This window comes from Bacillus sp. N1(2025) (genome assembly GCF_053470005.1).
On record NZ_JBLTJB010000002.1, the window covers coordinates 173,015 to 288,357 of the forward strand.

The 115,343-nt window shown below is 47.7% G+C and carries 106 protein-coding genes, 3 pseudogenes, 3 riboswitches and 1 other annotated feature (2 of these 113 running past the window's edge); of the genes and pseudogenes, 58 read left to right on the plus strand and 51 right to left on the minus strand.

Annotated features, from left to right (window positions below):
* Nucleotides 1-508 carry the 3' end of a pyrimidine-nucleoside phosphorylase gene (locus tag ACNFN4_RS05745; RefSeq protein ID WP_007407816.1) on the plus strand. Its footprint begins 794 nt before the window's first position, so 508 of the gene's 1,302 nt are visible here — the last part of the coding sequence; the start codon falls outside the window, past its left edge; the stop codon is at nucleotides 506-508.
* A gap of 38 nt (nucleotides 509-546) precedes the next feature.
* Here the strand turns inward: ACNFN4_RS05745 and ACNFN4_RS05750 are convergent, their stop codons facing one another.
* The 6 genes from ACNFN4_RS05750 to hutP form a co-directional block, all read right to left on the minus strand.
* Nucleotides 547-1,965 (minus strand): amino acid permease, encoded by a 1,419-nt coding sequence (locus tag ACNFN4_RS05750; RefSeq protein WP_448200055.1) that lies wholly within the window; start codon nucleotides 1,963-1,965, stop codon nucleotides 547-549.
* Between the two features lie 70 nt (nucleotides 1,966-2,035).
* Nucleotides 2,036-2,986 carry a formimidoylglutamase gene (gene hutG / locus ACNFN4_RS05755; RefSeq protein ID WP_072176812.1) on the minus strand — a complete coding sequence of 317 codons (951 nt, stop codon included), beginning with the start codon at nucleotides 2,984-2,986 and terminating at the stop codon, nucleotides 2,036-2,038.
* The gene (gene hutI / locus ACNFN4_RS05760; RefSeq protein ID WP_053285300.1) at nucleotides 2,979-4,244 is read right to left on the minus strand and encodes an imidazolonepropionase; all 1,266 of its coding nucleotides are present in this window, start codon (nucleotides 4,242-4,244) and stop codon (nucleotides 2,979-2,981) included. Before hutI ends, hutG begins: the two co-directional genes overlap by 8 nt.
* A 1-nt stretch (nucleotide 4,245) precedes the next feature.
* Entirely contained in the window at nucleotides 4,246-5,910 is a 1,665-nt protein-coding gene (gene hutU, locus ACNFN4_RS05765; protein WP_100262102.1) for a urocanate hydratase, read from the minus strand.
* Nucleotides 5,907-7,445: a histidine ammonia-lyase gene (gene hutH, locus ACNFN4_RS05770; protein ID WP_014722041.1), complete on the minus strand. Its 1,539-nt coding sequence runs from the start codon at nucleotides 7,443-7,445 to the stop codon at nucleotides 5,907-5,909. Before hutH ends, hutU begins: the two co-directional genes overlap by 4 nt.
* 112 nt (nucleotides 7,446-7,557) lie before the next feature.
* Nucleotides 7,558-8,004, minus strand: a complete 447-nt coding sequence (hutP, locus tag ACNFN4_RS05775; protein ID WP_004393292.1) for a hut operon transcriptional regulator HutP — start codon at nucleotides 8,002-8,004, stop codon at nucleotides 7,558-7,560.
* Nucleotides 8,005-8,245: 241 nt separating this feature from the next.
* On the opposite strand from hutP, the gene ACNFN4_RS05780 reads away from it, so the two are divergent.
* Together ACNFN4_RS05780 and ACNFN4_RS05785 are read left to right on the plus strand one after the other, a co-directional pair.
* Nucleotides 8,246-9,652 carry a glycoside hydrolase family 43 protein gene (locus ACNFN4_RS05780; RefSeq protein WP_137987931.1) on the plus strand — a complete coding sequence of 469 codons (1,407 nt, stop codon included), beginning with the start codon at nucleotides 8,246-8,248 and terminating at the stop codon, nucleotides 9,650-9,652.
* A gap of 184 nt (nucleotides 9,653-9,836) precedes the next feature.
* A complete protein-coding gene (locus tag ACNFN4_RS05785) occupies nucleotides 9,837-10,226 on the plus strand; it encodes a (deoxy)nucleoside triphosphate pyrophosphohydrolase (protein ID WP_014419264.1) in 390 nt (129 codons plus the stop codon).
* Here ACNFN4_RS05785 and ACNFN4_RS05790 read toward each other — a convergent pair.
* Nucleotides 10,215-13,346 (minus strand): DUF3427 domain-containing protein, encoded by a 3,132-nt coding sequence (locus tag ACNFN4_RS05790; protein WP_448200056.1) that lies wholly within the window; start codon nucleotides 13,344-13,346, stop codon nucleotides 10,215-10,217. The two genes, ACNFN4_RS05785 and ACNFN4_RS05790, sit on opposite strands and share 12 nt — an antisense overlap.
* A gap of 251 nt (nucleotides 13,347-13,597) precedes the next feature.
* On the opposite strand from ACNFN4_RS05790, the gene ACNFN4_RS05795 reads away from it, so the two are divergent.
* The 4 genes from ACNFN4_RS05795 (at nucleotide 13,598) to ACNFN4_RS05810 (ending at nucleotide 17,994) form a co-directional block, all read left to right on the plus strand.
* Nucleotides 13,598-14,044, plus strand: a complete 447-nt coding sequence (locus ACNFN4_RS05795; protein ID WP_017418568.1) for a universal stress protein — start codon at nucleotides 13,598-13,600, stop codon at nucleotides 14,042-14,044.
* A gap of 147 nt (nucleotides 14,045-14,191) precedes the next feature.
* On the plus strand, nucleotides 14,192-15,103 hold the full coding sequence (locus tag ACNFN4_RS05800) for a DMT family transporter (RefSeq protein WP_017418569.1): 912 nt from the start codon (nucleotides 14,192-14,194) through the stop codon (nucleotides 15,101-15,103).
* A 141-nt stretch (nucleotides 15,104-15,244) separates the two neighbouring features.
* Nucleotides 15,245-16,309, plus strand: a complete 1,065-nt coding sequence (locus ACNFN4_RS05805; protein WP_280144750.1) for a polysaccharide lyase family 1 protein — start codon at nucleotides 15,245-15,247, stop codon at nucleotides 16,307-16,309.
* Nucleotides 16,310-16,554: 245 nt separating this feature from the next.
* Nucleotides 16,555-17,994: a DEAD/DEAH box helicase gene (locus ACNFN4_RS05810; protein WP_072177492.1), complete on the plus strand. Its 1,440-nt coding sequence runs from the start codon at nucleotides 16,555-16,557 to the stop codon at nucleotides 17,992-17,994.
* A 31-nt stretch (nucleotides 17,995-18,025) separates the two neighbouring features.
* On the opposite strand, the gene ACNFN4_RS05815 is transcribed toward ACNFN4_RS05810, so the two are convergent.
* Nucleotides 18,026-19,276: an MFS transporter gene (locus ACNFN4_RS05815; RefSeq protein ID WP_139024039.1), complete on the minus strand. Its 1,251-nt coding sequence runs from the start codon at nucleotides 19,274-19,276 to the stop codon at nucleotides 18,026-18,028.
* A gap of 155 nt (nucleotides 19,277-19,431) precedes the next feature.
* Between ACNFN4_RS05815 and ACNFN4_RS05820 the strand changes: the two are divergent.
* Nucleotides 19,432-19,524, plus strand: a pseudogene (locus tag ACNFN4_RS05820) (CAT RNA binding domain-containing protein); the annotation flags it as partial.
* A 218-nt stretch (nucleotides 19,525-19,742) separates the two neighbouring features.
* Nucleotides 19,743-20,474 (plus strand): beta-glucanase, encoded by a 732-nt coding sequence (bglS, locus tag ACNFN4_RS05825; protein WP_022553983.1) that lies wholly within the window; start codon nucleotides 19,743-19,745, stop codon nucleotides 20,472-20,474.
* Between the two features lie 41 nt (nucleotides 20,475-20,515).
* Here the strand turns inward: bglS and citH are convergent, their stop codons facing one another.
* Nucleotides 20,516-21,796 (minus strand): citrate transporter CitH, encoded by a 1,281-nt coding sequence (gene citH, locus ACNFN4_RS05830; protein WP_021494706.1) that lies wholly within the window; start codon nucleotides 21,794-21,796, stop codon nucleotides 20,516-20,518.
* 200 nt (nucleotides 21,797-21,996) lie between these two features.
* Here citH and ACNFN4_RS05835 point away from each other — a divergent pair, with 200 nt between their 5' ends.
* From ACNFN4_RS05835 to ACNFN4_RS05845, 3 genes are all read left to right on the plus strand, one after another.
* Complete coding sequence (locus ACNFN4_RS05835) at nucleotides 21,997-24,048, plus strand: catalase (RefSeq protein ID WP_094296192.1); 2,052 nt, start codon at nucleotides 21,997-21,999, stop codon at nucleotides 24,046-24,048.
* A gap of 320 nt (nucleotides 24,049-24,368) precedes the next feature.
* Complete coding sequence (locus ACNFN4_RS05840) at nucleotides 24,369-24,617, plus strand: hypothetical protein (protein ID WP_046341506.1); 249 nt, start codon at nucleotides 24,369-24,371, stop codon at nucleotides 24,615-24,617.
* A 140-nt stretch (nucleotides 24,618-24,757) separates the two neighbouring features.
* On the plus strand, nucleotides 24,758-25,432 hold the full coding sequence (locus tag ACNFN4_RS05845) for a DUF3298 and DUF4163 domain-containing protein (protein WP_021494710.1): 675 nt from the start codon (nucleotides 24,758-24,760) through the stop codon (nucleotides 25,430-25,432).
* Between the two features lie 47 nt (nucleotides 25,433-25,479).
* Here ACNFN4_RS05845 and ACNFN4_RS05850 read toward each other — a convergent pair whose 3' ends face one another.
* Nucleotides 25,480-26,673, minus strand: a complete 1,194-nt coding sequence (locus ACNFN4_RS05850; protein WP_014419242.1) for a NupC/NupG family nucleoside CNT transporter — start codon at nucleotides 26,671-26,673, stop codon at nucleotides 25,480-25,482.
* Nucleotides 26,674-26,808: 135 nt separating this feature from the next.
* Nucleotides 26,809-26,909, minus strand: a riboswitch (purine riboswitch).
* A 362-nt stretch (nucleotides 26,910-27,271) separates the two neighbouring features.
* Between ACNFN4_RS05850 and ACNFN4_RS05855 the strand changes: the two genes are divergently transcribed.
* Entirely contained in the window at nucleotides 27,272-28,153 is an 882-nt protein-coding gene (locus ACNFN4_RS05855) for a methyltransferase domain-containing protein (RefSeq protein WP_072176895.1), read from the plus strand.
* Between the two features lie 34 nt (nucleotides 28,154-28,187).
* Here ACNFN4_RS05855 and ACNFN4_RS05860 read toward each other — a convergent pair whose 3' ends face one another.
* From ACNFN4_RS05860 to pepT, 4 genes are all read right to left on the minus strand, one after another.
* Entirely contained in the window at nucleotides 28,188-29,324 is a 1,137-nt protein-coding gene (locus ACNFN4_RS05860; protein WP_022553978.1) for a 5-methyltetrahydropteroyltriglutamate--homocysteine S-methyltransferase, read from the minus strand.
* Between the two features lie 77 nt (nucleotides 29,325-29,401).
* A riboswitch (SAM riboswitch) is annotated at nucleotides 29,402-29,488 on the minus strand.
* An 84-nt stretch (nucleotides 29,489-29,572) separates the two neighbouring features.
* A complete protein-coding gene (locus tag ACNFN4_RS05865; protein WP_022553977.1) occupies nucleotides 29,573-30,049 on the minus strand; it encodes an LURP-one-related/scramblase family protein in 477 nt (158 codons plus the stop codon).
* Between the two features lie 103 nt (nucleotides 30,050-30,152).
* Entirely contained in the window at nucleotides 30,153-30,320 is a 168-nt protein-coding gene (locus ACNFN4_RS05870; protein ID WP_003150808.1) for a hypothetical protein, read from the minus strand.
* A 576-nt stretch (nucleotides 30,321-30,896) separates the two neighbouring features.
* Nucleotides 30,897-32,129: a peptidase T gene (gene pepT, locus ACNFN4_RS05875; protein ID WP_014419238.1), complete on the minus strand. Its 1,233-nt coding sequence runs from the start codon at nucleotides 32,127-32,129 to the stop codon at nucleotides 30,897-30,899.
* 210 nt (nucleotides 32,130-32,339) lie between these two features.
* On the opposite strand from pepT, the gene galE reads away from it, so the two are divergent.
* Nucleotides 32,340-33,356, plus strand: coding sequence for a UDP-glucose 4-epimerase GalE (gene galE, locus ACNFN4_RS05880; protein ID WP_014419237.1), 1,017 nt, complete (start codon nucleotides 32,340-32,342; stop codon nucleotides 33,354-33,356).
* Between the two features lie 45 nt (nucleotides 33,357-33,401).
* Here galE and ACNFN4_RS05885 read toward each other — a convergent pair whose 3' ends face one another.
* On the minus strand, nucleotides 33,402-33,941 hold the full coding sequence (locus tag ACNFN4_RS05885) for a DUF4352 domain-containing protein (protein ID WP_119834765.1): 540 nt from the start codon (nucleotides 33,939-33,941) through the stop codon (nucleotides 33,402-33,404).
* A 346-nt stretch (nucleotides 33,942-34,287) separates the two neighbouring features.
* Nucleotides 34,288-34,389: riboswitch (guanidine-I (ykkC/yxkD leader) on the plus strand.
* A 65-nt stretch (nucleotides 34,390-34,454) separates the two neighbouring features.
* Here ACNFN4_RS05885 and ACNFN4_RS05890 point away from each other — a divergent pair.
* The 4 genes from ACNFN4_RS05890 (at nucleotide 34,455) to ACNFN4_RS05905 (ending at nucleotide 38,504) form a co-directional block, all read left to right on the plus strand.
* Nucleotides 34,455-35,291: a YitT family protein gene (locus ACNFN4_RS05890; RefSeq protein ID WP_003150818.1), complete on the plus strand. Its 837-nt coding sequence runs from the start codon at nucleotides 34,455-34,457 to the stop codon at nucleotides 35,289-35,291.
* Nucleotides 35,292-35,449: 158 nt separating this feature from the next.
* Nucleotides 35,450-36,343 carry a PucR family transcriptional regulator gene (locus ACNFN4_RS05895; protein WP_072176898.1) on the plus strand — a complete coding sequence of 298 codons (894 nt, stop codon included), beginning with the start codon at nucleotides 35,450-35,452 and terminating at the stop codon, nucleotides 36,341-36,343.
* A gap of 118 nt (nucleotides 36,344-36,461) precedes the next feature.
* Nucleotides 36,462-37,562, plus strand: a complete 1,101-nt coding sequence (locus tag ACNFN4_RS05900; RefSeq protein ID WP_014419235.1) for an ABC transporter ATP-binding protein — start codon at nucleotides 36,462-36,464, stop codon at nucleotides 37,560-37,562.
* 99 nt (nucleotides 37,563-37,661) lie between these two features.
* Nucleotides 37,662-38,504 (plus strand): polysaccharide deacetylase family protein, encoded by an 843-nt coding sequence (locus ACNFN4_RS05905; protein WP_014419234.1) that lies wholly within the window; start codon nucleotides 37,662-37,664, stop codon nucleotides 38,502-38,504.
* A gap of 35 nt (nucleotides 38,505-38,539) precedes the next feature.
* Here ACNFN4_RS05905 and ACNFN4_RS05910 read toward each other — a convergent pair whose 3' ends face one another.
* Nucleotides 38,540-39,883, minus strand: a complete 1,344-nt coding sequence (locus ACNFN4_RS05910; protein WP_012118784.1) for a 2-hydroxycarboxylate transporter family protein — start codon at nucleotides 39,881-39,883, stop codon at nucleotides 38,540-38,542.
* Nucleotides 39,884-40,385: 502 nt separating this feature from the next.
* Between ACNFN4_RS05910 and ACNFN4_RS05915 the strand changes: the two genes are divergently transcribed.
* The 5 genes from ACNFN4_RS05915 (at nucleotide 40,386) to ACNFN4_RS05935 (ending at nucleotide 47,143) form a co-directional block, all read left to right on the plus strand.
* Entirely contained in the window at nucleotides 40,386-41,792 is a 1,407-nt protein-coding gene (locus tag ACNFN4_RS05915) for a cytochrome ubiquinol oxidase subunit I (protein ID WP_007614697.1), read from the plus strand.
* Nucleotides 41,776-42,792: a cytochrome d ubiquinol oxidase subunit II gene (cydB, locus tag ACNFN4_RS05920; RefSeq protein WP_014722010.1), complete on the plus strand. Its 1,017-nt coding sequence runs from the start codon at nucleotides 41,776-41,778 to the stop codon at nucleotides 42,790-42,792. Before ACNFN4_RS05915 ends, cydB begins: the two co-directional genes overlap by 17 nt.
* Nucleotides 42,792-44,495, plus strand: a complete 1,704-nt coding sequence (gene cydD / locus ACNFN4_RS05925) for a thiol reductant ABC exporter subunit CydD (RefSeq protein WP_094296195.1) — start codon at nucleotides 42,792-42,794, stop codon at nucleotides 44,493-44,495. The genes cydB and cydD overlap by 1 nt, the downstream gene beginning before the upstream one ends.
* Nucleotides 44,492-46,222, plus strand: coding sequence for a thiol reductant ABC exporter subunit CydC (cydC, locus tag ACNFN4_RS05930; protein ID WP_448200057.1), 1,731 nt, complete (start codon nucleotides 44,492-44,494; stop codon nucleotides 46,220-46,222). Before cydD ends, cydC begins: the two co-directional genes overlap by 4 nt.
* 90 nt (nucleotides 46,223-46,312) lie before the next feature.
* Complete coding sequence (locus ACNFN4_RS05935) at nucleotides 46,313-47,143, plus strand: NAD(P)H-hydrate dehydratase (RefSeq protein WP_020958035.1); 831 nt, start codon at nucleotides 46,313-46,315, stop codon at nucleotides 47,141-47,143.
* Nucleotides 47,144-47,156: 13 nt separating this feature from the next.
* Here the strand turns inward: ACNFN4_RS05935 and ACNFN4_RS05940 are convergent, their stop codons facing one another.
* Nucleotides 47,157-48,515, minus strand: a complete 1,359-nt coding sequence (locus tag ACNFN4_RS05940; RefSeq protein WP_015240847.1) for a purine-cytosine permease family protein — start codon at nucleotides 48,513-48,515, stop codon at nucleotides 47,157-47,159.
* Nucleotides 48,516-48,831: 316 nt separating this feature from the next.
* On the opposite strand from ACNFN4_RS05940, the gene ACNFN4_RS05945 reads away from it, so the two are divergent.
* The gene (locus ACNFN4_RS05945) at nucleotides 48,832-49,818 is read left to right on the plus strand and encodes a choloylglycine hydrolase family protein (RefSeq protein WP_109567307.1); all 987 of its coding nucleotides are present in this window, start codon (nucleotides 48,832-48,834) and stop codon (nucleotides 49,816-49,818) included.
* Nucleotides 49,819-49,857: 39 nt separating this feature from the next.
* Here the strand turns inward: ACNFN4_RS05945 and katX are convergent.
* The 13 genes and pseudogenes from katX to ACNFN4_RS06010 form a co-directional block, all read right to left on the minus strand.
* Nucleotides 49,858-51,470, minus strand: a pseudogene (gene katX / locus ACNFN4_RS05950) (catalase KatX).
* Between the two features lie 77 nt (nucleotides 51,471-51,547).
* Nucleotides 51,548-52,630: a glycosyl hydrolase gene (locus ACNFN4_RS05955; RefSeq protein WP_072176905.1), complete on the minus strand. Its 1,083-nt coding sequence runs from the start codon at nucleotides 52,628-52,630 to the stop codon at nucleotides 51,548-51,550.
* A 19-nt stretch (nucleotides 52,631-52,649) separates the two neighbouring features.
* Nucleotides 52,650-53,594: a mannose-6-phosphate isomerase, class I gene (manA, locus tag ACNFN4_RS05960; protein WP_021494721.1), complete on the minus strand. Its 945-nt coding sequence runs from the start codon at nucleotides 53,592-53,594 to the stop codon at nucleotides 52,650-52,652.
* Nucleotides 53,591-54,472 (minus strand): ROK family protein, encoded by an 882-nt coding sequence (locus tag ACNFN4_RS05965; protein WP_215797215.1) that lies wholly within the window; start codon nucleotides 54,470-54,472, stop codon nucleotides 53,591-53,593. Before ACNFN4_RS05965 ends, manA begins: the two co-directional genes overlap by 4 nt.
* Before the next feature lie 19 nt (nucleotides 54,473-54,491).
* Entirely contained in the window at nucleotides 54,492-55,892 is a 1,401-nt protein-coding gene (locus ACNFN4_RS05970) for a glycoside hydrolase family 1 protein (protein ID WP_014419223.1), read from the minus strand.
* 29 nt (nucleotides 55,893-55,921) lie between these two features.
* Nucleotides 55,922-57,241: a PTS cellobiose transporter subunit IIC gene (celB, locus tag ACNFN4_RS05975; RefSeq protein WP_280144730.1), complete on the minus strand. Its 1,320-nt coding sequence runs from the start codon at nucleotides 57,239-57,241 to the stop codon at nucleotides 55,922-55,924.
* A gap of 18 nt (nucleotides 57,242-57,259) precedes the next feature.
* Nucleotides 57,260-57,577, minus strand: a complete 318-nt coding sequence (locus tag ACNFN4_RS05980; RefSeq protein WP_003150849.1) for a PTS lactose/cellobiose transporter subunit IIA — start codon at nucleotides 57,575-57,577, stop codon at nucleotides 57,260-57,262.
* A gap of 14 nt (nucleotides 57,578-57,591) precedes the next feature.
* The gene (locus ACNFN4_RS05985; protein WP_007614670.1) at nucleotides 57,592-57,903 is read right to left on the minus strand and encodes a PTS sugar transporter subunit IIB; all 312 of its coding nucleotides are present in this window, start codon (nucleotides 57,901-57,903) and stop codon (nucleotides 57,592-57,594) included.
* Nucleotides 57,904-58,055: 152 nt separating this feature from the next.
* Nucleotides 58,056-59,354 (minus strand): arsenical efflux pump membrane protein ArsB, encoded by a 1,299-nt coding sequence (locus tag ACNFN4_RS05990; RefSeq protein WP_053285318.1) that lies wholly within the window; start codon nucleotides 59,352-59,354, stop codon nucleotides 58,056-58,058.
* 13 nt (nucleotides 59,355-59,367) lie between these two features.
* On the minus strand, nucleotides 59,368-59,718 hold the full coding sequence (locus ACNFN4_RS05995) for an ArsR/SmtB family transcription factor (protein ID WP_014419219.1): 351 nt from the start codon (nucleotides 59,716-59,718) through the stop codon (nucleotides 59,368-59,370).
* 102 nt (nucleotides 59,719-59,820) lie between these two features.
* On the minus strand, nucleotides 59,821-60,717 hold the full coding sequence (locus ACNFN4_RS06000) for an ABC transporter substrate-binding protein (RefSeq protein WP_007407746.1): 897 nt from the start codon (nucleotides 60,715-60,717) through the stop codon (nucleotides 59,821-59,823).
* Between the two features lie 16 nt (nucleotides 60,718-60,733).
* Nucleotides 60,734-61,747 (minus strand): FecCD family ABC transporter permease, encoded by a 1,014-nt coding sequence (locus ACNFN4_RS06005; protein ID WP_021494727.1) that lies wholly within the window; start codon nucleotides 61,745-61,747, stop codon nucleotides 60,734-60,736.
* Nucleotides 61,748-62,746, minus strand: a complete 999-nt coding sequence (locus tag ACNFN4_RS06010; RefSeq protein ID WP_042635747.1) for a FecCD family ABC transporter permease — start codon at nucleotides 62,744-62,746, stop codon at nucleotides 61,748-61,750.
* A gap of 241 nt (nucleotides 62,747-62,987) precedes the next feature.
* Between ACNFN4_RS06010 and ACNFN4_RS06015 the strand changes: the two genes are divergently transcribed.
* The 7 genes from ACNFN4_RS06015 (at nucleotide 62,988) to licH (ending at nucleotide 69,323) form a co-directional block, all read left to right on the plus strand.
* Nucleotides 62,988-63,578: a DNA-3-methyladenine glycosylase gene (locus ACNFN4_RS06015; protein ID WP_017418624.1), complete on the plus strand. Its 591-nt coding sequence runs from the start codon at nucleotides 62,988-62,990 to the stop codon at nucleotides 63,576-63,578.
* Between the two features lie 51 nt (nucleotides 63,579-63,629).
* Nucleotides 63,630-63,764 carry a hypothetical protein gene (locus ACNFN4_RS06020; RefSeq protein WP_369719122.1) on the plus strand — a complete coding sequence of 45 codons (135 nt, stop codon included), beginning with the start codon at nucleotides 63,630-63,632 and terminating at the stop codon, nucleotides 63,762-63,764.
* Nucleotides 63,765-63,910: 146 nt separating this feature from the next.
* Nucleotides 63,911-65,866: a transcriptional regulator LicR gene (licR, locus tag ACNFN4_RS06025; protein WP_038461685.1), complete on the plus strand. Its 1,956-nt coding sequence runs from the start codon at nucleotides 63,911-63,913 to the stop codon at nucleotides 65,864-65,866.
* Nucleotides 65,867-65,964: 98 nt separating this feature from the next.
* Nucleotides 65,965-66,273, plus strand: a complete 309-nt coding sequence (licB, locus tag ACNFN4_RS06030; RefSeq protein WP_003150863.1) for a PTS lichenan transporter subunit IIB — start codon at nucleotides 65,965-65,967, stop codon at nucleotides 66,271-66,273.
* Between the two features lie 15 nt (nucleotides 66,274-66,288).
* Nucleotides 66,289-67,647, plus strand: coding sequence for a PTS cellobiose transporter subunit IIC (gene celB, locus ACNFN4_RS06035; RefSeq protein ID WP_129091616.1), 1,359 nt, complete (start codon nucleotides 66,289-66,291; stop codon nucleotides 67,645-67,647).
* Between the two features lie 18 nt (nucleotides 67,648-67,665).
* Nucleotides 67,666-67,998, plus strand: coding sequence for a PTS lichenan transporter subunit IIA (licA, locus tag ACNFN4_RS06040; RefSeq protein ID WP_003150867.1), 333 nt, complete (start codon nucleotides 67,666-67,668; stop codon nucleotides 67,996-67,998).
* Nucleotides 67,995-69,323: a 6-phospho-beta-glucosidase LicH gene (gene licH / locus ACNFN4_RS06045; protein WP_014419213.1), complete on the plus strand. Its 1,329-nt coding sequence runs from the start codon at nucleotides 67,995-67,997 to the stop codon at nucleotides 69,321-69,323. The genes licA and licH overlap by 4 nt, the downstream gene beginning before the upstream one ends.
* Before the next feature lie 41 nt (nucleotides 69,324-69,364).
* On the opposite strand, the gene ACNFN4_RS06050 is transcribed toward licH, so the two are convergent.
* The 6 genes from ACNFN4_RS06050 to ACNFN4_RS06075 form a co-directional block, all read right to left on the minus strand.
* The gene (locus tag ACNFN4_RS06050; RefSeq protein WP_025650062.1) at nucleotides 69,365-70,456 is read right to left on the minus strand and encodes a branched-chain amino acid aminotransferase; all 1,092 of its coding nucleotides are present in this window, start codon (nucleotides 70,454-70,456) and stop codon (nucleotides 69,365-69,367) included.
* A 183-nt stretch (nucleotides 70,457-70,639) separates the two neighbouring features.
* A complete protein-coding gene (gene dltD, locus ACNFN4_RS06055) occupies nucleotides 70,640-71,818 on the minus strand; it encodes a D-alanyl-lipoteichoic acid biosynthesis protein DltD (RefSeq protein ID WP_007407736.1) in 1,179 nt (392 codons plus the stop codon).
* Nucleotides 71,819-72,055 (minus strand): D-alanine--poly(phosphoribitol) ligase subunit 2, encoded by a 237-nt coding sequence (gene dltC / locus ACNFN4_RS06060; RefSeq protein WP_003150875.1) that lies wholly within the window; start codon nucleotides 72,053-72,055, stop codon nucleotides 71,819-71,821.
* Nucleotides 72,056-72,071: 16 nt separating this feature from the next.
* Nucleotides 72,072-73,253, minus strand: coding sequence for a D-alanyl-lipoteichoic acid biosynthesis protein DltB (gene dltB, locus ACNFN4_RS06065; protein ID WP_012118762.1), 1,182 nt, complete (start codon nucleotides 73,251-73,253; stop codon nucleotides 72,072-72,074).
* Complete coding sequence (gene dltA / locus ACNFN4_RS06070; protein ID WP_115941170.1) at nucleotides 73,250-74,761, minus strand: D-alanine--poly(phosphoribitol) ligase subunit DltA; 1,512 nt, start codon at nucleotides 74,759-74,761, stop codon at nucleotides 73,250-73,252. Before dltA ends, dltB begins: the two co-directional genes overlap by 4 nt.
* Before the next feature lie 15 nt (nucleotides 74,762-74,776).
* A complete protein-coding gene (locus tag ACNFN4_RS06075; protein ID WP_003150882.1) occupies nucleotides 74,777-74,926 on the minus strand; it encodes a teichoic acid D-Ala incorporation-associated protein DltX in 150 nt (49 codons plus the stop codon).
* Nucleotides 74,927-75,369: 443 nt separating this feature from the next.
* Between ACNFN4_RS06075 and ACNFN4_RS06080 the strand changes: the two genes are divergently transcribed.
* The gene (locus ACNFN4_RS06080; protein ID WP_007614633.1) at nucleotides 75,370-76,305 is read left to right on the plus strand and encodes a 1,4-dihydroxy-2-naphthoate polyprenyltransferase; all 936 of its coding nucleotides are present in this window, start codon (nucleotides 75,370-75,372) and stop codon (nucleotides 76,303-76,305) included.
* A 131-nt stretch (nucleotides 76,306-76,436) separates the two neighbouring features.
* The gene (locus ACNFN4_RS06085) at nucleotides 76,437-77,069 is read left to right on the plus strand and encodes a GTP pyrophosphokinase (RefSeq protein WP_007407732.1); all 633 of its coding nucleotides are present in this window, start codon (nucleotides 76,437-76,439) and stop codon (nucleotides 77,067-77,069) included.
* A 56-nt stretch (nucleotides 77,070-77,125) separates the two neighbouring features.
* On the opposite strand, the gene tyrS is transcribed toward ACNFN4_RS06085, so the two are convergent.
* Together tyrS and ACNFN4_RS06095 are read right to left on the minus strand one after the other, a co-directional pair.
* Nucleotides 77,126-78,370 (minus strand): tyrosine--tRNA ligase, encoded by a 1,245-nt coding sequence (gene tyrS / locus ACNFN4_RS06090; protein WP_014419208.1) that lies wholly within the window; start codon nucleotides 78,368-78,370, stop codon nucleotides 77,126-77,128.
* A 45-nt stretch (nucleotides 78,371-78,415) separates the two neighbouring features.
* Nucleotides 78,416-78,627, minus strand: a binding site (T-box leader).
* Complete coding sequence (locus ACNFN4_RS06095; protein WP_014419207.1) at nucleotides 78,624-79,121, minus strand: MarR family winged helix-turn-helix transcriptional regulator; 498 nt, start codon at nucleotides 79,119-79,121, stop codon at nucleotides 78,624-78,626. Its footprint overlaps the feature before it by 4 nt.
* Nucleotides 79,122-79,299: 178 nt before the next feature.
* Between ACNFN4_RS06095 and ACNFN4_RS06100 the strand changes: the two genes are divergently transcribed.
* On the plus strand, nucleotides 79,300-80,160 hold the full coding sequence (locus ACNFN4_RS06100; RefSeq protein WP_007407730.1) for a glycosyltransferase family 8 protein: 861 nt from the start codon (nucleotides 79,300-79,302) through the stop codon (nucleotides 80,158-80,160).
* Between the two features lie 57 nt (nucleotides 80,161-80,217).
* Here the strand turns inward: ACNFN4_RS06100 and ACNFN4_RS06105 are convergent, their stop codons facing one another.
* On the minus strand, nucleotides 80,218-81,963 hold the full coding sequence (locus ACNFN4_RS06105) for a S8 family peptidase (protein WP_280146770.1): 1,746 nt from the start codon (nucleotides 81,961-81,963) through the stop codon (nucleotides 80,218-80,220).
* Nucleotides 81,964-82,124: 161 nt separating this feature from the next.
* Between ACNFN4_RS06105 and celB (ACNFN4_RS06110) the strand changes: the two genes are divergently transcribed.
* Nucleotides 82,125-83,459, plus strand: coding sequence for a PTS cellobiose transporter subunit IIC (gene celB / locus ACNFN4_RS06110; protein WP_007407728.1), 1,335 nt, complete (start codon nucleotides 82,125-82,127; stop codon nucleotides 83,457-83,459).
* Between the two features lie 28 nt (nucleotides 83,460-83,487).
* On the opposite strand, the gene ACNFN4_RS06115 is transcribed toward celB (ACNFN4_RS06110), so the two are convergent.
* A complete protein-coding gene (locus ACNFN4_RS06115; protein ID WP_003150894.1) occupies nucleotides 83,488-83,871 on the minus strand; it encodes a VOC family protein in 384 nt (127 codons plus the stop codon).
* 94 nt (nucleotides 83,872-83,965) lie between these two features.
* Here ACNFN4_RS06115 and ACNFN4_RS06120 point away from each other — a divergent pair, with 94 nt between their 5' ends.
* Nucleotides 83,966-85,153: a class I SAM-dependent rRNA methyltransferase gene (locus ACNFN4_RS06120; protein WP_100262087.1), complete on the plus strand. Its 1,188-nt coding sequence runs from the start codon at nucleotides 83,966-83,968 to the stop codon at nucleotides 85,151-85,153.
* A gap of 81 nt (nucleotides 85,154-85,234) precedes the next feature.
* Here the strand turns inward: ACNFN4_RS06120 and ACNFN4_RS06125 are convergent, their stop codons facing one another.
* The 5 genes from ACNFN4_RS06125 to ACNFN4_RS06145 all read right to left on the minus strand — a co-directional run bounded on the left by ACNFN4_RS06125 (nucleotide 85,235) and on the right by ACNFN4_RS06145 (nucleotide 88,412).
* Nucleotides 85,235-86,137 (minus strand): DUF2268 domain-containing protein, encoded by a 903-nt coding sequence (locus ACNFN4_RS06125; RefSeq protein WP_088056382.1) that lies wholly within the window; start codon nucleotides 86,135-86,137, stop codon nucleotides 85,235-85,237.
* Nucleotides 86,124-86,885: a MerR family transcriptional regulator gene (locus tag ACNFN4_RS06130; RefSeq protein ID WP_179156209.1), complete on the minus strand. Its 762-nt coding sequence runs from the start codon at nucleotides 86,883-86,885 to the stop codon at nucleotides 86,124-86,126. The genes ACNFN4_RS06125 and ACNFN4_RS06130 overlap by 14 nt, the downstream gene beginning before the upstream one ends.
* Nucleotides 86,886-87,040: 155 nt before the next feature.
* The gene (locus ACNFN4_RS06135; RefSeq protein ID WP_003150901.1) at nucleotides 87,041-87,235 is read right to left on the minus strand and encodes a YwbE family protein; all 195 of its coding nucleotides are present in this window, start codon (nucleotides 87,233-87,235) and stop codon (nucleotides 87,041-87,043) included.
* A 128-nt stretch (nucleotides 87,236-87,363) separates the two neighbouring features.
* Nucleotides 87,364-88,044 carry a CidB/LrgB family autolysis modulator gene (locus ACNFN4_RS06140; protein WP_007407726.1) on the minus strand — a complete coding sequence of 227 codons (681 nt, stop codon included), beginning with the start codon at nucleotides 88,042-88,044 and terminating at the stop codon, nucleotides 87,364-87,366.
* A complete protein-coding gene (locus ACNFN4_RS06145) occupies nucleotides 88,026-88,412 on the minus strand; it encodes a CidA/LrgA family holin-like protein (protein WP_007407725.1) in 387 nt (128 codons plus the stop codon). The genes ACNFN4_RS06140 and ACNFN4_RS06145 overlap by 19 nt, the downstream gene beginning before the upstream one ends.
* Nucleotides 88,413-88,518: 106 nt before the next feature.
* Between ACNFN4_RS06145 and cidR the strand changes: the two genes are divergently transcribed.
* The 6 genes and pseudogenes from cidR (at nucleotide 88,519) to ACNFN4_RS06175 (ending at nucleotide 93,278) form a co-directional block, all read left to right on the plus strand.
* Complete coding sequence (cidR, locus tag ACNFN4_RS06150) at nucleotides 88,519-89,427, plus strand: cidABC operon transcriptional activator CidR (protein ID WP_003150908.1); 909 nt, start codon at nucleotides 88,519-88,521, stop codon at nucleotides 89,425-89,427.
* A gap of 2 nt (nucleotides 89,428-89,429) precedes the next feature.
* Nucleotides 89,430-90,248 carry a hydroxyethylthiazole kinase gene (thiM, locus tag ACNFN4_RS06155; RefSeq protein WP_017418643.1) on the plus strand — a complete coding sequence of 273 codons (819 nt, stop codon included), beginning with the start codon at nucleotides 89,430-89,432 and terminating at the stop codon, nucleotides 90,246-90,248.
* The gene (gene thiE / locus ACNFN4_RS06160) at nucleotides 90,245-90,919 is read left to right on the plus strand and encodes a thiamine phosphate synthase (RefSeq protein ID WP_110124423.1); all 675 of its coding nucleotides are present in this window, start codon (nucleotides 90,245-90,247) and stop codon (nucleotides 90,917-90,919) included. Before thiM ends, thiE begins: the two co-directional genes overlap by 4 nt.
* A 76-nt stretch (nucleotides 90,920-90,995) precedes the next feature.
* Nucleotides 90,996-91,315 (plus strand): annotated as a pseudogene (locus ACNFN4_RS06165) (Efem/EfeO family lipoprotein); the annotation flags it as partial.
* Between the two features lie 18 nt (nucleotides 91,316-91,333).
* A complete protein-coding gene (efeB, locus tag ACNFN4_RS06170) occupies nucleotides 91,334-92,590 on the plus strand; it encodes an iron uptake transporter deferrochelatase/peroxidase subunit (RefSeq protein WP_448200058.1) in 1,257 nt (418 codons plus the stop codon).
* 85 nt (nucleotides 92,591-92,675) lie between these two features.
* Nucleotides 92,676-93,278, plus strand: a complete 603-nt coding sequence (locus ACNFN4_RS06175; protein ID WP_014419194.1) for a DsbA family oxidoreductase — start codon at nucleotides 92,676-92,678, stop codon at nucleotides 93,276-93,278.
* Between the two features lie 20 nt (nucleotides 93,279-93,298).
* On the opposite strand, the gene ACNFN4_RS06180 is transcribed toward ACNFN4_RS06175, so the two are convergent.
* The 3 genes from ACNFN4_RS06180 to ACNFN4_RS06190 all read right to left on the minus strand — a co-directional run bounded on the left by ACNFN4_RS06180 (nucleotide 93,299) and on the right by ACNFN4_RS06190 (nucleotide 95,032).
* Nucleotides 93,299-93,973, minus strand: a complete 675-nt coding sequence (locus ACNFN4_RS06180) for a glycosyltransferase family protein (RefSeq protein WP_017418646.1) — start codon at nucleotides 93,971-93,973, stop codon at nucleotides 93,299-93,301.
* A complete protein-coding gene (locus ACNFN4_RS06185; RefSeq protein ID WP_065180323.1) occupies nucleotides 93,973-94,653 on the minus strand; it encodes a class I SAM-dependent methyltransferase in 681 nt (226 codons plus the stop codon). Before ACNFN4_RS06185 ends, ACNFN4_RS06180 begins: the two co-directional genes overlap by 1 nt.
* Before the next feature lie 217 nt (nucleotides 94,654-94,870).
* Nucleotides 94,871-95,032, minus strand: a complete 162-nt coding sequence (locus ACNFN4_RS06190; RefSeq protein WP_003150917.1) for an anti-repressor SinI family protein — start codon at nucleotides 95,030-95,032, stop codon at nucleotides 94,871-94,873.
* Nucleotides 95,033-95,367: 335 nt separating this feature from the next.
* Here ACNFN4_RS06190 and ACNFN4_RS06195 point away from each other — a divergent pair, with 335 nt between their 5' ends.
* The 4 genes from ACNFN4_RS06195 to galT all read left to right on the plus strand — a co-directional run bounded on the left by ACNFN4_RS06195 (nucleotide 95,368) and on the right by galT (nucleotide 99,224).
* Nucleotides 95,368-95,991, plus strand: a complete 624-nt coding sequence (locus tag ACNFN4_RS06195; protein ID WP_014419191.1) for a TetR/AcrR family transcriptional regulator — start codon at nucleotides 95,368-95,370, stop codon at nucleotides 95,989-95,991.
* 79 nt (nucleotides 95,992-96,070) lie between these two features.
* The gene (locus ACNFN4_RS06200) at nucleotides 96,071-96,457 is read left to right on the plus strand and encodes a GtrA family protein (RefSeq protein ID WP_025649414.1); all 387 of its coding nucleotides are present in this window, start codon (nucleotides 96,071-96,073) and stop codon (nucleotides 96,455-96,457) included.
* 51 nt (nucleotides 96,458-96,508) lie between these two features.
* Complete coding sequence (locus ACNFN4_RS06205; RefSeq protein ID WP_209387713.1) at nucleotides 96,509-97,693, plus strand: galactokinase; 1,185 nt, start codon at nucleotides 96,509-96,511, stop codon at nucleotides 97,691-97,693.
* The gene (galT, locus tag ACNFN4_RS06210) at nucleotides 97,683-99,224 is read left to right on the plus strand and encodes a UDP-glucose--hexose-1-phosphate uridylyltransferase (protein WP_014419188.1); all 1,542 of its coding nucleotides are present in this window, start codon (nucleotides 97,683-97,685) and stop codon (nucleotides 99,222-99,224) included. Before ACNFN4_RS06205 ends, galT begins: the two co-directional genes overlap by 11 nt.
* 16 nt (nucleotides 99,225-99,240) lie before the next feature.
* Here the strand turns inward: galT and ACNFN4_RS06215 are convergent, their stop codons facing one another.
* The gene (locus ACNFN4_RS06215; RefSeq protein WP_014419187.1) at nucleotides 99,241-99,486 is read right to left on the minus strand and encodes a GlsB/YeaQ/YmgE family stress response membrane protein; all 246 of its coding nucleotides are present in this window, start codon (nucleotides 99,484-99,486) and stop codon (nucleotides 99,241-99,243) included.
* 503 nt (nucleotides 99,487-99,989) lie between these two features.
* On the opposite strand from ACNFN4_RS06215, the gene qoxA reads away from it, so the two are divergent.
* From qoxA to qoxD, 4 genes are read left to right on the plus strand one after another with little or no spacing between them, the layout of a single operon-like run.
* Entirely contained in the window at nucleotides 99,990-100,955 is a 966-nt protein-coding gene (qoxA, locus tag ACNFN4_RS06220) for a cytochrome aa3 quinol oxidase subunit II (RefSeq protein ID WP_012118744.1), read from the plus strand.
* Between the two features lie 27 nt (nucleotides 100,956-100,982).
* The gene (qoxB, locus tag ACNFN4_RS06225; protein WP_014419186.1) at nucleotides 100,983-102,932 is read left to right on the plus strand and encodes a cytochrome aa3 quinol oxidase subunit I; all 1,950 of its coding nucleotides are present in this window, start codon (nucleotides 100,983-100,985) and stop codon (nucleotides 102,930-102,932) included.
* Nucleotides 102,933-102,946: 14 nt separating this feature from the next.
* A complete protein-coding gene (gene qoxC / locus ACNFN4_RS06230) occupies nucleotides 102,947-103,561 on the plus strand; it encodes a cytochrome aa3 quinol oxidase subunit III (protein ID WP_003150930.1) in 615 nt (204 codons plus the stop codon).
* Nucleotide 103,562: 1 nt separating this feature from the next.
* Nucleotides 103,563-103,931 (plus strand): cytochrome aa3 quinol oxidase subunit IV, encoded by a 369-nt coding sequence (qoxD, locus tag ACNFN4_RS06235; protein WP_014419185.1) that lies wholly within the window; start codon nucleotides 103,563-103,565, stop codon nucleotides 103,929-103,931.
* A 44-nt stretch (nucleotides 103,932-103,975) separates the two neighbouring features.
* Here the strand turns inward: qoxD and ywcE are convergent, their stop codons facing one another.
* Nucleotides 103,976-104,236, minus strand: coding sequence for a spore morphogenesis/germination protein YwcE (gene ywcE / locus ACNFN4_RS06240; RefSeq protein ID WP_007614574.1), 261 nt, complete (start codon nucleotides 104,234-104,236; stop codon nucleotides 103,976-103,978).
* Nucleotides 104,237-104,527: 291 nt separating this feature from the next.
* Between ywcE and ACNFN4_RS06245 the strand changes: the two genes are divergently transcribed.
* The 4 genes from ACNFN4_RS06245 (at nucleotide 104,528) to ACNFN4_RS06260 (ending at nucleotide 108,392) form a co-directional block, all read left to right on the plus strand.
* Nucleotides 104,528-104,986 carry a GNAT family N-acetyltransferase gene (locus ACNFN4_RS06245; RefSeq protein ID WP_215797202.1) on the plus strand — a complete coding sequence of 153 codons (459 nt, stop codon included), beginning with the start codon at nucleotides 104,528-104,530 and terminating at the stop codon, nucleotides 104,984-104,986.
* Nucleotides 104,987-105,187: 201 nt separating this feature from the next.
* Nucleotides 105,188-106,375 carry an FtsW/RodA/SpoVE family cell cycle protein gene (locus ACNFN4_RS06250; RefSeq protein ID WP_095060324.1) on the plus strand — a complete coding sequence of 396 codons (1,188 nt, stop codon included), beginning with the start codon at nucleotides 105,188-105,190 and terminating at the stop codon, nucleotides 106,373-106,375.
* A gap of 102 nt (nucleotides 106,376-106,477) precedes the next feature.
* Complete coding sequence (nfsA, locus tag ACNFN4_RS06255; protein WP_007407708.1) at nucleotides 106,478-107,227, plus strand: oxygen-insensitive NADPH nitroreductase; 750 nt, start codon at nucleotides 106,478-106,480, stop codon at nucleotides 107,225-107,227.
* 163 nt (nucleotides 107,228-107,390) lie between these two features.
* On the plus strand, nucleotides 107,391-108,392 hold the full coding sequence (locus ACNFN4_RS06260) for an LLM class flavin-dependent oxidoreductase (protein ID WP_448200059.1): 1,002 nt from the start codon (nucleotides 107,391-107,393) through the stop codon (nucleotides 108,390-108,392).
* A 41-nt stretch (nucleotides 108,393-108,433) separates the two neighbouring features.
* Here the strand turns inward: ACNFN4_RS06260 and ACNFN4_RS06265 are convergent, their stop codons facing one another.
* Nucleotides 108,434-110,845: a S8 family peptidase gene (locus ACNFN4_RS06265; protein ID WP_448200060.1), complete on the minus strand. Its 2,412-nt coding sequence runs from the start codon at nucleotides 110,843-110,845 to the stop codon at nucleotides 108,434-108,436.
* A gap of 525 nt (nucleotides 110,846-111,370) precedes the next feature.
* On the opposite strand from ACNFN4_RS06265, the gene ACNFN4_RS06270 reads away from it, so the two are divergent.
* From ACNFN4_RS06270 to ACNFN4_RS06285, 4 genes are all read left to right on the plus strand, one after another.
* Nucleotides 111,371-111,685 carry a hypothetical protein gene (locus tag ACNFN4_RS06270; protein WP_003150952.1) on the plus strand — a complete coding sequence of 105 codons (315 nt, stop codon included), beginning with the start codon at nucleotides 111,371-111,373 and terminating at the stop codon, nucleotides 111,683-111,685.
* A 23-nt stretch (nucleotides 111,686-111,708) separates the two neighbouring features.
* Nucleotides 111,709-112,539, plus strand: coding sequence for a PRD domain-containing protein (locus tag ACNFN4_RS06275; RefSeq protein WP_014419179.1), 831 nt, complete (start codon nucleotides 111,709-111,711; stop codon nucleotides 112,537-112,539).
* Nucleotides 112,540-112,757: 218 nt separating this feature from the next.
* Entirely contained in the window at nucleotides 112,758-114,140 is a 1,383-nt protein-coding gene (locus ACNFN4_RS06280; RefSeq protein ID WP_014419178.1) for a sucrose-specific PTS transporter subunit IIBC, read from the plus strand.
* Nucleotides 114,137-115,343, plus strand: the 5' portion of a protein-coding gene (locus tag ACNFN4_RS06285) for a sucrose-6-phosphate hydrolase (RefSeq protein ID WP_072176922.1). 233 nt of this gene lie beyond the right edge of the window; 1,207 of the gene's 1,440 nt are visible here — the first part of the coding sequence; its start codon is at nucleotides 114,137-114,139; the stop codon falls past the right edge of the window. The genes ACNFN4_RS06280 and ACNFN4_RS06285 overlap by 4 nt, the downstream gene beginning before the upstream one ends.

The following is a 115,343-nucleotide window of genomic DNA, read 5'->3' on the forward strand; positions in this document are numbered from 1 at the left end:
TGAAGACTTAAACGAACTCGTCCTCACGCTCGGCAGCCAAATGGTCGTATTGGCGAAAAAAGCTGAGACATTGGAAGAAGCGAGAACGAAGCTTCAGGAAGTCATGAAAAACGGCAAAGCGCTTGAAAAGTTCAAAGAGTTCCTGAGCAATCAGGGAGGAGACGCTTCTGTTGTTGACGATCCGTCCAAACTTCCGCAGGCGGCGTACAAAATTGACGTTCCGGCGAAAGAAGCGGGTGTCGTTTCAGAAATCGTCGCCGACGAAATCGGCGTCGCAGCGATGCTGTTGGGCGCGGGACGTGCAACAAAAGAGGACGAAATCGATCTTGCCGTCGGCATTATGCTCCGCAAAAAAGTCGGTGACAACGTCGAAAAAGGCGAGCCGCTCGTCACCCTTTACGCCAACCGCGAAAACGTTGAAGACGTGACCGCCAAAGTCTATGACAACATCCGCATCTCAGAAAAAGCGGAAGCGCCGAAACTGATTCATACGCTGATTACGGAATAAGAGAAGAAAGGCACATACCTCATGAGTATGTGCCTTTTTTATGGCATGGTTTTATCCAAATGAATGTCACGGACGGATTGTTTCGGCTGTTTCTTTCTCAAAAAACGAATGAGATAGCACAGGATCATACAAGGAATTCCGCAGAAGAGGGCGATTCTTTGATTGGGATCAAATGCAAGGCCTACGCATGAAGCGAAACATAAGATCACAGCGGCGATCGGAACGAGAGGGTATAACGGTGTGCGGAAGGTCAGATCCGAGACGCGTCCGCCGTTTTTCACATAATGTTTTCGAAATAACAGCTGAGACAGGGCGATGCTCATCCATACCACGACGCCGGCAAATCCGGCTATTGCCACAAGCACCACGTAGACCGTGCCCGGGGCGGCGATGCTTGAGATCAAGGATATGCAGGAAACGGCCATGCTGGCGAGCAGGGCATTCAGCGGAATGCCTTTCGGCGTGACTTTTTTGAAACGGGCGCTGATCATGTTTTCATTCGCAAGAGACCACAGCATCCGGGTGGAAGCATACAGTCCGGAGTTGGCGACCGAAAGCAAAGCCGTTAAAATCACGAAGTTCATGATATCTGCGGCGTATGGGATACCGATTTGGGAAAAGACCGCGACAAACGGACTTTCAATCACACCGGCTTCCTTCCAGGAGATCAGTCCGGACAGCACAAAAATGGCGCCGATAAAAAAGATGACCGTTCTCCAGGCGACATTTCGGATCGAACGCGGAATATCTTTTGCCGGATTGGCGGTTTCACCCGCGGTAATTCCGATCAGCTCCGTCCCTGAAAAGGCGAAGCTTACGGAAATCATTGCGATGAAAACCGCAAGAAAGCCGTTCGGAAACAGTCCGCCGTGTGAGGTGAAATTCGACAGCATCGGAGCTTCACCCGAACCGTGCAATGAAATCAAACCGAACATCGCGGCGCCGCCTAAGATGATAAATAAAAGGATGGTAACGATTTTGACGCTGGAAAACCAAAACTCCGTTTCTGCAAACAATTTAACGGAGAATGCATTGGCGGCAAAAAGGAGAGCCGCGAAAATCACGCTCCACATCCAGACGCTGCTGTGGGGAAACCAGCGCTGCATGAGGATACCGGAAGCTGTAAACTCCGATCCTACCGTCACCACCCAATTCACCCAATACATGATACCGACCATAAAACCCGTGGACGGCCCGATAAACGTTGTCGCATACGTTTGAAATGAACCGGTCACAGGCATGGCTACTGACAATTCTCCGAGACACTGCATGACAAGATACATCATCAAGCCGCCGATTAAGTAGGCGGCGATCGTCCCGCCCGGCCCGGCCTGGCTCAATGTATACCCTGTGCTCAAAAACAGCCCCGTGCCGATGACTCCTCCCAATGAAATCATAAATAAGTGCCTGCTTTTCATCGTGCGCTTTAGTTGATTGCCGCCTTGATCAACATCCATCGTGATCTCCCCCTTTTTGCGTGGCGTGAGAATCTTCCGGCAGCCGAGAGCACGCGTGCCGGATTTGACTTTAACGTGACAATTTAAATCCCTTTAATGCATGTAAAATGACATGTGCGGCTGCCCGGCTTGTCATATCGCGAAAATCAAGTGTCGGATCAACCTCAACGATCTCAATACCTGAGATGTCAGCCTCCTGGGCTAAAAACCTGACCGCCTGAAGCAGTTCTTCGGTATACAGACCTCCGGGGCCGATCGCAGGACAGCCGGGCGCATGAGCTTGATCCAGCACATCCATATCAACCGAAATAAAAATGGCGTCGGCTCTTTTTTGAACGGCCGGCAAGACCTCTTGTATCGTTCGGAGGAGCCCTTTCTCCCGGATCATCTCCATTGTATGCACGTCTGCCTGCCGCTCTTTTACATATTGTTCATATGCCAAGCTGTTGCTGAACTCCCTGATTCCAAGCTGAATCAGGTTTTGTCCGCTTATGATATTTTCATCTAACAGCCGGCGGAATGGCGTGCCGTTTGTCGGTCCTCCGTCTTCTGTGTTGCGGACGTCGTGGTGGGCGTCGAATTGAAAGACGGCTGTTGTTCCTTTCGTTTCCGCAATGGCTTTAATGGTGGAATAACTGATGGAGTTGTCGCCGCCGAGAATGAAGGGCACCCAGTCAGGCTGATCCGTCAGAATATCATAAATGGTCCGATAAATGTGTTCGTGAGATGTGACGACATCCGTGACGTGAATCTGAATATCGCCGATATCGTACAGATGGTCAATGACATGCTCCCGCAGCTCCGCGGAATATGCGGAAATCCCGCCGAGCGCCCGGCGGATCGCACCGGGTGCAAAGCAGGCGCCGGAATGGCTGATTGACGACTTAGAAAGCGGAACGCCGATCAAAGCCGGCCCTTTGATCGTTTGTCCCGCCCACGCTTCCGTCACATCGCCGATCCTTGTCACATGGCGGTCGTTGAAGAGAGAGCCGGCTTTTTGCAGAAACGGATACTTATCCAAGAGCGGCTCCCTCCCTTGAAACGACCGTCTTTCCGTTCTTGATGACACGGCGGACATGATTGACGCCGTAATGATACGGGATATACATGTAATTCGGCGCTTCCCAAATGACAATGTCAGCCGCCCGTCCGGCTTTAATTTGTCCGGCCTCTTCGCCTTTTCCGATCGCATACGCGGCATTAACGGTGACAGCATGCCAGATTTCTTCTGCGGTCATTTTTAAATGAAGCGCGGCAATCGACATGATGAGCTGGAGATTTTCCGTCGGTGAGCTGCCCGGGTTGAAGTCAGTCGCCAAACTGACCCGTACGCCCGCATCAATCATCTTCCGGGCTCTCGCATAAGTGTGTTTGCCGAGATAGAAAGTCGTGCCCGGCAGCAGGACGGCGATCGTTCCGGACTCCGCTAGCTTTTCGATGCCTTCGTCAGACGCCCCCACCAAATGATCGGCAGAAACAGCATGCAGTTCTGCCGCCAATTCCGCGCCGCCGAGCGGGTCAATCTCATCAGCATGGATTTTCAGGCCGAAACCAGCTTCAGACGCCTTTTTCAGGTAGTCCCTCGACTGGCTGACGGTAAAGACGCCTGTTTCTGTGAAAATATCGGCAAATTGCGCGAGGCCTTTTTCTTTTATTTCAGGCAAAAGCTGCAGCATGCGATTCAGAAATTCGTCAGGGCTGTTCCGGTACTCAGGCGGAATGGCGTGTGCCCCCATAAAGGTCGTGACAAGGTCGACCGGCTGGCGCCCGCCCAGTTTTTTCGCTGCGGTCAGCTGTTTCAGCTCCGTGTCTTTGTCGAGTCCGTACCCGCTTTTTACTTCCGCGGTCGTGATGCCGTATGACAGCATGCGTCCGAGGTGAAAAAGCCCTTTTTCAATCAGTTCTTCTTCGGAGGCGGCTTTCGTGTCTTTGACCGTTGACAAAATACCGCCGCCTTGCGCCAGAATATCCAAATAGGACATGCCCTGAATTTTTAAATTCAGTTCTTTTTCCCGGGACCCTCCGAATACAAGATGGGTATGGGGATCGACGAGGCCGGGGGTGACGAGCCGTCCCCCGCAGTCGATGATGTCTCGTGCCTCGTATCCTTCCTCCGCTCCTTGATGTCCGGCAAAAACAATGCGCCCGTCGTGAATGCCGATGACGGCATCTTCCGTGACATGAAGATCCTGCATGCTTCCGCCTGATCGGGGGCCGCCGGATTCCATCGTCAGCAGCTGGCCGATGTTGGTGAGTATGGTATCTATTTGTTTCGGCATGTTACCGCTCCTTTTTCATCGGTATCATAATGTCTTGTTCCTCGGCGACTTGAGCCGCTTTTTCATAACCTGCGTCCGCATGGCGGATGATGCCCATTCCCGGATCGCTTGTCAGAACGCGGGAAAGCCGTTGTTCCGCAAGGATGCTGCCGTCAGCGACCGCGACCATTCCCGCGTGAAGGGAATACCCCATGCCGACGCCCCCGCCGTGGTGAAAAGAAACCCAGCTTGCGCCTGAGGCCGTGTTGATCAGCGCGTTCAGCACCGCCCAATCGCCGACCGCATCGCTTCCGTCTTTCATCGCTTCTGTTTCCCGATTCGGAGAGGCGACAGATCCGCAGTCTAAATGGTCTCTTCCGATGACGATCGGGGCTTTCAGCTCGCCGTTTCTGACCAATTCATTGATGGCGAGCCCCATCTTTTCCCGTTCACCGTAGCCGAGCCAGCAAATACGGGACGGCAGGCCTTGGAATGTGACTTTTTTCTGTGCCATGTCAATCCAGCGGTGAAGGGCTTGATTTTCTGGAAACAGCTCTTTTAATAAAGCGTCCGTGCGGTATATATCTTCAGGGTCTCCCGACAGCGCAGCCCAGCGGAACGGCCCTTTTCCTTCACAAAATAACGGCCGGATGTAGGCGGGAACGAATCCCGGAAAATCAAAAGCATCGGCGAGACCCTCATCTTTGGCAACTTGACGGATATTGTTGCCGTAATCGAAGACGATAGCCCCTTTTTTCTTGAAGGCAAGCATGGCTTCCACGTGCTTTTTCATACTTTGCTTGGATAGCCTTACGTATAAATCGGGCTGATCCCGGCGCAGACGCCCGGCCTCTTCAAGTGAGTATCCTGCCGGAATATAGCCGATCAGCGGGTCGTGAGCGGAAGTCTGATCGGTCACGATGTCAATATGGACGCCGCGGTTCAAAAGCTCATGATGCACCTCAGCCGCATTGCCGAGAAGGCCGATCGATAAAGGTTCTCCGGCTTGTCTGGCTGCTTCGGCCCAGCGCAGCGCTTCGTCAATTGATGCGGTTTTACGGTCGCAATAGTTTGTTTCCATCCGTTTATCAATCCGTGTTTCATCCGCTTCAACGGCGATGACCACGCCATCATTCATCGTGACGGACAGCGGTTGGGCGCCTCCCATTCCGCCAAGACCGGCCGTCAGCGTAAGGGTTCCTTTCAGACTGCCGCCGAAATGCTGTCTCGCAAGCTCCGCAAAGGTTTCATAGGTGCCTTGCAAAATACCTTGTGAGCCGATATAAATCCAGCTGCCGGCCGTCATCTGCCCGTACATCATCAGCCCTTTTTTCTCAAGGTCATGGAAATGCCCCCAATCCGCCCATTTCGGCACGAGAACCGAATTAGCCAGCAGGACGCGGGGCGCGCGGCTGTGCGTGCGGAACAGTCCGACCGGTTTTCCGGATTGGATCAGCAGTGTTTCATCATCTTTTAACGTTTTGAGGGAGCGCTCAATCGCGTGAAAAGCATCCCAGTTTCGCGCGGCCTTGCCTATGCCGCCGTATACGATCAAATCCTCCGGCTTTTCGGCAACCTCCGGGTCAAGGTTGTTTCGGAGCATGCGGAGCACGGCTTCCTGCTCCCATCCTAAGCATTCAAGTTCGGTGCCGCGGCCGGCGCGGATTGATTTCTTTACATCAGTCATCTTGTCAGTCCCCCTTCATTGGTCATCAGTTTTTGGTGATGCTCATTCGGCAGAAAAGACTCCTTCTTCAGCCAGTCACTCAGATGCTCGATGTCATAAGAAAACACGCGGTCTTCTTGTATGGACGGCACGATGTTTCTCATTTCAAGATAGAGCTGTTTTGTGTACGAAGCGCAATGTTCCGCACCCCGGTATTCCACGGCCTGCAGCGCGCAAATGGCTTCAACGGCAAGCACCCGTCTCGTATTCGCGATGATCTGGTAGGCGTGCCTTGAGGCGATGGTTCCCATGCTGACGTGATCCTCCTGGTTTGCCGATGAAGGAATGGAATCGACACTGGCGGGATGGGCCAGGGTTTTATTTTCTGACACGAGGGAGGCCGCCGCATATTGCATGATCATCGCTCCGGATTGTAAGCCGGGCTGAGGGCTCAGAAAGGGCGGCAGGTCATTCAGCTGCGGATTCACAAGCCGTTCGATACGGCGTTCAGAAATATTCGCAAGTTCGGCCGCCGCTACTTTGAGAAAATCCATGGCAAAGGCGATCGGCTGTCCGTGAAAGTTTCCGCCTGAGATGATTTTGGCGCCGTCTTCGAAAATGAGCGGGTTATCTGTCGCGGCATTCATCTCAATTTCTAATTTTTCTTTTACATACGCTAATGTCTGCCATGATGCGCCGTGGACTTGAGGAATACAGCGGATCGAATAGGCGTCCTGGACACGCAGCTCCCCTTGGACGGTCGTCAGTTTGCTGTCTGACAAGTAATAGCGGATTCGCTCTGCGACATCCATCTGTTCCTGATAACCGCGGGCGGCATGAATGTCCTCGTCGAACGCATCGATAATGCCCTGAAGGCCTTCGATCGTTAAGCTCGCGATCCGTTCCGATTGATAGGCCAGTTTTTCGGCTTCGAGGTAAGCGATCAGCCCCATTGCGGTCATGGCCTGCGTTCCGTTGATCAGCGCGAGCCCTTCCTTAGAGGTCAGGACGGCCGGCTGAAGGTTTGTCTTTTCTAAAGCATGAGCTGTCGGCATCCGGGCCCCTTCGTAAAAGACTTCGCCTTGCCCGATAAGCGCCAGTGCAAGATGAGAAAGCGGCGCCAAATCTCCGCTCGCCCCTAGTGACCCTTGCTGCGGGATGACCGGGTGAATGCGATGATTGAGATACGCGAGCAGTTGATCAATCAGCTCAGTCCGCACGCCGGAAAAGCCTTTCAGCAAGGCATTGGCTCGCAAAAGCAGCATGGCCCGCGATACAGATTCCGGAAACGGATCACCGACGCCGCACGCGTGAGAAAGAATCAGATTCAGCTGCAGATCCGCGGCGTCTTCTTTTTGAATCAGCACATCGCTGAACTTGCCGAACCCCGTTGTAATCCCGTAAATGGTCTTCTCCTCCTGAACGATCCGTTCAACCGCCGCCCTGCTTTTTTTCACACGTTCCATGCTTTCGGCAGATGCCTGAACCTCTTCAAAATCAAACAGCACACGCTGGGCATCTGCGGTTGTCAGTGAGGAACCGTCTAACGTTACCATCATTTCAACCCCTTTTCCTTTACTTTGGTAAAGCGCCCATACAAAAAGGAGCTATGCCATGAAAATGATGTTTCACGCATAGCCCCCTATCATCTGAAATCTATGGGCTGATTCATATGTGATTAATACCGACTCCGAATGTTTCGTGCTCAAGCCCCTTAATCGGAGCTCCGATCGTGCCGTAAAGTGAAACGGCGATCCAATCGCCTTCCGCCTCGCTTTCATACGGATTTCCCCGCAAGACGGCAAACTTCAGGCCCACGGTACGAAGCAGCGAGCCAAGCAGCATTTCGCCCCGCGTCACTCCGTGCAAAGCTTCCATTGTGGCATGATACAGCGCATGTGATTCGCGATAACCCTCAGATTGAATGACGCCGCTCTTTTTGGAAGCGGTTTCAATTGCAGCTACCACCTTATGCGCATCCATTGAACCCACCCTGCCGAGACAGACTTTCCAGCCGTCCCGTTCCAGCCGGCTGATCTGCTGGTTTTCTTCAGTCTCATGAAGCAGAAGAAGGACGGACAGTCGCCCGATGCGGCGGTCTTTGTGTAAGGTCATATATGCTTCACTCAATTCTTAAATATTCTGATAACTAGTAACTGTTTTTTATATTAAGTGTTTGCGAATCAGAAGTCAAAACTTTTTTTCCAGTCTTTCACAAATCAGATTGCTATCGAAGTAAAGCGGTACATCGTGAAGCCGGCGCTGTTGATCACATATTTCCGCCATCCGCATCATAAAATGGAGCGTTGTCTTGAAAGCGTTTTAAGAAAAGAAGAGAGCGAGGAGATTTCAGAAAATGAAAACCAGTTTCTTTCGTGTGTGCCTGGTCTCAGCAGCGGTCATCGGGTTCACTCTGCCGCAGGCAAAAGCCCAGCATCCGGTTTTTTCAGAGGTCAGCGTGCATGATCCGTCCGTCATCAAAACAGGAGATACATATTATGTATTCGGCTCGCATTTGGCTTCCGCCAAGTCGAAAAACCTGATGCAGTGGCAGCAGATATCTTCAAGCGTCAATCCCAATAATCCCCTGATCCCGAATGTCTACACCGAATTAAAAGAGACATTCGACTGGGCCCAGTCTGATACGCTGTGGGCGCCGGACGTCGCCCAGCTGGCTGACGGGAAATATTACATGTACTATAACGCCTGTAAAGGAGACTCGCCGCGATCCGCTCTCGGTGTCGCCGTGAGTGACAAAATCGAAGGACCCTACAAAAACAAAGGCATCTTTTTGAAATCAGGCATGGAAGGAAAAAGCGAAGACGGCACGACGTATCATGCAAACGTTCACCCGAACGTCGTAGATCCGCAAACGTTTTTTGACCATAAAGGCAAGCTCTGGATGGTGTACGGCTCTTACTCCGGCGGAATTTTCATACTGGAAATGAATCCGAAAACCGGTTTCCCGCTCCCTAACCAAGGCTACGGAAAAAAACTGCTCGGCGGAAATCACAGCAGAATCGAAGGCCCGTACATCAGCTACAATCCGGAAACGAAATATTACTATCTGTATCTGTCATTCGGCGGACTTGACACAGCCGGCGGTTACAATATGCGTGTGGCGCGCTCTAAAAATCCGGACGGTCCGTACTATGACGCCGCAGGTCATAACATGCTTGATGCTAAAGGAAAAGACGGCAGTTTCTTCGACGACAAAGCAATTGAACCGTACGGGGTTAAACTCATGGGCGGCTATAGCTTCGCCTCACAATCTGAAAAAGGCACGGGCTACGTATCGCCGGGACACAACTCCGTGTTTTACGACGGGAAAACGAAACGATCATACCTCATTTTCCACACCCGTTTCCCGAACAGAGGAGAAGAGCATGAAGTCAGAGTGCATCGGCTGTACATGAACAAAGACGGATGGCCCGTTGCAGCGCCATACCGCTATGCGGGAGAACCGGATTCACACATATCGGCGGCCGCTGCATCCGGAATCTACAAACTCATCCAGCACGGAAAAGACATCACAGCTACGATCAAAACCCCAAAAAACATCCGGCTTAACAACGACGGCACCATTTCCGGGGAAATGACCGGAACCTGGTCAATAACGGACAGCAGCAAAGCCCGAATCAACCTGAACGGCACAAATTATGACGGCGTCTTCCTGAAAGAATGGGACTCAGCGAGAGAGAAAGAAGTTGTGACGTTTAGTGTGCTGAGCGGTGATGGGGAGGCTGTTTGGGGAGTGAAGTGAAAAAGCACCTACTCCAGTTTGGAGGGTGCTTTTTTCTTGCTAATTAGGAGAATGACCTTCTATTGCTTTTAATAAACTAATTGAATTATGATGGACTCAACCTCTATCATTTGTAGTGAATAGTATAAAATTGAAAACAAAAATTTGAATACATACCTATGAAAAAACGAAAGGAAGTTTAATTTTGAAAAAAACAATAAAAGTAGCCGCCGCAGTCATACAAAATGAAAACAATGAAATTCTATGTGCTCTACGTTCACCAACAATGTCTCTTCCTAATCTGTGGGAGTTTCCTGGTGGAAAGCTTGAAGAAGGAGAGAATGCTCGGGAAGCACTTGTAAGAGAAATTGAAGAGGAACTTGATTGTAAAATTGTTGCGGACGATGTGATAGCCGATATTCATCATGAATATGAGAAGGTCATCGTCAATTTAATTTCAATAAAAGCGAAGATTGTATCAGGGGAGCCGGTAGCAAAAGAGCATGCGGAATTCAGATGGGTGCCTATTCGTGAGCTAGAATCACTAGAGTGGGCACCCGCTGATCTTCCGACCGTATCTGCTTTAATTCGTTAAATCCACATACAAGTTTTCTGGGACAGGCTGATGGAGCTTCCATTTGACATTCATTGGCTTGTCTCCGTGGCTTGACACATAGTCTACCTCTCCTAAATAAGTAAATGGCAAGGTGATTTTATGCATTTTCTTGCATTTCCTTACAAACAAATGATAACAATAATCTTTTTGTTTATGATGAGTTATACTTTGACCACCCTTAGTTTCATGAGAGGTATGGTTAGGACTTTGCCAATGAAAGTGACTAGGATCAATAAAATAATCCTTGTAAAGTAGATGGTCTTCAACATCCTCTGATTTATTAAGAGTGACAAAAATTAAATACTGATTTTTGACTCTTTTTAAGCCCTCTCGCCAAGTCCCTTCCTGGTCAGTTGACTGAAAAAGATAAATGAGCTCATTTCTTGTGTAGGTTTGATACATTGTAAGCTTAATCTCTCTTGAAGCAAGGGCTTCTATATTGTTCATACGTCTAAATTCAATCAGTCCATAGTGGACGCGCTCCTTAATATACGGTCCGAATAATGGATCGTTTAATATCTCGCTCACTTCTGTATCTAACTTGAATGTATCACCTTGTAATGTACCAAAGCGCCAATTCTGTTTTTGATCTGATTTCGTTAAACGCTCCATTGCTCGCTGTATGAGGTCATCATGTGTATCTGTTGTGATTTGAATATGAAACTGTTTTTCTAACGATTCTTTTACATCTTCTATTGTGATGATATTTTTGTGAAAACCACTCTGTAAAATTAACCATTCATAAGGCCATTTAATAGGTAATTGCTGTTCTAATTTTGCTACTATCCCTACAACCAAGGGATTATTGAGAATTCCTTCATCTGTAACATTCAAATCGTCCATTTTCTTTTTGGTCTGTACCCACGATTTGTATTTCTTTATAAAAAAGGTAAGCCCAGGTGCCTGTTCAGAGTATAAAAAATCAATTAATTCTGGAGAGCGTCCTAGCTCTTGTTTAAATTGCTTGTATAACGTTTTCAGCATGGCATCTGAATTTAGTTTAATATGATCGATCTTATTTAAAATTTCTTTCTTCGTTACGGCTGAAAGGTCAACATAAGATCCTCCAGGTAAATCTGAAAACTCATGCGTCACAGCCACTCGGAGGGAATCTTTATCAAACGATTTTTGGCTTGTTTGTCCAGATAGTGCGAGTGGAATAACAAATGACTTTTGATAGTTTCCGATAAAATCCAGTATCGTTACAAACTCTTTATCGTCAGTTTTTCTAAGTCCCCGTCCTAATTGCTGAATGAAAATCGTTGGCGATTCTGTTGGTCTAAGGAACAATAGTAGATTGAGCTTTGGAATATCTATTCCTTCGTTGAAAATATCTACTGTAAATATAAGTTCTAAACTGTGGTGCGGATCCTCCAATTGACGAATGACCTCTTGTCTTTTTGCAGGAGAATCATTTCCTGTTAAGTAAGTTGTATAAAATCCCAATTTGTTAAATTCATCACTCATGTATATTGCGTGTTCGACGTTTGTACAGAAACCTAAGCCAACCATTTTCTCGCCGTAAAATCCATACATGTTGATCATTTTGATGATATATTCTACTCGTTTATGAGTTTTTAAATGATCTACTAGCGATTTCTCTTCGTACAGCCCATTTTTCACTTTTACTTTTTCGTAATCTACAGTATGATCTGAAATTCCAAAATAGTGAAATGGCGCAAGTAGCTCTGCCTTTAGTGCATCGCGGAGTCTGATTTCATAAACAACATTATGATCACAAATCTGAAGCACGTCTTTACCGTCAAGGCGCTCTGGTGTTGCAGTTAAACCTAATAAAAACTTTGGTGTAAAGTAGTTTAATATAGCTTGATAAGTAGATGCTTCTGCATGATGGAATTCATCAATCACAATGTAGTCAAATTCATCTGTTGAAAAGGATTCCAATGTTTCTTTTTTATGTAACGTTTGTACTGTGCTAAATAGAAAACGTTTATCTCTTTCTTTTTTGGTTCCAGTCAATAAACCAAAATCTTCATGATTATTGGTGACTTTCTGAAATGTTTCGATTGCTTTTGTAAGTAACTCTTCCCGGTGGGCAAGAAAAAGATATTTATTTGGTTTAAATTGCTCAAAATCAAATGCTGCTAAAAATGTTTTTCCGGTTCCAGTGGCGGCGATGATGACTGCTTTTGTCTCCCCTTCGTTTCTTGTTTTTTTAAGGTTTCGTAACGCTTCCTTTTGCATGGCATTCGGGGACATTTTCGTTTTGTAAAGAGAGTTTTGAGCAGCAAAGGAAGCACTTACCTTTTGGCTTCCTGCTTGGAATTCCTCATAGGCTTGTAAAAATTGTTCGTCAACAGGCTGTGTCTTTTCATTCCAAATAGTGTCAAACAAATCTTTTGTTTGTTGATAAACGGGGAGATATCTGGTTTCAGGTAGTCTAACATTTAACTCATACCCGGTCGTAAGTGCAGCTTGTGATAGATTTGAAGATCCTACAATGACACTATGCTGTCCAGAACAGCGTTCAAATAAGTATGCTTTCGTATGGAAAGATTTTTTATATTCATTTACAATTCTCAACTCAACATTTTCAAATTGAAGAAGATGTCTTAACGCCTTCGGTTCTGTAATACCCATATAGGTAGATGTAATGATGCGTACAGGGACATGTCTTTTCGCAAGCTCCTGAAGCGGAGGGATCAAAAGTTGAACACCAGACCACCTTGTAAAACTAACCATAAAGTCTACCCGATCCGCCGTTAACATCTCGTGTTTTAATGCTTTGAAAAAGTTATCATGAGTTTGATGATTTCCTAGCAGTTTCAGACGATGTAGAGAAAATTCCTCTGAAATAGGAAGTTCCATTTCGTTTAAACTATAAAGCACTGTGGAAAGTGGTAATGAAAAATTCGTATGTTGTCCAAGCTGAGAGGCAACCTTCTCGCTCAGCTGAATCGCTTGTTCATATTGATCTTGATCCACAAGTGTTTGAAATGTCTCGCTCAGTTGTTTTGCCGTATGTAAAGTCAAAACCTCTGCATATTCTTTTGGGCTGACCGGTTGAATGCGATGTGATGTTGGATAAAGTTTTTGTTGTTGCTGAATTTCCTCATGGAAGCCTCTATGATTTCTCATCATAATCTCCTTTTTTATATCAATAATTCCATTTTATCACTACTCTTACCAATAGGTAATACTAAAAAAGAAGAGAATAAAGTCCTATTTATTAAGCGCTTAAAAAATAACGCTGAGGTAGTTTGGTTTGGTATAAAGACGTCATCGCCACAAACGGAGAAAGTCTGTAAGCGCAATGTTCCGGAGCAAGCCGGCAAAATTGACATTCAGCAAAGAGAGGAGGACAATAAAAGCAGAAAGGCGGGATTCATATGTTTAAAAAAATTCTTGCAGCAGTAGACGGTTCAGACATGAGCAGCAAAGCTTTGGACGCAGCGATCCATCTGGCGAAAGAACAGCAGGCTGAACTCACCATTCTCTATGCGGGACGTGAAGCCGTTGTCTCCACATCAGCCTTAACAGGGATTGTCTATGTTCCGGAAAACTTCATTGAAGACATCAAACATGAAGTCGAGCAAAAAGGAGCGGCCATTCTGGAAGATGCCAAGCAGAAAGCGGCAGAAAGCGGAGTAAACGCGGAAAGCCTGTACGTCCAAGGCGAACCTGCGCATCAAATTTTAAACATAGCGAAAGAACAGCATTTCAATCTGATTGTCGTCGGAAGCCGCGGAATCAGCGGATTTAAAGAAATGATGCTCGGAAGCGTGAGCCATAAGGTCTCACAATTGTCTCCTTGTCCTGTACTGATCGTTCATTAAACGGAAGACCCTGCTGATGCGGGGTTTTTTTAATGAGAAAAGACCGCCGTCTTTCGAAAAATAGGATGAAATCTTCCTCTGAATCAAGTAAAATGGCTGTTAGTATTTGTCTGAATAAACAGTCAATGATATGGGGGAAGCAAATCAATGCAAGCTGAACAAACATCAAATGCCGTCATCAAAATGGTCATTTCCATGGTCATTTTCGGATCAATCGGCTTTTTCTCGGAACATACGAATGTGCCTTCAATTGAACTGGTCTTTGTGAGATGTCTGTGCGCCTCATTGTTTCTGGGCGTTTGCTGGTTTGGTTCGGGACGGTACCGCACCGAACAATGGAACCGGCGTGAGGTGCTGCAGACACTGGCCTGCGGATTTTTTCTCGTGCTGAACTGGGTGTTTTTATTTAAATCATTTGAGGAGACATCAGTGACGATAGCGATTTCCGTTTATCATCTGGCTCCGGTTCTCGTCCTTCTCCTAGGGAGCCTTATATACCGGGAGAAACTGCATATTGTGTCCGTCACTTCCATCGTGATTTGTTTTCTGGGCACCGCCCTGATTTCCGGTATCAACGGAAGTACATCATTTTCTCAGCTGATGGGATCGGGTATTATTTGGGCCGTGCTGGCCGCCCTTTTTTATGCTTTTACGACACTGGCCGGGAAAGGCATTAACAGCCTCAGCCCATACGCCGTCACCTGTTTGCAGACCGGATTGGGCGTTATCATTCTTCTTCCGTTCGTCCGTTTCGGCGCTTTTTCTGATTTGTCGCATGTGAACTGGATCATGATTGTGTCGACCGGCATCATTCATACGGGAATTGTGTATTTGCTCTTTTTTGACAGCTTGCGGTTTTTATCCACCCGGTTTATTTCAATCATCGTATTTCTTGATCCGGCGGTGGCGATTGTGCTTGACACCGTATTTACGGGATTTCGCCCCGACCTTTATCAATCTTTGGGGATTGTATTGATTTTTGCGGGAATGGCGCTGTCCCTGATTCGAAAGCAAAAAGCCGTGCCGTCGGAAACTCAGGCAGACAGCACCCGTATATAGGCGGCCGTACCGGCTGCTTTTTTTATTTTGGGGCTATTCAGCCATAACGAAAAAGCAGACAAACAGATCATGGAAAAAGAGGATAGTAATTGTATAATACTTCTTGTGTTTACAATTTAAGAGATTAAAGGAGTGAAGGGCATGATAAACAAGACGCGTCATCTCGCTTTCTTGGCTGCACTCGGCTTTGCGCTTTGTCTGGCCATCGTATGTTCCGTATCAAAGCAGGCAGAAGCGGCAGCGGCTTATCCGGATGTGATGCAGGGACTTACCGGATTTGCGGGAAATGCGAAGGACCATAACGGAAAAGCAAAATCCGCCGTATCGGGAGGCCAAGGCGGCCCCGTCGTCTACGTCAGCAATCTCAATGATCTGAAAAACAATGCGGGCGGAACGGATCGCAAAACCATCGTCATCACAAGTGATATTTCTTCCCCGGGTAAAGCCGTTGTGACAGTCGGCGCGAATAAAACCATCGTCGGCTCTTATACCAGCCACAGGCTGACCAACATCTATCTGACCACCGGCTCCGGCTCAAACAATGTGATTTTCAAAAATCTCATTATCAGCCATAGTGCCGCCATTACAGGCAACAACGACATTCCGATGTACATAGCGAACGGACAGAATTACTGGATTGACCACGTGTGGTTTGAAGGACACAGCTACAATCCGAACAGCCGCAGCGATTTGGGAAAGCTTCTGTATGTCGGCGCCAAAGCGGATTTTGTGACGCTGTCTAACTCTAAATTCACAGACCATCTGTACGGTCTGATTCTCGGTTATCCGAATGATGATAACGAAGGACGCAATTATATCGGCTATCCGCATATGACGATCACCAACAACTATTTTAATAACGTCTATGTGCGTTCACCGGGCCTGATGAGATACGGCTATTTTCACGCGAAAAACAACTATGTGACCAATTTCAATTTAGGATTCACCATTCATACAAACGCGACTGTCTTCTCAGAAGCCAACTATTTCGGTAACGGAAATGAAAAAGGCGGAATGATAGACGACTACGGGACCGCCCAATTCACCGACACCGGTTCATTCCCGTCGCTCAAAGCCCCGAAATCACCGCGCACCAGCTGGAATCCGAGATCAAATTACAGCTACGGCACGCTTTCAGCCCAGGACGCCAAAAACTTCGCCCAATCCTACGCGGGAGCGCAAAATACAAATCTCCGCTATCCATAATACGAAAAACCGCCGGCAGCCGGCGGTTTTTTTATATGAATAAAAGGTTAGAAGTTCCTGTTCTCTCTAAAATAACCTTTAATATCTACTTGTATTATGGATTTGTATTACAAGTGGGGTATCTGTAAAATTTTAAAAAAGAACAAGTGAAAAAGCAGTCCCCCGAATGGCCCGGCAAAACGTCAGGGTAAAGCGGCGGCATTTCGCGTATAATGAGGGGAGCCGGACAGAGAAGGAGTTTAGTCATGAATGAGTTTAATGAATATGCGATCAGCCCCGAGATCCGACGGGCGCTGAATGGCTTGCAATACACCGAGCCGACTGAAGTGCAGCGGCGCGTCATCCCCGCCGCGCTGCAAAAAAAAGACCTCGTCGTCAAATCGCAGACGGGCAGCGGCAAAACCGCGGCTTTCGGCATTCCGATCTGTGAGCTTGCGGAATGGGAGGAAAACAAACCGCAGGCACTGATTTTAACGCCGACCCGCGAGCTTGCGGCGCAGATTAAAGAAGATATCACGAATATCGGCCGTTTCAAACGGATAAAAGCCACGGCGGTTTTCGGAAAAGCTTCTTTTGACAAACAGAAAACCGAACTGAAGCAAAAAAGCCACGTTGTTGCCGGAACGCCGGGGCGTGTGCTTGATCATATAGAGAAAGGGACGCTGCCGCTTGAACGGCTGGCGTATGTGGTGATTGACGAAGCGGATGAAATGCTGAATATGGGATTTATTGAACAGGTGGAAGCCATCATTCAGCATCTGCCGAAAAACAGAGTCACCATGCTGTTTTCAGCGACGCTGCCGGATGACGTCGAGAAGCTGAGACGCACATATATGAAAGACCCTGAATTGATTGAAGTAAAAGCGGAAGGCCTGACGACAAAAGACATTGAGCATTTTGTCACCAGAACAGAAGAAGAGGACAAAACATCTTTGCTGCGTGATGTCCTGATCACCGAAAACCCGGACAGCTGCATCATATTCTGCCGGACAAAAGAAAGAGTCATCCAGTTAACCGATGAGCTGGACAGGCTGGGCTACCCTTGCGATAAAATTCACGGCGGAATGGTGCAGGAAGACCGCTTTGACGTCATGAATGAATTCAAGCGCGGCGAGTTCCGCTATCTCATTGCGACCGACGTTGCCGCCAGAGGAATTGATATTGAAAACATCAGCCTCGTCATCAATTATGATATTCCGCTTGAAAAAGAAAGCTATGTGCACCGCACCGGCAGAACGGGCCGCGCCGGACACCGCGGACGGGCCGTCACGTTTGTGACACCGTCTGAATCGCGGTTTCTGAATGACATTGAGACATATATCGGTTTCCGCATCCAGAAGCGGGAGGCGCCGTCCGAGAAAGAAACAGCGGAACGGAAAGCGGCTTTTGCGGAAAAACTGAACGCCCGCCCCGATGTCAAAACAGACAAAAGCGAACAGTTAAACAAAGACATCATGAAGCTGTACTTTAACGGCGGGAAAAAGAAAAAACTCAGAGCGGTCGATTTTGTCGGAACGATTGCGAAAATCGACGGCGTTTCAGCTGATGATATCGGGATTATCACGATTCTGGACAACGCATCGTACGTCGAAATTCTGAACGGCAAAGGTCCGCACGTTCTTGACATCATGAAAAATACGACGGTCAAAGGCAAAAAACTGAAAGTCCATAAAGCCAAGAAATAAAAAAAGAAAGCCTGCCGCGTGCAGGCTTTTTTTACGCCGTCTCCTCGGGGACGAACGCAAGGATGCCAATCCCGATTACAAACAAAATGATCAGGCTGAACACGGCGGCTGACGAATTTCCGGTCAGCTGGGCGGTGACGGCAATCAAAAGAGGGCCGATAATCGAAGCGAACTTGCCGAAAATATTATAAAAGCCGAAAAACTCATTGGCGTTCTGTTTGGGGACAAGCTTGGCAAAGTAAGAGCGGCTCAGCGCCTGAATACCTCCTTGGGAAGTGGCGACAAGCATAGCCAAAACCCAGAAATCAAAAGCGGAATCCATAAAATAAGCGTACGTGCAGACAATCATATACACGCCGATTCCGGCATAAAGCATCGTTTTTCCTTTAAACCGTTCGGCCAGCCGTCCGTACAAAATCGAAAAAGGCGCGGCGACGACCTGTGTGACAAATAAAACAATCAGCAGATTTGCCGCGCTGATGCCGAGGTCAGCCCCGTATGATGTGGACATCGTAATGATGGTGCCGACCCCGTCGATGTAGAAGAAATAGGCGAGCAGAAACAAAAACAGCGCCCGATGCTTCCTGATCTGCTTCAGCGTGCCGGCCAGCCGTATAAAACTGCTGAGTACAAGCCGCGGCTCCCTCTCGATATAATAGCGCTGGCGGACGCGGAGAAGGAGCGGGATCGAAAACAGCCCCCACCATGCCGCCGTAATCAAAAAGGCAATGCGGCCGGCAGTCTGGGCGGACAGCGGAATCACCTCCGCTTGTGCTGAAAGAATGACGGCAATGCTGAGGAGAAAAGGGATTGTGCTGCCGATATAGCCCAGTCCAAATCCCCTGGCGGACACCATATTCATCCGCTCCTTTGCGGCCACATCAACGAGAAACGCATCATAAAACACATTAGACCCGGCAAAGCCGATCGTGGAAATCGTATAACAAATTAATAACAGCATCCAAGATTCGCCGGGAATCAAAGCCAGCGCGGCGGTGCCCGCCACACCGATCAGAAAAAAGAAGGCAAAAAACCGTTTCTTGCATCCTTTGTAGTCGGCAATCGTTCCTAAGACGGGGCCGAGCATCGCCAAAATAAAAGTCGCGGCGGCAATCGTATAGCCCAAATAAGCGGTGGAATCAGCCGCGCTGACACCGTTTTCCGCTGCCGCGGCTTTAAAAAACAAGGGGAACACCGCCGTCATAATAATGACCGAATAAGCTGAATTGGCCCAATCATACAGCATCCAGCTGCTTTCTTCTTTCGAAAACCGTTTCATCACACACGCTCCTTCCCAAAAACCGGTTCTCTGCATTATATGCGCCGCTGCCTCATCGTTGGACAAAGATTTCTGAACGGCGTTTTCTGATTGACCTGGAGATATTGAACTAGTTCAAAGGTGTAGCAGGTAAATGGTCAGGCGGGAGGTAGACAGAATTGAAGATTGCGAAAGTCATTAGTAATAATGTCGTCAGTGTGCTCAAAGAAGGCAATCAGGAATTGGTCATCATGGGCCGGGGCATTCCATTTTAGTTTCCTTGTATTTATTTTGTCTTACATTCACATATGACTTGGTTAAGGCAGGCAAAACCTAAATTACAATGAGCGCTGATCATTTCTGTTTGTGCTGATGGTAATTTAGGTTTTTTTAAGATTCATTATTATCATTATTCTGACCGATGTCCCCTTTTAACAGAATCATGTATGATTGATAAAGAAATCGCTTTCAAAGAAAGGGGAATGCCGACATGTTTTATCATATGAAACGAGTGCTGCTGCTTCTTGTCACTGGATTGTTTTTGAGTTTGTGTGCGATCACTTCTACTGCATCAGCTCAAACAGGCGGATCGTTTTTTGAACCTTTTAACAGCTATAACTCCGGATTATGGCAAAAAGCAAATGGTTACTCCAATGGAGATATGTTCAACTGCACGTGGCGTGCAAATAATGTATCCATGACGTCATCAGGTGAAATGCGTTTGGCGCTGACAAGCCCGTCTTATAACAAGTTTGACTGCGGGGAGAACCGCTCCGTTCAAACCTATGGCTATGGACTTTATGAAGTCAGAATGAAACCGGCTAAAAACACAGGGATCGTTTCATCGTTCTTCACTTATACAGGTCCAACGGATGGAACTCCTTGGGATGAGATTGATATTGAATTTTTAGGAAAAGACACGACAAAGGTTCAATTTAATTATTATACAAATGGCGCGGGAAACCATGAGAAGGTTGCGGATCTCGGATTTGACGCGGCCAATGCCTATCATACGTATGCGTTCGATTGGCAGCCAAACTCTATTAAATGGTATGTCGATGGGCAATTAAAACATACTGCGACAAGCCAAATCCCGACAACACCGGGAAAGATCATGATGAACTTGTGGAATGGGATAGGTGTCGATGACTGGCTCGGTTCCTACAATGGTGTAAATCCGCTATACGCTCATTATGACTGGGTGCGCTATACAAAAAAATAATGTACAGAAAAGGATTTCCGCAAACGGAAATCCTTTTTTAATTAAAACGAAATAATCCCAATCAAAAGCGCCGCAATCGTCATCACAATCGTTGTTCCCACGGCCCATTTAATAGTGAATTTTTGATGGTCGCCAAAGCTGACGCCCGCCATTCCGACCAATAGATAGGTGGATGGTACAAGCGGGCTGAGCAGATGCACCGGCTGGCCCAGCAAGGAGGCTCTTCCGATTTCAGCGGCGTCTATTCCGTAAGCGGAAGCGGCTTCGGCAATGATGGGAAGGACACCGAAGTAAAAGGCGTCATTCGACATGAAAAAGGTGAAAGGCATGCTGGCAATCGCAGTGATCAACGGCAGATGCGGGCCCATTGCATCAGGGATGAGGGAAACGAGAGAATGCGCCATCGCATCGACCATTTTTGTGCCGGAGAGAATGCCTGTGAATATGCCCGCAGCAAACACCATTGAGACAACGTTTAACGCATTACCCGCATGCGCTGAGATCCGTTTCTGCTGCTCTTTGACATTTGGATAGTTGACCATCAAGGCGATGGCGAACGCGATCATAAAAAGAACAGGGATTGGCAGCAGGCTGGTGATCAGCGCGGCCATCAGGGCGACAGTCAGCAGCAGGTTGAACCATTGGAGAGCCGGACGCTTGAGCGGCGTCGCCTCCGGATCAGAAGACGGTGCATGTTCAATCGAAATGATGCCGAGCCGCTTCCGTTCTTTTTTTCCGAGGAGATAAGCAACGGCGATCACCCAGAGAACGCCGGCGATCATAGCGGGAATCAGCGGCGTAAAAACTTCTGACGTGTCCAATTTCAAGGAAGCTAAAACCCTCGCCGTCGGCCCGCCCCACGGAATAATATTCATGACTCCCGAACCGAGCATCGCAATCCCCGCCAGCACCAAACGGTTCATGCCGAGCCGTTTGTAAAGGGGCAGCATTGCCGCAATCGTAATCATATACGTTGTTGTCCCATCTCCGTCCAGCGAAATGGTCATCGTCAGAACCGCTGTGCCGATGGCGATTTTTAACGGGTCCCCTTTGACAAGCGATAGGATTTTGGCAATGAGGGGATCAAACAGACCTGAGTCAATCATAATGCCGAAATACAGGATGGCGAATAACAGCATGATCCCGGTAGGAGCGAGGTCTGTAACGCCTTGAATCATCATCTCGCCGAGATCTTTGCCAAATCCGCTGATCAGGGCAAACACAACAGGAACGACAATCAAAGCAATAAGAGCGGAAAGCCGGTTAGACATAATAAGATACATAAAGACAATCATCATCACAAAACCGAGTATGGCAAGCACGATATGACCTCCCCTGTTCAACAGCTGTATTAGTAAGCGCTTTCACGATTTATTTCTGTGAAAATGGCTTATTTCAAAATGTGTATGACCGCATATGTAAATACAGACCTAAAATCCTAATGAGCGGATCAGCAGTTTATATGAAGAACGCCGCGGGTAAATGTGCTGTAGAATGTTTCGTTTTAAAAGGGGGAACTGACATGAGTGATGATCAAAACAAACGAGTAAATGAACACTCAAAGGACGAACAGCTGGAGCAGTACCGGTCTGATAACAGCGGCAAAAAAATGACGACCAATCAGGGGCTTCGCGTGTCTGAGGATGAGCATTCTTTAAAAGCGGGCGTCCGCGGCCCCACGCTGATGGAGGATTTTCATTTTCGTGAAAAAATGACGCACTTTGACCACGAGCGGATTCCGGAACGGGTCGTTCATGCGCGCGGGTACGGCGTTCATGGGCATTTTCAGGTGTACGAACCGATGACGGAATATACACGGGCGAAATTTTTGCAGGACCCGTCCGTCAAAACGCCTGTTTTCGTCCGTTTCTCAACAGTGGCGGGCTCCAAGGGGTCAGCCGACACCGTCCGTGACGCCAGGGGATTTGCGACGAAGTTTTATACTGAAGAAGGGAACTATGACCTCGTCGGAAACAATATTCCGGTGTTCTTCATTCAGGACGCGATCAAATTCCCGGATCTCGTTCACGCCATAAAACCGGAACCGCACAATGAAATGCCGCAGGCTGCGACGGCTCATGATACGTTCTGGGATTTTGTCGCAAACAATCCTGAATCCGCGCACATGGTCATGTGGACGATGTCTGACCGCGGCATCCCGCGAAGCTATCGGATGATGGAGGGCTTCGGCGTGCATACGTTCCGTTTCGTCAACGAGAAAGGAAAAGCGCGCTTTGTCAAATTCCACTGGAAACCCGTGCTCGGCGTTCATTCCCTCGTATGGGATGAAGCGCAGAAAATTGCCGGGAAAGATCCCGATTTCAACCGCCGCGACCTGTGGGAAACGATTGAAAACGGCGGCAAAGTCGAGTATGAGCTCGGTGTTCAGATGATAGACGAAGAAGACGAGTTCAAATTCGATTTCGATATCCTTGATCCGACGAAGCTGTGGCCGGAGGAGTTGGTTCCCGTCAAGCTGATCGGAAAAATGACCCTTGACCGCAATCAGGACAATGTCTTTGCGGAAACGGAACAGGTTGCCTTTCACCCGGGAAATGTCGTGCCGGGCATTGATTTCACCAATGATCCGCTTCTTCAAGGCCGGCTTTTCTCTTATACAGATACACAGCTCATCCGTCTTGGCGGGCCGAATTTTCACGAGATTCCGATCAACCGGCCGGTCTGCCCGTTCCATAACAACCAATACGACGGCTACCACCGGATGACGATTAATAAGGGTCCCGTCGCCTATCATAAAAATTCCCTGCAGAACAATGATCCGTCGCCGGCCTCAGAAGAAGAAGGCGGATACGTTCATTACCAGGAAAAAGTAGAAGGCAGAAAAATCCGCCAGCGCAGTGAGAGCTTCAATGACTATTTTTCTCAGGCCAAGATGTTCTGGAACAGTATGTCTCCCGCTGAGAAAGAACATATCATCTCCGCGTTCTGTTTTGAAGTCGGAAAAGTGAACAGCAAGGATGTGCAGCAGCAGGTGGTTGATGTCTTCAGTCATGTCGACGCCGGGCTTGCCGAGCGTGTTGCGAAAGGAATCGGCGTGAACCCGCCGCCGAAGGACCGTGAATCTGATGAAACGTTCACTTCCCCTGCCTTAAGCCAGGAAAACACGGTGAAGACGGCAGCGACAAGGCAGGTTGCGGTTTTAACCGACCACGGGTTTTCTGATGAGAAAGTCAAACAAGTGCTTGACGCATGCAAACAGGCGGGAGTCAGAGCCGATATCATCAGCCCCGCGCTGGGAACCGTCAAGGGAGAAAACGGTACGAAGCTGGAAGCGTCAGCCACTTTCCTGACAGCGGATTCCGTCCTGTACGACGCTGTTTTCATTCCGGGCGGAAAACAAAGCACAGACAGCCTCAAAGCCCAAAAATCGGCCAGAGACTTCGTTAACGAAGCCTTCAGCCATTACAAAGCGATCGGCGCCTCCGGTGAAGGAAAAGAACTTCTCGCCCTCGCCGCCGGAACCGAAAACGGCCCCGGCCTTGTTCCGGACGGAAACTGCGAACAATTTCTGAAAGCCGTGGCTGAGCATCGGCATTGGGACAGAAACATATAAGAATGAAAAAGCGCCTTTTATGAGGGGGGCGCTTTTTTCTTGTGAAAGTGAAATATCTGAACGAAGCATTAATATTTGGAGAAAACGAAAATGGCTTCCGTGCAAATCCGTACCTTCCGCTGTCCGGGACATTCAGACAACAGTTTTAGAGAGTCAGGGCATTGCATTATTTAAAGGGTTCTGACTGCTGGTGAAATGATCTTTGGTTTACTTCCGCTCTTTGTTTGTGTATCTTAGGGGTAGATTTTCTGGAGGAGCGAATAATAGTGAAGCCGTTTACCGAAAAACAACTCGAAGAATATTACCGGCGTGACGAAAACATGATGATTTTGGTGTTTGCCCAATGGTGCGTCAATCATGACCTTGATCCGATGGCCATTTACAGCAAGGCTTACCCCGGACAGCCTTTAAACGAAGAGCTGCGAAAAACGGCTGAAGAACTTGTCGTGCCGAAGGAGGAATCAGAACCGATTCCTGATCAAACCGTTATCGGCGTTTTGGAGATGTTCGGCAACTCCGATTTGGCGGAAGCCGTTTATGAAGCCATTGCGCAAAGACCTTCACGGTAAAAGAGGCGTGGATTTTCCATGTCTCTTTTTTTCATGGAGAAAATGTGAAAGAAGGCCCAGAAACAATTTGCTGATCCGCGCTGTCTATAGAGTGTAACCCGTTTTCAAAAAGGGAACGGTAATGAAAAGGAGGAGTTGTGATGAAAAAGGCATTCAAAATGATGGCGGCCGTGCTCTTAACAGTGCTGACAGCCGCGCCGTTCGGAGGTTTCGCGCCTTCAGCTGAGGCCGCGCAAACCGCAAAGCCCGTTGTCAAAAGCCATACGTATAAGCATGTAAAGCAGCTGACATACCCCGAGGTCACAAATACGGGAAACGCATCTTTTGAAAAGAAAATCAATCAGGACTTCAAGCGCTATATTGAACAATCGTACAAAGAATATGTGAAAAACAAAAAAGACGGTGAGAAACAAGGCTACAAAGCGGAATACCAGGCAGATTTCAAGGTGAAGTATAATCAAGACGGCAAGCTCAGCATTCAGACGGAAGACTATAGTTACACAGGCGGCGCACACGGGCTGACATCCGTTCAGACCTTTAATTACGACCTGGCCGCAAAAAAACGGGTCACACTCGATAATGTGCTGAATACAAAAACGAAAGCTAACAAAACGAGAGACTATCTTTACGGCTACATCAAGAAACATGACGATCTGTTTGACCAGGACGTTAAAAAACAGGAGATCATCCTGAATAACGAAAGACCTTTCTTCTTTACGAAAAACGGCATTGCCGTTGTGTTCGGACAATATGATCTCGGACCGTACGCGGCAGGAATCCGGGACGTTTTCGTACCTGCATCCGTCTATCAATAAAAAAAAGCGATATCACTCCAAAACGGAGCGGTATCGCTTTTTTTCTATTACCAGACAAACAATCCGACAATCGCCGCGCTCAATAAGGAAACGGCAATTCCGCTGACAAGCAGCTTCCAGACGTTTTTTCCGATGATGGCTGATTTTTCACCATCAAGCAGAGATTGATAAGATCCGTAGATCATGCCGATGGTGCTGAAGTTTGCGAATGATGTCAGGAATGTCGTAGCCACGGCAATCGTGTGCGGCGGAAGTGAATTCAGCTGCCCTTTCAGATCGGCCATTGCCACAAATTCATTTGTCGCGAGCTTGATGCCCATCAGCTGTGCGACATACATCGCGTCATGTCCGCCTAATCCGAGAAGGAAGGCAAACGGACTGAAGATGTATGAGAAAATCTTTTGAATGGTCAAACCGTGCATGAACAATCCGAGTACGCCGTTTAACGCGGCCGTTAACGCCACATATCCGATCACCATCGCTAAAATGACAATGACCATGTTCATGCCGACAAGCATACTGTTAGAGATTGTGGAGAAGAAGTCTTTTTTCTCCGCTTTTGAAGGAACGTAAATAATATCATCCTCTTTAGAAACGTCCACGGGATTCAGCATATTGGCGATTAAAAGGGCGTTTAAGCAATTCAGCGGGATGGCTGTAAACACATAAGTGGACGGAACCATCGTCAAGTACGATCCGATGATCGAGCCGCTGATGCTGCTCATGCTCATCAGCCCGAATGTCAGAAGCCGATTGTTGCTGACGGCGGCAAGCTGCTGGCGGATGACGGCTAAAGCTTCCGTATTTCCTAAAAACATCATCTGGATGGAGAAAAAGCTCTCCAGCTTCGGCAGACGGGATATTTTAGAAATCAGCCAGCCGATTTTATCAATGAGCCACGGCAGAATACCGAAATACGACAGCATATCAAAGAAGGTCACGACGAAGATAATCGGCAGCAATGCGCTGAAGAAAAAATCAACCGTCGGATTGGCCATAACAGACGGAAAAGCGAACGCAATCCCTTGACTGGCGCAGGAAATCAGCCATGTAAAGAACGCGCCGATCTTCCCGATGACAAAGCCGCCGACTTTTGTCCCTAACATAAACCAAGTAATCAGAAACTCAAAGACGAGGAGCATGACAATCGGACGCCATTTAATCTTCTTCTTGTTGGGAGAGCATAAGAAAACAACAGCCATGACAACAATGAGACCGACAATGTTCAATAAAAAGTACATGTGAGCAACTCCTATAAGGGTATTATGGAAATAAAAAAAGCTCTTATTCGTCACAAATTCCTGAAAGCCAGAAAGTGTGATAAATAAGAGTCAAAAGAAAAGAATAGACAGCGTCATATGCTTTTCACTCGTTCAAATTTATGCAAACTTTCTTGTAGTCTAGTCTTTTACGGCACTAGGTAGAAACAATCAGACCATATTACTGATCATATACAAGAATAACGATATTACATGAGATAGCAGTATTTTATCGTTTCAATTTTTGAAAATCAACCTTTTTAGATATTTTCAAAATAATAAATTTATATTATAAATAACGAAAATAAAGGATGTTCATAAGTAATTGGATAATAAAGGTTTAAAATACCCTCAAAAACCGTTCCGGTTCATTGTAAAGACGGGATGCAGCTGATAAAATGGATCTGAGGGCACAGCCTTCAAAAGACGGCAGAAAAGGGGTCATTTTCGTGATCATTCAGTTCATTCGTTACAGATAATGAGAGGTATAGATAAATAGGTTAAAACTTCCAATTTGGCGAGGTTTATTTGTCTATGCCTTTTTCATTTCATCGGAATAACGAATGAATGAGGTGTTTTTTTGACGTCTATAAAAAGAAAACGCGCGGAATTACTGCAATCATGCCAGTCCGTGTTCAGGTGTCCGCTATGCCGATCGGCCATGGCGGTCTCACAATACAAAAGCTTGATTTGCGGACAGGGGCACACATTTGATATATCAAAACAAGGATATGTGAATTTCCTCAATAAATCGGTCAAAACCCGCTATGACAGGCAGCTGTTCGAAGCGAGACGCGAGCTTTTTGACAGCCGGGAATTTTTTGGGCCGGTTCAAAAGGAGATCGCCGCCGTCATCAGCCGTAAGCAATCTCCGCATAAACCGGCGGCGATATTGGATGCGGGGTGCGGAGAAGGCTCTCATTTAGCCGCCGTATGCAAATTGCTTCAGCACGCTTTTTCCGTGACGGGAATCGGCATTGATCTCTCGAAAGAAGGTGTGCTGCACGCCGCAAAGGCCTTCGGGAATCATATGGTTTTTGCCGTCGCTGATGTGGCGGATGCGCCGTTTGCCGACAGCTGTTTTGATGTCGTAATGTCCGTTTTATCACCTTGGAATTACAAGGAATGCAGCAGGCTTTTAAAAAAGGGCGGCACAGTCATTAAAGCGGTGCCGCGGCGTGATTATTTGAAGGAAGTAAGGGAATTCTTCTTCGGAGACAGTCCTCGGCGGAATGACACCGCCGATTCTGCGGCCGGACGATTCCAAGCGGGCTTTCAAACCTTTGAGCGCAAACGGCTGTGTTACACGAAGACCTTATCGCAGCCTGACCTCGAGCGGCTTGTGAAAATGACGCCCTTAACATGGAAATGCACTGATGACAGCATCCGGCGGTTTATCAGCCGGAAAGAGGCTGCTGTCACGATAGATATCGATATTTTAATCGGAACCGGTCCGCTGTAAAACGGAAAAGACACGCTAAACGCGTGTCTTTTTTTTATTTCCAGACTTCACCGGCAATGTTGACGACATGGCGCAGTTTCGCCCATTGCTGTTCTTCTGTGATCAGGTTTCCTTCCTCAGTGGAGGCGAATCCGCATTGCGGGCTGAGGCAAAGCTGATCCAGGCTGACATATTGTGAAGCTTCTTCAATCCGGCGTTTAATCGCGTCCTTGTCTTCAAGTTCGCCATGTTTCGACGTAATCAATCCAAGCACAAGCTGAAGATCAGAGCGTTTGACATAGCGGAGCGGTTCAAAGCCGCCGGAGCGGGAATCATCATATTCCAGGAACAATCCGTCAAGATCAAGCCCGTCAAAAATCGTTTCAGCCGCTGCATCATAGCCGCCTTCAGCCGTCCATGTGGATTGGAAGTTGCCGCGGCAGATATGCATCGTAACCTTCAGATCGTCAGGGCGGTCCTTGATGGCGTCATTAATGGAAGCGGCAAACAGCTTGCGCAGCTCATCCGGCGTTGTGCCGAAAGCTTCAATCTGACGAAGCCCCGCTTCTGATAAGAAAACGGCCCATGCGGTGTCATCGAGCTGAAGGTAGCGGCACCCGGCGTCATAGAAAGCTTGAATCGCTTTTTTATACGCCTTTGACACATCGTGCTGAAATTGTTTGTAATCATTCTGGTAGGACGCTTTTTCCAATTTTCCGCGGAAAAACAGCATATTCGGACTTGGGATGGTCATCTTCGGAACAGCATCGCCGGCAATGCTGTGCAGGAATTTATAATCTTCGAGCATCGGATGCTGAGAAAAATCAATATCTCCCGTTACTTTAATGCCGCGCGCTTTCGTCTGTACGTTGTGAAACTGAATGCCGCTTTCAGGCGTAAATGCTTCGACGCCGTCTAAGTTTTCGAGAAAATCAAAATGCCACCAGGCACGGCGGAATTCGCCGTCAGTCACGACATTGAGGCCGGTTTCTTTCTGCTTTTCCACACTGCGGATGATTTCTCTGTTTTCGATTTCGAGCAGCTGTTCTGCCGAAATCTCACCCGCCGCTCTTTGCAGGCGGGCTTGCTTCACAGCCGCCGGCCGCAGCAGGCTTCCGACCTGATCCGCGCGAAACGGCGGGTTTTTTCTTAGAAGCGTATGCAATGGTTGTTCTGTGTTTTGCTGTGACATGAACGATTCCTTCTTTCCTGATGAAATATAAAAAGCTCTTCCCTCGGATAGGGAAGAGCTTGCGTCCGCAAATCTCAACCTTATCTTCAGGATTTAGCACCATTCTGCTGAACAGCGGTTGCCGGGTATCATAGGGCCAGTCCCTCCACCTCTCTTGATAAGGAAATATGCTATTTTTCAGAATAAACTGTAATACTCTTAATCTTAGTATATTATCTTATATTGTCAATATATTTCGATAAATATTTTTATTTGTCACCCTCAAATAGAATCATATCTATCACGATGGCGATCGCGAGACAAAGAACGATATCCTCTTCCTTTTCAATCTGCAAATGATAGGAATCGCCCCAGCTCATCCATGATTTGGTGACGGTCATCCGGTTTGATTTTCCGTCTGTCACTTGAAAATTCCGGCCCCACACATCGCCGGTAAGATCCCAGCCGAGTCCGGAAATTTCAAATTTCGGTTTGAATAACGTGACTTTCTTGATGACTTGGCAGACGGGTTTGCCGCTGACGGAAATCTCGTAACGGGGAACGAGCGACATTAGTTTCTGATTGACGCTGGCGAGCGTGCGGCCGTCCAAATCAGTCAGCTTCAGTTCATCACCGAATGAAAACAGCTTTCCTTCAACATTGTAGACTTCTTTCCCGCTTTCAAGAAACACTTGAAAACGATTCTTAAACGTAAACATCCGCTCTTTGATATAAAAATGGTACATAAAAAAACTCCTTTTTTATGTTGTACGAAAAAAGGAGGCGGATGGTTTCATATCGGCCGGGTGCATAAAAAAAAGGCTGCCGATTTTGCGGCAGCTGTCGTTTTTATGATAGCGGCATCCGGCGTTTTTGACGGATCGCATTTAAATCAATGATGTTATTCGTGTCGGCAGCTGTCACCAGCGGGCTTGTCTTTGGCGTTTTCCGGCGGTTGTCCTTACTGAAAGAGAAAACAAGATACCCTGTCAAAGCAGCAAAAATAAGTAGCATCATTTTACATACCTCCCAAAAAAAGTTTTGGTATTATTATTGTACAAAAAAACAAACGAAAAGTATTCAAACAATTGTCACTTTTTTAAAAAATAACGTCATTTTCCGTAAAAATGACTATGGGTTGAAGAAAATTTGCTCTTGTTGTGGTTCTATAGATTGTATCGGCTGATGAATGATGATCGTTTATATAACTTTTTCACTATTTTTTGTAAGAGTCTAATTAACCACTTCGTTGTTTTCGTTTGCCTTGTGTTATTCAGTACCCTAAAAAACCTTATAATATGCAAAATAACTGCTTCTAACAGATGACTGCGGAATGACAGCGCTTTCTTTATTTTTTTAAAGAAAACGAGATGTTATCTTAAAAAAATCGTTTGAACATTTTCCGCAGCTTTTTAAAAGGGTTTGATTTCGTCTCCAGAACACGCGGGTCTTTTAAGGTTTTTTTCAATTCTTTCGCTACAGTCCCTCTTGCCATAGTCTTCACTCCTTCTTTCCATTTCATACCTTATATACGGAAAGAAAGAAGGAAAGGTTTCATGTGAAAGAAAAAAACCAAAGCAGGGGGCTTTGGTTTTAAGCGCGCTCTTCAAAGAGCCTGGCGATTTCAACAATGACGTTTACCGCCTTTTCCATATGATCGACGGAAATGTATTCATATTTTCCGTGGAAGTTTTGGCCGCCCGTAAAAATGTTCGGTGTCGGCAGTCCCATGTAAGAGAGCTGTGATCCGTCGGTTCCGCCCCGGATCGGTTCGATAATCGGTTCGATATCGAGGTTTTTCATGGCCTGATAGGCGACATCGACTATCTCTTTGACCGGTTCGATTTTTTCTCTCATGTTGTAATATTGATCACGCAGTTCAAGCTTGATGCTTTCCTTGCCGTATTTGGCCGCCAGCGCATCGGCGGTTTTCTGCATATATTCTTTTCGTTCTGCAAAGCGGTCTCTGTCGAAGTCTCTGATGATGTACGACAGGGCGGCTTCAGAAACGTCTCCGTTCATGGAAAGTAAATGATAGAAGCCTTCATACCCTTCCGTATATTCCGGCGCTTCTTCTTTCGGCAGCGCGTGATGAAATTCCATCGCGATTTTTGAAGCGTTGACCATTTTGTTTTTCGCCGTTCCCGGGTGGACGCTTTTTCCGTAACAAGTCAGCTTTGCGGCGGCTGCGTTAAAGCTTTCATATTGCAGTTCGCCGAGGGGGCCTCCGTCTATCGTGTAGGCGAATGCGGCGTTGAAGCGGCCGACATCGAATTTGTGAGGGCCTCTGCCGATTTCTTCATCGGGCGTGAACGCGACCCGGATCGTTCCGTGTTTGATGTCCGGATGTTTGATCAAGTACGCCATTGCCGTCATGATTTCGGCAATTCCCGCTTTGTTGTCGGCTCCGAGCAGCGTCGTGCCATCTGTTGTGATCAGCGTCTGGCCTTTATAGCGGGAGAGCTCCGGGAATTGCTCAGGCGACAGAACGACATTGAGTTTGTCATTCAAAACGATATCATGTCCGTCGTAGCTCTCAATAATCTGAGGATTCACATTTTTTCCGGTAAAATCGGTCGCGGTGTCCACGTGAGCCAGAAAACCGACAGTCGGCACGTCTTTATCCGTATTCGCCGGCAGAGTCGCCATGACGTACCCATTGTCATCGACTGTGATTTCTGTCATGCCGATCGACTTTAATTCATCTGCCAGCATGTTGGCCAATGTCAGCTGGCCGGGGGTTGAAGGGCAGTTTTCATTGTTTTCGTCAGACTGTGTATCGACTTTTACGTAAGAGGTAAAGCGTTCAATGATTTCATTTTTCATACCGTCATCTCCTTTGTCTTATCTTACCATGCGCGGGGGAGGGATTTCTATTTCACAACCCGTTTGAATCGAGGGCTCTCTGTTTTACGCGAATGAAAACAAATTATGAAGAAACGATGACTAAACGATTAAACTTTTTGGAAATGGATGTTTGAGAAAGAAAAAACCGATATAATATGGTCAATTCATTCAATAGAGGAGGCTTTCTTCATGGCGATTTTAGTGACAGGCGGAGCGGGTTATATCGGAAGCCACACATGTGTCGAGCTGTTAAACGGCGGCTATGACATCGTGGTTCTGGATAATCTGTCAAATAGTTCACCGGAAGCATTGGAGCGTGTGAAAGACATTACCGGAAAAGGGCTTGTGTTTTATGAAGCGGATCTCCTTGACCGTGATGCCGTTCACCGGGTGTTTGCTGAAAATGAGATTGAAGCCGTCATTCATTTTGCGGGATTAAAAGCGGTCGGTGAGTCTGTGGCTGTTCCGCTCCGTTATTATCATAATAATCTGACGGGGACGTTTATTTTATGTGAAGCCATGCAGGCACACGGTGTGAAAAAAATCGTCTTCAGTTCTTCAGCGACGGTTTACGGCGTTCCGGAAACAACGCCGATCACTGAGGATTTTCCATTAAGCGCGACCAATCCTTACGGGCAGACAAAGCTGATGCTGGAACAGATTTTACGCGATCTGCATAAAGCGGACTCTGAATGGAGCATTGCGCTGCTCCGCTACTTTAATCCGTTCGGCGCGCACCCGAGCGGCCGGATCGGAGAAGACCCGAACGGCATCCCGAATAATTTAATGCCGTACGTCGCCCAAGTCGCTGTCGGCAAGCTTGAGCAATTGCAGGTGTTCGGCAATGATTATCCGACAAAGGACGGCACCGGCGTGCGGGATTACATCCATGTCGTTGATCTTGCCGAGGGCCACGTCAGAGCGCTTGAGAAGGTGCTGAACACAACAGGCGCGGATGCCTATAATCTCGGCACGGGAAGAGGCTACAGCGTTCTTGAGATGGTCAAAGCGTTTGAAAAAGTATCAGGAAAAGAAGTGCCGTACCGTTTTGCCGCCCGGCGCCCGGGAGACATCGCCGCATGCTTCGCAGACCCGGCAAAAGCGAAGGCTGAATTAGGCTGGGAAGCAAAGCGCGGGCTTGAAGAAATGTGCGCCGACTCTTGGAAGTGGCAGTCCTCCAATGTGAACGGGTACCAAAAGGTGTAAAAGAAAGAGACCTTCAAATGGTGAAGGTCTCTTTTATTACGGTCATTATTTAATTTTCACTTCAACATCGTTGCTGAACTTTAATTTCCAAGTGCCTTTAGAGTATGCGTTTTTATCAACTTCAAAAGCTTTTACGTCAGTAACTTTAATGTTCGGGTTCAAGTCACTTAAAATTTTACTGTTGTCTACTTTTGTTTCTGTTGCATAGCTTGAAGAAGCATCAATATCTGAATCATAGGATGTTCCTTTAGAATCTACTAATTTCGCTCTTGGAATGGAGAAAGAGCTTAACGGCTTGTTTGAAACATTTTTAACTGTGTATTGAACAGCTACGATAACGCCGCCGTCAGACGCTTTTTTCTCGACAAATTGAGAGCCTACTGAATCTCTTTTTTCCACTTTGGTAACAGTAACTTCAGTTTTCTCAGTCTTAACAGTGTCACCGATGTTATACAGTTTTTCCTTGGATTCCGCAGCTTTTGAAGACGCGGTTTTAGATGATGAAGATCCGCCGCCGCCGCCGATGTTTACGAGAATGATAATAACCACTACCGCCAGAAGCAATGTGATAATTTTATGTCTCATAAAAAAGTTTCTCTGATCTTTACCGCAGTTTGGGCATTTTTTAACGCCTTTAGCGATTTCTTTGCCGCATGCCTTACAAGACACCAGGTTGCCTGCCATAATATTTCCTCCTATGTAAACTATTTCTTAAAAACTACATACTATAATGCCTGTAAAATAACCTATAGTCAATAATATTTTGAGAAAAAAAGTATTTTGATGGTTTTTTAGTCATGTATTTTAAAGGCCTTTTTTAGTATCGGCAGATCGTTCGAATTTTTTATAGGTTTATTGAAAAAAGAGTGGTTGAACATGTTCGTGATTTCCCGTATAATCTTGAAAGATATACAAAAACTGAACATAAAAAACAGTGGTTTTCTAGGGTTCCGCAATGCTGAATTGGTCTGGACCGAGAGAAAACACACAGCAGGTTCCTGCTGTGACACGTTGGGATAAAAGCCCGGGAGTTTCTGCTCTTTTGATGAAGAGTGCTCTCCCGGGCTTTTTTGATTTTATAAAAAAGGAGTGTCTGGGATGAAAAAGAGATTGCTGGATGTGCTGATGCTGATTATTGGAGCTTTTATCTTTGCTTTGGCTGTTAATTTATTCGCCATTCCGAATGATCTTGGAGAGGGCGGGGTAACGGGAATCACCCTGATCTTGTACTATGTGTTTGAATGGTCGCCCGGGGTGACGAATATCATTTTGAACGGGATCTTATTGATTATCGGATATAAATTTTTAGACGGAAAAACAACGCTTTATACGATCATTACCGTTGTCGCCAACTCACTGTTTCTGCATCTGACGCATGATTGGCACTCGCCTTCACATGAACTCATTATTAATACTATTTTTGCGGGTGTGTTTGCCGGTGTCGGAATCGGGATCATTATTCGAGTCGGAGGCACGACTGCGGGTTCTGCCATTTTGGCGAGGATTGCGAACAAATATCTCGATTGGAATATCAGTTATGCGCTTTTGTTCTTTGATCTGATTGTCGTCTTCAGTTCTTATTTCATCATCGGTGCGGAAAAAATGATGTTTACCATTGTCATGCTGTACATCGGAACGAAGGTGATGGACTTTATCATTGAAGGCCTGAATACGAAAAAAGCGGTGACGATTATATCTGAGCATAAGCACGAAATCGCTGAACAGGTCAACACGCTTATGGACAGAGGGGTTACGCTGCTGTCGGGTAAAGGAAATTACACGGGGCAGTCGAAGGAGATTTTATATATCGTCATCCAGAAACAAGAGCTTTCCATGCTCAAAAAAATTATTAAAAGCTGTGATACAAAAGCGTTTGTCATTGTTCATGATGTGCGTGACGTCTTTGGCGAAGGCTTCGTCGATATCTCTAAATAAAAAGAATCCCTCTGCCGGCGCGGAGGGTTTTTTTCTTATGCCGGCAGATGATCCGTTTCCCGGGAAATAGCCTGAAAGCTGTTTCTTAAAACGAAGTGGATACAATCGGCCGGACGTTTTATACTGAAAATATGATAGAGAGATAGAGAGGAGCGCATATGAACCCGTTATTGGCAATTTACCCAAGGGCTGTGTTGTCTGATACGTGCTGTACGGCGGAGGATGTCTTTTGCTTTTATGATGAAAAAAGGCGGGGCTATGTCGCCATTCCGAAGGAGGATATCACCCCGAAGGAGAAACTGCTTCTGGAATCATTTTTGACGCCCGCTGAAGAAAAAGGCGATTTTTTTCCGGAGACGGCGGCAGCAAAGAGGTGGCGGCGTTTTCTGCTGGAAGAAGGCCCGGTGCCTGATGTCAAGGAGCCGCGTGTCCGTTTTATCCATTATGACTTATTGGGAGAACGGGACTGGGGGGCATTTACGGAAGCGCTGCGCCATTTCTGGCCGGTTTCATATATAGTTGTCCGGACGGGAAGGGATCAAGGCGTGATTGTGGAGGAAGAAAAGCTGGAAGCGCCCGATTCGGATGACATCGCATCTTTTGTGAAGATTCTCGAAGGCGATTTTTATTTCAGTGTCCGTTTTTTCATCGGAAGGTATTATGGCGCGGGAGAACGTCTGCGTCTTCATTATCGGAGAGAACAGCAATATTGTCAGATTGGCCGGCGTTATCTCCCGCAGCTGAGCACGCTGACCGCGGAAACGGTATTTCCGGCCTTGCTCATGGAAGAAAGCAGAGAAAAGCTCTCAGCCTTGCTTCACGAAGAAGCGGCGCTGCTGTTTCAGAAAGAACCGGAGCTGAAGCATACGATTCAGACTTTTATTGAACATAACTCGAACATGTCGCTCACATCGAAAAAACTGCATTTGCACCGCAACAGTCTTCAATATCGGATTGATAAATTTGCGGAACGCTCGGGTATTGATATTAAGACATATCAGGGCGCCCTGCTGGCTTATTTCATTTGTCTGCAGTATGAAAAATCACATTAAATGGGAAATGTGCACGAAGGCAGCGGACTTTTTTTATGAACATTGCCTATATCCGCCGCCGTCTGACGCTGTTACAATCCTATTTAAGAAAGCGTTTGCAAAAAAAGGGGGAGATGACATGGCGGAACTTCGGCTGGAGCATATTTATAAGTATTACGATCAAAAAGAGGCGGCTGTCGATGATTTTAACCTTCATATTAAAGATAAAGAGTTTATCGTGTTTGTCGGTCCGTCGGGGTGCGGCAAGTCGACAACATTGAGGATGGTTGCCGGGCTGGAAGACATTACAAAGGGCGATTTCTATATCGGTGACACGAGAGTGAATGACATCGCTCCTAAAGACAGGGATATCGCCATGGTGTTTCAAAACTATGCGTTATATCCGCACATGACGGTCTATGATAATATCGCTTTCGGTCTGAAGCTGAGGAAGATGCCGAAACCGGAGATTAAAAAACGGGTCGAAGAAGCGGCAAAAATGCTGGGGCTCACAGAGTATCTGCACCGCAAACCGAAGGCGCTCTCCGGCGGGCAGCGGCAGCGGGTTGCATTAGGCCGGGCGATTGTCAGGGACGCCAAAGTGTTCTTAATGGATGAGCCACTGTCAAATCTGGACGCAAAGCTTCGGGTGCAGATGCGGGCAGAAATTATTAAGCTGCATCAAAGGCTGCAAACAACCACAATCTATGTGACGCACGACCAAACAGAAGCACTGACGATGGCGACACGCATCGTAGTCATGAAGGACGGAAAAATTCAGCAGATCGGCACCCCGAAAGACGTGTATGAACATCCCGAAAACGTATTTGTCGGCGGGTTTATCGGCTCCCCGGCGATGAACTTTTTCAAAGGAAAGCTGACGGACGGCGCCATTCAGATCGGTTCGGCCGCTCTCGGCGTGCCGGAAGGGAAAATGAAAATGCTCCGGGAAAAAGGGTATGCCGGCAAAGATGTTATCTTCGGCATCCGCCCGGAAGACATACATGACGAGCTGATTGTGGTAGAATCCTATAAGAATTCATCCATCACAGCTAAAATCAATGTCGCGGAATTGCTCGGGTCGGAAATTATGGTTTATTCCCGGATCGGGGATCAGGATTTTATCGCCCGGATTGACGCCCGCCATGACATTCATGCCGGTGAGGAATTGACCGTCGCTTTCGACATGAATAAGGCTCACTTTTTTGACAGTGAAACAGAAATCAGAATCCGCTCATAACGCAAAGCCGGACAGCTGGATGTCCGGCTTTTTTGATGTAACAATTTATGACGCATAACCGATATAAAAAGTAAATAGAAGACAGAAAGCAGGAAAACGATGAAACGCATAATCATGTGCATGTGCCTTTTGGCTGCCGTGTTTACGCTTGCCGCCTGCTCGGGCCATGAGGCAAGCGCCGAACAAAGCATTCCGAAGGCAGAAGCGCACCACGATAAAAAATCTGTAAAGCGCCAAATCAAAAAGCAGCCGGATACGTCCGCCTGGGTTCAAACGAAAGGAACGGCAAGACTGCCGATTCTGATGTACCACAGCATTTCAGAGGGAAACAGCCTGCGTGTGCCGAAGGAAGAATTCCGGCAGCATATGAAGTGGCTTCATGATCACGGCTATTATACGATGACTCCTGAAGAGGCCTATCTGATGCTGACGGAGGATAAGGAGCCGCGTGAAAAATGTGTTCTGATCACATTTGATGACGGCTATACCGACAATGTGAAAGCGGCCTATCCCATTTTAAAGAAATACAAGATGAAAGCGACAATCTTTATGATCGGAAACTTTATCGGGCATAAGAATCATCTGACTGAGAAGCAGATGAAGGAGATGGCCGCCCACGGCATTTCCATTCAGAGCCATACGATGAACCATCTCGAATTGAACGGGCTCACACCGCAGCAGCAGCGACGTGAAATGAAGGACTCTAAGCGTTTATTTGATCAAATGTTCGGACAGCGGACGTCTATGATCAGCTACCCTGTCGGACGATATAATAAGGAAACATTAAAAGCCGCCGCCGCGTCAGGCTACCGTATGGCGGTCACGACGGAGCCGGGAGCGGCGTCAAGAGATCAGGGGCTTTACGGGCTTCACCGCGTCCGTGTGTCGCCGGGCATGTCCGGCGCGGCATTCGGCTCTTATATTCAAAATGTGATGAAATAACAGAGCCTCCGCATCATGCGGAGGCTTTTTTCAGTTTAATAGAATTGATGAAGCAGCAGAAGGGTGACGCTCACGGTAATCGCTCCGCCGATCCTGGTCGACACTTGGGCGAACGGCATAAGCTCAAGCCGTTCAGCGGCGCTCAAGATCGCGACGTCGCCGGTGCCGCCCTGGCCGGAATGGCAGGCATTAATAATCGCCGTCTCAATCGGGTACAGATTCAGCCATTTTCCGGTCAGAAAACCGACGGCCATCATCGTGACGACGATTGATAAAATGGTAATGATGTTGCTGATCGTAAACGCCGCAATCAGCTTGTCCCACGGTGTCATTGAAACGCCGATCGCAAATAAGAGCGGATAGGTCACGGCTGTCGAGAAAAAGCGCGAGACGCCGAAGGCTCCGTTTTCAATCGAAGCCGGCGCCAGCCTGAACAGCTTAATGAGAACGGCAAGGACGAGCATCACGACAGGAGCCGGAAGCTGAAAGAAATCATGCGCCAGCATGCCGACCAAATAGAGGGAAACCGCTAAAATACCGCCCGAAGCGAAAAAGGACAAATCAAACGTTTTATCATTGGCCGGCTGTTCCAATGCGGGAGCGGAATGATCAGACTTATCAACCTTCCCGTTGCCCGTCCATTCCGGTTTGCGTTTCCCGATGACATTCAGCAAACCCGATAACATAATGGCGCACAGGCTGCCGAGCATGATGGACGGCAGCACAAGCGCAAAGGCGTCTCCCTGGGACATCGGCATAATATCGGAGTAGCCGATGGATAAAGGAATCGCGCCTTCACCGACACCCCCCGCCATAATCGGAACGACAATATAAAGCAGCGTGTGCTGAAAGCCGAGCCCGAGCAGCGTCCCGACGCATAAGCCGACGATGGCGGCCGCGATCGAGCCGGCGATCAGCGGAATAAAAATCTTGACGAAAGCTTTGACGAGCGTCTCTCTTTTCATCCCGAGAATACTGCCGACGACGATACCGGCAATAAATAGATAGAGAAAGTTGGAGCTTTCCGTGAATTCTGTTGTTGAAGTAATAATGTCTTTCGGAAGCAGGTGGTAGTAGACGACAGCGGATGGAATAAAGGTTGCGAGAATCGCAGGACCGCCGATGGAACGCACGATCGGAATGGATTTTCCGATCTGGCCGAAGGTAAATCCGAAAAAACTCATGACGGCAATTGATGTCAGAATGTCGCTTTTTACATCACGGCTCATGACAAACACCGTAATAAGCAAGAAAAGCAGGATATAGATAGGAAGAGGAATAATGCCGATTCTTATATTCATTGCTCTGGCAAACCAGTTATCAGTCCGTTCCTGTTTTTGGATTGAATCCGTTTGCAATTTTGGTTGAAGTTCTCCCATGCTTGTTCCCCCAGTCGTTATGTAGTGAAAAAATATCCCCATTTAAAGTATACTAAAAAATTTAAATTGTTCATATATTATGAATTTACTAGAGGACATGCTTACTTCACATTTTCTTTCTCAAAATGGCGATTTGGCGGGCTTTTTCGCCGAGAAAAGCATTTTGTTCGCCACACGAATAAAAAAGAGGTACGATATCAAAGGGACAAATATCCTAGGCGCTGACATAAAATCTCTACAAATCCGACAATAATCGGTCACAATTTCAGCCTGATTTTAGGTATATTGATCTTTTTTTTTAGGCTGAATCGTTGTAAAGTAATGATATTGAATCATTTCTATGACAGCCGTTGCCCCCCAGGGTGTACAGGCTGATATTTCAATAGTTTTGACGAATTTGTGAAACATTGAGCAAATATATCATTTTTTGTGAAATACCGAGCAATGATCTCGTTATGTTTGTGAAATGTTGAGCAATTTACCAGATTGGAGGAAAAACATCATGAGTGAGTTGGTATTAGCCCGCATTCAATTTGCATCTACAACATTGTTTCACTTCTTGTTTGTGCCTTTGTCTATCGGGCTTGTGTTTATGGTTGCTTTGATGGAGACGCTTTATGTTGTCAAAAAACAAGAGACCTATCTCAAAATGGCTAAATTTTGGGGGCATCTCTTTTTAATTAACTTTGCTGTCGGCGTCGTCACAGGGATTCTTCAGGAATTCCAGTTCGGTCTGAACTGGTCTGATTATTCCCGTTTTGTCGGAGACGTATTTGGAGCTCCGCTTGCGGTTGAAGCGCTTTTGGCGTTTTTTATGGAGTCTATTTTTATCGGATTATGGATTTTCGGCTGGGACCGTTTATCTAAAAAAGTGCATTTGCTTTGCATTTGGCTTGTGTCCTTCGGAACGATTATGTCATCTTTCTGGATTTTGACGGCGAACTCATTCATGCAGGAGCCGGTCGGCTTTGCGATTAAAAACGGCCGCGCGGAAATGAATGATTTCGGGGCGCTTTTGACAAACCCTCAGCTTTGGGTTGAATTCCCTCACGTCATTTTCGGGGCGCTTGCGACGGGTGCTTTCTTTATCGCCGGTGTCAGCGCATTTAAATTATTGAAGAAAAAAGAAGTGCCTTTCTTCCATAAATCTTTCAAGCTTTCGATGATTGTCGGTCTGATCGCCGGTATCGGCGTTGCGTTCAGCGGACATATGCAGGCTGAGCATTTAATGGAATCGCAGCCGATGAAAATGGCTGCCAGTGAAGCGCTTTGGGATGACAGCGGTGATCCTGCCGCGTGGACGGCTTTTGCGAATATTGATACGAATAAAGAAAAAAACACATCAGAAATTTCAATTCCTTACGCACTCAGCTACTTGGCTTACCAGAAGTTCAGCGGCAGTGTGAAAGGGATGAAAACACTTCAAAAAGAATACGAAAAAACGTACGGAAAAGGCGACTATATCCCGCCTGTTAAAACGACGTTCTGGAGTTTCCGCATTATGGCGGGCGCGGGCGCGCTTATGATTTTTGCCGCGATTGCCGGCTTTATTCTGAACCGCCGCAAAAAGCTTCATACGAGCAAGTGGTATTTACGGGGCATGATCGCACTGATCGCATTCCCATTCATTGCGAACTCTGCCGGTTGGATTATGACTGAAATCGGCCGCCAGCCGTGGACGGTCATGGGACAATTGACGACCGCACAATCCGTTTCTCCTAACGTAACGACGGGATCTCTGCTGTTTTCAATTATCAGCTTCGGCGTCATGTACTTGATTTTAGGCGCTCTGCTTGTTTTCCTATTCGTTCGTGAAATTAAAAAAGGTGCGGACCATGATGATCATAAGGATGTTCCTGTATCAACGGATCCGTTCAGTCAGGAGGTCTACCATGGGGTCACTTCATGATCTTTGGTTTATACTCGTTTCAGTTTTGTTTGTCGGATTTTTCTTTTTAGAGGGTTTTGATTTCGGTGTCGGCATTTCGACCCGATTTCTTGGCCATAATGAATTAGAACGCAGAGTGCTGGTTAACACCATCGGCCCGTTCTGGGATGCGAATGAGGTGTGGCTTATCACAGGTACGGGAGCGATCTTCGCGGCATTCCCGAACTGGTATGCGACGATGCTGAGCGGATATTACATTCCGTTTATCATCATTCTTCTTGCTTTGATGGGGCGCGGCGTGGCATTTGAATTCCGCGGCCAAGTGAATAATCTGAAATGGGTCAAAACATGGGACTGGGTGATTTTCTTCGGCAGCCTTATCCCGCCATTTGTATTCGGACTTATTTTCACAAGCTTGTTCCGCGGTGTGCCGATTGACGGACATATGAACATTCACGCAGGTTTTTCAGATATTGTGAACGTGTATTCCGTTCTTGGCGGAGCAGCCGTCACCCTTCTTTCATTCCTGCACGGTTTAATGTTTATCACCCTGCGCACGATCGGTGATTTACAAGAGCGTGCGAGAAAAATGGCAAAACGCGTAATCGGTGTTATCTTTCTTGTTGTACTTGCTTTCTTTGCGATGTCTGCATACGATACGGATATGTTTACACGCCGGGCAAACATCACGATTCCGGTATTCGTGCTGATTGTCATCTGCAACGTTCTTGCCGTTGTGTTCATGAGCAAGAAAAAAGACGGCTGGGCATTCGGTATGACCGGCGCGGGTCTTGCTTTGACAGTTGCGATGATTTTTATCTCTCTGTTCCCGCGCGTCATGGTCAGCTCGCTGAAAAGCGCGTATGACTTAACAGTAGCTAACGCGTCTTCCGGTGATTATTCACTTAAGGTCATGACAATTGTCGCACTGACTCTGCTGCCGTTTGTTATCGGCAGTCAGATCTGGAGCTATTATGTCTTCCGGAAACGCGTCAGCCATAAGGAGCCTATGACTTATTAATGGGAAAAGACCTGTTTCTTTATAAAGGAATGAAGCGGATTCTTGCGATCATTACGGGATTAACGATTATACAAACGGCCGCCATCATCTTGCAGGCGGAATGGCTGAGCCAGGCGGTAACCGGATTATTTAACGGGAAGCGGATTGCTTCTCTTTATCCGGTTATCGGCTTTTTCCTGCTTGCGTTTTTGGTCCGGCATGCGGTGACAACGGTCCGGCAGAAAATCGTGTACCAATATGCCGCGCAAACCGGCGCAGACTTAAGAAAAAGATTTCTTGAGCAATTGTTCCGTCTCGGCCCCCGCTTTGCGAAAAAAGAGGGAACAGGCCGGATGGTGACGCTGGCGATGGAAGGCATCAGCCAGTTCCGCCGTTATTTAGAGCTGTTTCTGCCGAAAATGGTCAGCATGGCGATTGTACCGGCGGCCGTTGTTATTTACGTGTTTTTTCAGGATAAAACATCGGCATTGATTCTGATTCTTGCGCTTCCGATTTTGATTGTATTTATGATTCTGCTCGGACTTGTCGCACAGAAAAAAGCCGATCGCCAATGGAAGTCCTATCAGACGCTTTCCAATCATTTCGTGGATTCGCTTCGCGGACTGGAGACATTGCGGTTTTTAGGATTAAGCAAATCACACAGTAAAAACATCTTTCATGTCAGTGAGAGATACCGTAAGGCGACGATGAGCACGCTCCGGGTCGCGTTTTTATCATCATTCGCCCTGGATTTCTTTACGATGCTGTCGGTGGCGACAGTGGCGGTGTTTCTCGGCTTGCGGCTGATAGACGGACAAATTCTGCTCGGGCCGGCACTGACCGCGCTCATTCTCGCGCCTGAATATTTTCTCCCGGTCCGCGAAGTGGGAAATGATTACCACGCGACGTTAAACGGGCAGGAGGCGGGGAAAACCATTCAAACGATTTTGGCGCAGCCCGGTTTTAAAGAAGAAAAGCCGCTCGAACTTGATACGTGGACTGACGGGGATGAATTACAGCTTACGCGTTTGTCCGTCCGAGAATCGATGTCTGAATTTCATCTGTCCTTTAAAGGGAAGAAGAAAATCGGAATTATCGGGGAAAGCGGTTCGGGAAAATCGACACTCATTGATGTGCTGGGCGGCTTTTTAGAGCCTGCGTCCGGTGAGATCAAGGTAAACGGTGAATCCCGCTCGCATCTGCAGTCGGACGGCTGGCAGAAGCAGCTGCTTTATATTCCGCAGCATCCGTACATTTTTGATGACACGCTTTTGAATAATATCCGGTTTTATCATCCTGATGCTTCCCGTGAGGAAACGGCGCGCGCCGCTGATTCAGCGGGTCTTTCCGGACTGATCCGTGATCTGCCCGGCGGCCTTGACGGCCGGATCGGCGAGGGCGGACGGGCGCTCAGCGGAGGGCAGGCTCAGCGTGTCGCGCTGGCCAGAGCCTTTTTAGGAAACCGGCCGATTCTCCTTTTGGATGAGCCGACCGCTCACCTTGATATTGAAACAGAATATGAAATAAAAGAAACGATGAAAGACCTGTTTGAAAACAAACTTGTTTTTCTGGCCACTCACCGTCTTCACTGGATGCTTGAGATGGACGAAATTATCGTGCTTGATGACGGCGCGGTGGCGGAAATCGGCACCCACGACGAATTGATGGCGAAACAAGGCGTATACGCCAAACTTGTAAAGGCGCAACTGGGGGAAAGAACATGAGAAAAGAAGAATGGATTCTGCCGTATATAAAGCAAAATGCCCGTTTGTTTGTTCTTGTGATTTTTTTAGGCGCGGTGACGATTTTTTCGGCGGCCTTTCTCATGTTCACTTCCGGTTTTTTAATCTCTAAGTCGGCGACAAGGCCTGAGAATATCCTGCTGGTGTACGTTCCGATTGTGGCCGTGCGCACCTTCGGGATTGCCCGTTCAGTCTCACGGTACGCCGAGCGTCTGACGGGGCACCATATCATTTTGAAAATCGTGTCCGACATGAGGGTGCGGCTTTACAATATGCTGGAGCCGGCCTCGCTCATGCTTTCATCCCGTTTTCGGACGGGCGACATGCTCGGCATTTTGGCTGAGGATATTGAGCATTTGCAGGATGCGTTTTTAAAAACGATTTTCCCGGCGGTTTCCGCTTTGCTGCTGTATGCGGCCTCCGTTATCGGACTCGGCTTTTTTTCCTGGCCGTTTGCTGCTTTTGCGGCGATTTACCTGTTTATATTGGTTGTATTGTTTCCGGTTGTGTCGCTTCTTGTGACGAGAGCGAAAAACATGAGGCTGAAAAGCGGCCGGAATACGCTCTACAGCCGGCTGACAGATGCCGTGCTCGGCGTGAGCGACTGGATGTTTTCGGGACGCCAGGCGGCCTTTATTTCCTCTTATGAAGAGAAAGAGAAGGCATGGTTTGACCTTGAAAGCAAACGTCAGCGGTTTACAAGATGGCGTGATCTCGCCGCGCAATGCCTTGTCGGCGGCTTCATATTGATCATGCTGTTCTGGACGGCAGGTCAGTATGCGGACGGCAGCATCGCCAACACGATGATCGCGGCCTTTGTGCTTGTCGTATTTCCATTGACGGAGGCGTTTCTGCCCCTTTCGGATGCGCTGACGGAAGTGCCTTCTTATCAGGATTCCATCAAAAGAATGAGTAAGGCGGCTCCGGAGCTGCGAAGTCGTGAGGTGAAGCAGACAGATGAGAAACTGGATGTATCTGATGTGACACTTACATTTGATAACGTGACGTTTTCTTATGATCAGCACAGTCATGTGCTTGACCGTTTTTCCTTCACTCTCCGCCAAGGTGAAAAAATGGCGCTGCTCGGCAGGAGCGGCTCCGGTAAGTCGACCTCTCTCGCTTTAATTGAAGGCGCCTTAGTTCCCGATTCGGGCAAAGTGATGCTGAACGGGCTGGAAACTGCGGCCGTGCAGGAGCAGATTTCCTCAGCGGTGGCCGTTTTGAATCAGAAACCTCATCTCTTTAACACGAGCATTATGAACAATATCCGGCTCGGAAACGGCAAGGCGAGTGATGAAGATGTTAAGCGTGCGGCGCGGCAAGTGAAGCTGCATGATTATATTGAATCATTGCCTGACGGATATGAAACGTCCGTGCAGGAGACGGGAATTCGTTTCTCAGGCGGGGAACGGCAGCGGATCGCGCTTGCCCGTATTCTGCTCCAAGATACGCCGGTCATTATCCTTGATGAACCGACGGTCGGCCTTGATGCGGTCACTGAACGCGAATTGCTTGATACGATTTTTGATGTCTTTAAAGAGAAAACGATCCTCTGGATTACACACCATTTAGCGGGTGTGGAAACAGCTGATAAAATCGTCTTTTTAGAAAATGGAAAAGCAGAAATGGAAGGAACCCATCAAGAGCTTCTTGCAGAAAACGAACGGTACCGGAAGCTTTACCGTCTTGATGTTCCGGTCAGAACATAAACAGCCGCAAACGAGCGGCTGTTTTTTTGTGCGGTTTAAAATCTCTTCTTGTTTGGAATATAAATAGGAGACAGAAGAGGAGGTACAGAGATGAATATAATGGATTGGACGGAACAGGATGTGAAAGATACGCTGCCGAAGCGGGAGGCAGACAGCCATAAGGGGACGTTCGGGACGGCGTTATTGCTGGCCGGCAGCGAAGACATGCCGGGAGCCGCCCTTCTGGCCGGATTGGGCGCGATGAGAAGCGGTGTCGGCAAGCTCGTCATCGGTACATCGGCAGGCGTCATCCCGCTTATCGTCCCGGTGCTGCCGGAAGCGACGTACTGGCGTGACGGCTGGAAAAAAGCCGCGGCGGGCCAGCCCGGGGAAACCATCCGGGCCGCTGCCATCGGGCCGGGCCTTCCTCAAACAGACGAAGTGCAGCAGGCGGCTGATCAGCTGCTTTCTGCCAATTATCCCGTCATACTGGACGCGGGCGCCATTACGAAAAGAACCTATCCAAAGAGGAAAGCCCCCGTGATCTTGACGCCTCATCCCGGCGAATTTTCCAGAATGACAGGCCTTCCGATTCAAGAGATTCAGCAGAACAGAGCGGGATATGCCGCAGAATGGGCGGAGCGGCTTCACGTCACGATTGTCTTGAAAGGAAACGAAACCATTATCGCTTTTCCCGACGGGGAATGCCGCAGGAATACAACCGGAAACGGCGCGCTTGCAAAAGGCGGGACCGGCGACACGCTGACGGGAATGATTCTCGGCATGCTGTGCTGTCATCAAGACCCGAAGCATGCCGTATTGAACGCCGTCCGCCTTCACGGTGAATGTGCGGAGGTATGGACGAAAGAGCGCTCCGCCCATACCTTATTGGCGCACGAACTTTCTGAACTGCTGCCGCGTGTATGGAAGGAATATGAATAAAGAAAAGGCGTCTTCATAGAGAAGGCGCCTCTTGTTGTTTTACCCTTGATTTCATCAGGACATAATACAGCAGCGACGGAACGGCCAGGCCGATGACCCAGGCAATGTCGCCTCCGCCGAATATTTCAGCGAGCGGCCCGATGTAAAAGGATGTATTGATGAACGGGATTTCTAATATAATCGACAAAACGAAGGCGGCCGCTGTAATCCAATTGACCCTGCCGTATTGCCCGTTGACGTCAAACATCGATTTGACGTGGTATTTTCCGCGGCGGATAAAATAGTAATCCACGAGGTTGATCGCCGTCCATGGAATTAAGAAATAACTGATGAAAAAGATGAAATTTAAAAACAGTTCCATGAAATTGCTTTGGCCCAAGAGACTTAATACAGTACCTGCTGCCGTCACACAAAGGATCATTACCACTCTCGTTTTCGGCGTCACCTTCAGTTTTAAAAACGGCTCCAAGGTAGTCGTGGTTGACATAAAGGCTCCGTATAAATTAAAGACGTTGATCGCCATTTGCCCGAACAGGACGATGATCAGCATAATAAAGGAAAACGGACCGAACAATCGGACAATCTCATTTCCCGCATTAGCGGTAAATTCCGGGAGCGCCGTCGTCAAAATGGCGCCGAGAAGCATCATCCAGATGGAACTGACTGACGTACCTGCGTAGCTGTACCAAAAGGTATGCGATGCCGGTGTTTTGACCGGCAGATAACGGGAATAATCTGCGACATATGGTGCGTATGCCAGCTGCCATGTGGCCACCGCGCTGACCGCCACTAGAAAAACAGGCAGGTCTAATGAGCCGGGCACCCAGCTTCCTGAAGGAATCGGCAGTTGAAAAATAAGAATCGTTGCAGCAAAAAAAACGGCAAAGGAGGTCCAAGAGAGGATTTTCTGCATTTTGTGAATCAGATCATGACCGTAGATCGTGAGTAAAAAACAGATGGCGCTTAAGCCGATAATACACCATGAAGCCGGAATCGGTACAAAGCTGCTCAGTGTACCGGCTGCGAGAATCGTACTGCTCGCAAAGAAGCCCAGGTAGATAAACATGACCAAAAAGAGGGGCAGAATCGCTCCGATCACGCCGAACTGCGCGCGGCTTTGAATCATTTGCGGAATTCCGAGCTGAGGTCCTTGTGCGGAATGAGACGCCATAAAGATTGCGCCGATAAAGGTCCCGATAATAATGGCGGCGATACTCCAAAAGAGATCGAGTCCCATTGTAACGGGCAGTGTGCCTGTGACTAACGTCGTAATATGCATATTAGCCCCGAACCAGACGGGGAATAAATCTTTAGCCTTTCCGTGTCTTTCGTCATGCGGAATATGTTCAATCGTTCGCCTTTCTACTTTCAATAGATAATCTCCTCCGTATGTTCTTCTTTAACATAAAAACATAGCTTAACAGATTGACCTGCCGTTTACAAATTCCAGCATGCAGGAAAAACATTGTAAAGCCTCGCTGACAGCCGTTCAAAAGTTTTTTTGGAAAACGGAACAAACACTGCCGCCAAAGCGATTTGCCAGGGTTTAAAAGGCATGGATATGCTTACGGACTAATATGTATTAAGGAGAAATGTGTCAATCTTTTGACGAATGGAGCCATTATTCGTTAAGCTGAAAGAATAGTTTACTTTGTGTAAATTTCATTAATGAAAAGGGGATGGATGATATGTGTACAAGTCTTACATTGAAAACGACAGACGGTAATCACCTATTGGCGCGAACGATGGATTTTGCATTTCAGCTCGGTACGGACGTCGTGCTTTACCCTCGTCAGTACAGCTGGAAAAGCGAAGCTGACGGCAGGATGCATAAGACGAAATACGCATTTATCGGCATGGGGAGAAATCTCGGCAATGTTCTGTTTGCCGACGGCGTAAATGAAAAGGGGCTGTCGTGTGCGACGCTGTATTTTCCGGGCTTTGCGGGATACGAGAAAGCGGAACGGGAGGGCACCTGTCACATCGCTCCTCATGAGTTTGTCACCTGGGCCTTATCAAACTGTGAATCTCTTGGAGACATAAAGGAAAAGCTCTCAATGCTGACGATTGTAGAGAAGAAGTTAATGTTATTGGATACGGTGCTGCCTCTTCATTGGATTTTATCAGACCGCACGGGCGGCTGCATTGTCATCGAGCCGACACCGGAGGGAATGAAAGTATATGACAACAAACCCGGAGTGATGACCAACAGTCCGGAATTTCCTTGGCATGTGACCAATCTGCGCCATTATATCGGAATCAGGCCGCAGCAGTCAGAAAGCAAAACATTGGGCGGAATGACATTAACCGCTTTCGGCCAAGGATCTGGAACGATCGGGCTTCCCGGTGATTACACGCCGCCATCCCGATTCATCAGAGCTGCTTATCTGAAAGAGCATTTAGAGCCTGCCGCTCATGAAACGGATGGCGTTACAGCCGCTTTTCACGTGCTGTCCAATGTGAATATTCCAAAAGGCGCGGTGATCACAGAGGAGAATGAAATTGATTATACGCAGTATACGTCGGTCATGTGCTGTGACAGCGGTAACTACTACTTTCATCTGTACGACAACCGGCAGATTCACAAAGTAAGTTTATTCCATGAAGATCTTGAACGTCCGGAGCCGAAAGTATTTGCGGCCGCGGCGGAGCAGAATATACAGGAGCTGAATTAGCTCAAAAAAAAACAGGACGCGATTGTCCTGTTTTTTTATTTAATACGGATCAGACGGATGGCTTTCCTGTTCAGCCTGCTTTGCAGCCTGTTCCGTATCAGTAGTGCCGATCGGCCCGTTGCTGTTGCTTTCGGAGGCTTTTTTCAGCCCTTCCGCAACACGTTTTCCGTAGTCCGGATCTGCTTTTGTGAAATTCTCAATCATTTGATCCTGAATGTCTTTCCGGCAGGAAGAAAGCGTATTGACCAAGTTTGTGATCAATTCGTTCCGTTCAAATTCCGAAAACCTGCGGTATGTTTCTCCGGCTTGGCCGAAATTATTCGACCGGTCGATCGCTTCCCGCTTCACATCGCCTTCGACATGAGGTGTATGGTCTTTCCCATCCTGCTTTGCTTCGTTGAGTCCTCCCATAATGGACGGCTCATAGTTGACGTGCGGGTTTTGTCCTTCTGCCCGATCGACCCGATACTGCATTTGCCCGCCTTCCTGGTTGGTGGCGACATGCTTTTTCGGCGAGTTGATCGGAAGCTGCAGGTAATTTGCGCCGACCCGGTACCGCTGGGTATCTGAATAGGCGAATGTCCGCCCCTGAAGTAATTTGTCATCTGAAAAATCAAGGCCGTCCACAAGCACGCCCGTTCCGAATGAGGCCTGTTCCACCTCGGCATGGTAGTTTTCCGGGTTTTTGTTCAGAACCAATTTACCGATCGGCTTCCAAGGGAAATCGTCTTTATACCACAGCTTGGTCGGATCAAGCGGATCAAAATCCAGCTCGGGGTGTTCGTCATCAGTCATGATTTGCGCATACACTTCCCATTCAGGGTAATCGCCTTTTTCAATCGCTTCATACAAATCCTGTGTCGCATGGTTAAAGTTTTTCCCCTGAATCTCTTCCGCTTCCTTCTGTGTCAGGTTACGGATGCCTTGTTTCGGTTCAAAGTGATATTTGACGAGCACGGCTTTTCCTTCTTCATTGACCCATTTGTAGGCATGGACGCCCGAGCCCTGCATCTGCCGGTAGTTGGCCGGGATGCCCCACGGCGAAAACAAGAAAGTGATCATATGAGTCGCTTCGGGTGATTGGGAAATGAAGTCGAAAATACGCTCGCCGTCCTGAATGTTCGTAACGGGATCAGGCTGAAATGCGTGCACAAGATCCGGGAACTTCAGCGGATCACGGATAAAAAAGATTTTCAGGTTGTTGCCGACCAGATCCCAGTTGCCGTCTTCGGTATAAAGCTTAACGGCAAAACCCCGGGGATCACGCAATGTTTCCGGGGAATGCTTTCCGTGGTTGACGGTAGAAAACCGCACAAACGCCGGAGTTTTCGTTCCTTTCTTTTGAAACACTTTCGCTCTTGTGTATTTAGAAATCTCCTCGTCTCCAAAACTTCCGTACGCCTCAAAGTATCCGTGTGCGCCGGCGCCGCGCGCGTGAACGACGCGCTCGGGAATCCGTTCGCGGTCAAAGTGGCTGATTTTCTCCAAAAATCATAATTCTCCAATGTCGTCGGTCCTCTATTGCCGACTGTCCTGACATTCTGGTTGTCAGTGACCGGATGGCCCTGCCGGTTTGTCAGCGTGTCTTCTGACTCGCCTTTACCGGTCGTCTTACTGGAAAGCGTTTCTTCGCTGTTTTTGTTATTTTCCATTGTTGAACCCTCCTTTTTGAACGGTAACAATATGCCCAGCAGAGCCGTTTTTTAAAACCGATTTTCAAAAGAAGCGGTTATTCCGCGATCGGCGTCAAAGATCCGCCGTTCCATATTTCGCCCTTGTTCAGTGTCCAGCTGTTTTGATAAAGGCTTTGCGCGCCTTGATTGGCCGCCGGACTTAATTGTTCATCCCATGTCAAAAAGTACGTGGTCTCGGGATACTTTTGCCTGATCGCATTGATAAAAGCAGCATAATCAAAGCTTCCGATATTGCCGGACGGACCGGTTTCGGCAAAGGCAAACGGTTTTTTCAGAGACAGCATTTCATCATAGCCTGATATCGCATACGGATCAGTGAAGTAAGCGTCCAGACCGGTAATATCCACATAAGATGAGCCTGGGTAGAAGTCTGTTTTAAAGTCTCTGTTGGCATCCGGCGAATACACCCACAAAAGGTTATCCAATCCTCTTGTCTCTGTCATATAGCGGTATATCTTCTTGTAAAGCTCTTTGTACAGCGAGATTCTTTTCGTGTCTTTTTGGTTGTAGCCTGTCAGCCCCCACCAGAACCACTCGCCGTTCATTTCGTGAAGCGGCCTGAACAGAACGGCGACGCCTTGATTTTTCAGCTGAGTAAGGCCGTCGGCGATTTTGCTGAGCAGCGCCTCAAGCCGTTTTCCTTCAACAGTTGAAGGGTCCAGGATGTTTTTGTACTGGCTGTTTGAGATGGCCGTTTTATAGTTTCCGGATGGAAAAGCCGGATTTGCGAGATGCAGGCTGACCTGAGGGAGGCCGCCGCTTTTCCAGTATGAGATCAAGCTGCTGTTGCAGCTGTAATCGATAGAATCGGTGATATCCGCTGTTTCCAGCCATCCTCTCCCATAGTCACAGCCGTAGATGGCGGGAGACTGTCCCGTCGCGTTTTTCAAGCGGTTTTCCTCTGTCATTGAAAAAGTGACATCGCTGTACCCGCCGAACGCACCGGACATGACCCTGTTTTCTGAACGGTTGGGCAGGTGCGCCAGCCAGTTCATGATATCTTTTGTCGTCTGCTGGGCATTTGGGTTGACGGGATAAACGGTGTGAGCCGATATCGGACTGGCGGCTCCTAAGAGTAATAAAACGATAGACAGGCAGACTGCTAACTTTTTGAGCATAAAAAAGACCTCCTGATTTTTAAGATGATGAAGGATGTGAAACGATAACCTCACAATCTCCTTCTATAACAAAATCTCCGGAATCCGCCGGCACGATAAAGTGATCGCCTTTGTGAATGGGGCATCCATCCAGTTCTCCGCGTCCTTTAATGACGCTTGCGAGTAAATACCGGCCGGGTGCGGGGAATGATGCTTTCCCGCTCACATCCCATTGATAAACTGAAAAGAAAGGTGTTTCGGCAAGTGTTGTAATAAGAGCATTTCCGATCCGATGCTTTGTGCTTTTTACATTTTCAACGGTATGCGGAATGTCTGTTACGTCAATTGCTTTCTGAAGATGAAGCTCGCGTTTATTCCCGTTCCCATCCGTCCGGTCATAGTCGTAAAGCCGGTAGGTGGCATCAGAGCTTTGCTGGATTTCAAGAACGAGCGTACCTTCACATAAAGCGTGCAGTGTGCCGCTCGGGACATAGAAAAAGTCGCCGGGTTTAATGGGGATGCGGCGGAGCAGGTGTTCCCACTCGTTTCGTTCAATGTGCCGAACGAAGTCTTCTCTCGTTTGGGCGCGGTGCCCTAAAATGAGCTCCGCGTCTTTTTTGCAGTCCAATATGTACCAGCATTCCGTTTTTCCGAGTTCTCCGTTTTCATGCCGATGTGCATATGCGTCATCGGGATGAACCTGTACGGATAAGTCCATATTTGCGTCGAGAATTTTTGTGAGCAGGGGAAAGGCGTCTCCTTTCGGATGTCCGAACAGGTCAGGGTGTTCATTCCAGAGACGATGTAATGATGTTCCGGAAAAAGGCCCGTTCCGCACGATGGATGTGCCGTGCGGATGAGCTGAAATCGCCCAGCACTCTCCCGTCCGCTCAGAAGGAATCTCATACCCGAATGTATCGCGCAGCTTCGTCCCGCCCCATAATCTTTCTTTAAAAACCGGTTCCAAAAATAAGAGTTTCGTCATTTTCCCGCCTCCCGGTTTGCCGCTTCTAAGGCCTGCTCCGCCAATACGAGCGAACCGGCCGCTCCGGAGTGAATGCCTAATTGAGGGGGAACGATGCGGTTTTCAATGTCGGGCAGATCAATATATTGATTCAGCCGCTTTTTCACGTGCTGACGGATAGAAGAGAACAGCTGCCGCTGCTTCATGACGCCCCCGCCGAGGATGATCTTTTCCGGCGAAAGAATGAGAATATACTGCACAAGCGCTTCGGCAATATAATAGCCCTCAAGCTCCCACACTTCCTGCTGATCCGTGAGCAGAACTGCTTTTTTCCCCCAGCGTTTCTCAATGGCGGGGCCTGCCGCGAGGCCTTCCAGACAATCTGTATGGTACGGGCAATTGCCTTTGTAGCCGTCGTCCGGATGTCTTCTGACATAAATGTGGCCCATTTCAGGATGAGACAGCCCTTGAACAAATCTGCCGTTCATAATGGCGCCCGCGCCGATGCCTGTGCCGACCGTCAAATAGAGGCAGCTGTCCGCGTTTTTGGCCGCGCCGAAAGAAGCTTCTCCAAGCGCCGCCGCATTAACGTCGGTGGTGAAGCCTGCGGGAATATCAAGAGCGCTTTTGATCGTTTGAAGAATAGGGCAGTTCCGCCAGGCTGTCTTCGGCGTCGCGGTGATGCACCCGTATGTTTGACTGTCGGGACGGATATCAATCGGCCCGAACGACCCGATGCCGATGGCTTCTATCGGGAAATCTTTAAAGTAACGGATGACCTGTCTGAGTGTGTCATCCGGTTCTCCCGTCGGAAACTCTACTCTGTCCAGAATGGTGCCGTCTCTTTGTCCGGCGGCACAGACAAATTTCGTGCCGCCGGCTTCAATACCTCCAAGCATGGCCGTCCCTCCTCATCTGTTAAAATCCGTTTTGATCGGAAACGGCTTTGAACCAGCGGCCGCTTTTTTTGACGGTCCGTTCGCCCCCGTTTTCCAGATTGACAGATACAAAGCCGTAGCGGTTTTTATAAGCGTTTGTCCAAGACCAGTTGTCCATGAAAGTCCACAGGTGATAGCCTTTTACATTTGAACCTTCTCCGATGGCCCGATGCACCCATTTCAGATGTTCCTGGATAAATTCAATCCTGTAATCATCCTGAATGATGCCGTTTTCATCGCGGAAGCGTTCCTCGCCTTCTACTCCCATGCCGTTCTCAGAAATAAAACACTCGATATTTCCGTAATGTTCTCTGAGATTTGTGAGAATGTCGTAGATTCCTTTTTCGTAAATTTCCCACCCGCGATGAGGGTTCATTTTACGGCCGGGCATGACATACGGATCGAAGAAACGCTCAGGCAGGAAAGGGGCATGCGGATTCGGAACATGTTCTTTTGCCTTGACGCGCCTCGGCTGGTAGTAGTTCACGCCTAAGAGGTCAACCGTATGCTCCTGAATGAGGCGGAGATCTTCTTTCTCATAATGCGGCAGAAAGCCTTCCGCCTTGAGAATCTCGACAAGCTCCTCAGGAAATTCGCCCTTTACGGCGGGATCTAAAAATGAGCGGTTGAAAAAGGCGTCGGCAATCCGGGACGCTTTCAGATCTTCAGGATGTGAGCTTCTCGGATAAGAAGGCGTCAGATTCAGAATGATTCCGATTTGTCCGTCCTGTTTCAATTCTCTGTAGGCTTTGACAGCCCTTGCATTCGACAGCAGGGTATGGAAGCCGGCCTGCACTGCTTCTTGAAAATTAACGTGATTCGGGTAGTGAAAGTCGTATAAGTAGCCGCCTTCAATCGGCACAATCGGCTCGTTGTGAGTGAACCATTTTTTCACCTTGTCACCGAATAGCGAAAAGCATGTTTTGGCGTAATGTTCAAACGCGTCAACGGTGTTCCGGCTGACCCATCCCCCCTTACGCTGAAGGGCGAGCGGCATGTCAAAGTGAAACAAATTGACAAACGGCTCAATGTGATGGGCAAGCATTTCATCGATGACGTCCTGATAAAACGCGACCGCTTTCTGATTGACCTCGCCAGTTCCGTCCGGAATCAATCTTGACCAGGAAATAGACAGCCGGAAGGAGTTGTGGCCGATTTCTTTCATCAGCCGGATATCCTCCTTATATTGATCGTAAAAACGTGACGTGTCGCCGGGGCCGACGCCGTTAAAAAAACGGCTCGGCTCTTTTTCATACCAGTAATCCCATATGTTTTGGCTTTTTCCGTCTCTGTCAGCGGCGCCTTCTGTTTGGGTGGCGGAGGCGGAAGACCCCCACCAGAATCCTTCCGGAAAACGATATTGAATATTTGATTCAGTCAATTGATTTCTCTCCCTTACTGCGATTTTGATTACATACTCATGCTGTCATCCCGGGCATGCTTCTCGGTCTCAGCTTCTTTTTCCTTTGCCATGTTTAATTTGTCCAGCGCTTTAAGAAACGGGAACCAGATGACAAACACAATACAGAGGTTGACCAGCTGCATAATGCCGCCCATGACGGAATTGGTCGCCATAATCCCGTTAATGAATAGGGGGACGGTCCAAGGCACGGTCACGCCGGTAGGAGGGGGCACGATCCCCGCCGACATGGCCAGGTAGGTGACAAGTGTGACAACCATCGGTGCGATGACCCACGGAATGATAATGATCGGGTTCATCACAATCGGCAAACCGAAAATAACCGGCTCATTGACGTTGAAAATGCCCGGCGCGAGACCGAGTTTGGATATCTGTTTCATCTGTTTGCTTTTCATAAAAAGCAAGATGGCGATCACTATGGCCAATGTCATTCCGGTTCCGCCCATTCCGACGGTGTAAATCTCCATAAACGGCTTAGAAATAATATGGGGAATCTCTTTTCCCGCTGTATACGCAGCCAAATTTTCGACCTGTAATGTATTCCAAATCGGGTCCATCACGGAATTGATAATGATTTGTCCGTGAAGTCCGAAAAACCATAAAATCTGAATAAAGAAAACAGCGATTAATGTAGGAATGATGCCGCTTCCAAGTCCGACAAGCGGGGCTTGAACCGTATGATAAATGACATCATGCAGATTGGTGTGAAAGATCTGGGTGACAGCCGCATTGATCAAGAGGAAGACGGTAAGCGTGATAAAAGCCGGAATCAATGCGGCGAACGATTTAGCAACAGCCGGAGGAACACCGGCAGGCATCTTAATCGTTAAGTTTCTCTGGACGATTCTTCTGTAGATTTCACCTGACAAAAACGCGGTTATCATGCCGAGAAACATTCCTTTTGCTCCAAGCCGGTCAACCGGAATGACGCCTGCGACCGCTTTGCCCGTTTCCGGCTCTAAGACGAACGGGGTGAGCAGCAGAAAAGAAACCAATGCGATCGCTCCGCCGAATACGGCCTCCACTTCGTAGCTTTTGGAAAGGTAATAGCCGATCCCGAAGACGACAAAAATGGACATAATCCCCATCGTCGCCGTCGAAGCGCCGCCAAATCCGGATTGAAAGACAGACAGTGCGGAGCTGCTCATGATTTTGTTTAAAAACGGCAGGTTCGTCAGCACGACGAACACCGAACCGAAAATGGTCAGCGGAAACGCCAGCATAAAAGCATCCCGTAAGACTTGCAAGTAGCGGTTATTGTTTAATTTGCCCGCGATCGGAACAAGGAATTGGCTGATTTTCTCAAACACGTCTTCACCCCCGGCTTTTTATAAATTCTTTGATTGAAATAAGTCGAGCATTTCTTTAACCAGCTCTTTCATTGAGAGCGCTGACATTAAGTGGTCTTCAGCATGCATAAAAAGCAGGGAGACATCCGTCTTGGCGCCGCCGGCTTCTTTTTGAATCATCTGAAAATGGATGTCGTGCGCTTTCCCCAGTTCTTCTTCAGCCTTTGTCAGAAAGGTGTCTGACTCATCTGGCCGGCCGTCTTTATAAGCGCGTATCGATTGAATAATACAGCTGCGGGCATTACCGCTGTGAAGAATCAGCTGAAAACTGATCTGTTCATCCGTGTACGTTTCCATGCTTATCGCCTCCTTTATTTGTTCTCAATCAAGGCAACGGCCTGTTCGTATGCTTTTTTGCCGTCTCCCATGCCGTAAGCCATCATGTCAATCACATCAACGGTGATGTGAAGCGGGTCCGCCTCTTTCTGAAGCTCACCTTTTAAAAAACTCATCTGCGGGCCGATCAGTACGACGTCTGCATCTTTCATCGCTTCTTTTGCTTTATCCTGTCCGACTGCCCAAATCTCGGCTTCCTCACCGATGGAGCGGGCGTAATTCTGCATTTTCGTAACAAGAAGGCTGGTGGACATGCCTGAGCTGCAGGCTAATAAAATTCTTTTCATGAGAATCCCTTCTTTCATAAAGTTAAAACGTTTTCATGAATATTATAATCTTTTGAATTTAAATGTCTATACTTTTAAAATATAAAAGTTTTACTTTTCGGATTTTTGACACAAAAAAACCTTTTAAGATTCAACTTAAAAGGTTTTTCATCTCAAGCGAGCCATAACAGCCATAAATAAAGTCCGATCAGGGTGATGAATAACGTCGGAATGGTTAATATCAGACCTGTCTTGAAATACATTCCCCAGGAAATTTTCACGTTTTTCCGGCTCAGCACGTGGAGCCATAACAATGTCGCCAGCGATCCGATCGGCGTGATTTTCGGCCCAAGGTCCGAACCGATAACATTCGCGTAAATCAATGCTTCTCTCATCAGCCCGTGAGTGTCCGTTCCGCTGATGGCTATGGCGTCAATCATCACCGTCGGCAGGTTATTCATAACGGAGGACAGGATCGCAGCGATAAACCCCATCCCGAGTGTGCCCGCAAACAATCCGTGATCCGCCGCTCTCTGAATAAGCTGAGAAAGAAGATCCGTCAGTCCGGCATTCCGCAAGCCGTACACGACAACATACATGCCGACAGAAAAAAACACGATGGCCCACGGGGCGTCCTTGATGACTTGTTTCGCAGGGACGGCGGGGCTTCGCTGCGCCAGAATGAGAAAAATGACCGCGATGGAGCCGGCAACGAAGGAAACGGGTATCGACAGCAGTTCGCTGACGAAATATCCGATCAATAAAACGGCCAGCACAGCCCACGATAACCGGAAAAGGCGTTCATCCTTAATCGCGGATGCCGGATGTTTCACAAGACCGGTGTCATACCGTTTCGGAATGTTTTTTCTGAAATAGAGATACAGCACCAAAATGCTTGCTGCCAGAGAAAAAAGGTTGGGCACCAGCATGCGTGATGCATATTCAATGTACCCGATATGAAAGTAATCCGCGGATACAATATTGACCAAATTGCTTACAACGAGCGGAAGCGAGGTGGTGTCGGCGATGAATCCTCCGGCGATAATAAACGGAAAAACCAGCTTTTCAGGTAAATTCAAAGCCCGCACCATCGCCAGTACGATCGGCGTCAAAATGAGCGCCGCTCCGTCATTGGCAAACAGGGCGGAGACAACAGCTCCTAAGACCGACACATAGAGAAACATCCGCAGCCCGCTGCCTTTGGCCGCCATGGCCATATGCAGCGCGGCCCATTCAAAAAAACCGATGCTGTCAAGAATCAATGAAATGATAATAATGGCGATAAAGGCAAGCGTCGCATTCCAGACGATTCCCGTCACTTCCGCGATATCGTGCAGGCTGACTGCTCCGGCGATCAAAGCGAGGACCGCTCCGCCGCAGGCAGACCAGCCGATTGATACATGTTTCGGCTGCCATATGACAAACACAAGTGTCAGCACAAAAATCAGCGCTGATAAAACCGCAACTCCCAAGAATATATCCCCCTTACCGGCATGTAACAGTGACTTCTTTTTGCCGCAATGTCTGTAAAACTTCGTCCTTTTCATCTATCTGCTGCAGAATCGAGCAAACCAGCGCGTATTCCGGACCGGACGGATGAATGGCATAGTACCGCCACTGGCCCTCGCGTCTTTCCCGCACAAGGCCGGCGTTCTTTAATTTCCGCAAGTGCTGGCTGATGCCGGGCTGACTTATATCAAAAATAGCCGTCAGCTCGCAGACACAATATTCCTTATCCTCCAGAAGCTTCAGCATCAAAAGCCTCGTCGGGTCGCTTAGAAGCTTGAGGCACTGGCTGATCCCTCCGGAACTTAAAGCATGATGCCGCCGTTCCATGCGCTCACTCCTTTTTCACACTATTATATAAGCGGTTGTTTATATAAGTAAACGACAATATAAAAAAGCCGGCCTTGCAATTTTTGCAAAACCGGCTCATGTTTATTTTTGGAACAGTTTTTTCGCTTCATCCATTGCTAATTTATTTCCCAGTGCTGAATAATCAAGCCAAGGCTGATCGGCAATTTTATAGACGTGGTTTGCTTTCACGGCCTTCAGCCCTTTCCATACAGCGCTTTTTTGCAATTCTTTATAGGCTTGCTGTGACTTGTCGTCTCTGTTAACGACGACGAAAATCGCATCTGCGTTGTAATCAGGCAGCACTTCTTGAGAAATGACTTCATAAGGGCGGGAGGTGTTCATTTCTTTAATGCCGTCAGCCGGTTTTAGCTTCAGATCGTCAAACAGAATCGGTCCCATCGGGCGGCGTGTGCTGAAGACGCGAAGCTCTTTTGCGTTCACGCGGATCGCCATGACTTTGGCGTTTTTCCCTAATTCCTTATTCATCATGGATCTGACTTGTTTTGTTTCATCTTCGTAATCCTGAATAAATGTTTTCGCTTCTTTTTCACGGTTGACGATTTTTCCGATGTCTTTTAAATGATCGCGCCAAGTGCCTTTATCAAGGTCGAAAACGTGTGTGTTTCCGATTTTCTTGTATTTTGACACATCTTTTCCCGCAAATTCTTTATCAAGATAAATGTTGTCAGGGTTCAGCTCAAGTAAAGCTTCCATATCCGGATCTGAGGCAGGGCCGAGTTTTTTCGTGTCTTTCAGCTGATTTTTCACATGAGGGAGAAAATCTTTTAATTCTCCGCCCACGACGGAACCGGCAGGTGTAACGCCGAGAGCCAGCAGATCATTTGTCAGGTGAATGGACATCGAAGCGATTTTATGATCGCCGGATTTCTTTTTTGACTCCGGCTGTGTTGAATCGGATTGGCAGGCAGCCAGTAAGAAAATACACATGAAACTGACGAGCGCAATTATTTTTTTCATGGGAATACTCCTTGTTTTATGATTTGATTTTCATGACGAGATAGAGAAAATACGGCGCGCCGATGGCTGCCGCAACCACGCCGGCCGGAATGGCGTTCGGCTGAAACAAAGACCGGCCGATGGTGTCTGCCGCGACAAGAATGACAAGTCCGATTAATCCTGCAATCGGAATAATATGCTGATGCATGGTGCCGACGAGCCGTCTTGCCAAGTGAGGGGCGGCAAAGCCGATAAAGCCGATTCCGCCGGCCATCGCCACACTCGCGCAGGACAAGCCGACCGCTATGGCGATCAGCATGATCCTTTTTCTCTGCACGTGTGCGCCAAGCCCCGCGGCTGCCTGGTCACCGAGCATTAAAATATTCAAAGAGCGGGCGTTCAGCCATGCAAGCGGTGCGAGAATGCCGATCCAGGGCAATAGCGACCACACGTGAATCCAATCCCTGCCCCAGACGTTTCCCACCAGCCAGCGGGAAGCGAATGTATAAGTTTCTTCATTCAGGCGCAGCGACATAAACAATGTAACGGCGCTGAAGCCCGCGGAAACGGCGATCCCGACTAACAGCATGCGGATCGTTAAAAAACCGTTCAGCCTGTCGTACGTAAGCACTACGATCAGCAGGGCGGCGAGTGTTCCGCCCGCAAACGTAAACAGCGGGATGAACATCGACGCTTGCGCCTCCAAGGAATGAAAGAATGTGATATACATCATCAAACCGAAGGAAGCGCCGGCATGCAGTCCGAGAATGCCCGGATCGGCAAGCGGATTTCGGGATACACCCTGCAAAATAGCGCCCGACACTCCTAAACCGATGCCGGCCAGCATCGTCACCAGAATCCGGGGAAGCCGGTAATCGAATAAAACGGTTGTGCTTTGAAACGTGCCGTATCCGAACAGCGTTTTTCCCACGGTGAGAGGTGAAAGCCGGAATGAGCCCGTATGCAGCCCGATCAGAATCATGCAAACGGCGATGACCAGCAGAATGAGTCCTGCCGCCGCCGCTTTTTTTGTTTCTTTCTGTACTTTCATTTATAAGTCTCTCCCTTCCTTGCGGGCAATATAAAGAAAGAAAGGGACACCGACAAGTGCGACCATAATGCCTATCGCCAATTCCCTCGGGGGACTGACCGTGCGTGAGGCCAGGTCAGCCAAAATCAATAGAATCGCGCCGAGTAACGCGGACATCGGAATAATCAGCCTGTACGTAACGCCGACGATCTTTCGCGCGATATGGGGAATAACCAGCCCGACAAAGCCGATCGCGCCGGCAGCGGAAACAGACACACCGGCAAGAACGACGGCGATCATTAATCCGGCGGCACGCGTCAGAGCCGTGTTCACCCCTAAATTCGCCGCCACGTCATTTCCCATTGAGAGAAGGGTGACGGACCGGCCCATGAATGTCGCGAGAATGATGAAGACCGCAATCACGGGAACAAGGACTTGTAAATGAGCCCACTTGATCCCTGACACCCCGCCGGCGTACCAGAAGGCCAAATCCTGGCTTAAATCGTAATAAATCGCCACACCGGTACTGAGTGAATGTAAAAGAGCGGCCACGACCGCCCCGGCAAGCGTCACCTTTAAAGGCGTCATGCTGCCTTTTCCCGCCGCACTGATAAAGAAAATCAAGCCGGTGCTTGCCAGTGCTCCCAAAAATGACATCACCATCAGCAGGGCGTATGACAAATGAGGGAAAAAAGCAAAGCTGAGCGCAACAACAAACATGGCGCCCGCGTTTACGCCTAAGACACCCGAATCGGCAAGCGGGTTTCTCGTGACACCCTGCATGAGGGCGCCGGCTGCGGCAAAAGCGGCTCCTGTAACGGCCGCCCCGAGCACCCTCGGAAGACGCAATTCATGAATGATCTGCTGGCCCGTTATGTTCGGATTATAATCAGCAACAGCCGACCAAACCGTATGTAAAGTAATGTCTTTCGCGCCGAATGAGACAGCGAAAAAAATAGATACAAGCAGCCCGATCACCGCGATCAGGAAGAAAACCCCGTTTTTTAAGATGCTGATCAGACGGTTTGCGGACGTGACAGAATCGCTCAAAAATCAATTCACCTACTTTTATGATCATTGTCCGGTATTTATTGAATATGAGAATCATTTTCATTTGAACCATCATATTATACCGAGCTGATTTTCAAAACGCAATAGAGCGTTCAACAATGATGTCTTTTTTTCTCTCATGTTTATATTGTAAAAAAGAAGTGAAAAACGTGAAAGAGGAAATCGCTATATTCAGAAAGGAGGGAGGCAAATGGCGGGAGAACGAAAACCTTTGCCGATTGAATTTTACCAGAGACCGTCAGTGGAGCTTGCCCCTTTATTGCTCGGCTGTCTCTTGGTGAAGGAGACGGACGAGGGAACGGCTTCAGGTTTTATCGTGGAAACGGAAGCTTATATGGGAGCGGATGACCGGGCGGCGCACAGCTTCGGCAACCGGCGCACGAAACGGACGGAAATTATGTTCCATGAGGCGGGCCGCATTTATACATACGTCATGCACACTCATACATTAATGAACGTCGTCGCCGCGGACATCGGCATTCCGCAGGCCGTGTTAATCAGGGCGGCGGAGCCTCATGAAGGACAGTTCCTGATGGAGAGCAGGAGACCGGGCAGACCCCCGAGAGAGCGGACAAACGGCCCGGGAAAACTGACGAAGGCGATGGGCATTTCAATGAACGACTACGGCGGCATGATCACGGAACCGCCGCTGTATATTACGGAGGGCTTTGCGCCCGAGCATATATCAACAGGCCCGAGAATCGGGATTGACAACAGCGGAGAAGCCCGGGATTATCCGTGGCGCTATTGGGTGACGGGGAACCGGTATGTCTCACGCTGACCATGTTTATAAACGCTGATAAGAGGGGAAAGACAAGGTAAAAGAAAGGGGATTCAGACATTGAAAAAATTTTTCAAAACGATTATCAAATGGGCGCCCGTCATCTATCCGATCATCAGAAAAATCATAAAAGAACGGAAGGCATCTAAGCGGAACCGCATGTCCGCATCCCGAACAGCCGGCTGATCCGGCTGTTTTTTTACGGGCCTGGCATCGGATTGCCGCATTGACTTGAAATCCTCCCCATTATAGAATTTACATACATTTACCCCTTCCTCATTCTATTTGCCCATTTTTCACGTCTGCATCTGATCTGATAGGAGGTTTTTCTCATGCTTCATGGGCGGCTTCGTGAACTTCTGCGCTTGCTTTTAGCTGCTGAAACACCGGTTACAAGCTCAGTCATCGCTGCAAATGTAAAGGTAACGACGCGGACGGTCCGCAATGACATAAAGGAACTGCAAACCATTGTAGAAAAACACGGCGCATCCATTCAATCTGTCAGAGGGAGCGGCTATAAGCTGCTGATCCGGAATGAGCAGCCGTTTAAAAACTGGCTTCAGGACAATTTCCAGCAGAACAGCACCGTGCCGATTTTTCCCGGTGAACGGTTAGATTACCTTATGAAAAGAATGCTTCTGGCCGACGGCTACCTCAAGCTGGATGACTTGGCGGAAGAACTGTTCATCAGTAAATCCACACTTCAATCTGATTTAAAAGAAGTCAAAAAACGGCTCCGCCCCTATGACATCATTTTGGAAACAAGGCCGAACTACGGCTTTAAGCTGCGCGGCGAAGAGCTCCGCCTCCGTTATTGTATGGCGGAATACTTAGTGGACGACCGCGAGCCTGAGCCTGATCTCCTGAGTGAAAAGGCCGGTATTCTGCCGAAAGACGACATTCACGTGATCCGCACAGCCATTATGAAGCAGGTTCGAAACCATAAGATCCCGCTTTCTTTCTTCGGCCTGAACAATCTCATCATCCATATCGCCATTGCCTGCAAACGAATCCGGACAGAAAACTATGTATCTCTCATCCCGGAAGATCTTCATGATATTAAGCTTGAAACAGAATATCAGTCAGCGGAAGCCATCGTAAAAGAGCTTGAATCTGCGCTTTCGGTCACCTTTCCCGAACAGGAAACCGCCTATATTGCCATTCACCTGCTCGGGACAAAGCGCATGACCCAGTCACAACTGGAAGGAAAAGAGCTTACAAGGCTGATAGACGGGGAAACCAGCCGTTTGACGGAGGCCATGATTGAAGCCATTGAGCGGGAGCTGAAGCTCGGAATCACGGACGACAATGAGCTGAAAGCGGGTCTTGCGCTCCACATCAAGCCGGCGATTAACCGAAACCGGTACGGAATGAACCTGAGAAACCCGATGCTCTCCGCCATAAAGGAAAATTATCCGCTCGCATTTGAAGCGGGAGTGATTGCGGGAATCGTGATCAAGGAGCAAACCGGCATTGATATTCATGAAAATGAGATCGGATATTTGGCGCTTCATTTCGGAGCCGCCATTGAAAGGAGAAAGACGGAACGGCCGCCTAAACGCTGCTTGATTGTTTGTGCGTCCGGCGCCGGCAGCGCGCAGCTTTTAAGAGAAAAGCTCCGTTCCCGGTTCGCAAAGCGTCTTGAAATCGTCGGAACGGCTGATTACTGCAGCCTTGACCAGCTTTCCTTTGAGTCGATTGATTTTGTGGTCAGCACAGTGCCGATCAAAAAAGACCTGCCCGTTCCCGTATTGAAGGTTCATACGCTGTTGGGCGGCGGGGATTTTACAAAAATCGACGCCATGCTGGAAGAAAAGCGGGAACAATTGAACTTTCTGAAACCGGAGCTGGTATTTTTGCAGCAGGATCTGGAGACGAAGGAGGACGTCATCCGTTTTCTCGGACAGCAGGTTGCAGAAGCCGGCCTTGCTTCTGATTCTCTGACCGATTCTATTTTTGAAAGGGAAGCGATTTCTCCTACGAGTTTCGGCAATCTTACGGCGATTCCGCACCCGCTCGTTCCGCAGACAGACACGACGTTTTGGGCGGTATGCACGCTGAAGAAACCGATTGACTGGGCGGATAAGCGTGTCCAATTTGTCTGCCTGCTCTGCGTCGAGAAAGAAAGCAAAGCCGACCTCCAGCATATGTACAAATGGCTCGGCGGCATGTTAGATGATCCGGCCGCGGTAAGCCGTCTCTTAAAATGCACAACCTATCAGGAGGTTTTACGAGTATTCAGAGACAAACGATCAGAGAAAGACCGGGATACACCTTTTTTCCGTTAGCAGCGGAAAAAGCCTGAGTAGTTATGAAAGCGATTTCATAATATGATGGTACTAACATCGAGACATACAAAATATCAAACTTTCAGGAGGTCTTTTACATGAATATATTACTCGTTTGTGCAGCAGGGATGTCTACAAGCTTACTCGTCACCAAGATGGAAAAAAGCGCGCAGGAACAAGGAAAAGAATATAAAATCTGGGCGGTGTCAGGCGATTCAGTCAACCAGCATATTGATAAAGCGGACGTATTGCTGCTTGGGCCTCAAGTCCGTTATTTGCTTCCGCAGCTGAAAAAATTGGGTGAATCAAAAGGAGTGCCGGTTGAAGTCATCAATACCGTCCATTACGGCACTTGCAACGGAGCGGAGGTTCTGAAATCAGCAGAACAGCTCGGAAACGCATCGTAGAAAGGGGCGGGCCGTGTGAATAAGGTGAACCAGTTTTTAGAAGAGAAAGTCATGCCCATTGCCGGAAAAATTGCCTCCCAGCGGCATCTGCAAGCATTGCGTGACGGGATCATCCTCACCATGCCGCTTATCATCATCGGTTCGTTTTTTCTGATCATCGGCAACCTGCCGATTCCGGGATATGCGGATTTCATGGCAAAGACGTTCGGAAGCGCTTGGTCTCAAAAACTGCAATATCCGGTTGATGCGACCTTTGAAATCATGGGTCTTGTCGCCGCTTTCGGAATCGCCTACCGCCTGGCCGAAAAATACGGGGTGGACGCATTATCGGCCGGTGCGATATCTTTGGCGGCGTTTCTCTTGGCAACGCCGTACAAAGTTCCGTTTCTGCCTTCCGGCGCCAAAGAGGAAATCATGGTGGGCGGCGGCATCCCGCTGTCTCTCATGGGAAGCAAAGGGCTGTTTGTCGCGATGATCATCGCCATGCTGTCGACGGAAATTTACCGCTTGATCATCCAGCGGAATTTCGTCTTCAAAATGCCGGACGGCGTGCCTCCGGCGGTCAGCAAATCGTTTGTCGCCTTAATTCCCGGCTTTGCCGTCATCTTTCTGATCTGGGGCGCGCGTTTACTTGTCGAAGCGACGCCGTTTGAAAGCCTTCATAACATTGTAAGCGTTGTACTGGGGACGCCGCTCTCGATTCTTGGGGGAAGTCTCGGCGGAAGCCTGATAGCCGAAGCGGTTCAAATGCTCTTGTGGGCGTGCGGATTACACGGGGCGAACATAGTCGGCGGCGTCATGGCGCCGATCTGGTTCGGAGCGATGGATGCCAACCGGATTGCGTTTCAGGCGGGCGATGCGCTTCCGAATATTTTCACCCAGCAGTTCTTTGAAATCTGGATCAACATCGGCGGAAGCGGCGCGACACTGGCGCTCGTGGTCACCATGTTTCTCCGTTCGCGAAGCAAGCAGATGAAGCAGCTTGGGAAACTCGCCATCGGGCCGGCCGTCTTTAATATTAATGAGCCGATTATTTTCGGAATGCCGATCGTCATGAACCCGATGCTTCTCATTCCGTTCATTATCACACCGCTTGTCACACTGGTCCTTACCTATATCGGTATGAGCACCGGCCTCGTCGCCAAACCTGCCGGCATTGCCGTCCCATGGACGATGCCGCCGATTTTCTCCGGCTATCTTGCCACGGGCGGAAAAATATCAGGGGCTGTCATGCAGGCGATTAATATCATCACAGCCTTTATCGTGTACTATCCGTTCTTCAGAATGTGGGATTCGCAAAAGCTGAAAGAAGAAAACGAACTTGAACAATCGCAGGCGCCAGCCGTACAGGGAGACGAAAAAGCCGTGCTGTAGAGAAAGGGAGTGAAACACATGAATGAAAAAATGGAACAGACCATTTTTCAGATCATCCTGCATGGCGGCAACGGCAGAAGCGCATCAATGGAAGCCATTGCCGCCGCAAAGCGGGGGGACAGAGCCATGGCGGAGGAAAAGCTTCAGGAAGCCGCAAGGGAACTGACCGAAGCTCATCATTATCAGACAGAACTGATCCAAAATGAAGCCGGCGGAGAAAAAACAGACATGACGCTTTTGATGGTGCATGCGCAAGATCATTTAATGAATGCCATGACCGTGAAAGACTTGGCCGCAGAGTTAGTCGAGATTTATGAAAAAGTGAGTCTGCAAGGGGGAGCAAAAATATGACAAAAGGAATTAAAATTGTAACGATCGGCGGAGGTTCAAGCTATACACCGGAGCTTGTGGAAGGCATCATTAAGCGCTATGAGGAACTGCCTGTCAGAGAATTATGGCTCGTCGACATTCCTGAAGGCGAGAAAAAACTCAATATCGTCGGCACGCTTGCAAAACGCATGGTCGAAAAAGCGGGTGTTCCGATAGAGATTCACCTGACGCTTGACCGGAGAGAAGCCTTGAAGGATGCGGATTTCGTAACGACTCAATTCCGCGTCGGCCTTCTTGAGGCCCGCGCCAAAGATGAACGGATTCCGTTAAAATACGGCGTAATCGGCCAGGAGACAAACGGTCCGGGCGGTTTATTCAAAGGGCTGCGCACCATCCCGGTTATTCTGGAAATCGCGAAAGACATCGAAGAGCTTTGTCCGAATGCATGGCTCGTGAATTTCACAAACCCTGCCGGCATGGTTACCGAGGCCTTGCTCCGCTACTCGAATCTCACAAAAGTCGTCGGCCTCTGCAATGTGCCGATCGGCATTAAAATGGGCGTCGCAAAAGCATTGGATGTGGATGTCAGCCGGATCGAAGTGCAATTTGCCGGGCTGAATCACATGGTCTTCGGATTAGATGTTTTCTTAGACGGCGTCAGCGTGAAAGATCAAGTCATTGAAGCCATGGGAGACCCGAAAAACGCCATGACGATGAAAAATATTTCAGGAGCGGAATGGGAGCCTGAATTCCTGAAGGCGCTCGATCTGATTCCTTGCGGCTACCACCGCTATTATTTCAAAACGAAAGAAATGCTCGAGCATGAAATAGAAGCGTCACAGACGGAGGGCACACGCGCCGAGGTCGTGCAGAAGGTTGAGAAAGAACTGTTCGAACTGTACAAAGATCCGAATCTCGCCATCAAACCGCCGCAGCTTGAAAAACGGGGCGGAGCGTACTACAGTGACGCGGCCTGCAACCTGATCAGCTCCATTTATAACGACAAACATGATATCCAGCCCGTCAATACGATAAACAACGGCGCGATCGCCAGCATTCCGAATGACTCAGCGGTCGAAGTGAACTGTGTCATGACGAAAGACGGTCCGAAACCGATCGCCGTCGGTGATCTGCCGGTGTCTGTCCGCGGACTCGTCCAGCAAATCAAATCATTTGAGCGTGTCGCCGCTGAAGCAGCCGTCACGGGAGATTATCAAACGGCGCTACTTGCGATGACGATCAACCCTCTCGTCCCGTCAGACTCCGTGGCAAAGGCCATTCTGGATGAAATGCTTGAGGCCCACAAAGAACATCTGCCTCATTTCTTTAAGTCGATTGAAGCATAAGAGCAGTAAAAAAAACCCGGATTCGCTTCCGGGTTTTTTGCTTATTTTGATTCGCTTAGTGAGGCGACTTCCGTCGTCCAGCCGAACACGTCGGCTTCCGCGCCTTTTTGAATGCCTGTAATGGTATCATACAATTTCTTCGAGATCTCTCCGGTTTCACCGCTGCCGATGACAAGACTTTCATCATTCCAGATCAGTTCGCCGACCGGAGAAATGACCGCCGCCGTACCGGTTCCGAATGTTTCTTCCAATCGGCCGTCACGATGCGCCTGGATGATTTCATCGATCGAAATCTTCCGCTCAGACACAGTCAGTCCCCAATGTTTGAGAAGGGTGATGACGGAATTTCTCGTAATTCCTTCAAGAATGCTTCCGTTCAGCTCCGGCGTCACGATTTCGCCGCTGATTTTGAAGAAGATGTTCATGCTGCCGACTTCTTCGATGTATTTTTTCTCAATGCCGTCAAGCCATAAAACCTGGGAAAATCCCTTCTCTTCTGCAACCTGCTGCGCTTTCAGACTTGATGCGTAGTTGCCGGCGGTTTTCGCGTTTCCGGTGCCGCCTTTGACGGCGCGCACGAATTCGTTTTCCACGGCGATTTTCACCGGTTTAATGCCTTCTTTGTAATAAGAGCCGACCGGGGAAAGAATGATAAACAGCTTGTACGTATGGGATGCCGCTACACCGAGGAAAGGCTCAGTCGCAATAATAAACGGACGGATATAAAGGGAAGTGCCTTCCGCTTTCGGAATCCAGTCTTTGTCGATGGCTACGAGCTGTTTCAGGCCTTCAAGAACAAGCTCTTCATCAATGAGCGGGATGCAAAGGCGGTCATTTGACTGGTTCAGGCGCTCCATATTTTTCTCCGGTCTGAACAGAAGCACTTCCTGATCCTTCGTTACATACGCTTTAAGCCCTTCAAAAACGGTTTGGCCGTAATGATAAACCATGGCCGCAGGATCCATTGAGATGGACTGATAAGGGATAATTCTCGGATCGTACCAGCCTTGATCAGCATCGTAATCCATAACAAACATATGGTCGGTGAAAATTCTGCCGAACGCAAGGTCATGGGGGTCCGGTTTCGGTTTTTTGGCTGAAGTCAATTCAACACGAATGTCTTGTTTCATAATGTTCTGTCTCCCTATTGGTGTTATTGTCAAACTTATTTGAAAATAATTTATATTCTATTGTATACCTTCAACAAATATTCGCAATAGTTTTCCTCAAATTTGTGAAAAAATCAAATCACATAAAAAGCAGGGGAGAGAATGCCCCCTGCGTGTTCGTTTTTACGTATTCTGTCATCACCGTGCTCAGTGAACCGTCACCTTGCCGGTTTTGTAAAACTGCTCCATTGCTTTATCGACGTACACCCAGCCCTTCCAGGCGATATGGATGGTGTCTTTCATAAAGTACGGATCATATTCGTGCCCGGATAAGTCGGCAACCTGAAAGCCCTTCGCTTTAATTTGCTTAGTGACTTTTTTGTAGTAATCAGTCCGGCCTTTTTTCGGGAAGCCGGTGTAGTCATACCATTTTCCGTTGACCGGAATAACCACGAACATCGGTTCAGCGCCGGCATCTTTCAGAATGTCCAGCATATCCTCAAAGTCGTGATATTCGACTGATTTGGCGTACGTTCTTCCTTTGTTGATCCCTTTCACTCTCTTTACTTTCTTCTTAATCTTTTTATAAGAAGCGTCATCGATATAGAAAGGATTGGACTTGGAGCTCCGTTCTCCTAATTGAGCGGCAGCTGTTTTTAACTCTGACCACGATTTCCCTTTCAGGTTTTCAGAGATCGTCCGTTCAGGGCCCTTGGTTTCTCCCATTGAATAATAAAGATCTTTTTTCTCAAGCAGAGAATAATAAGCTTTGGCAGCCGGCATGACCGCTTTCACTTTCCATGATTGTCCGTTGACCATTCCCTTGTACAATTCAGAAAGGACGGCATCATGCTGAACGACTTTAAAACGGAGCATGCGCTTCATCATGTTCTTTTTGACCGCGGGATCAATCTGGTTATTAAATGCTAAATCCAATGCCTGAAGTGATGAAAAATTCGGCGCAAAGTGCTGTTCATCAGAACCTTTTTTGATAAACCATTGCGGAGAAACAATGAATACCAGCTTTTTGCCTTTCAGCTGCTGATAATGCGCCGCAAAGTTTACGGCGTGTATCAAGGATTGATCCCCGCCTTTTCCGACAAGATAAGGCGTAAAGCCTTGGTTGTTCACTTGGAAATAGTTGGACGGATGAAACTCATCCAGTCTTGAAAGCTCGGAAGAACCGAAAATCGGCAGATACTTCGAGTCTTCGAACATTTTATTTTGCAGATAGAGCCCCTGGAACATATTCGGATTTAAGGCTGCCGCCGACTCTTCGACACGTTTTTCAGGAATGAAGCGCGTAAGCCATGAAGCCGGAACTGCGATAGCTCCGACAAACAGGACGAACGCTAAAATAATTGGTCCAAAGAAACGCTTTTTCATTTACTTCAACTCAGTCAGTTTGTTTACAATGTTGTTTGGCGTATTCCACTCGTCACGGTCAAATTCAGTGATCGGCACTGTAATGCCGAAGCGGTTTTCGATGGCGACAAGCAGCTCTACAGTTCCGAAAGAATCAAGCAGTCCTTCTTCAAAGATTTCAATATCAGGATTTTCTTTCACAGCGTCCTCCTGACAAACTTCAGCTAATACGTCTAATACTTCCTGTTTAAATTCCATGTGTTTTCAATCTCCTTTAGTGATGAAATGGTTTTCCTGAGAAAATATAAAATCCGAAACATACGAAATGGAATGTGATGACGATGGCTAAAAAGGCCGTAAAACGATTGGCGGGCAGCCACTTGTATTTCTTATTCCATTTCTCAAAAAAGTTATACCCGGTCATTAATACGGCGTGGTACAGGCCGTATACAATATATTGCAGGGCGAGTCCGTGCCAGACGCCCATCAGCATGAACAGCAGGAAATACCCGATGTTCGAGACGGCCATCCGGTTCTTTATCCATTTTTTCTTTGTCATCCAGAAAACAAAGCGCATAAATACGTAGTCTCTGAACCAGAAGGATAAGGACATGTGCCAGCGGTTCCAGAAGTCTTTAATGTTTTTGCTGATAAACGGCTTATTAAAGTTTTCCGGAGATTTGATGCCCATGATATAGCTTACACCGACAGCAAACATCGTGTAACCCGCAAAATCAAAAAACAGGTACAAGCTGTATCCGTACATGTACAGCACATTACCCCACAGTTTGCTGTGGGTGATATGGGACAGATTCATAATGAAATACGTGTTAATCGCATATCCGATAATGAATTTGTATAAGAAACCGATAAAAATTTTATGAATGCCGGTATACAGTAAATCAGCGTATTCTCCCTTTGTCCATACTTTCTGTTCGTCCTTGGCAAATCTGCGGTATCTGTCGATCGGACCGGAAGAAATGGTCGGGAAAAACATAATAAAGTACAAAAGGCGGTGAAGCGGCATTTTTTCTTTAATCAGCCCGTCTCTCGTTTCCATGATCAGCTGGACGCCTTTAAATGTCAAATAAGAAATTCCTAAGAAACTGATCAGGTTATGAACCGGGTGATGAGGCGCCGGCGGAAAGAAAAACGGCCATAATTTAGATAAAAACAGGGGTAAAATGGACGCGATCACGGCCATACTGAAGACAAAGCCGCTGTTGGCTTTCAGTCTGTAAGCGAGATAACCCCTGATTAAAAGCACCTGCCACAGCGTAAAGATACATAGTGCGATCACGCCGTGCAGATCATGCGCGAAAATCAAAGCCAATACGATGATGGATATAAACATGTTGTATCCTTGGAATCTCTTGCCGTTCAGCCCTAAAATAATCGTCGGCAAAAGAAGGATTCCAAGTAAGATAAAGAAGAAAAACGAGCTGTAAGGCGTCATACAAGAACCTCTTCGCCAATGCGTTTACGGTCGATTTTTCCGTTCGCAGTCATTTGAATGTGATCCTGATAAATGAATTTTCTCGGAATCATGTAGGCCGGAAGCGAAGCGGCCAGTTCTTTCTTAATGGCGCTTGTCAGCTGGAATTCTTTTTCAAAATCATGTTTTTCAGGCACGATGGCGGCAATTAAATATTCGACAGGTCCGTTAGGCTGATACGGGATGACAACCGCCGTGCGCACATATTGAGACTGCCTTACATGTACTTCGATTTCCTCCAGCTCCATGCGGTAGCCGTGAAGCTTAATCTGGAAATCAAGGCGTCCTTGGCAGAAAATCTGACCATCCTGAACATAACCGGCATCACCCGTGTGATATGCCCACTGGCCGTCGATCGGGAAAAACGCTTTTTCCGTCAGACAAGGCTCTCCGAGATAGCCTTTGCTCACGCTCGGGCCCGCGATGATGATTTCCCCTTTTTCTCCGTCCGGAAGCTTATTCCCGTTTTCATCCATGATGAAGATATTCATATCGGGTTTTGCAAAACCGACGGGCAGAGATTCATTTTCATCGATGATCTGCTGCGTAATTTCAACGGAGGTGACGGCAACCGTTGTTTCAGTCGGGCCGTATGTATTGAATACGCGGGCCTTCGGAAAACGGTTTAACAGCTCCTGTGCCACGGCAGCCGGAAGCGCTTCTCCGCAAAACATAAATACTTCTGCCTCAGGCAGGAGCTCCTGCGTAAAGCCGGGGTCCATCAGACACATTTGGACGAAAGACGGCGTCGATGTCCAGACGTTCAGTTTGGATTTCTCCAGCTCTTCAAATAGTACTTTCGGTTTATTGATTTTGTCTTTCGTTACGCAATGCAGCGTACCTCCCGTTTGAAGCGAAGGGAAAATGTCCATGACAGATAAATCAAAAGAAAACGGCGCTTGGTTTAAGAATGTCTTACCATCGCCCACAGGAAAATCCCTGCAGATCCAGTCAGTGAAGCTTTGCAGGTTATCAGCCGATATCTGCACGCCCTTCGGATTTCCCGTGCTGCCGGACGTGTAAATAATGTAAAATGTGTCCAGCTCTTTTACCCAGTTCTCACGGCTGAGGTCTGCATCTCCGTCAGCTGCAAGCTCTTCGGGCGTAACGGTTTTAATCAGATTGCTTCCCGTATCGACTGCATCGCCCGATATGGTGATAAGCAGCTCTGCGCCTGAGCTTTCAATGATTTTGACGATCCGCTCCGCCGGAATGGAAACATCGACAGGGATGTAAGGGCGGCCCGCTTTGACGCTTCCTAAGAAAGAAACGATCATATTCGGCTCCATATGTCCGTAAACCAGGACAGGCGCTTTCGAACCGTCAGCTGTATGTTTTTGAATGCCGGACGCAACCCGCTCCGACAAATCCCATAATTCCCCGTAAGTGAGGGAATGATCTAAGGAACGAAACGCTTCGGCCTGCGGCTTGGCGTCTGCGTATGTTTTTATAGCATCAAGTAGTTTCATAGTTATCCTCCCCGATTAGAAATCGTTGTAAATATAAGTGCCGGTATTCGCTGTATGAAATCCATACATCCAAAAGAGCAATACTAATATCAGAAAATAAAAGCCCGTATGAAACGTCCATTTGATCAATGTATTTTCATAAGCACGTTTTAATTTTTGCATCATATTCAAAATTCCTTCCCCGCGTATTCAATAATTACACCAGTATATGACGATTAGATTAACAAAAAGTTTCAAAATATGTCTAATATCCTAAGCTTAAAATTTCCTTAAAAATGAATGAGAAACAAAAGGATGGAAAACACGCATGTATAAATTGGCAAATGATCATACTAAAAAGGCGCTGTTCAGGCGGGATTTTTAACTTATCGTAAATATAAACGAGGTAAAAAAATTTTGGCGGCTTTTTCTTACGCAGGCTTGTGCCGAACCCCAATGGAGAAGGGCGAAAAGCCGTTTCCGGCAGGATAGCCGATAAAGCGCCGCATCTTGTGAAATGAGGAAGAAATTATTATGATAGATAAGGTAGCAGAAAACGTGAAAACCCCAATTCAACACTACTGTTATCGGCTGACTGTGAAAGCCTTTTAATAGAAAGGAAGAGGAAAATGAATCAAAACAATATGGGGGGCAGCCAAAAGACGCCCGAGAAAGAAAGCATGGGCCGCATTTTGTGGCAGCTAACCCGCCCTCATACATTGACGGCATCGTTTGTGCCCGTACTTCTCGGCACCGTATTGGCGATGTTTTACGTAAAGGTTGATTTCCTGCTGTTTTTGGCCATGCTGTTTTCCTGCCTTTGGATTCAGATCGCCACGAACTTATTCAATGAATATTACGATTTTAAACGCGGTTTAGATACGGAGGATTCCGTCGGTATCGGCGGAGCGATCGTCCGCCACGGCATGAAGCCGAAAACAATTCTGCAGCTGGCGCTCGGCTCTTATGCGATTGCCCTCGTGCTCGGTGTTTATATCTGCATGAGCAGCAGCTGGTGGCTTGCGGTTATCGGCCTTGCCGGCATGCTGATCGGCTATCTGTATACGGGCGGCCCGCTGCCGATTGCGTATACACCGTTCGGGGAACTGTTCTCCGGCATTTGCATGGGCTCTGTATTTGTCCTTATTTCTTTCTTCATTCAGACAGGCAGAATTAATGAACAGAGCATTTTGATTTCCATCCCGATTGCCATCTTGGTCGGAGCGATTAACCTGTCCAACAATATCCGTGATATTGAGGAAGATAAAAAGGGCGGACGTAAAACGCTGGCCATTTTGATGGGGCATAGAGGAGCCGTCATGATACTGGCCGCATCTTTTGCCATCGCTTACATCTGGATCGTCGGTCTTGTCATCATGGGTTACACAAGCCCATGGCTGTTCCTGGTCTTCCTGAGCGTGCCGAAGCCCGTTCAGGCTGTGAAAGGCTTTGTGAAAAACGAAATGCCGATGAACATGATTATTGCGATGAAATCAACGGCGCAAACCAATACATTTTTCGGATTCCTGCTTTCAATCGGACTCCTGATCAGTTATTTCCGCTGATCAAATGAAAAGGCAAATGCCATAACCGGCATTTGCTTTTTTTTATGAAATAATCTTCATGATTTTGTAAAGAACCTGACTGAGGACTGACCCGTCTTATATACGGACAGCAAAGCAAGGAGATGAAAAAAATGGACTTGTCAACAGCCCATATGGATGATTTGAAAACGGTCATGGAAGATTGGAAAAATGAATTATTAGTTTATAAATTCGCTTTAGATGAGCTGGATACGAAGTTTTCGATCATCAGCCAGGAATATAATTTGATTCACGGGCATAACCCGATCGAGCATACAAAATCACGCGTAAAAAGTTTCGAGAGTATCGTCAATAAACTGATGCGCAAAGGCTGCGATGTGACGACGCAGGAAATGAAAGAGCATATTCATGATATTGCGGGTGTCAGGATTATCTGTTCCTTTATTTCCGATATTTATAATGTCGCTGAGGTTTTGAAGCAGCATAAGGACCTGAAGATCGTAAAGGTGAAGGATTATATCAAACATCCGAAGCCGAACGGCTACCGCAGCCTGCATTTGATTATTGAAATTCCCGTTTATTTGACGAATCGTGTGGAATATGTGAAGGCGGAAATTCAAATCCGCACCATCGCCATGGATTTTTGGGCGAGTCTTGAACATAAAATTTATTACAAATTAAATAACGAAGTCCCAAAGCATCTGACCGACGAGCTGAAGGAAGCAGCGGACATCGCCCATTATTTAGACGAAAAGATGCTTGGGATTAAGAAAGAAGTCGATTAAACGATTGACGCATCACAAACAGCCGGACCGCTTTTATGTGCAGTCCGGCTGTTTATTTATCCGTTTACGCGCAGCTGTACAAATTTTCGCTTGCCCACCTGAATCGTCATGCCGTCTTCTGCGGTAATGACGGTATGAAGGGCATCCGTTTTCTCCCCGTTCACTTTGACTCCGCCGTTTTGAATCATACGGCGTGCTTCGCTTTTTGAAGAAAAGAGTCCAATCGTGACGAGCAGCTCAATAAGGGGCACGGGCTTTTCTCCGTCCCATATGACGGTTTTCATATCTTCAGGCAGGCTGTTTTGCTGGAAGACACGTTTGAAATGCTGTTCTGCCGCATCCGCCGCTTTCCTGCCGTGGTACATTCTGACGATTGTACCCGCTAAGATCATTTTGGCATCTCTCGGATGAAGCTTTCCTGATTCCAAATCCTTCTCCATCTGTTTTTTCTCCGCAGGCTCTAAGTCTGTCGCTAAATGAATATATGTTTTCATCAGGCTGTCCGGCAATGACATCGTTTTGCCGTACATGTCGTTCGGATGCTCGTCAATACCGATGTAGTTGTTTTTTGATTTAGACATTTTTTCAACGCCATCAAGACCCTCCAAAAGCGGCATGAGGATGACGACCTGCTTTTCTTTTTTGTAGCGTTCTTGGAAATGGCGGCCCATCAGCACGTTAAAATGCTGGTCCGTACCGCCGAGTTCGATATCGCTTTCGAGAACGACAGAATCGTAGCCCTGCATCAGCGGGTAAAAGAATTCGTGAAGTGAGATCGGTTTTTGCATGGCGATGCGCTCCTCAAAGTCGTCGCGCTCCATCAGACGGGCGACAGTAATTTTCCCCGCTAATTCAATCACATCTTCCAGATTCAATGTCTTCAGCCATTTTGAGTTGCAGTGAAGTTCAACTTTGTCTTGATCCAGCACCTTGCCAAACTGTTCAAAGTAGGTTTTGGCATTGTGCTGGACTTCTTCATCAGTCAGCTGTTTTCTGGCTTGCGACTTCCCCGTCGGATCACCGATTTTTCCGGTAAAGTCCCCGATAACAAGCTGTATGATATGGCCGTTTTCTTGAAATTGGCGCAATTTGTTTAACACGACGGTATGGCCCAAGTGGACGTCGGGTGCGGACGGATCAAGGCCGAGTTTAATGTTCAGCGGCTTGCCGGATGTCACTGATTTGGCGATTTTATTTCTCAATTCTTCAGGCGGTATGACGTCCGCGGCGCCGGTCATGTACAAATCCAGCTGCCTTTGCACTTCTTTCTCCTGATCATTCGTTAAAGTGATTGATTCCATCTTTTACATCCTCCTTTTTTTAGCCAAACAAAAAAGCCGCATCCCAAAAGGGACGTGGCTGTATGCACGCGGTACCACCCTGATTGAAGACGACGTCTTCCGCTCATTCGAATAACGGTTTCCCGTTCTTTGCTACTGAAGTTCACAAAGAAAGCTCAGGGAGGTAATTCACGTTTGTCTTTGTGCCGGCTTGCACCATCCGCCGGCTCTCTGAAACAGGGAGACAATCCGTTACTGATTCCCGTCATAGCTGCTATGTTATGAAATTGTCAGCGATTTTTTGCAGCAGGGCGGACAGCGTTTTTTGTTCCTGTTTATCCAGACAGGCCGTCAGTTCAATTTCCCCCTGATGAAAGTCGGGGTAAAGGTCTTCAATAACCTTTCTGCCCTCATCGGTAATACTGACGAATACAAGCCTGCGGTCTCTTTTGTTCGTTTGTCTGCTGCATAAGCCTTTCTTCTCCAAAGTGTTCAGGACATTGCTCGCCGTCGCCGCGGTAATTCCGGATAGAGCGGCTATCCTTCTTGTATCAAGCGTTTCCCATTCACAAAGGTCATACAGGATGGAAAACGCCGTCCATGATAATTTGTGTGCCGACAGCACCTCTTTCTCCATTTTTACACGGAGCTGCTGGGCGGACCGATAGAGTGCAGCGGCAATATAGGCCGCCTCTTTGTTTCGGCCGGATAGATCGGAAAAAGGCCTGTTCGGCTTCTTATTGTCTGATCCGGCATCGTTGCGATTCGTCAATGGCGTCATGCTCCTTATTATTGTCAGAATCATTAGCTATGAAATGAATTTTAACAGAGAATGCAAAAGATATCAAATCGCAAACAGCACATTCCCGCAGAAAAAATGTGTAAGATCGAGGTTTACTTTTTAAAAAAAGGGAAAGACATTTGTACAACAAAAAGGGAGATGAATATCAGTGGGAAAGAATGAAACAATGCATATCGTATCATGTGCCGATGATCATTATGCTCGTCATTTGGGTGGGATGTTCGCTTCTTTATTGATGAATATGGATAAAACAAGGGATGCGAAATTATATGTGATCGACGGCGGAATTACTGCCGAAAACAAGGACAAGCTTGAACAGACCGCGATGTCATTCGGGACGCCGCTTGAATTTTTAGAAGTAGACGCTGATCAATACAAGCATGCAGTCGAAAGCAGCCACATTACAAAAGCGGCTTATTACCGCATTTCCATCCCTGATTTAATTAAGGATGAGTCCGTAAAGCGGATGATTTACATTGATTGCGATGCAATTGTGATGGAAGATATTTCGGTTTTATGGGACTTGGATATTTCCCCGGCAATAGTTGCGGCGGTAGAAGACGCCGGACAGCATGAAAGACTGAAAAAAATGAATATCAGCGACACTGCCAAGTATTTTAATTCCGGCATTATGATTATAGATTTCGAACCTTGGAGAAAACAAAATATTTCCGAAAAGGTGATTGATTTTATCAACGAAAACAGCTCGGAGGATTTTCTCGTGTTTCATGATCAGGACGCGCTTAACGCGATCTTATATGATCAATGGCATGAACTGCATCCGCGCTGGAACGCGCAGACGCATATTATCATGAATGAGAAAACGCCTCCTGAACTGATCGACCGTATCCGTTACAGAGAAACACGTGCCGAACCGGCCATCGTCCATTTCTGCGGCAGCGACAAGCCTTGGAATACAGGCACCTCGCACCCGTATCGTGATCATTATTTCCGATATATGTCCTTTACGAAATGGAACACGATTGACCGCCCGGCCATGAACCAATAGGCAGGTGTGATGAAAACGCTTGTGAAGCCGCTATCCGGCTCTCAAGCGTTTTTTTTATTATTTCACCCGAATCGCACGCACGCGTTTTTGCAGACTGGTCTTTTCGGCAGACGGCTTCAACCGGCTGACTGCCGTTTGCGCCGCTGATTTTGCTTTTTTCGTCTTGGTTTTTTCAGCCGCTTTTACTTTGTCTCTAGCCTGCTGCCGGTTGAGTTTATCTTTTATCCGGTCAAGCCGTTTTTCCAGAGCGGTTTTTTCTTTTCCCGGCTGGATTTCGCTGACTGCTTTTTGGGCTTTTGCGGTGCTGGCCTCAGAGGTCTTTTTTTCCGCCTGCTTGACGCTGGCCTCAGCTGTTTTCAAAAGGCTTGAGTTGACAGCGTTAAGCCGCTTTTGCAGCCCTTTTTTCTCTGAACCGGCCGGTAATTTGCGGATGGCGCTTTGTGCGGCATTGACGGCGGTTTTTTTCTTTTGTTTTTCGGCAGTCCGGACTTTGTCTCTTGCGTCCGTCACATTTCTTGCCGTCTGAACTTTATTGATCCGCGCCTCGAGAGCGGTTTTTCCCTTTGACTTGGGCAGCTTGCTGACTGCCGTTTTTGCTTGATTGATATCTGCCTGTTTTTTCGTCTTTTCCGCTTTTATTACGGCCCGTTCGGCAAAGCTCTTTTGATTTACGTGATATTGCACCAGGCCGTACCCGAATCGGCTGTCACGTCCGGGAGCGCCCAGATCTTTGATGTTTTGCTGCATCTGCTGCCGGAGCTGTGTATTTGTTTCCTCGGGATATTTCTGCCTGAGCAGCGCGAACATGCCGGTGACGTGCGGCGCGGCTTGAGATGTGCCGTCAGCCGCGGCGTACATTTGATTCAGATACGTGCTCGTAATATTGGTGCCGGGTGCGGCAAATTCAATTTGTTTTCCGGTCGTGGAAAAAGCCGCGAGACCGTTTTTTTCAGTTGACGCTGAGACTGCCGTTACGCTGCTGTAGGCACCCGGATAATTGACGGGTTTTTTGTTGCCGTCGTTTCCTGCGGCTGCTACGATCACGATTCCTTTTTTGTATGCTTTGTCTACGGCGTCGTGAAGAATTTTGCTGTCTGCGTTAGTTCCGAGGCTCATATTGATGATGTCCATTTTGTTGGCGATCGACCAGTCGATCGCTTTAAGAAGGCTTTTAAGATCCCCTGCACCCTTTCTGTCCAATGCTTTAACCGCATATAACCGGACATCCGGCGCGATGCCGTCAATGCCGTATCCGTCATGTTTGGCCGCAATGATTCCGGCGACATGCGTCCCGTGTCCGTTGTCATCTTTGTATGAGGAAGTATAGCTGACTGCGGAATAGCCTCCGGCAATGGAAAGGTCATCATGAGGGTAAATGCCGCTGTCAATGACAGCCACTTTCACCTTTTTTCCCGTCAAGCCTTCTTTCCACGCCTGCTTGACCTGAGTCGGTTCTATATCCCATTGCGGCAGCGTGTAACTGCTGCTTTGGGCCGCTGTTAACGGGCGGATATCAGAACCGCCTGCTGCCTGAAAAGATACATTGTCTTCTACATATAAGATGTCAGGGTCCTGTTTCAGGTCTTTCACCGTTTGTGAATCGGCAGACACGGCGACTGCCGGGAGATGCTGATAGGTCTGTTCCACATCCGCTCCGCTGTCTATGGCGGATTCCTTGCCGTTTTGATTTTTGTACACCACGATAACGTCCCGGTCGTGCGTCTCGGCGTGCGCGGGCGCCGCGGCGGAGAACAGGCCGACGCACAAGGCCGCAGCCATTATCGGTTTCAGGATGTGATACATTGCAATTCCCCCTTTTTCTTTATATATCGGCAGTGCGGAATTCTTTTTTTCCTGAGGGATAAGGAAAATTTCTGTATGCAAATGTAAGCGTTTCCAAAATATGATGGAGAAAATGCTTTAAGACATCTGCGCAATGAACTCAAAAAGGGGGTTTTTGATAAATGAGTACGTTCAATCGGGTCATGGAAGAAAAAATCATGCCTGTCGCCGGAAAAGTCGCCGGTCAAAGGCACTTAAGAGCTTTGCGGGACGGCATTATTCTGACTATGCCGCTTATCATCATCGGATCGGTTTTTCTGATTCTGACGAGTCTTCCGATTCCCGGTTATGCCGATTTTATGGCTGGTCTTTTCGGTGAAAATTGGGTTGAAAAGCTCGGGTATCCCGTGAATGCGTCCTTTGACATTATGGCGCTTGTCGCCGCCTTTGGGATTGCTTACCGGCTTGCGGAAAGCTATGAGGTGGATGCCCTGTCGTCGGGAGCCATTGCCCTTGCCGCCTTTTTATTGGCGACGCCGTATCAGATTCCGTTTATTCCTGACGGCTCGGCAACAGAGATTATGGTGGGAGGCGGCATTCCGATTTCGCTGCTCGGAAGCAAAGGTCTGTTTGTCGCGATGATCATTGCAATGCTGTCAACGGAAGTGTACCGGTTTATCATACAAAGAAATATCGTTATTAAGATGCCTGACGGAGTGCCGCCTGCGGTCAGCAAATCGTTCGTTGCGCTCATCCCCGGTTTCATTATTATTACGCTTGTATGGCTGGCCCGTCTGTTTATTGAAATAACTCCTTTTAAAAGCCTCCACAATGTCGTAGGCGATCTGCTGGGCACCCCGCTGTCTATTCTGGGCGGGAGTCTCGGCGGAAGTCTTATCGCCGAATTCGTGCAAATGCTGCTTTGGTCGTGCGGCATACACGGCGCGTCCATTATCGGCGGCGTCATGTCGCCGATCTGGTACGGGGCGATGGATGCCAACCGTTTGGCTTTTCAGGCGGGAGAAGCGCTGCCGAGCATTTTTACGACACAGTTCTTTCAAATATGGATTAATGTCGGCGGAAGCGGAGCGACGCTTGCCCTTGTGCTGACCATGCTTGTGCGCTCCAGAAGCAAACAGATGAAACAGCTCGGCCGTCTCGGCATCGGGCCCGCGATTTTTAACATTAACGAACCGATTATTTTCGGGATGCCGCTCGTCATGAATCCGCTGTTAATCGTGCCCTTTATCATTGCGCCGCTCTTGACCATTACGGCGACGTACATCGGGATGAGCACGGGGATGGTGGCAAAACCGGCGGGAATCGCCGTGCCGTGGACGATGCCGCCGCTGATATCCGGTTATTTGGCGACGGGCGGGAAAATCTCCGGTTCGGTCATGCAGCTGATCAATCTCCTGATTACATTTATCATCTATTATCCGTTTTTCCGAATTTGGGATCTTCAAAAATGGAGAGAGGAACGGGCGGCGGAACAAAACGTCACAGAAGAAACATAAAAAAAACGGGCGCTTTCGCCCGTTTTTTTTAACGCTGGAAAAATTCGATCCATTCGCCGTCAGGTCCTTCAATGTAAAAGTAGCGATATCCGTTCGGAAGCGTCGTGATTTCTTCATCAATGAATACGGCGCCCTGACGCTTTGCATGTGTGAACTCCGCCGCGATATCTTCAGTTAATAAAGCGACATGGTGAACTTTTCCTTCTGCGGGAAGCTCGCTGCTGTAGCCCTGGATCAGCTCAATTTCTGTCTCCGGCCCTTCTTGAAAGCCGAGAAAGGCAAGTTCAATAATGCCGTTCGTATGAGTGATACGATCCTTTAACTGCATACCGAGAACGTCTTGATAAAAGGCGATGGATGTTTCAATATCTTTGACCATAATGCCTGTATGGTCGATTCTTTTGGCTGTCATGGTTTTCCCCCTGTTTTGAATTTTTCGGGACAATGCGGTGTTGATCATGTTTTATGGTACGATAAGAGAAAGCAAAACGAAAGAGGAATGCACAATGAAGCTACTTACAGTGAAAGATACATTTGCCGGAAAGCTGAAAAAAGGATTCCCCCTGATTGAAAAAGACGCTCTGTCCGGAAGCTCGGCTCATTTAACAGAGGGCGATCTTTTTGATGTGACATCCGAGAAGGGTGAGTTTATCGGAAAAGGCTATTACGGTTTGCAGAATAAAGGAGTCGGCTGGGTGCTGTCCCGCGCGAGAGATGAACGGATCGACGGACGTTTCTTTCTGGACAAGCTGAAAAAAGCGGCTGAAGCAAGAGCCCATCTGTTTAAGGCGCCCGATACGACGGCGTTCCGGCTTTTCAACGGTGAGGGCGACGGCATCGGCGGCGTCACGATTGACTTTTATGACGGTTATCTGCTGATTCAATGGTACAGTAAAGGCATTTACGCTTATAAGGACAGCATGATTGAGGCGATTGACGGACTGGAGCTTTCTTATAAAGCGATCTATGAAAAGAAACGATTCGATACGGCCGGGCAATACGTGGAAGACGACGATTTTGTCAAAGGCGAAAGAGGAGATTTTCCGGTCATTGTTCAAGAAAACGGCATACGGTACGCGGTGGATTTAAACGATGGGGCGATGACGGGCATTTTCTTAGACCAGCGTCATGTGCGCAAAGCGATTCGGGATAAGTATGCAAACGGCAGACGGGTGCTGAATACGTTCTCTTATACGGGGGCATTTTCCGTTGCGGCGGCGCTTGGCAGAGCTGAGAAAACGACCAGCGTCGATGTCGCCAACCGCAGTCTCGCAAAAACGATTGAACAGTTCAGCGCCAACGGAATTGATTATGAGGCGCATGACATTAAGGTCATGGATGTTTTCAAATACTTCGGCTATGCGGCAAAAAAAGGGCTGGAGTTTGACCTCATCATCCTTGATCCGCCTTCTTTCGCCCGCACAAAAAAACGGACGTTCAGCGCGGCGAAAGATTATAAAAACCTGCTGAAGGAAACGATCGCCATCACTGCAAAAAGCGGCATCATCATCGCTTCGACAAACAGCAGCGCCTTCAATATGAAGAAATTTAAAGGCTTTATAGAGACCGCCTTTAAAGAAACAAATGAGCGTTACGACATTTTGGAAGAATATACGCTTCCGGAAGATTTCAAAACGATTCCCGCGTTTAAAGAAGGGAATTATTTGAAGGTTGTTTTCTTGCGGAAAAAATAGGATGATCATTTATAGCGTGGAAAGAGGGGAAAAGAAAACCCTCTTCCATCGCTTTAATACGGGATAAAATAATCTTCATTCTTAAAGAAACAACCCGCTATTTCTTAGTATCTCATCTGTGCCAAGTAAAGTGGCCTCACTAATGCCCACATTGTTGGCTTTCATGAAGGATTGCACCGCTTGGTAGCCAACCGCATAACCGGCAAACGGTGATAAGCCGACAGGCTGATAACCTTGTTCGGCTGCAAAGGTGTCACCAAACATGTAACTGCTGACCTCAGCAAACCCTTTCACATTTAATGAGTCTTTGATGATTTCTTTTGAGTATTCTAAGTCTTCTTTTTCAAAAGAAGTAACCCAGGGACCTAACAGAGCTTCTCCGTAAAGTTCTTTGGCAAACGATTCTGCCAGCCCCTCTATAATTAAGTAATCCCCAACCGTTACGTTCCCATAATCCCAATTGAAATACGAAAAACGAATATTATGATGAAATTCATGTGCGATTACAGCAGGCAGTCTCGGTATGTTATATGAATTGGGGAATATTGAAACTTGAATAAATCCCGGAATTCCTCCGAATCCACAATACCCTCTATGTAACTCAAGCTTTTTTTGATTAGCCAGATACATCCCAAACCTTATTTCATCAGCATTTATTTTTAAGCGGTTTTGTTTGATAAATTCTACACAATGAGTTAAAGTGTCATATGCAATTTGAAGAGCTTGAATTTCTTTTAGATTCTCTAGTGCTTTTCTTCCGGTTTCCGTATCAAATATGCTCAGATAGCCCAGCATATTTGCAGCCATGATTACATCATATCCGTTAGGCTGCTTTGCCTTTAAGGGAACATTCATCTTTTTCCACATATCTTCAAAAGGTTTCATCATTGAATACCGATAATAATCTTCTCTATTTTCAATCATTGAAAATAACGTTTCGTATTGCCCAATTGTATCCTCGATAATGATTTTAATGGGTACCACCCTTTTTTTGGTTATCTATATAAATTGTAATGGCATCACTCATGAGCTTCGCCAACCCTTCACCATACCGGTCGATGTTCTTAGTGAAGCGTTTATCTTCAATATAGAGTTGACCTAATCCGTAAAAGGCATCAAAAGAATATTCACCAAAATTTTCATTGAGAAAATCAAACCACTCTTTGATAGCTGTTTGTACGTCTGGGGACTTGGGAGATTGGTTAATAAGGAGTGCAAATTTATTGAACATTGCAGTCCACTTATCAGATAAATCTTTTTGCTCACCATCAGTCATGTTTTTCAATCTACTATTTACCTTATCGACAGGTTGATCACCCCACCGTTTGCGAGCTTCTTGTTCATAAAGATTATGATTGAAGTTCATTCCCTCAAACCGCTCTTTGTTCGTCATGCAAATCTCTCCCATCATATGTTTGATTGATTTATCGATGGTTTCAATCATCTTATCGACTCTATTCCGTTTCTCAATCAACATTTTCTTTTGTAAAATTAATGCCTCCCTTCGGTTAAATGAAGGACTATTAATGATTTCTTTAATCTCTTTTAAGGAGAAATCGAGCTCCTTGAAAAATAGTATCTGCTGCAGCTGTTCAAGATTCTCTTCAGAATAAAGCCGATAACCGGAATCGGTCGTTTCCTGAGGAGTCAATAATCCAATTTGATCGTAATGATGGAGAGTCCGTATGCTTACTCCAATCAGTTCAGCTACTTCTTTTACTTTCATACCCATCACGTTTGCCGCCTCCTTAATGGCTACTCTAAAGTATTACGCAGCGTAAGAGTCAATAGTTGGTTAAAGATTTTTTGTATATAAAGGGAGAACATATGAGGATTTCATTGCTGAAATTAAAGAAAAAAAGCCGGGCGTGAAGCTCCGGCTTTTTTCTATTCAATAATGTGCTGGACCCGGCCGATTCGCCCGTCTTCAAGGCGGACCTTAATGCCGCGCGGGTGGAAGCTTGAGTTCGTCAAAATATCCTTCACGATTCCTCTTGTCAGCTTTCCTGAACGCTGATCGGCTTTCAGGACGATATCGACTTCAAGTCCTTTTCTGATGCTGCTTCGCTGCTGGCCGTTCATATGACACATCCGTTCTTCAGTCTTTTCACTTCATATCTTATCATATCGTGTTTTCGTCTTTTTATGAAGGACAGACAAATCAATCCTTATAGCAAATAAAAAAAGACCGCTCTGTAAGGAGCAGTCTTTTATGACATAAACGAAAGCAAAATCGGGGCCGCGCACAGTGTCATAATCGCGGCGAGAATCATGGACACGCTTGAGATCGTTCCTGATACGGAGCTGAGCTCAAATGCTTTAGATGTCCCCGCTCCGTGCGCGCTGGTTCCGAGCAGCACGCCCCGGGCAATTTCGTTATCAATGCGGAAATAGCGGATGACCATCGGCCCGATGATCGTTCCCAATAAAGCCGTTAAAATGACGAAAACCGCTGTAACGGCCGGCATCCCGCCGATCATTTCTGAAACGTTCATGGCAATCGGCGTCGTCACGGATCGCGGCACGAGACTGTCGACTAAGCTGCTGCCGAGATGGAACCATTTGGCGATAAAGGCCGTTGACAGAATGGCGATACATGAACCGACCGCTACGTTCAAAATAATTTCCACGGCGTATTTCTTTAAAATCGGGAAATATTTATAAAGCGGGATGGCGAACGCCACTGTTGCCGGCTGAAGCATATCGGTCAGCAGTCCGCCGCCGAGATTGTATGTCTGATACGGGACATTGACAAGAAGCAGCAGTACGACCAAAACAGCGGGCGTAATCAGAAGCGGCGACGTATACACCCGCGGAAAACGAGTGTAGAGTTTTTTCGCGCCCAAATATACTAAGACAGTTAAGAATAAACTTATGATTCCGATGAACACGTTTGTTTTTTCTCCTTTCTTTTTGCTATCAGCTGTGTAAGCGTACCTGTTGAAACCATCACGACAAATGTGCTGATGACGACGACAAGTAAAATGCTTACGCCGAATTTAGACATAATATCTCCGTATTCAATCACTCCGACGGCAGACGGGATGAAAAACAGCAGCAGCTCACCGAGGAGCCATGCTGCGCCAAGCTCAATCCATTCAAGTTTGATAATCTTGAAATGCAATAATGTGAAAAGAATCACAATCCCGATTATACTGCCGGGAATATTTATATGAAGAGCCGCCGTGACCCAATTGATCAGACGCGCAAATATAAACAGCAGAGCGATTTGAATAACGGTAAGCAGCAATTTTTTCATAATGATGCCTCCCTTATATTTATATTGTACAGAAGGTTTTCCTATAGGTAAAATACATATAAAGAATAATGTGTATTCCTTTTGTCTATAGAAAGGATGAAATGTAATGGATATCCGGCACTTAACGTATTTCTTGGAAGTGGCCCGTTTGAAAAGCTTTACGAAGGCTTCACAGTCGCTGTATGTTTCACAGCCGACAATCTCAAAAATGATTAAAAACCTGGAGACGGAGCTCGGCATTAAGCTGTTTTACCGCAATGGCCGGCAAGTTGAACTGACTGACGCCGGGCAGAGCATGTATGTGCAGGCGCAGGAAATCACAAAGTCATTCCAAAACCTGACGTCAGAGCTGAATGATATTATGGAAGTGAAGAAAGGGCACGTCCGCATCGGTCTTCCGCCGATGATCGGGTCCGGCTTTTTCCCGAGAGTGCTCGGTGACTTCCGCGTCACATATCCCGATGTGACGTTTCAGCTTGTTGAGGACGGCTCTATTAAAGTGCAGCAAGGGGTGGAGGACGGCTCGCTTGATATCGGGGTCGTCGTGCTTCCCGCGAATGAAGAAATTTTTCATACGTTCACAATCGTCAAGGAAACCCTTATGCTCGTCGTCCATCCGTCACATCGGCTCGCTGACGAGAAAGAATGCAGTCTTCACGAATTGAAAGAAGAGCCGTTCATATTTTTCAGGGAGGATTTTGTCCTTCATAATCGAATTATGACGGAATGCGTGAAAGCCGGATTCAGGCCGCACGTCATTTATGAAACGTCACAGTGGGACTTTATCAGCGAAATGGTATCGGCCAATCTCGGTATCGGCCTTTTGCCGGAAAGAATCTGCCGCGGTCTTGATCCTGACAAAGTCAGAACCATTCCGCTCGTTCATCCGGTCATTCCGTGGCATTTAGCCATCATTTGGCGGAAAGACCGCTATATGTCCTTTGCCGCCAGAGCCTGGCTGGAGCATACGAAATCGTATTTATGGAATCCGAAAAAGAGAAAAAAGGATGATTAAGCATGGACGCACAAACCGCAGCTCAACACTTGAGTAAAGTGCGGGATCAAAACCCGCTCGTTCACAGTATCACCAATAATGTCGTCACGAACTTCACCGCTAACGGACTGCTCGCGCTCGGCGCATCGCCCGTTATGGCTTATGCAATTGAGGAGGCCGCCGACATGGCGAAAATCGCAGGAGCGCTCGTCCTGAATATAGGCACCCTCAGTTCGGCGTCGGTTGAAGCTATGATCGCAGCCGGAAAATCGGCCAACGAAAACGGTGTTCCGGTCATTTTTGATCCGGTAGGCGCCGGCGCCACGCCGTTTCGGACGGCATCAGCCCGCAAGATCATACAGGAGGTCCGCTTGTCCGTCATTCGCGGAAATGCCGCGGAAATCGCCAATATTGCCGGCGCCCCTGATTGGAAGATAAAAGGCGTGGATGCGGGGGAAGCCGGAGGAGATGTGGTTCAGCTCGCTAAGACGGCTGCAAGCGGGATGAAGACGGTCATTGCGATTACCGGAAAAACCGACGTCATCTCCGACGGCACCGGCACATACGCCGTACATAACGGTGATAAACTGCTGACGAAGGTGACGGGGGCGGGATGCCTGCTGACGTCTGTAATCGGAGCCTTCTGCGCAGCGGGGCAGGACGTTCTGCAAGCGGCCGTTTCAGCCGTTTCTGTATACGGAAGCGCCGCTCAGCTTGCCGCTCTGGACACCTCCCATAAGGGGCCGGGCAGCTTCCAGATTGAGCTTTTAAACAAGCTGGCAAGCATCTCCGAACAAGAAGCGGCCGAGCTTGCCGCAATTGAAAGGGTGACAGAAAAATGACGCGTATTTCTCGGGAAATGATGAAGGATATGTTATCGGTTTATTTTATTATGGGATCAAACAATACAAGCGCAGACCCCGTTTCCGTGGTGAAAAAAGCCATTGAGGGCGGCGCTACGCTTTTTCAATTTCGGGAAAAGGGGAGCGGTTCTTTAACAGGGGATGAACGTGTCCTGTTCGCGAAGCAGGTGCAGGATGTCTGCAGGCAGGCCGGGATTCCTTTCATCATTAATGATGATGTCGAATTGGCCTTGCGCCTTGAGGCGGACGGAGTGCATATCGGACAGGATGACGCAGACGCCGAAGAAACGAGAGCGGCAATCGGCGATATGATTCTCGGTGTGTCAGCACATAACGTCTCCGAGGTGAAGCGGGCGGAAGAAGCCGGAGCCGATTACGTCGGAATGGGCCCGGTCTATCCGACCGAAACAAAAAAAGATGCTGAAGCTGTGCAGGGCGTTACATTGATTGAAGAGGTGCGGCGTCAGGGCATCACCATTCCGATTGTAGGAATCGGCGGCATTACGGCTGACAACGCGGCGCCCGTCATTGAAGCGGGTGCAGACGGCGTCAGCATGATCAGCGCCATCAGCCAAGCCGAAGATCCAAAAGCGGCGGCGCGCAAGTTTTCAGAGGAAATTCGGCACTCCAAAGCAGGGCTGTCCCGATAGGGCGGCCCTTTTCTTGTGTGCGCAAAAAGGCAGTGACGGACCTTGGAGAATATAAGCCGTATGTCAAGAACAGGGCAATCAGCTTGCAATATCGACCGAAGCGTTTGATGGCTCTATCGTTTCGCTCAAAGTGACGCCTGAACCAATCACCGTCGGCGCCGAAGGCTCAAAAGCCCTCTATAAAACAGTGAAAAGCGCGCAGTGAGAGATCATTTCGAGGTCACGGAAAAACTTAATGCGGAATTCAGCGAATTTGAAGTTTTGATGTCGAAATACAAAACGTGCGATCAATCGTATACGTCCTGTGATACATTAAGTACAGATCAAATCAGAGAGATAAGCACAAAGCTGACGGCCCTTTCTGAAACCATGTCGAAGATTGCCGATGTGCTTTAAAAGGAGTTAAGACACAGCATGAGCGATGAACATAACAAGGAAAAACAGATCCACAGACGGGATGTCCTGAAGTGGGGCGCCGTCGCGAGCGCCGCCGTTGCTGTCGGAGCGAGCGGCCTCGGAGGACTCGCGCCGCTCTTCAAACCGGCGGCCACCGCTTCAAAGAAGAGTGAAGGAAAAAGTGATCGTGATCAAATCGTTCCTTTTTACGGAAAGCACCAAGCAGGAATCACAACGGTGCATCAGACGTATGTGTATTTTGCGGCGCTTGATGTCATGTCAAGCGACAAAGCCGATGTCATCTCCCTTTTCAAACATTGGACAAGCCTGACGCAGCTGCTGACTTCAGGCGCCGTCCCGTCGGGCGAACAGAAAAATAAATATATGCCTCCGCAGGATACCGGGGAGTCGCAGGATCTGGCACCGGCGAATTTGACCGTTACCTTCGGCTTCGGCCCCGGGTTTTTCGAGAAAGACGGGAAAGACCGCTTCGGACTGAAGGATAAAAAACCGAAGCACCTCGCCGATATTCCGCCGATGCCTAACGACAAGCTCGATAAGGAACAAGGCGGCGGTGATATCGTCATACAGGTCTGCGCGGATAATGAACAAACGGCGTTTCACGCGGTGCGCAACCTGATCAAACAGGCATCGGGGGTGTGCGAAGTCCGCTTTCTCAATAAAGGTTTCTTAAGCGGCGGGAAAAACGGAGAAACACCGCGCAACCTCTTCGGATTCAAAGACGGCACCGGCAACCAAAGCACGAAGGATGAAAACCTGATGAATTCGATCGTTTGGGTTCAATCAGGGGAGCCGGACTGGATGACGGGCGGCACGTACATGGCGTTTAGGAAAATTAAGATGTTTTTAGATATATGGGACCGTTCATCCTTGAAGGAACAAGAGGACACGTTCGGGCGGGTGAAAAGCTCGGGCGCGCCTTTCGGACAAAAAAAGGAAACCGATCCCGTGAAGCTGAATCAAATTCCCGCCGACTCGCATGTCAGCGTGGCAAAATCAACCGGCAGACAGATTCTGCGCCGGGCATTTTCCTATACGGACGGAATTGATCCGAAGACGGGCTATGTTGACGCAGGCCTGCTGTTTATCTGCTTTCAAAAAGACCCGGACCGCCAATTTGTCCCGATGCTGAAGGCTTTGGCGGCAAAGGATGCGCTGAATGAATACACACAAACGATCGGCTCTTCCTTATTCGCCTGTCCCGGCGGCTGTAAAAAAGGAGAATATATCGCCCAAAGGCTGCTGGAATCGTGACACCTTCCATATGGAGGGTGTTTTTAAAAAAACACTTGTAACTATATGTGTTACAGCTTAAAATGAATAGGAAAGGAGACTTACAATGACACTGCAGATTAAAGTATATTCTGATTATGTATGTCCGTTTTGCTTTGTCGGCAAAGCGGCGTTTGAAGAAGCAATCAAGGACAAGGACGTACAGGTGGAATGGATGCCGTTTGAATTGCGTCCGAGCCCCTCGCCGAAACTTGATCCGGTGAATGATCCCGCCAAGCGGCAGATGTGGAAAAACTCCATTGAGCCGATGGCGCAGTCGTTAGGCGTTGACATCACGTTCCCCCGCGTGTCACCGCATCCTTACACGGATTTGGCATTTGAAGGCTTTCATTTCGCAAAGGAACATGGGAAAGGAAGCGAATACCATACACGCGTTTTTCAGGCGTTCTTTCAGGAAGAACAAAATATCGGTGACGTTGGCGTGCTGACAAAGCTTGCGGAAGAAGCGGGACTTGACGGTGCTGCCTTCAAAGAGGCGCTTGAGACAAGAGCGTACAGACACGTACAGCAGGAAGCGCTCCGCCATGCTTATGAGGAAGCCGGCATTACGGCAGTGCCGACGTTTATCATCGGCGATGAGAGAATCCCTGGCGCGGCGGGAAAGGAAACCTTTGAACAAATCATTGAGCGGGAACTGAATAAACGTTAACCCGTAAAAAGCCCTCTCGATCAGCGAGAGGGCTTTGCCATATAGTGTTTGACAAATGTTTGTCTGTCCGCTTCATATGCCGCGGCGTCAAATGAGTCGCCGCAAAAATGAAGGCACCAAGGGTCTTTTTGGCAGGCGACGCCGACTTGATAGCCGTGTTTTTGAAATTCAAGCGACTGTGATGTGTCATAAAAATGAAAGCCGCGAAACAAATCCTCCCGCCACTCCACGTCATATTGAGCCGCCATTAACAAGCCGTCAATGGCGTCAGCGGGCGTAAACAGGCCGTCTTCATCACCGTGCTCAAAGTCCAGCGGATGATAAGCATTCCCCCGGTATTCAATCACTTTTCCCATCCGCTCTCCGCTTTCCCACCAAATGCCGTTCGGCGGCAGGGTTTTGCAGCCGGCGACACCGAGAAGGCCGAGCTCCTGATGAGATTGAAAGATATGAAGCATGTCATGAAGGAAATGCTGATGAATGATAAAGGTATCCTGATGCAGATAAATTTTATATTTGGAGGGGTGTTTCAGCGCTTTGTTGTAGGACGAGGCCATGCTTGCTGAATCGTATATCGGCATGATATCAACGGAGTATGAAGGGGGGACGGTAAGCTGCATGATATGGCTTTTGCACCGGGAGTACAGCGACTCGTCATTCACACAGACGACAAACAGAAATGAATGTGAATCCATTACATGCTCCTCTCGGCCTCAATCACATATTGATAGGCCGATGCTTCTGTCATAAAGTCATGCCTTATGCCAAGCTGTACGCATACTTCGTGCAATGATGCGATGGCTTTGTGATAAGTGGGGTGATCAACGCGGATCGCCTCAATGCGTTTCACCTCATAACCGGCGGCTTTAAATAATGAAAGCATCTCTTCCCGGGTAAAAAAACGCAGGTGGGTCTGATCCATTAATCCGGCGTCACTGTAAGTCCATTTGCCGGCTAAAAGCTCCAGCACCACTGAGATGTGGCCGACATTCGGTATGCATGCAAGCACCGTGCCGTCTTTTTTTACATAAGGACGAAGCTTTTTCAGCACGGACCACGGGTCGATAAGATGCTCAAGAACGTCTCCGAACAGCATGCAGTCGAATTGCTCTGATTCGTACGGAAGAATGGCGGATTCAATGTCGCCGCAAAGCACGTGGCTCAATTTGCTTTCCGCCTTTTTTGCGGCTTCGGGATACGCTTCAATGCCGTAAACCGTTATTCCGCGGTCTTCGATCGCCGCTCCTAAATTGCCTGTGCCGCAGCCGACATCAAGCACTGTCCGCCAGTTTTCGTCTATTTTGTTCAATAAATAAGGATTCAGGCCTTCGTAGTAGTTCTGTTGTTTTTCATCATAATAGGGATTCGTATCCATCTGTGTATCACCTCATAAATGGGCATATACACAAGATATGCAGCGGGGGGATCTCATATCACCATGTTTGGCTGTTCAATTGCGGAATGCGGACGGGAATGGTTGTCCGGTATACGGTTTGTTCTCTGATTCCCCTCTTATTGCGGATGTTCCTTTGAAAACTCGGGTGCGGGCGGACTGTGGCAGGTCATATAGTAAAAGGATCCGCCTGTAAATTTTACCGCTGGCGGATGGTGTTTTTCATTGGTGTTTTTTTCTTCACCGCTTTTTCAGTATTTAAGAAGCGCCTCACATCGTCAATGTGCAAACCCATGATTCTAGCCTCTTGAATTAACAATTGCCAATCTTGATCTATATCTTTCATTACATGAGTTTTCATAAGAACCTCCAATTGAAAAATTGATTTGCCCAGCTACAGCAGCCAATGTATAACAAATATCACACATAGTTGGCCGGTAATCCCAAATTGAAGATGAATTCACCTACCTATTCCCTAAGAAAATGACTGAAATAACCAAAATCCTTCAAGAATTCTTACATATAATAATAAACAAATAAATACTGACTGGATAGTATGCAAATAAAAATAAATCATATGACCTATTAACATTTACCCTCAAAGCGTCGACTAGCATATTCTTTTTGCATAAAAAATACCGCAAAAGAATGATTCGGTGTAAGATAAAGTGAATGATCAAACAGCTGGGGTAAAAAATGAAAAAAAACAAATTTCAAATTAAGAGAGAAGAAACATTTGAAAGTTTTATTGACGCAGGCCTTCATCTCCTGATTGAAAGAGCTTACGATTCAGTCTCAATCGATGACATCAGTAAAGCGGCGGGTTTCAGCAAAGGCGCGTTTTACGTTCATTTTGAAAGCAAGGAAGATTTTCTGAAGCATTTATTAGACAGGCGTCAGATTAAAAAAAGGATCATCACCGGCTATCTCGACGAATTAGAAAAGCAAACCGCGCGGCCGTTGACGCTTTGTGAAGCTGCGGCAAGCGCGGCCAGCCTGTTGATGCGGTTTGTAAACAGCAAGCCTGCCTGGAATGTTGTGTCTTTTGCCGTTCATATGCCTACTTACAAAGTCGTCAGTGAATATGAAGCTTATATCCGTCTTTATAAGTTATGGATAGAAGAAAGCACCATGTACATAAATTGGCTCAAATCGAGAAATTTAATAGAAGACCATATAGATACCGAGCATACCGCTAAAATGATGTGCGCGCTCATCGACGGGATGATTAAGCAATCCAATGTGCTGGGAAGGCCGGTTACTTTCCGCAGCATGTTTGACGCGCTTTATGTTTTTGTCAGCGGCAGAAAATCAGGGTAACGTTCTTCTTGATTTGACAAAAGGTTTAGAAAAGTCTTTCAGAAAGCGAGGAACTGCCATGCGTTACAGAGAAATTATGATGTATATCATTATGGGGATATTCACGACCATCGTGAATATCGTCAGTTTTTACATTCTGACGTCGGCATTTGAGATGGATTATAAGGCGGCGACTGTCGCTGCTTGGGTTCTGTCCGTTCTATTTGCATATGTCACGAATAAACTGTATGTATTTCAGCAAAAGACCGCGGGGATGCGGAGTCTGATGAAAGAATTGACGGCCTTTTTCAGCGTGCGGGTATTGTCTCTCGCCATCGATCTCGCCATGATGATTCTTCTGGTCAGTCAATTTCATATGAACGAAACGTTGGCGAAAATCGCCGATAACGTCATTATCGTAGTCGTCAACTATGCGGCCAGCAAGTGGATTGTCTTCAGAAAAGCGAAAGAAGAGGGCGTGTCATAACGGTTTCTTTCCGCGCCCCGGGGGAAAGTGTAATGGTGAAAGGGGATGCGTATGAAGCACAAAATAAAGAAAGCGTTTGCTGATGTATTCGGGGAATCGGAGGACCTGCGCATTTTCTTTGCGCCCGGCAGAGTGAATCTCATCGGAGAGCATACGGATTATAACGGGGGCCACGTCTTTCCGTGCGCGCTGACGATCGGTACATATGCAGCTGTCCGGGAGAGAGGGGACAGGCTCGTCAGAATGTACTCTCATCATTTTAAGGAAGCGGGCATAAAGGAATGTAGTCTCGATGATATCCGCTATCAAAAAGAGGACGGGTGGGCCAACTATCCGAAAGGGGTCATGGCGGAATGTCTCGGCAGCGGTTTTTCCCTTCCGCACGGCTTCGATATTGTGTTCTGGGGAAACATCCCGAACGGCGCGGGGCTGTCATCTTCGGCTTCCATTGAACTTGTTACGGCGGTCATTCTCAAGGAATGCCATGAGCTTGAGGCGGATATGCTCGACTTGGTGAAGCTCGCTCAGACGGCGGAAAATTCTTTTATCGGCGTCAGCTGCGGAATGATGGATCAATTCGCCATCGGAATGGGAAAGAAACATCATGCGATTCTGCTGAATTGCGGGACGCTCAGCTTTGAATATACAAAACTCGGGCTGTCGGGGCTGTCGATCGTTATTGCAAATACCAATAAAAAACGAACGCTTGCAGACTCAGGCTATAATACGAGGCTCAAGGAGTGCGGGGAAGCGCTTTGTGATCTTCAGAAGCATCTTTCCGTTCAATCACTGGGAGAGCTGACCCCTTCCGCTTTTGACGCCCATGCGGAGCTGATTCAGAATGAAGTGAACAGACGCCGGGCGAAACACGCCGTCTATGAAAATCACCGCACAATAGAGGCCGCCGACATGTTCAGTAACAATCAGCTTCATCATATCGGTGAATTAATGAGGGATTCGCATCTCTCTTTACGCGATGATTACGAGGTGACGAGTCATGAGCTGGATACACTGGCTGAAGCGGCCTGGCGCCACGGCGGGGTGATCGGATCAAGGATGACGGGAGCCGGTTTCGGCGGCTGTACAGTCAGTATCGTCAAGGACGATGCGGTTTCGGATTTTATTGAAACGGCAGGGGCCCGCTATGAGGAGAAGACAGGGAGAAAAGCTGACTTTTACACGGCGGATGTCGGAGCCGGAGCGAGAGAACTAAAGGGGGATGACGATGGCAATTGAGCGGCACGTGGAACGTTTAATCCGGTACGGATTGCAAAAAGAGCTGATTTCCTATCTTGATATTGAATATACAAGAAACCGTTTATATGAAGCTTTGCATATCACCCATCCGGAGGTTTCAGAACAGAAAGAAAATGAATCGGCGGCATCATTGCCGGACATATTGGCCCCGATTTATGAATGGGCGGCAGAAACGGGCCGGATTGCAGCCGGTACAGACACCTATCGCGACCTGCTGAGCGCGAAGATCATGGGCTGCTTTGCCCCGCAGCCGTCCGAGATTGTCCGTCGTTTTGAAGAAACAAAGGCGGTGCACGGGCCGGAGCAGGCGACAAAGGCGTTTTACCGATTTTCAGAGGATATGTATTATATCCGTTCGGACAGAATACAGCGGAATGTCGGGTGGACGGCTGAGACGGCTTACGGAAAGCTGGACATCACGATCAACCTTTCAAAACCGGAAAAAGATCCGAAAGCAATTGCCGCTGCCAAAGAGCAGCCTCAATCCGATTATCCGAGATGTGTTCTTTGTAAAGAAAATGTCGGGTACGAGGGGAGACCGGATCACCCGGCGCGTCAAAACCTTCGTGTCATTCCGGTAATTCTTGGCGATGAGCAGTGGTTTCTGCAATTTTCTCCGTATGTGTATTACCGGGAGCATTGCATCGTTTTGAAAGACCGGCACGAACCGATGAAGATCAGCAAAAAAACGTTTGACCGGCTGCTGTCATTCGTCAGCCAGTATCCTCATTATTTTCTCGGTTCCAATGCTGACCTGCCGATTGTCGGCGGCAGTATTTTAAGCCACGACCATTTTCAGGGGGGCAATTATGAATTCCCGATGGCGCGGGCGGAGACAGAAAGCCGGTACAGGCTGCCTGACTATCCGAAAACGATGTTGGGAATTGTGAAGTGGCCGATGTCGGTCATCCGCCTGCAAAGCGGGAGCGCGTCTGAGCTTTCCGGCGCGGCGGATGCCATCCTGCGGGCGTGGCGCGGTTATTCCGATGAGGCGGCTGATCTCCTCGCCTTTTCAGGAGAAACACCGCACAATACAATTACGCCGATTGCCCGGCGGAGAAACGGTTTATTCGAATTAGATCTCGTCCTCAGAAATAACCGCACCTCTGATGAGCATCCGCTGGGAATTTTTCATCCCCATCAGGAAGTTCATCACCTGAAAAAAGAAAATATCGGACTGATTGAGGTAATGGGGCTTGCGATTCTGCCGGGCCGCCTTGAACAAGAAATGAAATACACGGCTGAAGCGCTGTGCTCACCGGACCCGGAAGCGGTCTTAACGGCAGGCCCTTCTGCGGCAAAGCATAAAGATTGGGCGCTCAGTGTGCTGCATAAGCGGAAGATAACGAAAGAAAACGCGGAACAGATTCTGAAAGAGGAAATCGGCCATGCCTTTGCGCGGATACTGGAGCATGCCGGCGTCTTTAAACAGACAGAAGAAGGCAGAGCGGCTTTCCGGCGGTTTATCCGCCATTTGGGCGCTCTACCGGAAAAAAGCCTCATCCCATAAGGGACGAGGCTTTTTTTTATCCTCTGCTTCTGGCGATCAGGCTGAATAAGAATACCACGATCGCAGCTCCGATGATTGCCGGAATGATGGCAAAGCCGGCAAGGTGAGGACCCCATGTGCCGAGCAGTCCGTGCCCGATCCATGCGCCGATCAGACCGGCGATCATTGACCCGATGATTCCTCCGGGCATACTGCCTTTTACAAATAAACTTCCGATCCAGCCGATAATAATAGCGACAATCAGAGATACGATAAAACTCATAAATATCACTTCCTATTTTTTATTATTTATGCCTATATGTTTCCTTCGTTTTGTCCATATTAAACATATGAATGCGTTTTTTATAATGAACATACTCAAGGCGCGTTCCGGTCTTTTTTTTCACAATGCGTTGCGTTAAAATGGAAACCGTGTGAAAAGGTGTGAGCGAAGGAAAAAATATTTCTTTTGTAGAATGTTTAACAAAATGAAACTTTTTGTTGACCAGCGATTTTTATTATGGTAAACCTTTATTTGGTATTATTCGTTCTCACTATCTTTTTTCTCTATATATGCTAAATGATCTAAAACTTTTTATGTTTGATTTGCGCAAGTGGAAAAAGTTCATGCATTTTTTGACGATTTTGTGACATTAGGTCGAAAAAAAGATGAACTTTAGAAAAAAATAAAGCTAATAAGGGCAGATTTTGATAGCATAACAAGGTAGATAGAGAAAAGATTTTGAGAAAGTACATTTCAGATTCACTACATCAATAGGAAGGATGGTGATCTTCTTGTTCAGAGCATTTAAACCGTTACTTTTATTAGCGATGTTGGCTGTTGTTTTCGTACTGGGCGGATGCAGCGACATTTCCGTTTTAGATCCGAAAGGACCTGTAGCAGACCAGCAGAAAGATCTGATTCTCTTGTCAATCGGATTTATGCTGTTCATTGTCGGCGTCGTATTCGTACTATTTACAATCATTTTAGTGAAATACCGCGACCGCAAAGGCAAAGACAGCGGAAATTACAAGCCCGAGATGCACGGCAACACGTTCTTAGAAGTAGTCTGGACAGTGATCCCAATTTTAATTGTTATTGCACTTTCTGTGCCTACCGTACAGACGATATATTCGTTAGAAAAAGCGCCTGAAGCGACAAAGGATAAAGAGCCTCTTGTTGTTTATGCTACTTCGGTAGACTGGAAATGGGTATTCAGCTACCCAGAGCAGGATATTGAGACGGTTAACTACCTGAACATTCCTGTAGACCGTCCGGTTTTATTTAAAATTTCTTCAGCCGATTCAATGGCATCGCTATGGATTCCTCAGCTTGGGGGACAAAAATACGCGATGGCGGGAATGCTGATGGATCAATACTTACAGGCTGACAAAGTGGGAACATATGAAGGCCGCAACGCGAACTTCACCGGCGAACACTTTGCCGACCAGAAATTCAACGTAAAAGCTGTTACGCAAAAAGACTTTAACAGCTGGGTGAAAAAAGCCCAAAGCGATTCTCCAAAGCTGACGAAAGAGAAGTATGACGAACTGATGCTTCCGGAGAATGTCGGAAAATTAACGTTCTCTTCTACACACTTAAAATACGTTGACCACGGCCAAGATGCCGAATATGCGATGGAGGCGCGCAAACGCCTTGGCTACAAAGCCGTATCACCGCACTCTAAAACAGATCCGTGGGAAAATGTAAAGAAAAACGAATTTAAAGTATCCGACGATAAACAAGATTGAAATTGAACAAGAAAGGAGGAAGCCCGAATGAAATTGAGATGGGATGAATTTTTTGTAACAGGTGACCCATTAATTCTGGGCGCACAAGTTTCCATTGCGCTTTCCACTATTGCTATCATCGTTGTACTCACATACTTCAAAAAGTGGAAATGGCTCTGGTCTGAATGGCTTACGTCTGTAGACCATAAGAAACTTGGAATCATGTACATTATCTCTGCTGTTATCATGCTGTTCCGCGGCGGGGTCGACGGCTTGATGATGCGCGCCCAGTTAGCGCTTCCTAATAACAGTTTTTTAGACTCAAACCACTATAATGAGATCTTTACGACTCACGGTACGATCATGATTATCTTCATGGCGATGCCGTTTTTAATCGGTCTGATCAACGTTGTCGTACCTTTGCAGATCGGTGCGCGCGACGTAGCATTCCCTTACTTGAACAACCTGAGTTTCTGGACGTTCTTCGTAGGTGCGATGCTTTTCAATATTTCTTTCGTTATCGGAGGTTCTCCGAACGCAGGCTGGACGAGTTACATGCCGCTGGCAAGCAACGACATGAGTCCCGGGCCTGGTGAGAACTTCTACCTGCTCGGTCTTCAGATTGCCGGTATCGGTACGCTGATGACGGGTATCAACTTTATGGTGACGATCCTGAAAATGCGTACGAAAGGCATGACGCTGATGCGTATGCCGATGTTCACATGGACGACGCTGATTACAATGGTTATTATCGTATTCGCCTTCCCTGTTTTGACAGTGGCATTGGCGCTGTTATCATTTGACCGTTTGTTCGGCGCTCACTTTTTCACGCTGGAAGCCGGCGGTATGCCGATGCTTTGGGCTAACTTGTTCTGGATTTGGGGACACCCTGAAGTATATATCGTTATCTTACCGGCATTCGGTATTTTCTCTGAAATTATTTCAGCGTTTGCAAGAAAGCAGTTATTCGGTTACAAAGCGATGGTCGGCTCAATTATCGCCATTTCCGTCCTGAGTTTCCTTGTATGGACTCACCACTTCTTCACAATGGGGAACAGTGCGTCTGTTAACTCTTTCTTCTCGATTACAACGATGGCGATTTCGGTTCCGACCGGGGTTAAAATCTTTAACTGGCTCTTTACGATGTATAAAGGCCGAATCAGTTTTACAACACCGATGCTGTGGGCGCTTGCGTTCATCCCGAACTTCGTTATCGGCGGGGTAACAGGGGTTATGCTTGCAATGGCTGCAGCGGATTATCAATACCATAATACGTACTTCCTCGTATCTCACTTCCACTATGTGCTGATCGCGGGTACGGTATTTGCATGTTTCGCAGGTTTTATTTTCTGGTATCCGAAAATGTTCGGCCACAAGCTGAACGAAAGAATCGGAAAATGGTTCTTCTGGATCTTTATGATCGGATTTAATGTATGTTTCTTCCCTCAATACTTCTTGGGGCTGCAAGGTATGCCTCGCCGTATTTACACTTACGGACCGAATGACGGATGGACTGCATTGAACTTTATTTCAACTGTCGGAGCCTTCATGATGGGTGTCGGATTCTTAATCCTTTGCTACAACATCTACTACAGCTTCCGCTACTCTACTCGCGAGATCAGCGGAGATTCATGGGGCGTGGGACGTACGCTTGAGTGGGCGACTTCATCTGCGATTCCGCCGCATTACAACTTTGCGGTGCTTCCTGAAGTGAAATCTCAAGATGCGTACCTGCAATTGAAAGAAGACAAAACGGATATTCATCCGGAGAGCAAGTTCAAGAAAATCCATATGCCGCATAACTCCGGAAGACCGCTTATTATGTCAGTGGCGTTCGGTATTGCAGGCTTCGGACTTGTATTTGAATGGTTCTGGATGGGTATTGTCGGCTTGATCGGCATTCTGCTTTGCATGGTGCTTCGTTCATTTGAATATGACAATGGCTACTATATACCTGTTGAAGAAATAAAAGAGACGGAAAGAAAGATTTCCGAATAAAGGAGGCGTGATTTATGGAACATGCAGAACACGGCAATTCTAACGCGCCTATGGAATATCAATCTGAAACCGGCAGACTCAATATTCTCGGGTTTTGGATCTTTTTAGGGGCAGAGATTGTGTTGTTCTCAACACTATTTGCAACCTTCTTCGTTCTTCAAAGAAGAACAGCAGGAGGAGTCTTACCGGCTGAATTATTTGAAGTGAAGCTTGTCATGATCATGACATTCCTGCTTCTGATCAGCAGTTTCACCTGCGGGATCGCTGTTCATGAAATGCGTCGCGGAAGTTTAAAAGGCGTCGTCATTTGGACGATCATTACGCTTCTTCTCGGCGCGGGCTTCGTCGGATGTGAGCTTAACGAGTTCATCCACTATGTACATGAAGGAGCATCTCTCGGTACAAGTGCTTTCTGGTCTGGATTCTTCGTCCTTCTGGGAACGCACGGAACGCACGTAACGATCGGTATCTTCTGGATTGCCGGCATCTTACTGCAATTGAAGAAACGCGGATTAACGCCGCAGACGTCTTCAAAAATCTTTATCTCAAGTTTATACTGGCACTTCTTAGACGTTGTTTGGATCTTCATCTTTACAGGCGTCTATCTCATCGGATTGGGGGGACTATAATATGGCAAACAAATCTGCTGAACACAGCCACTTTCCGTGGAAGCATATCGTAGGTTTTGCGTTGTCTATTATTCTGACCCTGCTGGCCCTTTGGGTTGCGGTATATACGGAATTAAGCCCATCAGCAAAACTCTGGATCATTTTCGGATTCGCATTTATCCAAGCCGGTCTTCAGCTTCTCATGTTCATGCACATGACAGAAAGCGAAAACGGCGGAATTCAAGTCGGAAACACGCTCTTCGGATTTTTCGGAGCGATTGTTATCATCCTTGGTTCCATCTGGATCTTTGCGGCGCACTACCATCACGGTGACCATATGGATGGAAACCCTCCTGGCGGTGCGAAGCAACATTCCGAACATCAGGAATAAAAAGAAACCCTCTTCGTTTATGCGAAGAGGGTTTTTTTGTGCCTTTATTGGCTTCTTCTCCGGCGCAGGCGCGGAAGGCCGTAAATGATAAAGGCGGCGATATGGGCAACGATGACGTTGGCGGCAAACAGGATGATCATGAGTGTGTGGCCGAGAGGGGATAGGCTGCTGGTTGCGTAAAAGTAGAAGAAAACCCACATGAGAATAATTGGCGGTATGGCCGAAAGAGCGACTTTTTTGTTATCCAGCCAGATAAAGAGGGGTGTTGCGCTTGCGACCAGTAAATAAGCAAAAAACATGTCCATCTTACGTGTCTCCTTTCATTTTATGGGAGCGTTTCCAAAATGAAATACAGAGAATAAAATGTGTCTGTTTTGTGGTCGTTTTTTGAACATTTTGTTACAATTATTATACCATGTTTTCCAATTTTTGATACCGCTTTTTCGAGAAATGTATTGCAACTATTGCCTCATTTTTGGATAGGTACAAGAAACCGGAAAGGCCAAATACCCTGTCACATTTCCGGACAATGGAATGGCGCAGGCTGTGAACCTTTGCTATGGTCAAAGAAACATGCACAGCAAGGGTGGTTTGAAGTGGACGTAAGGAAAGAAGATGTCACAGCACCGGATGTCATTGCGCTTTTGCAGGATCATCTGAAGAGCATGACCATGCATTCTCCTCCGGAAAGTATACATGCGCTCAATGCGGACCGGCTGCGTCAGCCTGACGTTACGTTTTGGAGTGCGAGGGAAAACGGCATTCTGCTCGGCTGCGGTGCCTTAAAGGAGCTAAACAGCCGGCACGGTGAGATCAAATCAATGAAAACCTCTCCGCATCATGTCAGAAAAGGCGCAGCCAACCGGATCCTCCGCCATATACTTGAAGAAGCAAGGCGGCGGGGCTATCAGCGGATCAGCTTGGAAACCGGTTCTATGGAGGCTTTTCTCCCCGCCAGACGCCTGTATGAAAAAGCCGGGTTTCAATATTGTGATCCGTTTGCACATTATAAAGAGGACCCGAACAGCTTGTTTATGACGTTAAACATAAGCTGAAACCCCTTTTCTGATGAGAAGGGGTTTTTTATCGGAAAAGTTTCATCATGACCGAAACATTTCCTTTTCTGACACGTCATATGTCGTGTAGTCCCCAAACCGTAAAAAATAAAAAGGAAGCAACCTCATCATGTTTTCTTGAACGGTGTTCATGTATAATAAACAATAGTGACTTCCGATGAAAATGTAAGGCGGGATAGAATGAGTCGATATAAGAAACAGCAAAATCCCTATTATCAGGGGGATTTGATTTTTATATTTGGTGTGTTTTTAATAATTAGTGTTGCGGCGATTTATGCGGCCGGACAGTTCGGGCAGTACGGAAGTGATGCCTGGATGAGACAGATCGTCTTTTATGTCATCGGGGCCGGTCTCATGGTCAGTATCATGTATTTTGATTTAGAGCAGCTTGAAAAACTGAGTCTGTACGTGTTAATTGCCGGCGTGCTGTCGCTGCTCCTTTTGCGTGTGGCGCCGGAATCCATCGCGCCGATTAAAAACGGAGCGAAGAGCTGGTTTAAAATCGGCAGCTTCACTCTTCAACCTTCAGAGTTCACGAAAATAGGAATTATGATGATGGTCGCGTCCATTATATCGAAGGCGGGCCCGAAGGATCAAAGATCACTTCGGGAAGATGTGAATCTGCTCTTGAAAATTGCGGCATGGACGGTCATTCCGCTCGGGCTGATCGTTTTGCAGGATGCCGGAACGGGTGCGATCTGTCTGTTTATCGTTATGGTGATGGTGTTTATGTCGGGTGTAAACTGGAAGCTGATCACCATCATCGGCGGTTCGGCCGCGCTTGTGCTTGGCCTTTTCTTAGTTCTCGTGATTGAATTTCCCCATGTGGCGAATTCAATCGGCATTGCGGATTATCAAATTAACCGGATTACATCGTGGATGTCTGACTCCAGTGCGGCAACGACTCAGGCAGAGAGCGATAAAAGCTGGCAGGTGGATCAGGCCGTTATGGCGATCGGATCGGGCGGAATTACCGGAAACGGCGTTCATAATCTGAAGGTGTACGTACCTGAGGGACAGACCGACTTTATCTTTGCGATTTTGGGTGAAAGTTTTGGATTTTTAGGCTGCGCCATTGCGGTTGTCATGTTTTTCTTTTTAATTTACAGACTTGTGGTGCTGATTGACCGCTTGCATGCGTTTAACCGATTTGGAGCGTTTTTTTGCGTAGGATTTACTGCACTTATCGTGATTCACACCTTCCAGAATATCGGGATGAATATCGGCATTATGCCGGTTACCGGTATTCCGCTGCTGTTTGTCAGCTATGGGGGGAGCTCGGTGCTTTCTACATTAATCAGCTTCGGGATCGTATATAACGCAAGTGTGCAGCTGACGAAATATAAAAGCTACTTGTTCAATTCTTAATGTGAGACGGCTCGTTTTTCGGGCTGTCTTTTTTTGTTTAGAGCATTTCGCTTTTGACATGATTCCCTTTCGGATATGATATATAAAGAAGGAGGCTTTTATATGAACAATACCATCGAAACTATACTTAATCATCGGTCGATCCGATCATTTACTGACGAGCTTCTGACAGCAGAAGAGATAGATACATTAGTAAAAAGCGCCCAGGCGGCGTCAACGTCCAGTTACGTGCAGGCTTACTCCATCATCGGCGTAACTGATAAGGAGAAAAAGCGGAAGCTGGCGGCACTGGCCGGAAACCAGCCTTACGTCGAAAATAACGGGCACTTGTTTGTGTTTTGCGCTGATTTGTACCGCCATAAAAAACTTGCTGAGGAAAAAGGCGAAAACATTACAGAGCTTCTTGAGAATACGGAAATGTTTATGGTCAGCGTCATTGATGCCGCACTTGCCGCACAAAACGTAAGTGTTGCCGCGGAATCAATGGGACTTGGCATTTGTTATATCGGAGGCATTCGAAATGAACTTGATCAGGTGACAGAAGTGCTTGGAACACCTGACCATGTGCTGCCGCTGTTCGGCTTGGTAGTCGGTCATCCCGCTCATCCGTCCGGTCAAAAGCCGCGCCTGCCGAAACAAGCCGTATATCATGAAAACACGTACGATACGAATGAAGAACACTTCCGCAGTTATATGAAGGAATATGATGAAACCATTTCCGCTTATTATGATAAACGGACAAACGGCAAGCGGGTTGAAACGTGGTCTGATCAAATCCTGCAGTTCATGAAACAAAAACCGAGAACCTATTTAAATCAATATGTAAAAGATAAAGGTTTTCAAAAGAATTAAGAAAAAACCTCTCCTGACCGGGAGAGGTTTTTTTATGTTTCACGTGTAACATATTTCGACAAAATGGAACAAGGTATATAAATGTTTATCATCAGGGATGCTTATAAGCATACAGAAAGAAAAAACGGCTTAGCAGTGGTACGATGTTGAGGAGGTGACAGTGATGATTTCATTAAGCATATTAGATCAATCTCCTGTATCAGAAGGGAGTTCTGCGGAAAGTGCTCTGCGGAATACAGTAAGACTGGCGCAGGAGGCGGAAAAGCTCGGATATAAGAGGTTTTGGGTGTCAGAGCATCATTTTTCAGAGCGGTTGGCGGGTTCAAGCCCTGAAGTGCTGATCAGCCATATTGCGGCGAAAACGAATGAGATTCGTGTAGGATCAGGCGGTGTCATGCTTCCGCATTACAGCGCATATAAGGTGGCGGAGAATTTCCGCGTGCTTGAAGGTTTGACGCCGGGCAGAATCGATCTCGGATTAGGGAGAGCGCCGGGCGGAATGCCGATCGCATCATGGGCGCTGAATGACGGCGGGAAGCGGAATGCTGATCAATATCCGCAGCAGATTCGTGAGCTGGCGATGTATTTGCATGATGCAGCCGACGACAATCACCGTTTTCCGAATCTGACCGCATCACCCCTTATTAAGACGGCGCCGGAAGTCTGGCTTCTCGGTTCATCGGGGGAAAGCGCGCTTCTGAGCGCAGAAACGGGAGCAGGCTATATGTTTGCCCACTTTATTAATGGAGAAGGCGGAGAAAGCACGACAGCACAATATAAGCGCAGATTTAAACCTTCCGCATTAGGAAAAGAATTAAAAACGGCCGTGGCTGTGTTTGTGCTGTGCGCCGACACGGAGGAGAAAGCGGAGGAACTCGCGGCTGTCATGGATTATACGCTGCTTGCGGGTGAACAGGGGATTCCGCTTCACGGCGTACCGTCTTACGAAACCGTCCGCGGAAATACGTATACACCGTATGAACAAAGACGAATTGCCGATAATCGGAATCGAATGATCATCGGAACGAAGCTGCAAGTGAAAGAACAGATTCTGGCTCTCAGTAAAGCATACGGAACAGAAGAAGTGATGGCTGTAACCATTACTCATCATTTTGAAGATAAACTTCAGTCATACCGCCTGCTTCGAGAAGCTTTTGCCGAATGATCAGAAAGAAACCCTGCTGATGCTCCAGCAGGGTTGTTCGGTTATTCAATGATAAAAGGTTTTTCAGTCAGCACCTGGCTTGATTTCCCTTTGTTCGCGGCATAGGCCAGCATATAATATTCTCCTGCCGGCAGTGCGGTGTCACCATTGACTTTGCCGTTCCAGTCGAAATATTGATAGCCTTTATCCTGCTTTTTGTAGATGCCGGCTTGGCCGACAAAGTCAAGATTGCTGTCATATACAAGGAAGGCAAGCTCTTCGGCTCCCGCCGGAAGATAGGTTTCAATTTGGTAGGTTCCCTGAGTTGTGCCGTCCTGCACGTCGATTGACGTCACGCGCGGATAGTCCGGCTCTTTTACAATCAGCAGCGTCGGCACTTTTGCGACTGTTTTTCCGCCTTCACGCACTGTGACGGTTCCCTCATAGGTGCCTGCCTTTACTTTTTTGGCATTGACCTTTACTTTCGCATTGACCTTTCCGGTTTGATGAGCGGGGATCACGACCCGGTCTGTGCCCGAAACGGTAATGCCCGTGCCGTTGAAAGAGTACTCGAGCTGATATGATTTTCTGATGGACGATTGGTTTTCAATCGTAAAGGTTTCTTTTTTCGTTTCATTGCCTTTGTCTTTCATAAACGTTCCGTAAGAATAACTTCCCGGGGCGACAAGGGAGTCTGCTTTGATCGCCTTCATGATTCTGATGCTTCCGGCGCCTTGCGCATTATGCGGGTATACGTCACCGTCCGCGTCCGTTAAGGTTTCCGCGGTGTTCATGAGAGCGGCTTTTATTTGTTCCGGGCTCCATTTCGGTTTGGCCTGCTTGATGACGGCAGCTGCGCCGGCTACATGCGGGGAAGCCATGCTCGTTCCCTGCTTCGATCCGTAGCCGTACGGGTCGGCCGGATCATGTGTCGGAATGGTGCTGACGATGTTTACGCCGGGAGCGGAGACGTCAGGTTTAATCATCCACGTGTCCATAACCGGACCGCGTGACGAAAAGTCTGCCATTTGTTCAGTGAGCGTTTTAGCCACGGATAAATTGAAAGTCGCTTTTGTGCCGCCCGCATTTAATTGGCTGACGAGTTTTTCGCCGTCTTCTGATGAAAGCTTAATCGTCGGCACGGACATGCCCGGTACGTTGGCTTCAATTTCTCCCGGGGCATTGTTATACACAACCATACCGATCGCGCCCGCTTTTTTGGCGTTGTCGGCTTTATCCACAAAGGCGATGCTGCCCCGTTTGACGACAGCGACTTTTCCTTTCAGATCTTTGCCTTCAAAATCCTTTTGCTCGCCGATACCCGCCTCTATGAGCTCTGTTTCTTTTTTATTCAGTGCTTTTATGTCATCTTCTTTGTTGTAGCCCATTACTTTCGCTGAGGAATAGGAACCGAAGGAGACGGCGTACTCGTTCAGCGGCAGCTGGGTCGCTCCGACGGAGATCGCTTCTCTGGACGTTCCCGGAGAGCCGACGGTCCAATTGTTCGGCCCGCTGTTTCCGTTTGATGTAACGGCCGTGACGCCTTCTGACATCGCCCAGTCAAGCGCCGTGCTTGTCGCCCAGTCTGGGTTATTCACAGAATTGCCGAGAGAAAGGTTCATGACATCCGCTCCGTCCTGTACGGCGCGTTCGATGCCGGCGATGACGTTCTCCGTTGTTCCGCTTCCGCCCGGACCGAGCACACGGTAGGCAAGGAGTGTAGCATCGGGTGCGACGCCTTTAATCGTTCCGTTTGCCGCTACCGTGCCCGCGACATGGGTTCCGTGGTCAGTCGACGCGCCTCTCGGATCACCGGACGGCGTTTCTTCAGGATCGTAGTCGTTATCCACAAAATCGTATCCTTTATATTGTCCGAAATTTTTCTTTAAGTCAGGGTGTTTATATTCGACACCGGTATCAATAATGGCAACCTTGACGCCTTTACCCGTATAGCCGAGCTTCCACGCGTCATTTGCCCCTATATAAGGCGCGCTGTCATCCATCTGCGGAGACACGGCATCCTTAGATAGGGTGATGTCTTTATCTTTGAGCTGATCGGTATGATAGGTGACATTCGGATAAACCGCTTTGACATCCTGATCACTCAGCAGTTTGGGGATTTCATTTGCCGGGAGTTTCATGGAGAAGCCGGAAAACACTTGCTCATATTCCCTGTTGATTTTTCCGTGTTTAATGGTTTTGAGCGCTTTCTTTTTCACTTTTGAGCGTTCGCTTTTCAGCTTGCTTTTTGTCTGTGCTTTGCCGAGTTCCTTTGCTTCCGCCAGTGACTTTTCCTTTAGCTCCACGATGACTGTCGTTTGTTTGCCGGTGGTCATATCAATGTCACCGAACACCTCAGCCTTCTCAAGATCAGGAGTTTGCGGTTTTGAAGCCGGCGCAGCCTGTGAACTTGTGGATAAGGTAAAGGATAAGACAAAAGCCGGAAGCAGATAACGGATGATTCCTTTTTTCAATCGTGTTTCCCCCTTTTTCTTTATCTAAATTAGAAATCTAGTATATATTTCTTGAAAATTCAAAATAATCCTTGTGACATATGACTCATTTATGGAAATTGGTCTGTGAATAAGGAGGGAGTTATACACAGAATCCTGTGTATAACTGAATAAATTTGTGTATATATATTGTTGGGAACGAATGTTCCTATACAAAATATAGATCGAGTTTGTGGATATGTGGATATACACTGTGTTTAAGCTGTGCTTAACCAAGGGATAAGGTGTGTATAACTTTTTTTATCGGCTTTTCCATTTTTCAGGTCATTTCCATCAGCTTTCAACAAAACTTCTGAAAACTAGTTTGTTTTTTCACTCATATTGTGACAAACAATTCGCCCGGCCGCGTCTATCATAGAGTCATAGGGTTGCTAGACCCGCTAGTTTTTAGCGGAGAAGGATCGGCCGCCTTTTCCGTTAAAGCGGAGAGAAAAACAGGCCTGCGAACAAGCTGTCTGTCAAAAAGAAGCGGAGGGATGATTTGCAATGAAACGTTTGCTAGTATCTTTACGGGTGTGGATGGTCTTTCTGATGAACTGGATGGCGCCGGGTAACGGAAGATATCCATTAGCCGCCGTGTACGGAAACCAAGCGGCTTATCATAAGAAAGCGAAGCGGACGGCTGGGGCTTTTTCGTTTGTGAGCCGTGTCCGATCGGCGGATTTGACCGATGAAACGAAATCGGCCCGCGGCAGGCTGGATAAAAACCGATGGATGCCTGTCCGCAAAGAATTGCCGAAACGGGAGCGCGCGGGTCCGGCACCTTTACATCATATGAAAAAGAGGGTACAATCCCACTAAACATATGAACGGGAGCGAACCTCTTGAGAATAGACAAAGTATTAAACAACAATGCGGCGTTAATAAAAGAAGACGGACGGGAAAAGATCGTAATGGGTCCCGGAATCGCTTTTCAAAAGAGAAAAAATGATGTGATTCAAAAGCATAAAATTGAAAAAATATTTGTCGTGCACGACGAAAATGAAAAGTTCAAACAAGTGTTAGAAACGCTTCCCGAAGAGCATATAGAGGCGGCTGAAGATATCATCAGCCATGCGGAGGGAGAGCTTGCGGCACCTTTGAACGATCACATCCACATTGCGCTGGCGGACCATTTATCCTTTGCGATCGAAAGGATTCAAAACGGCCTTCAGGTGCATAACCGATTGCTTCATGAAATTAAGGCGCTTTATAAAAAAGAATATGAGATCGGCCGCTGGGCGGTTGAACACGTGAAACAAACCCTCGGTATATCATTGCCTGATGATGAGGCGGGGTATATCGCGCTTCATATCCACACTGCCAAGGCGGATGCCAAAAGCATGTATTCGGCGATGAAGCATACAACCATGATCAAAGAAATGATCGAAAAGATCGAATCCTTTTTCGAACAGAAGGTGGATGAAGACAGTATTTCCTATCAGCGCCTCGTCACGCACTTGCGGTATGCGGTCAGCCGGTTGGATTCAAATGAAGCACTCCATTCCATGGACGAGGAGATGCTTTATTTCATCCAAAAAAAGTATCCGTTTGCTTATCGGTGTGCGCTTGAACTGGCGGCGTTTTTAAAAACTGAATATGATTTGGAACTGCCGGAATCCGAGGCCGGCTATATCACGCTGCATGTCCAGCGTCTGCAAAAAAACCCGGAATAACGCGTCTGTTTCGAGAAACAGACTTTTTTTTTGAAAACATATTGACGAAAGCGCTATCATGGAATAGAATGAAAGCGCATTAAAAAACTGAATATAGCGGGATTGTGACTGGTAATGCAGGCAAGACCTAAAATTTGCGTACATGAAAAAGGGATCATGCTGACCTTTTTCGTTGGCGAATTTTAGGTCTTTTTTGATTTTAGAAAGGGGGATACATAATGAATTATCAAGAAACGGCAAAACAGCTTATCAAACACATCGGAGGGAAATCAAATATCATCAGCGCGACACATTGCGCCACACGGCTCAGGCTCGTCATTCAAGATGAACAGAAGATCAGCCAGGCCGGCATTGAAGAGACAGAAGGAGTAAAAGGGGCTTTCAGCAGCTCGGGGCAATATCAGATTATATTCGGCACCGGCCTCGTGAATAAAGTGTATGACGCTTTTTCAAAAGAAGCCGATTTGGAGCGGGAGGATCGTGAGACACATCAGGACGCGGCGAAAAAAAAGCTGAATCCAGCCGCAAGATTTGCGAAGACACTGTCTAACATATTCGTTCCCATCATTCCGGCTATCGTGGCAAGCGGACTTTTAATGGGGCTGCTCGGCATGATGAAGGCTTTTCACTGGGTGTCTGAACAATCATCGCTGTTTAAGCTTCTAGACATGTTTTCAAGCGCGGCGTTTATTTTCCTGCCCGTATTCATCGGGTTCAGCGCGGCGAAGGAATTTGGCGGTAATGCCTTTCTCGGTGCCGTGCTCGGGGGAATTATGATCCATCCGGCGCTTTTGAATCCGTGGGGGCTTGCGGATGTACCGCCTGATTTTATGCAGCTCTTCGGCTTCGACATTGCGCTGCTCGGCTACCAAGGGACGGTCATCCCCGTACTGTTAGCCGTTTACATTATGAGCAAAGTGGAAAAGGGCACGAGAAAAATTGTGCCTCACGCATTCGATTTATTGGTCACGCCGTTTGTCACGGTGATTGTCACAGGATTTATCACCTTTATCGCAATCGGTCCGCTTGGCAGGGCGATCGGATCAGGCATTACCGTCTCGCTGACGTATGTGTATGATCATGCGGGCATTGTTGCCGGACTGCTTTTCGGAGGTCTTTATCCGCTTATTGTGCTTACCGGTGTGCATCACAGCTTTCATGCGATTGAGGCCGGCCTCATCGCTGATTTGGGCAGAAACTATATCCTTCCTATCTGGTCGATGGCGAATGTCGCTCAGGGCGCGGCGGGACTGGCTGTATTTTTCCTGACGAAAAAAGCGAAAATGAAAGAAATCGCTTTGCCTGCCGCATTTTCCGCTTTTCTCGGCGTAACCGAACCAGTCATTTTCGGTGTGAACCTAAGATACCGCAAGCCGTTTATCGCGGGAATGATCGGCGGAGCGCTGGGAGGAGCCTATGTCGTGGTGACCGGTGTCGCCGCCAATGCCTACGGTCTGACCGGAATTCCGATGATTGCCATCACGGCTCCGCTCGGTTTAGGAAATCTAATAAACTATCTGATCGGAATGGGCATCGCCTCTGTCTCGGCGTTTATTGCCGCTTACATTATGGGAGCTAAAGAAAAGGAGGCCGTCAAATGAGGACACCGGATCAAGAGCTGCGCCTGCAGGCTGAGGAAGCGAAAAAGAAGCGGCAAGAAACAGCCGCGTCAGATCCATACCGCCAGAACTATCATATTATGCCGCCGGTCGGGCTTTTAAATGATCCGAACGGCGTGATCCAATGGAACGGCGTATATCACTTGTTTTTTCAATGGCAGCCATTTCATACGGGGCACGGTGCGAAATTTTGGGCGCATGTGACGACGAAGGATTTCGTTAATTGGAAAGAGGAGGAAATCGCGCTTGCGCCGGGTGAGTGGTATGACAAAAACGGCTGTTATTCCGGAAGCGCCATCGAAAAAGACGGGCGGCTCTGCCTGATATACACAGGCAATGTCCGTGACGGAGAAGGCAATCGGGAAACGTATCAATGCCTCGCCGTATCCGAAGACGGGATCGTGTTTGAAAAAAAAGGAGTCGTCGCGCGTCTCCCGGAAGGCTATACCGCTCATTTCCGTGATCCGAAGGTATGGAAGAAAGACGGAGCGTATTACATGGTGCTCGGCGCGCAGACAGAAAAGCTCACCGGAAGCGCTGTATTGTTTACATCAGAGAACTTGACGGATTGGACGTTTCTCGGTTCGATTGCGGGGGCGGAATCCGGCGGTCTCGGGTCATTCGGCTATATGTGGGAATGTCCCGACCTGTTTTCCCTTGACGGAACCGACGTGCTGCTCGTATGTCCGCAGGGGCTTGAAGCCGACGGGATAAAATATCATAACAGCCACCAGGCGGGCTATTTCCTCGGCAGGTTTCATACAGAGCCGCCAGAATTTAAGCACGGTGAATTTACGGAGCTTGACAGAGGATTTGATTTTTACGCGGCGCAGACGCTGGAAGATGATAAGGGACGGAGAATTCTGTTCGCTTGGATGGGCGTTCCGGATCAGCATGAGGACAAACATCCGACACATGCGTATCACTGGATTCACTGCTTAACGATGCCGAGACAGCTGTCACTGTCCAACGGCAGAATCATACAGCGTCCGCTTCCGGAAATGAAATCACGCCGCACGGATGAGCAAAAGCGCCGTCTTCAATTGAATTGTTCGTCTGTAAGCCTGCCGGTGAAAGATGCGTCCCGGGCTGAAGTGCTGCTGGAAGACATCACTTGCGAATCCGGTTTTGAAATCTCAATTCGGGGCGCGGCCCGGTTTATATTTCATCAGGAAGAGGGGCTGG

Coding starts and splice junctions, on each gene's coding strand:
- ACNFN4_RS05750 (WP_448200055.1), bottom strand. CDS start 1,965: ATGGATGTTGATCAAGGCGGCAATCAACTAAAGCGCACGATGAAAAGC.
- hutI (WP_053285300.1), bottom strand. CDS start 4,244: ATGCCGAAACAAATAGATACCATACTCACCAACATCGGCCAGCTGCTG.
- hutU (WP_100262102.1), bottom strand. CDS start 5,910: ATGACTGATGTAAAGAAATCAATCCGCGCCGGCCGCGGCACCGAACTT.
- hutH (WP_014722041.1), bottom strand. CDS start 7,445: ATGGTAACGTTAGACGGTTCCTCACTGACAACCGCAGATGCCCAGCGT.
- hutP (WP_004393292.1), bottom strand. CDS start 8,004: ATGACCTTACACAAAGACCGCCGCATCGGGCGACTGTCCGTCCTTCTT.
- ACNFN4_RS05780 (WP_137987931.1), top strand. CDS start 8,246: ATGAAAACCAGTTTCTTTCGTGTGTGCCTGGTCTCAGCAGCGGTCATC.
- ACNFN4_RS05790 (WP_448200056.1), bottom strand. CDS start 13,346: ATGAGAAATCATAGAGGCTTCCATGAGGAAATTCAGCAACAACAAAAA.
- ACNFN4_RS05795 (WP_017418568.1), top strand. CDS start 13,598: ATGTTTAAAAAAATTCTTGCAGCAGTAGACGGTTCAGACATGAGCAGC.
- ACNFN4_RS05800 (WP_017418569.1), top strand. CDS start 14,192: ATGCAAGCTGAACAAACATCAAATGCCGTCATCAAAATGGTCATTTCC.
- ACNFN4_RS05805 (WP_280144750.1), top strand. CDS start 15,245: ATGATAAACAAGACGCGTCATCTCGCTTTCTTGGCTGCACTCGGCTTT.
- ACNFN4_RS05810 (WP_072177492.1), top strand. CDS start 16,555: ATGAATGAGTTTAATGAATATGCGATCAGCCCCGAGATCCGACGGGCG.
- bglS (WP_022553983.1), top strand. CDS start 19,743: ATGTTTTATCATATGAAACGAGTGCTGCTGCTTCTTGTCACTGGATTG.
- ACNFN4_RS05835 (WP_094296192.1), top strand. CDS start 21,997: ATGAGTGATGATCAAAACAAACGAGTAAATGAACACTCAAAGGACGAA.
- ACNFN4_RS05840 (WP_046341506.1), top strand. CDS start 24,369: ATGATGATTTTGGTGTTTGCCCAATGGTGCGTCAATCATGACCTTGAT.
- ACNFN4_RS05845 (WP_021494710.1), top strand. CDS start 24,758: ATGAAAAAGGCATTCAAAATGATGGCGGCCGTGCTCTTAACAGTGCTG.
- ACNFN4_RS05850 (WP_014419242.1), bottom strand. CDS start 26,673: ATGTACTTTTTATTGAACATTGTCGGTCTCATTGTTGTCATGGCTGTT.
- ACNFN4_RS05860 (WP_022553978.1), bottom strand. CDS start 29,324: ATGTCACAGCAAAACACAGAACAACCATTGCATACGCTTCTAAGAAAA.
- ACNFN4_RS05865 (WP_022553977.1), bottom strand. CDS start 30,049: ATGTACCATTTTTATATCAAAGAGCGGATGTTTACGTTTAAGAATCGT.
- ACNFN4_RS05870 (WP_003150808.1), bottom strand. CDS start 30,320: ATGATGCTACTTATTTTTGCTGCTTTGACAGGGTATCTTGTTTTCTCT.
- pepT (WP_014419238.1), bottom strand. CDS start 32,129: ATGAAAAATGAAATCATTGAACGCTTTACCTCTTACGTAAAAGTCGAT.
- galE (WP_014419237.1), top strand. CDS start 32,340: ATGGCGATTTTAGTGACAGGCGGAGCGGGTTATATCGGAAGCCACACA.
- ACNFN4_RS05885 (WP_119834765.1), bottom strand. CDS start 33,941: ATGAGACATAAAATTATCACATTGCTTCTGGCGGTAGTGGTTATTATC.
- ACNFN4_RS05890 (WP_003150818.1), top strand. CDS start 34,455: ATGAAAAAGAGATTGCTGGATGTGCTGATGCTGATTATTGGAGCTTTT.
- ACNFN4_RS05895 (WP_072176898.1), top strand. CDS start 35,450: ATGAACCCGTTATTGGCAATTTACCCAAGGGCTGTGTTGTCTGATACG.
- ACNFN4_RS05900 (WP_014419235.1), top strand. CDS start 36,462: ATGGCGGAACTTCGGCTGGAGCATATTTATAAGTATTACGATCAAAAA.
- ACNFN4_RS05905 (WP_014419234.1), top strand. CDS start 37,662: ATGAAACGCATAATCATGTGCATGTGCCTTTTGGCTGCCGTGTTTACG.
- ACNFN4_RS05910 (WP_012118784.1), bottom strand. CDS start 39,883: ATGGGAGAACTTCAACCAAAATTGCAAACGGATTCAATCCAAAAACAG.
- ACNFN4_RS05915 (WP_007614697.1), top strand. CDS start 40,386: ATGAGTGAGTTGGTATTAGCCCGCATTCAATTTGCATCTACAACATTG.
- cydB (WP_014722010.1), top strand. CDS start 41,776: ATGGGGTCACTTCATGATCTTTGGTTTATACTCGTTTCAGTTTTGTTT.
- cydD (WP_094296195.1), top strand. CDS start 42,792: ATGGGAAAAGACCTGTTTCTTTATAAAGGAATGAAGCGGATTCTTGCG.
- cydC (WP_448200057.1), top strand. CDS start 44,492: ATGAGAAAAGAAGAATGGATTCTGCCGTATATAAAGCAAAATGCCCGT.
- ACNFN4_RS05935 (WP_020958035.1), top strand. CDS start 46,313: ATGAATATAATGGATTGGACGGAACAGGATGTGAAAGATACGCTGCCG.
- ACNFN4_RS05945 (WP_109567307.1), top strand. CDS start 48,832: ATGTGTACAAGTCTTACATTGAAAACGACAGACGGTAATCACCTATTG.
- ACNFN4_RS05955 (WP_072176905.1), bottom strand. CDS start 52,630: ATGCTCAAAAAGTTAGCAGTCTGCCTGTCTATCGTTTTATTACTCTTA.
- manA (WP_021494721.1), bottom strand. CDS start 53,594: ATGACGAAACTCTTATTTTTGGAACCGGTTTTTAAAGAAAGATTATGG.
- ACNFN4_RS05965 (WP_215797215.1), bottom strand. CDS start 54,472: ATGCTTGGAGGTATTGAAGCCGGCGGCACGAAATTTGTCTGTGCCGCC.
- ACNFN4_RS05980 (WP_003150849.1), bottom strand. CDS start 57,577: ATGGAAACGTACACGGATGAACAGATCAGTTTTCAGCTGATTCTTCAC.
- ACNFN4_RS05985 (WP_007614670.1), bottom strand. CDS start 57,903: ATGAAAAGAATTTTATTAGCCTGCAGCTCAGGCATGTCCACCAGCCTT.
- ACNFN4_RS05995 (WP_014419219.1), bottom strand. CDS start 59,718: ATGGAACGGCGGCATCATGCTTTAAGTTCCGGAGGGATCAGCCAGTGC.
- ACNFN4_RS06000 (WP_007407746.1), bottom strand. CDS start 60,717: ATGAAAAAAATAATTGCGCTCGTCAGTTTCATGTGTATTTTCTTACTG.
- ACNFN4_RS06005 (WP_021494727.1), bottom strand. CDS start 61,747: ATGAAAGTACAGAAAGAAACAAAAAAAGCGGCGGCGGCAGGACTCATT.
- ACNFN4_RS06015 (WP_017418624.1), top strand. CDS start 62,988: ATGGCGGGAGAACGAAAACCTTTGCCGATTGAATTTTACCAGAGACCG.
- licR (WP_038461685.1), top strand. CDS start 63,911: ATGCTTCATGGGCGGCTTCGTGAACTTCTGCGCTTGCTTTTAGCTGCT.
- licB (WP_003150863.1), top strand. CDS start 65,965: ATGAATATATTACTCGTTTGTGCAGCAGGGATGTCTACAAGCTTACTC.
- licA (WP_003150867.1), top strand. CDS start 67,666: ATGAATGAAAAAATGGAACAGACCATTTTTCAGATCATCCTGCATGGC.
- licH (WP_014419213.1), top strand. CDS start 67,995: ATGACAAAAGGAATTAAAATTGTAACGATCGGCGGAGGTTCAAGCTAT.
- dltD (WP_007407736.1), bottom strand. CDS start 71,818: ATGAAAAAGCGTTTCTTTGGACCAATTATTTTAGCGTTCGTCCTGTTT.
- dltC (WP_003150875.1), bottom strand. CDS start 72,055: ATGGAATTTAAACAGGAAGTATTAGACGTATTAGCTGAAGTTTGTCAG.
- dltB (WP_012118762.1), bottom strand. CDS start 73,253: ATGACGCCTTACAGCTCGTTTTTCTTCTTTATCTTACTTGGAATCCTT.
- dltA (WP_115941170.1), bottom strand. CDS start 74,761: ATGAAACTACTTGATGCTATAAAAACATACGCAGACGCCAAGCCGCAG.
- ACNFN4_RS06075 (WP_003150882.1), bottom strand. CDS start 74,926: ATGATGCAAAAATTAAAACGTGCTTATGAAAATACATTGATCAAATGG.
- ACNFN4_RS06080 (WP_007614633.1), top strand. CDS start 75,370: ATGAATCAAAACAATATGGGGGGCAGCCAAAAGACGCCCGAGAAAGAA.
- ACNFN4_RS06085 (WP_007407732.1), top strand. CDS start 76,437: ATGGACTTGTCAACAGCCCATATGGATGATTTGAAAACGGTCATGGAA.
- tyrS (WP_014419208.1), bottom strand. CDS start 78,370: ATGGAATCAATCACTTTAACGAATGATCAGGAGAAAGAAGTGCAAAGG.
- ACNFN4_RS06105 (WP_280146770.1), bottom strand. CDS start 81,963: ATGTATCACATCCTGAAACCGATAATGGCTGCGGCCTTGTGCGTCGGC.
- celB (WP_007407728.1), top strand. CDS start 82,125: ATGAGTACGTTCAATCGGGTCATGGAAGAAAAAATCATGCCTGTCGCC.
- ACNFN4_RS06115 (WP_003150894.1), bottom strand. CDS start 83,871: ATGACAGCCAAAAGAATCGACCATACAGGCATTATGGTCAAAGATATT.
- ACNFN4_RS06120 (WP_100262087.1), top strand. CDS start 83,966: ATGAAGCTACTTACAGTGAAAGATACATTTGCCGGAAAGCTGAAAAAA.
- ACNFN4_RS06130 (WP_179156209.1), bottom strand. CDS start 86,885: ATGGGTATGAAAGTAAAAGAAGTAGCTGAACTGATTGGAGTAAGCATA.
- ACNFN4_RS06135 (WP_003150901.1), bottom strand. CDS start 87,235: ATGAACGGCCAGCAGCGAAGCAGCATCAGAAAAGGACTTGAAGTCGAT.
- ACNFN4_RS06145 (WP_007407725.1), bottom strand. CDS start 88,412: ATGAAAAAATTGCTGCTTACCGTTATTCAAATCGCTCTGCTGTTTATA.
- cidR (WP_003150908.1), top strand. CDS start 88,519: ATGGATATCCGGCACTTAACGTATTTCTTGGAAGTGGCCCGTTTGAAA.
- thiM (WP_017418643.1), top strand. CDS start 89,430: ATGGACGCACAAACCGCAGCTCAACACTTGAGTAAAGTGCGGGATCAA.
- thiE (WP_110124423.1), top strand. CDS start 90,245: ATGACGCGTATTTCTCGGGAAATGATGAAGGATATGTTATCGGTTTAT.
- efeB (WP_448200058.1), top strand. CDS start 91,334: ATGAGCGATGAACATAACAAGGAAAAACAGATCCACAGACGGGATGTC.
- ACNFN4_RS06175 (WP_014419194.1), top strand. CDS start 92,676: ATGACACTGCAGATTAAAGTATATTCTGATTATGTATGTCCGTTTTGC.
- ACNFN4_RS06180 (WP_017418646.1), bottom strand. CDS start 93,973: ATGGATTCACATTCATTTCTGTTTGTCGTCTGTGTGAATGACGAGTCG.
- ACNFN4_RS06185 (WP_065180323.1), bottom strand. CDS start 94,653: ATGGATACGAATCCCTATTATGATGAAAAACAACAGAACTACTACGAA.
- ACNFN4_RS06190 (WP_003150917.1), bottom strand. CDS start 95,032: ATGAAAACTCATGTAATGAAAGATATAGATCAAGATTGGCAATTGTTA.
- ACNFN4_RS06195 (WP_014419191.1), top strand. CDS start 95,368: ATGAAAAAAAACAAATTTCAAATTAAGAGAGAAGAAACATTTGAAAGT.
- ACNFN4_RS06200 (WP_025649414.1), top strand. CDS start 96,071: ATGTATATCATTATGGGGATATTCACGACCATCGTGAATATCGTCAGT.
- ACNFN4_RS06205 (WP_209387713.1), top strand. CDS start 96,509: ATGAAGCACAAAATAAAGAAAGCGTTTGCTGATGTATTCGGGGAATCG.
- galT (WP_014419188.1), top strand. CDS start 97,683: ATGGCAATTGAGCGGCACGTGGAACGTTTAATCCGGTACGGATTGCAA.
- ACNFN4_RS06215 (WP_014419187.1), bottom strand. CDS start 99,486: ATGAGTTTTATCGTATCTCTGATTGTCGCTATTATTATCGGCTGGATC.
- qoxB (WP_014419186.1), top strand. CDS start 100,983: ATGAAATTGAGATGGGATGAATTTTTTGTAACAGGTGACCCATTAATT.
- qoxC (WP_003150930.1), top strand. CDS start 102,947: ATGGAACATGCAGAACACGGCAATTCTAACGCGCCTATGGAATATCAA.
- qoxD (WP_014419185.1), top strand. CDS start 103,563: ATGGCAAACAAATCTGCTGAACACAGCCACTTTCCGTGGAAGCATATC.
- ywcE (WP_007614574.1), bottom strand. CDS start 104,236: ATGGACATGTTTTTTGCTTATTTACTGGTCGCAAGCGCAACACCCCTC.
- ACNFN4_RS06250 (WP_095060324.1), top strand. CDS start 105,188: ATGAGTCGATATAAGAAACAGCAAAATCCCTATTATCAGGGGGATTTG.
- nfsA (WP_007407708.1), top strand. CDS start 106,478: ATGAACAATACCATCGAAACTATACTTAATCATCGGTCGATCCGATCA.
- ACNFN4_RS06260 (WP_448200059.1), top strand. CDS start 107,391: ATGATTTCATTAAGCATATTAGATCAATCTCCTGTATCAGAAGGGAGT.
- ACNFN4_RS06270 (WP_003150952.1), top strand. CDS start 111,371: ATGAAACGTTTGCTAGTATCTTTACGGGTGTGGATGGTCTTTCTGATG.
- ACNFN4_RS06280 (WP_014419178.1), top strand. CDS start 112,758: ATGAATTATCAAGAAACGGCAAAACAGCTTATCAAACACATCGGAGGG.